The organism is Albimonas pacifica, assembly GCF_900113695.1.
Classification (GTDB): domain Bacteria; phylum Pseudomonadota; class Alphaproteobacteria; order Rhodobacterales; family Rhodobacteraceae; genus Albimonas; species Albimonas pacifica.
In genome coordinates, this window is sequence record NZ_FOQH01000011.1 from 114,777 (window position 1) to 229,458 (window position 114,682).

The window sequence follows — 114,682 nt, forward strand, 5'->3', positions numbered from 1 at the left end:
CCGGCGCGATCCTGGCGCTGCGCGCGGCGGCGCGGCGGATGCCCACGGACCGCGGCGGCCCGGGCGGGGCGATCGTCAACATCTCCTCCGCCGCCGCCCGGCTGGGCTCGCCCGCGACCTACGTCGACTACGCGGCCTCGAAGGGGGCGATCGACACGCTGACGCTGGGCATGGCGCAGGAGCTCGCCAAGGGCGGCGTGCGGGTGAACTGCGTGCGCCCCGGGATCGTGGAGACCGACATCCACCTCGACAGCCACGGCTTCGACCGCGCCGCCCAGGCGGGACCGAGCCTGCCGATGGGCCGCGCCGGGCGCGCCAACGAGATCGCCGAGGCCATCGTCTGGCTCCTCTCCGACGCGGCCTCCTACACCTCCGGCGCGCTGCTGGACGTGGCGGGGGCGCGCTGAGGGGCCGCCTCGCGGCCCGACGGGCGCATCGCGTCTGCTACGCCGGCGATGGGCCTGACGGTCGGGAGGCGCCCGCGGCCTCCGCGGCCCGTGCGTCCCAGCCAAGCCCGCCCGCAGGGCGCCTGCAGACCGCTTGTCGGAGGAGCGGTCTACAGGCGCCCTGCGGGCGGGCTCGGCTCGGAAGCTCCAAGAGGAGGCGGAGCGCGGAACCGCCGGTGGGGAGCCTCCGGCGGGCTCCTGACTCACCCAAGAACAAGCCCGCGCCTGATCTCCGCAGCCGTCTCTCGCCGATGGATGCCTGAGCGACTCGGCCCCCGGGGTCAAGGACAAGCCCGGCTTCGCCGGGTCGCTGCGCGATCCTTGACCCCGGGGGCCGAGTCGCTCCGTTCGGCATCCGCGAGAGACGGCTCCGGAGAACAGGCGCTTTGCGAGGCCTGGCCGACGTCGCGCCACGGGCGTCCGGGGCGGGCGGCGAGATGGGTTGGGCGCCGAACGCGGAACGGCCCGCCGGAGAGGGGGCCGGCGGGCCGTGCGGTCAGGTCCGGGCGGCGGCTTCGCGCAGGGCGAAGCCGCCGGGAGCGGGACGGATCAGTTGACGGTCTTGGCCTCGAGCTCGGCCGGCTTCGAGGGCGCGGTCGCGATCTCGATGCGGCGGGGGCGCAGGGCCTCGGGGACCTCGCGGACCAGCTCGATGTGGAGCAGGCCGTTCTCCGTCCGCGCGCTCACCGGGCGCACATGGTCGGCGAGCTGGAAGCGACGCTCGAAGGCGCGCTCGGCGATGCCGCGGTGCAGGAAGCTGCGCTCGGTCTCCTCGGCCGGCTTGCGGCCGGAGACGACGAGCTGGCCGTCCTTGCTCTCCACCGTCAGGTCGTCCTCGGAGAAGCCCGCCACCGCGAGGGTGATGCGGTAGGCGCTCTCGCCGGTCTTCTCGATGTTGTAGGGCGGATAGGCCGGCTGGGTCGTCTCGCCCGCGAGGGCGGCGTCCATCAGGCCGGCGAGCCGGTCGAAGCCGACGGTCGAACGGTAGAGCGGGGACAAGTCGAAGTTGCGCATGGGTTCATATCCTCTGCCAAGCGATATGTCCGGTCGAGGACCCTCCCAAGGGACGGGTCCGGCTGGGTGCGTCGGCCCCGGTCTCCGGCCGCCGACGGGTCCGATCTGGGGAGCGCGGGAAGCGGTTTCAAGACCTCGGGCGCGGGCCGCCGCAGGGCCCGGGGACGCCCCGGAACGCGGACGGGGCGCCCCCTTGCGGAGGCGCCCCGTCGGGCGCGCGTCGCTCGCTCCGGGCCGCGGCCCGGGGGCGGCTCACTGCGTGGGCGAGGGGGGCTTGGCCGAGGCGAAGCCGCTGGCGCTCTGCTGCGAGCTGCCGAGGCCGGCCGGGGCGTAGCCGCCGGTCGCGCCGCCGGCGACGCCGGCCGCGCTCATCATCGCGCCCGGATCGACGCCGCCGGGGACCTGGTGGGTCGGGGTCGGCCCCTGCGCGTTGCGCAGGAAGTCGGGCAGCGAACTGGGGTCCATGCCGATCGCCGAGGAGCCGGCCAGCGCGATGCGCTTGGCCACGCCCAGCGGCCCGTCGAGCGCGGCCATGATCCCGTCGCCCGCGCTCTCGATGCTGGTCAGGCCGTTCTGGCCCGAGCCGCCCGAGGCCGGCGCCCCGCCGAGATCGAACATGCCGAACCCGGCCAGCATCGCGACGCCCGCGCCGGGCATCAGCACGTATTTCCCCAGAATCTTCATCAGCATCGGCTGATCCTTCCATGTCTGCGCCGCCGCCTCGGGGCTGCGCGGGCCGTGTCCTTCCGGTTCCCGGCCCCGGGGCTCCCGCCCGGGACCCGCTCAGTCCTGCGGCGGGCGGCTGGTCTTCCAGCCGCCGGCGCGCGTCGACGGCCCGAGGCCGCCCGTGCTTTCCGGCCGCGCGGCCGCGCGGCGGATCTCCTGTTCGTCCATCGCCCGACGCAGCAGCGGCAGGGTGTCGGAGGCGGCCGAGGCGTAGCTGAACCGCCGGCTCTTGGCCGAGATCACCCCCGCCAGCCGCAGCGCCCCGGTCGCGTCGCGCACCAGCACCGGGCTGCCCGAGGAGCCCGGCGCCGCCTCGCAGTCCAGCGCGGCCACCGGGCCCGAGCGACGCTCGACCCGGCAGGGCTCCTGCAGGGAGAGCGCGCGGTCGCGCCCGGCCCCGTAGGACAGGAGCACGACCGCGCCTCCGGGCGGGGGCAGGTCGCCCGGATGGTAGCTGGGGAAGGCGGAGGTCAGCAGCGGCTGGTCGAGCTCGACCAGCGCCACGTCGGCGGCGATCTCGGTGTAGGCGGCCGCCGGGCCGTTCCACCGGTAGTTGGGATGCACGGCGTAGCGGCGCACCTGGCGCACCGCCTGCTCGCCGCCGTCGCGCAGGCCGGCGCGGAACCACAGGTCGGCCGAGCGGCGCGGGCGGCCGCGGTCGTCGAACAGGCAATGCGCCGCCGTCAGCGCGTGGGAGGCGTCGAAGAGCGTCGCGGTGCAGTATCCGCCGTCCGGCAGGTCCAGCCGGCCGACGCCGGCGTAGGCCCGCTGCTCGTGGGCGGCGAGGAGGCGGCGGGGCGCGGTCTCGGTCGCGCCCTCGACCTCCTGGGCGGGGGCGGGGGTCGCGGCCGCGGCCAGGCCGGCGGCGGCGAGGGCCAGGGCGGCGCGGCGGAGGCAGGGGAAGCGCGGGTTCATCGGGCCGCCTCCTGCGCGTCGAGCCTGCGGCGCAGCGCAGGCAGGAGGTCGGCGGGGGCGACCGCGAGGGCCGCCCCCTGCAGCGCCGGGGCCTCCGCCCCCATCGCCGCCACGATGACGCCTACGAGCTCGGGCCCGTCCACCCCCTCTTGGATGAGCGGCGCCCCGGAGATGCCCGGGAGCGCGTCGCAGGTGGTCCGAAGCAGGCGACCCTGCCGCGCGACCACCGCGCAGCCCGACTGGACCGACAGGGCTTCGCCCCGGTCGCGCCCGTAGGAGAGCGCGGACACGACCGTCCCGGGGGAGGCCGTGCCCGCCACCGGGATCGGAGAAGGCGCCCCTTCCGCCCGCTCGGTCACCCGGATCAGGGCCAGGTCCTCGGAGGGACCCGGCATGTCTAGAAACCCTTCCACCATCGCCGCCGCGCGACCGCGCAGGACCGCGGCGGCTTCGCCCATGCGCCAGCCGGGCAGAAAGGTCAGCCGCTCCGCCCGCCAGATCGCGCCGGTGCGCGGGTTGACCAGGCAATGGGCCGCCGTCAGGGCCAGGTCGGGGGCGATCAGCGTCGCCGTGCAGTGCCCCTGCCCGCCGAGGTTGAGCCGCCCGACGGCCGCGTATCGTTGCGCCTGCGCCTCGCTCGACAGCCCGCGCGCTTCCGCGGAGGCGGAAGGGACGCCGAGCGGCGCCACGGCCAGGAACGCGGCCAGGAGGCGAGACGCAAGATACATGAAGGCACCATGAATGACTTTAGGTGAGTCGTGCAACCTCGGCGTTCACCTTGCGGTCAGATTTCTCGACGTGGCGCTGGCCCGCCCCGAGGCGGAGGCGCCGCACGCCGTCGGATCATCTCCCCCGGGGGTTGCGATCCGGTGAAGGTCGGGGCCGGCCCGGGCGCCTCGCGGCATCGGCCGCCGGCCGCCCCGTCGAAGCCCCGCCCACCCACCCCGCTTCGCCGGGGCGGCCGGCGGGCGGCGTCGCGCCCTCCGGTCGCAGTCGCCGGCGCCCGGGGCGGCCCGGGGCGCCCGACGCCGACGCCGGGTCCCGTCCGCACGGACCGAGGCGCCCGCGTCGGGGCCCTCGGGCCCCGGGCGGCCGAGGGGGTTCGACGCCCCCGAAGGCGCCCTTCCGCCCCCAACGCCGCCGATCGCGGAGGGCGGCTCGCCCTGCCCCGCAGGACCCTCGACGCCCACCCCCAGCGCTCGGCCGGGGAGCCGCGCCGGCGCCGGCAGGCGCCGGGCGGCCGAGGGGGCTCGACGCCCCCGAGGGCGCCCACCGGCCCGCGGGCGGCCGGGGCGCGCTACTCGGCGGCGTGGCGGCGGTCGAGGCCGGCGGCGGCGAGGGATGCGGGAACCGGGCCGCCCGTCGCCCAGTCGAGGAGCTGGGCGGTGTGCACCACCGGGACCCCCGCCCCTTGCCCGAGCTGCATCATGCAGCCGATGTTGCCCGCCGCGATCACCTGGGGCGCGGTCTCGGCGAGCGTCGCGAGCTTGCGCGCCTTCAGCTCCCCCGCGATCTCGGGCTGCATCAGGTTGTAGGTCCCCGCCGAGCCGCAGCACAGGTGCGGGTCGCGCGGCTCCTTCACCTGGAAGCCGGCGGCCTTCAGCAGCAGCTTCGGCGCCTCCTTCACCTGCTGACCGTGCTGGAGCGAGCAGGCGGAGTGATAGGTCACCCGCAGCGCCGGCGCCGCGGGGTCCTGCAGGCCGATCTCCTCCATCAGCTCGGAGATGTCGCGCGCCAGCGCCGCCACGCGCCTCGCGTCCGCCTCCAGCGGGTCGCCCGCGAACATGTGGCCGTAGTCCTTCACCGTCGTGCCGCAGCCCGAGGTGTTGATGACGACGGCGTCCAGCCCCTCGCCGTCCAGCTCCGCCGCCCAGGCGCGCACGTTGGCGGCGGCCGAGGCGTGGCTCTCCGCCGCCTTGCCCATGTGGTGGGTGAGGGCGCCGCAGCAGCCCATGCCTTTGGCGATCACCACCTCGCAGCCGTGGCGGGTCAGCAGGCGGACGGTGGCGGCGTTGATCTCGGGGTCCAGCGCCTTCTGGGCGCAGCCGGTCATCAGGGCGACCCGGCGCAGGCGCGCGCCCTGGGCGGGGATCGTCTGGGGACGGTCGAGCGGCCCGGGACCCGCGATCTTCGCGGGCGCGAGGTCGACCATCGCCCGCAGCCGCCCCGGCATCAGCGCGCGGAACGGGCGCGCGAGCTTCGCCCCCGCCAGCGCCAGCCGGAAGCGCCCGGGATAGGGCAGGATCCGCGCCAGCAGCCAGCGCAGCGCCCGGTCGGGCAGCGGGCGGCGGTAGGTCTTCTCGATATGCTCGCGGGCGTGGTCGACGAGGTGCATGTAGTGCACGCCCGAGGGGCAGGTCGTCATGCACGCGAGGCACGAGAGGCACCGGTCGATGTGGCGCACGGTCTTCTCGTCGGCCGGGCGGCCGGACTCGAGCATGTCCTTGATCAGGTAGATGCGCCCGCGGGGCGAATCCAGCTCGTCGCCCAGCACCTGGTAGGTCGGGCAGGTCGCGGTGCAGAAGCCGCAGTGCACGCAGCTTCGCAGGATCCTGTTGGAGCGCGCGACCAGCGGGTCCCGGAGCTGTTCGGGGGAGAAGGTGGTCTGCATCTCAGGCGCTCATCCTTCCGGGGTTCAGCAGGCCGCGGGGGTCGAATTTCGCCCGCAGCCCGGCGGAGATCGCCGCCAGCGCCGGGGCCTCGGGCTGGAAGGCGCCGGCGGAGGCGCGCAGCGCGGCCGGCCCCCGCACCAGGGTCGCGTGGGCGCGCAGGCGCGCCGCCGCGGCGCGCACCGCCGCGGCGGCGGCGTCGCTCTCTTCGGTCAGCAGCCACAGCAGGCCCCCGCCCCAGTCGTAGCGCGCCGCCAGATGGGGGACGGAGGCCGCCAGCCCCGGCCCGTCGGAGGGGCGCGCCGAGATCCGCCACACCGCGCCCGGCCGGTCCGCGAAGCCCCTCACGTCGCGCACGTCCGCCCACAGGTCCGCGGCCTCGGACAGGATCTCGACCTCGCCCCGGCTCTGCGCCGTCAGCAGGTCCCGCAGCCGCCCGGCGCGGTAGGCGACCGAGGCCTGGAAGCCCTCGATCCGCACCAGCGTGCGGGCGGCGGCGGGATCGCCCGCGTCGGGCAGATGCGCCGCGCCCGAGACGTCGAAGGGCGAGCCCAGCGCCGCGGTCATCGCCGCCACCGCCGAGACGTCGTCGAGGCCGCGCACCACCAGCGTGGCCGCGGCCTCGGGCATCGGCAGCACCTTGAAGGCGAGCTCGGTCAGCACGCCCAGCGTGCCGTAGGCGCCGCCCATCAGCTTCACCAGGTCGTAGCCGGTGACGTTCTTCATCACCCGCCCGCCGTTCTTCACCACGCGCCCCGCCCCGTCGACGAAGCGCACGCCCAGCATCGCGTCCCGGCAGGCCCCCGCCTGCACCCGGCGGGGCCCCGAGACGTTGCAGGCCGCGACGCCCCCGATCGTCGGCTCGCCGCCGGAGCCCAGCAGGGGGCGGTGGTCCATCGGCTCGAAGGCGAGGCGCTGGTTCTCGGCGGCCAGCGTCGCCTCGATCTCGCGCAGCGGCGTGCCCGCGCCCGCGACCAGCGTCAGCGCGCCGGGCTCGTAGAGGGAGATCCCCCGCAGCCCTCCGGTCGAGAGCGTCTCCGCCGCCTGCACCGGGCGCCCCAGGGCGCCGCGGCTGCCCCCGCCCCGGACCTCGACGGGCGCCGAGAGGCCGGCCACGGCCTCCGCCATCTCGGCCTCGCTCCGCGGTTCGATCATCGCGCCGCCCTCCGGCCCCGGTCCCCGCCGGCGGCACGCCGGCGCGCCCGCGGGGCTCCCCCTGCCTGCAGGGGGAGACGGGACCCGCGGGCGATCCCGCCCGCCGACCCGACGCGCCCGGCGAGCCCGCGCGACGCCTCCGCGCGCGCCGTCCGGCGCCCCGCTCCGAGCACCGCGCCGCCCTCCGCCCCGGGCCCCCGCCGGCGGAACGCCGGCGCGCCCGCGGGGCTCCCCCTGTCTTCAGGGGGAGACGGGACCCGCGGGCGATCCGCGGGACGCAGGCGCGCGGCCCGGCTCATGCGCCGCGCCCCTGGCTGGCGGCCAGCGGAAACACCTTGGCGGGGTTGAGGATCCATTTCGGGTCGAAGACGTCCTTCACCCCCATCTGCGCCTCGAGGTCGACGGGGTCGTACTGGTGCACCATCAGGTCGCGCTTCTCGACGCCGACCCCATGCTCGCCGGTCAGGCAGCCGCCCTGCTCGACGCACAGGCGCAGGATGTCGGCGCCCAGCGCCTCGGCCTTGCGCAGCTCCTCGGGGTTGTTGGCGTCGAACATGATCAGCGGGTGCAGGTTGCCGTCGCCGGCATGGAAGACGTTCGCCACCCGCAGCCCGTAGTCGGCGGCGAGCTGGGTCATCCGCCCCAGCGTCTCCGGCAGGGCCGAGGTGGGGATCGTGCCGTCCATGCACAGGTAGTCCGCCACCTGCCCCGTCGCCCCGAAGGCCGCCTTGCGCCCCGCCCAGATCGCCTTCGACTGCGCCTCGGAGGCGCTTTCGCGCAGCGTGGTGGGGTGGTGGGTCTCGGCGATCGCCTTGATCTTCTCGAGCTGCTCCTCGATCTCGGCGGGCGAGCCCTCGACCTCGATGATCAGCAGGGCCTCGGCGTCCATCGGGTAGCCGGCGCCCACGAAGGCCTCGGTCAGGTGGATGATGGGCTTGTCCATGAACTCGATCGCCACCGGCAGGACGCCCGCGCGGATGATGTCCGAGACGCAGGCGCCCGCAGTCACCGCCGAGTCGTAGGCCACCAGGATCGGGCGCGCGCCCTCGGGCTTGGGCAGGATGCGCAGGGTCGCCTCGGTGACCACGCCGAGCTGCCCTTCCGAGCCGCAGATCACGCCCAGCAGGTCGTAGCCGGCGGCGTCCATGGCGGGCCCGCCGATCTCCACCACCTCGCCGTCGGCCATGACCATGGTCACGCCCAGCAGGTTGTTGGTCGTCACCCCGTACTTGAGGCAATGCGCCCCGCCGGAATTCATCGCGATGTTGCCCGCGATGGCGCAGGCGAGCTGGCTGGAGGGGTCGGGGGCGTAGAAGAACCCGTCCGGCTCCACCGCCCCGGTGACCGAGAGGTTGGTGCGCCCGCTCTGCACCCGCACGTAGCGGTCGGCGTAGTTGGTCTCGAGCACCGCGTTCAGCCGCGCGACCCCCAGCACCACCGCGTCCGCCGTGGGCAGCGCGCCCCCCGCCAGGCCCGTGCCCGAGCCCCGCGGGATCACCGGCACGCCCTCCGCGTGGCAGATCCTGAGGATCGCCGAGACCTCCTCGGTCGAGCGCGGCAGCGTCACCGCCAGCGGCGGGCAGGAATAGACGGTCAGCGCGTCGCAGTCGTAGGCGAGCAGCTCGCGCGGGTCCGAGACCAGCCCGTCCGCGGGCAGGGCCGCGGCGAGCCGCGCGACGATGGCCTCTCGGCGGCCGAGGATCCCGGCGTCGGGCTGGGGCATCTGCATGGCGGTCCTCCCTGCGGAGCGCGGCGGGGCGCCGTCTGGGCCGACCTCGTGTCCGCCTCGGGACCATGCCGCCGGACGGGGCGTTTGCCAAGCCGCGCCCCGCGCGATCCGGGGCGCCGTCCCAAGGGGTGGAACGCCGACGGGCGGACGCAGGGGCAGGACGCCCTCGCCCCGCCGAAATCGCCGCAGGATCCGCGCCGCGGCTCCCCGCCGCCCGGGAGGCGAGCGGCGCAGGCGTCCCGGTCCGGCCCGGCGCGCGCCCGCCCGAGGACGGGGCCGGGCGGCGGAGGAGCCGGGCGGCGGAGGGGCCGGGCGGCGGAGCCTCCGGCGCTCAGGACCGCGGCGGCCGGCTTCGATATTCCGGCAGCCGCCAGCCGAAGCGCAGGGAGCCCGCGCGCAGCCCGAAGGCGACCAGCCCGCAGAGGATCGAGGCGGGCCCGATGCCCCCGCCCAGCTCCATCGTCGCCGCTCCGGCCGCGGCGCCCGCGGCGGCGGCGGTGACGTAGAGCTCGCCCCGGCGCAGCACCATCGGCTGCTCGTTGCACACCACGTCGCGCAGGATCCCGCCGAGGCAGCCGGTCATCACGCCCATCAGCACGGTGACGATCACGCCGGCCCCCTCCCAGCGGGCCGCGGTGATCCCCGCCCCCACCGCCGAGGCCAGCGCCACCGCGTCGAGCCAGTCGAGCGCGCGCCGCCGGCTCTCGAGCCGCGGCGCCCAGACGAAGCAGATCAGGCCGGCGGCGCAGGCGACGAGGATGTTGGCGGGCTCGCCCACCCAGAACACCGGCTGGCGGTCGAGGATCACGTCGCGCGCCGTGCCTCCGCCGACGGCCGTGATCACCGCCAGGAACAGGAACCCCACCGGGTCGAGCTGCGCCCGGCTCGCCGCCAGCCCCCCGGTCAGGCCGAAGACGAAGACGGAGGCGTAGTCGAGGGCCTCGGCGGTGGTCATTGCGGGTCTCCTGTCGGCGGCGCGCGCAGGATGCGCGGGCGCAGCGGCGGGGACAAGGGCGGGGACAGGCGCGGAGACAGGAGAGGGGAGAAGGGCGGGGAGGACGGCGGCGGATGCCGGCCGGCCGCCGGCGCGGCGCCGCGCGTCCCGCCGGCGCGGCTGGACCGGGCGCCCGGTCCGGCGCCGGCGCCGCCCTGGGGCGGGAGCGCCGCGACGGCTGGCGCGCCGGGAGCGGGCGTCCGGCCCGCGGCGCAGGGTCGGCGGGTTCTCCCGGAGGCGCCGTTTCCTGCGGCGCGCGGCAGGAGGAGGGCCCCGGCGCGGCGCCCGGCCGATGCGCGCCTCCGCCGGGCGCCCGGAGGCGGGCGCGCCGGCGCGGCCCGCCGGCCGGAGCGCCGCGACGACGGGCGCGGCCGGGGCGGACGTCCGGCCCGCGGCGCAGGGTCGGCGGCATCGCGCGGGGGCGACGTTTCCAGCGGGCGACGTTTCCGGGGGGCGACGGGGGGGCACGCGCCGGTCAGGGGCGCAGGCGGCGCGGGCGGGCGGGAGGCGGGCGCCGAGCCGCGGCAGGGGGGCGGGGGGCGTCGCGGCGGGTTGGAAAGACCGGCTCCGGGCGCCATCGTGGCGGACGACGCTTGGGGCATGGGAGGGACGATGGAGACGACGCTGGCGCTGATGCCGCGGTTCTTCGGCTGGGCCGACATCTCGGCCGTCGTGCTGTTCCTGGTCGCCTGGAACGGCATGACGTGGCTGGTGGAGAACCCGCCCGCCTCCCGCCCCTCGGTCCACAAGATCATGGCCGCCCACCGGCTGACCTGGATGCAGGCGATGCTGCACCGCGAGCCGCGGATCATGGACGCCTCGCTGCTGAACGCGCTGCGCTCGGGCTGCGCCTTCTTCGCCTCGGGCTGCATGATCGCCATCGGCGGCGTGGTGGCGCTGCTGGGCCAGGCCGACCGGCTGGCGACCGTCGCCCACGACCTGCGCCTCGACACGGCGATGTCGCGCGCGGGGTGGGAGGCCAAGCTGCTGGTGCTGGCGCTGGTGCTGGTCTCGGCCTTCATGAAGTTCGTCTGGGCGCACCGCCTGTTCGGCTACTGCGCGGTGCTGATGGGCGCCATCGGCAGCGACCCCGCCGACCCGCGCAACCTGGCGCTGGCCCGCAAGGCCGCGGCGATCAACATCAACGCCGCGCGCAACTTCAACCGCGGCATGCGCACCACCTATTTCTCGCTGGCCCTGCTGACCTGGCTGCTGGGGGCGATCCCGCTGGCGCTGGCAACGCTGGCCACCGTGCTCTCGCTCTACCGGCGGGAGTTCCGCTCCGCCTCGCGCGACGCGCTGCTGGCCGAGGACGAGCCGCCGGTGCCGGGAAGCTGAGGCCCCGCGCCGGCCCCCGTCGGACCCGACGCCCGCGTCAGGCGCCCTGCCGCCGGCCGCCCGGCGCCGCGCCGGAGCCTCGGCCCGTCTCCCGCCGCGGGAGACGGCGCCCCCGCGCGCGCACGCCCGCCCCGCGCCGCGGGCGAAGCCTTCGCCCCGGGCGCGACGGCCGACGCGGCGCCCCCCGCGAGGGGCGCGGCGCTCAGAGCATCTCGCCCAGGCCCGCGTCCCGCGCCCAGCCGGCCAGGGGCCCGCGCAGGTTCACGTCGCCCCGCGCGATGCCCGCGTCGATCACGCCGCGCGCCTCGCGCAGGTCGGCCGAGCGCAGCAGGCGCTTCACCGGGCCGATCGAGGCCGGGCGCATCGACAGCGTCCGCAGCCCCATCGCCGCCAGCGCCAGCGCCTCCAGCGGGCGGCCCGAGTCCTCGCCGCAGTAGCTCAGCGGCGTGCCATGGGCCTCGCAACGCTGCACGATCAGCTCGATGAAGCGCAGGTAGGAGGCGTTGAACATGTCGTAGCGCTTGCGCACCCGCTCGTTCTCGCGGTCGGCGGCGAAGAAGAACTGCTTCAGGTCGTTGCCGCCGATCGAGATGAAATCCGACTCGCGAAAGAACCGGTCCGGCGCGAAGGCGAGGCTCGGCGTCTCCAGCATCGCCCCGATCTCCAGGCGCTGCGGGGCCGGCCAGCCGTTGCGGATGTGCCGCTCGAGCTGCTCGAGCACCATGTCGCGCGCGGCGGTGAACTCCGAGGCCTGGGTGATCATCGGGAACATGATCGCGAAGGGCCGGCCCGCCGCGCCGCGCAGCAGCGACTGCACCTGCATCTTCAGTATATTGGGCCGGTCCAGCGAGATCCGGATCGCCCGCCAGCCCAGCGCCGGGTTCGGCTCGTCCTGGGGCTTCATGTAGGGAAGCACCTTGTCCGAGCCGATGTCGAGCGTGCGGAACACCACCCGCTTGCCCCGGGAATGGCTGAGCACCCGGTCGTAGAGCGCCGCCTGCTCGCCGCGCATCGGCACGCGGGCGCGGATCAGGAACTGCAGCTCGGTGCGGTAGAGGCCCACGCCCTCGGCGCCCGATCCCTCCAGCGAGGGCAGGTCGGTCAGGAGGCCCGCGTTCATGTGCAGCCCGATGCGCACCCCGTCGAGGGTCTGCGCCGGCTCGTCGCGCAGCGCCCGCCAGGCCTCGGCGGCCTGGGCGCGCATGTCGAGCTTCTCGCGGAAGGCGCCGAGGATGGTGTCGTCGGGGCGCAGGTGCACCGCGCCGACGTCGCCGTCGACCAGGATCGGGTCGCCGTTGCGCGCCTCCATGGTGATGCGGTCGGCCTGGATCACCAGCGGGATCGCCAGCGCCCGCGCGACGATGGCGGCGTGGGAGCCGATGGCCCCTTCCTGCAGCACCACGCCCTTGAGCTGGTCGCCGTAGTCGAGCAGCTCGCCGGGGCCGATGTTGCGCGCCACCAGCACCGCGTTCTCGGGCACCACCCGGGGCCCGCGGTCGCCCTGCAGGTGACGCATCAGCCGGTTGCCGAGATCGTCGAGGTCGTGGGCCCGCTCGCGCAGGTAGGGATCCGCGATCCGCGCCAGCCGCGCGCGGACCGAGGTCTGCTCGCGCTCCACCGCCACCTCGGCCGCGAGCCCTGAGTCGACCGAGGCCAGCATCCGCTTCAGCCAGCCCTTGTCATGGGCGAACATCCGGTAGGCCTCGAGCACGTCGCGATGCTCGCCCGAGCCGCCCAGCAGGTCGCCCGAGAGCATGCCGTCGACCTCGCCGCGCAGCGACTCGATGGCCTCCAGCAGGCGGCGGCGCTCTTCTTCGACGTCCTCGGCGACGGGGTTCGGGGTGGCCTCGCGCGGCTCGTGCAGATGCACCACGCCCTCGGCCGCGCCCTCCTGCGCGGCGAGGCCGCGGGCGTAGAAGGGGCGCACGTGGGCGCCGGCGAGCTCCGCGTCGCCCTCGCCGAGGAAGGCGCCCAGCTCGGTCATCTCGGCGAGCAGCATGGCGACGACTTCCAGACCGTGGACGTCGTCCTCGGAATAGTCGCGCGCGTCGCGGTTCTGCACGACGAGCACGCCCATCACCTCGCCCAGGCGCTGGATGGGGACGCCGAGGAAGGCGTTGAACACCTCCTCGTCGGTGCCGGGGATGTACTGGAAGCCGCGGGTGCGCTGGGCGTCGGCGGTGTTGATCGGCTCGGAGCGCAGGGCGATCTGGCCGACCAGGCCCTGCCCGACCCGCAGGCGGGCGTTGTGCACGGCGGCGGGGTTGAGGCCCTCTGTCGCGCAGAGCTCGAGCGTGCGGTCGCCCCGGCGCAGGTAGATCGAGCAGACCTCGGCGTCCATCGAGCGCGAGATCAGGGTCACGATCCGGTCGAGGCGCTGCTGGCCGTCGCCCGCCTCCGCCATCACCCCGGCGAGCCGCCGGAGCAGGAGGCGCGAGCCCCCGCCCGTGTCGATGCTGCCCGGCTGGTTCATGGCCGTCGGTCCGTCCCTCGCGCACGCCCGGCGGCGCGACGTCGCGCGGCCCGGCCCTCCCTGTCTAGCACGGCGTCCGGGCGGGCCACGACCCCCCGTATCGCGGGGGCGCGCGACGTCGCCCGGGCCCTGCCCCGGCGTGTCGCCCCTCGCGTCCCCGGCCCCTCCCCGGCCCGGGACGCGCGCGGGCTCAGTCCTTCTCGAGCTCGAAGGCGTCGTGCAGCGCCTGCACGGCGAGCTCCATGTACTTGCGGTCGACGAGCACCGAGATCTTGATCTCCGAGGTGGCGACGACCTTGAGGTTCACGCCCTCGCGCGCCAGCGCCTCGAACATCTTCTTGGCCACGCCCGCGTGGGAGCGCATGCCGATGCCGACCACCGAGACCTTCGACACGTCCGTGTCCGCGATCAGCGTGCGGAACTTCAGCGCGCCCGAGGCCTGCGCCGCCTCCAGCGCCTTGCGCGCCTTGGCGATGTCGTCGGTCGGCAGCGAGAAGGTCATGTCGGTCAGACCCTCGGCCGAGATGTTCTGGACGATCATGTCCACGTTGATGCCGGCCTCGGCGAGCGGGCCGAAGATCGCGGCGGCGACGCCGGGGCGATCCTCGACGCCCGCCACCGTCACCTTCGCTTCGTCGCGCGAGAAGGCGACGCCGCTGACCACCTTGGATTCCATGATCTCCTCCTCGTCGCAGACGAGCGTGCCGGGTTCGTCGTTGAAGCTGGACCGCACCATCAGGCGGACCTTGTAGCGAAGCGCCAGTTCCACCGAGCGGGTCTGGAGCACCTTGGCCCCCAGGCTCGCCAGCTCCAGCATCTCCTCGTAGGCGATGCGGTCGAGCTTGCGGGCCTTGCGCTCGACGCGGGGGTCGGTCGTGTAGACGCCGTCCACGTCGGTGTAGATGTCGCAGCGCTCGGCCCCGAGCGCCGCGGCGAAGGCCACCGCGGAGGTGTCCGAGCCGCCCCGGCCCAGGGTCGAGATCCGCCCGTCCGGCCCGATCCCCTGGAAGCCCGCGATGACCGCGTGGAGCCCTTCGGCGAACTTCTGGTCGAGCCTGGTGGTGTCGATGTCCTCGATCCGCGCGGCCCCGTGGGCGCCGGTGGTCTTCAGCGGCACCTGCCAGCCCTGCCAGGAGCGGGCGGGCACGCCCAGCTCCTGCAGCGCCAGCGCCATCAGGCCGGAGGTCACCTGCTCGCCGCTCGCCACCACGGCGTCGTATTCGCGCGCGTCGTAGAAGCCGCCGCTGTTGGAGCCGGGCGGGTTGGCGGCGTCGCGCACCCAGGCGACCAGCTCGTTGGTCTTGCCGGACATGGCGGAGACGACGACGGCGACTTCATAGCCGGCGTCGACCTCGCGTTTCACCTTGAGGGCGGCCGCGCGGATGCGGTCGAGGTCGGCGACGGAGGTGCCGCCGAATTTCATCACGAGCCTGGGCATGGGCGCCGGTCACCCCCCTCGAAGGGACGTCTGGATAGGTCGCGCGCCTCTTACGGGAGCGTGCGGGCGCGTGCAAGGCGGCGCGGCGGACGAAGGCGCCGCGTCGGGCGTCGCGCCCGGGGGCTCCGCCCCGCCCGCGGCGCGCGGCAGGCGGCGCGGCGGCGGCCCGGGAGCCCGGGGCGGACCGCGGCGCACGACCGGCGGGGCAGGCGCGGGCGGGGACCTCGGGCGCGGGCGGCACGGGCTGCGCGGACGGAGACGGGCGGCGCCAGCGGCGATCTCGGGCGCGGGCCGCGACGGGCCGCGACGGGCCGCGACGGGCCGCGACGGGCCGCGACGGGCCGCGACGGGCCGCGACGGGCCGGCGCATCGCGTAAACCTTTCGTCAACCCTCCCGGCGCAGAGTGCTTTACGCCATATTCATCTCCCGGGAAGCCGCCGATGCGCGTCCTGTCCTCCGTCGCCTCGCTCGCCCGCTCCCGGCGGCCGGAGCGGACGCGCGGCCCGGCTGCGGGCCACGCCCTCGCCGCCGTTCCGGCCGCCGGGGCTGGAGCCTCCCACGCCGCCGGTCGCTCGCCCCCCGGACCCGAGGACGAGACGCGCCGCGACGCCCGGCTCGACGCGTTGCTGGAGCGCGCCCGCGCCCGCATGGCCCGCACGATGGCCGAGGGCGGCGAGGCGCGCGCCGCCGCCGCCTCGCACGAGGGGCCCGAAGGCGCAGGCAGGGACGCGCCCGACGCCGCGCTCCGGCCGAGCGGCCTGGGCTGGACCTACGCCGCGGCCTCCTCCGACGGCATCCGCGCCAGCGCCTGGAGCGACCGGCTGGCCCGCGCCCGCCTGCGCGCGGGCGGAGGGGGCGCGGGGCTGCCCGGCTCGACGCCCGTCTCCGGCGTTCATGCGGCGGGAACCGGTCCGTTCCGCCTCTCGGCCCGCGAGGCGGCGGTGGTGATCGGCCCCGACTTCGGCGAGGACGTGTTCGACGTGGCCCCCGGCCAATGCCTCGTCTTCGCCTTCTCGGCGCCGCCGCCCACGGGTCTCGCCGGCGTCGAGATCGCGGCCGAGAAGGACGCCATGCGCCTCGCCCTGGTCGAGGGGCCGGTGGTCCGGCTGCGCGGCCTCGACGCCTCCGGCCGGGTGACCCTGAGCATGAACGACGAGGAGATCGAGCTCTCGCCCGGCGCCCCCGCCGCGGCTGTCGACGCCCGCATCTGAACGCCGGCGCCCGGCCGCCCGCAGCTCGCCGCCATCTCGCCCGCCCGCACGGGCCGGGGATCTCGCGCGACCTCGCGACCGCCCTACGTGCCGCAGGCGCGACGCCTGACAGCGCGCTCCAGGCGCGACGCATGCCCCCGGACCGCACGCGTGACGCATGCCCCCGGGCCGCAGGCGTGACGCATGCGCCCGGGCCTCAGGCGTGACGCATGCCCCGCGCGCCGCAGGCGCGACGCATGCCCCGCGCGCCGCAGGCGCGACGCATGCCCCGCGCGCCGCAGGCGCGACGCCGGTCTCGCGCCGCGAGCCCGACAGGACCCGCAGGCGCGCGGCCCGACGCGGCGCCCCCCGGCAGGGGGCCCCGCGCAGCGGGGCTCAGCCGAGACGCTTGATCAGGGAGGAGGTGTCCCAGCGCCCGCCGCCCATCTGCTGGACCTGGGCGTAGAACTGGTCGACGAGCGCCGCCACCGGCAGCGAGGCGCCGTTCTCGCGCGCCTCGGCGAGGCAAATGCCCAGGTCCTTGCGCATCCAGTCCACCGCGAAGCCGAAGTCGAACTGGTCGGCCAGCATCGTCTTGTGGCGGTTCTCCATCTGCCACGAGCCCGCCGCGCCCTTGGAGATCACGTCGACCACCGCCTCGCCGTCGAGCCCGGCCTTCTGCGCGAAGGCCAGCCCCTCCGCGAGGCCCTGCACCAGGCCCGCGATGCAGATCTGGTTGACCATCTTGGTCAGCTGCCCCGAGCCCGAAGGCCCCAGCAGCCGGCAGGAGCGCGCGAAGCAGCCGATCACCGGCTCGGCCCTGGCGTAGGGCGCCTCGTCGCCGCCGCACATCACCGTGAGCACGCCGTTCTCGGCGCCCGCCTGGCCGCCGGAGACGGGGGCGTCGATGAAATCCGCGCCGTGCTCGGCGGCGGCGGCGTGAAGCTCCCGCGCCACGCCGGCCGAGGCGGTGGTGTTGTCGATGAAGATCGCGCCGGCGTGCAGCCCCTCGAAGGCGCCGCCGGGGCCGGTGGTCACCTGGCGCAGGTCGTCGTCGTTGCCCACGCAGGCGAAGACGAACTCCGCGCCCTCGGCCGCGCCGGCGGGGCTGGCGGCCATCTTCCCGCCGTGGGTCTCGACCCATTTCTCGGCCTTGGCGTGGGTGCGGTTCCAGACCGTCACCTCGTGCCCCTTGGCCTGCAGGTGGCCGGCCATGGGGAAGCCCATCACCCCCAGTCCGATGAACGCGCATTTGGCCATGGGAGGTCCTCCATGAGTGCATCCGCGGGCGCGGCGTCGCCCGCCCTGAGGGCTGGAAACTGTCCGCCGGGAGTGGTCAGGTCAAGCCGCCGGAGAATCGGCCCCTCCGCGCGGGACGCCGGGGCGGGCGGGCGCCGGCGGCCTCGGGACCCTGGCAGGACGGCGGATTGGCCCAGCTTTTCAAATGGCTCTCGCGCCTGTTCGGCGTCATGGCGGCCCTCGCGCTGGGGGCCCTGGCGCTGGTCTGGGTGCTGGTTTCGGGCTCGATCCCCGACTACGACCGCGACTTCGAGGCCCCCGGCCTCGGCGCGCGCGTCGACATCCTGCGCGACCTGCACGCCGTCCCCCACATCCGCGGCGAGAGCGAGGCCGACGTCTTCTACGGCCTCGGCTTCGCCCACGCCCAGGACCGGCTGTGGCAGATGGAGACCTCGCGCCGCGCCGCCCAGGGCCGCCTGTCGGAGCTGTTCGGCGAGCGCACCCTGCCCGTCGACCAGATGATGCGCGCGCTCGACCTCTACGGGCTCGCGCGCGGGGCGCTCGCCAGCCAGACGCCCGAGGCGCGCGCGGCGCTCGAGGCCTATGCGGCGGGCGTGAACGCCTACATCCGCGCCGTGGGGCGCGAGGCGCTGGGGCGCGGCGCGCCGGAGTTCTACCTGTTCTCCTCGGCGATTGCGCCTTGGACGCCGGCCGACAGCCTCTCGATCGCCAAGCTCGTGGCGCTGCGGCTGACCGACCAGGCCGCGGTCGACGTGCGCCGGGCGGCGCTGTCGCTGCTGCTGCCCGCGGCGCGGCTGCGCGACATCCTGCCCGACTACCCCGAAGGCGCGGAGATCGAGCCGCTCAAGCAGGCCTCCGGCCCGCCCCTGCCCGGCCCCGCGAGCTTCGCCGCCCAGATGCCCGGCGCGCGCTTCCCCGCGGCCCGGGGCCCGGCCGGCCTGCAGACCCTGTCGCCCCCGGGCGAGGGCGGCGCCTCGAACGCCTGGGCGCTGGGCCCCTCGCGCACCGCGGCCGAGGCGCCGGTGCTGGCCAACGATCCGCACCTGTGGTTCTCGGCCCCCTCGCTGTGGCATCTCGCGCGGCTCGAGCTGCCTTCGGGCGGGGTGATCGGGGCCACGGTGCCGGGGCTGCCGCTGGTGCTGATCGGACGCAACGCCGACCTCGCCTGGGGCCTGACCTCGGCCTATGTGGACGACGCCGACATCTACATCGAGAAGCTCGATCCCGACGACGAGGGGCGCTACCTGACCCCCGACGGCTCGGAGCCCTTCCGCGAGCGGACCGAGTGGATCGGGCTCGCCAACGGCGACCGGGTGGAGACGACGCTGCGCTGGACCCGCCACGGGCCGGTGCTGCCAGCGGCCCAGATGGGGGTGGGCGACGTGACGCCCGCGGGGCACGTGGCGGCGCTGAGCTGGACGGCGCTGACCGCGGACGATCCCACCTTCTCGGCCGGCTTCGCGCTGATGCGCGCGCGGTCCATCGACGCCGCCCGCGAGGCGATGCGCCCCCACGTGGCGCCGGCCCTGAACATCACCGTCGCCGACCGCGAGGACGTGGGCATGTTCGTCGCCGGCCGCGCCCCCCTGCGCAGCGCCTGGAGCCCCGGCCAGGGCCGCCTGCCCGCGCCCGGCTGGATCGCGGCGAACGACTGGCAGGGCTACGTCCCCTACGACGAGATGCCCGCCGTGATGCGCCCCGAGAGCGGGGCGGTGGCCAACGCCAACAACCGCACCTCGGACGCGGAATACCCCCGCCACCTCAGCTTCCACTGGGGAGACCCCTACCGGATGCGCCGCCTGCGCAAGCAGCTCGCCGCGCGCGAGTTCCACTCGCAGGACAGCGCGGTGGCCCTGCAGAACGACGCGGTCTCGGAGATGGCGCGCGCGGTGCTGCCGCTGATCGCCTCGGACCTGTGGTGGACCGGCGCCGCCGCCCCCGAGGACCCGGTCGAGGCGCGCCGCCAGCAGGCGCTGGAGATGCTGGGCGACTGGAACGGCGAGATGTCGGAACATGCGCCCGAGCCGCTGATCTTCTCCGAATGGATGCGCCGCCTGACCCTCAGGCTCGCCGAGGACGAGCTCGGCCCCGCGATCAGCCGCGTCGAGGGCCCGCGCCCCGAGTTCGTCGAGCGGGTGTTCCGCGACGTCGAGGGCGCCGCCGTTTGGTGCGACATCGACAAGACCTCCCGCGTGGAGACCTGCCCCGAGATCGCGGCGCTGGCGCTCGACGACGCGCTCAACACGCTCGCCGAGCGCTACGGCTCCGACCCCCGCGGCTGGCGCTGGGGGGAGGCGCACGAGGCGCGGATGGATCACGAGGTGCTGGGCGGCTTCGGCCTGCTGGGGCTGGTGGTCAACATCCGCCACGAGGTCTCGGGCGGGGATTACACGCTGATGCGCACCACCTCGGCCGGCCGCGGGAACGAGCCCTACGCCAGCCGATTCGGCGCCGGTTTCCGCATGGCGGTGGACTTCGCCGACCCCGACGGCTCGGTTTTCGTGATCGCCACGGGCGAATCCGGACATCCGCTGTCGCGTTTCTACGACGACCTGACCGAGCTCTGGCGACGCGGCGACGGCATCCGGATGTCTCTGGATTTTCAGGACGCCGAGGCCGGCTCGGTCGGGCTGACGCGTCTGCTGCCGTCCCGGATCGGGGCCGACGCGGCGCGCGACTGAGCCGCGCCGAGGCTCACGATCCTGCGCAGCCCCTTGTATCGCGGATGACGAAAGCGGATATTGGCAGGTGTCCGCGGTCCGATTGCAGCCGGATCCCCCTCGGCGGTGGCGCAGCACCCCCCCAAGGAACCCCGCGCCATCGTCACCGGCCGCAAGCGTTTCCCCACACTCCGGGCCGCGGACACCCGCCTTTCCATCCCGCCGTCCCTGGCCGCTCCGCGCATCGTCCGTCGCGACGAGGGCGGCGCCGCTCAGGCGCGCCGGGCGGTCAGGGCCTGGAAGGCGCCGTTGACCGCGGCGACGCCCAGGCAGGCCGCGCAGACCGCCGCCCAGCCAAGCGGGCCGGGATGCTCGCCCAGCCAGGCCCAGCCGCCGATCGCCGCGCCCATCGGCACCAGCGAGGTCCAGGCCGAGGTCTTGGCCACCCCCAGCGCCCGCACCGCGTAGCCGAAGGCCGCGACCGAGATCACGCCCGCCAGCAGCCCCTGGAAGGTCACGTAGAACACCCACTCCTCCAGCGTCGCCTCGGGCAGCGCGCTCCCCGAGACCAGCGCCACGACGATCAGCAGCGGCGTGGAGTAGAGCGAGACGTAGGCCGTCGCCTCCAGCCCGGTCAGCGTGGTCGAGCGATAGGCGAGCGTGAAGGCCGTCCACCCGCAGGCGGCGCAGACCAGGTAGGGCGCCCCCGCGAGGAAGCCCGCGTCGGCCCGCGCGAAGGCCGGCCCCACGATCAGCGCGATCGAGGTCGCGATCAGGACCAGCCCCAGCAGGCGCATCCCGCGCACCGGCACCCCGTTCATCACCCGGTCGAAGATCGCCACCAGCAGCGGCAGGGTCGCCGGCACCATCGGCCCGAACAGCGAGGCGGGAACCGTCTCGAGCCCCTTGGAGATCAGCATCACGAAGGGCCCGCCCCAGCCCACCGCCATCACCGCCAGCGCCCCCAGCGGCTGGCCCCTGGGGACCAGCCCGCGCTTCAGCCACACCGGCGCCAGCACCAGCGCCGGCACCACGAAGCGCAGCAGCGCCACGTCGGAGGGGGGGATCGAGGCGACCTGCACCCGGGTGATCACGATCCAGCTCGCCCAGATCGCCACGGCCGCGGCGACCGCGAGATATCCCCGCCACGCGCCGGGAGGGGGCGGCGAGATGTCTCCCGCCGAACGACCCGCCGCGGCGGCCTGGGATGACATGCGATCTTTTCCTCGCCTCTGCGCCGGGCTAGAAGGCCCGCGCCTTTCGCCTTGTCCTGACCGGGAGGCCCCGGCGCGCGGGGCCTTGGTAAGGCGACCTTCGTTCAGGAGGGACCATGTCCGCAGAACCCGCCGTCACGCAAGCCCTCGCCGCGGACCATGGCCTGACGGCCGAGGAATACCAGCGGATCCTGGACCTGATCGGCCGCACGCCGAGCTGGACCGAGCTGGGCATCTTCTCGGCCATGTGGAACGAGCACTGCTCCTACAAGTCCTCCAAGAAATGGCTCCGCACCCTGCCCACCGAGGGCCCGCAGGTGATCTGCGGCCCGGGCGAGAACGCGGGCGTGGTCGACATCGGCGACGGGGACGCGGTGATCTTCAAGATGGAGAGCCACAACCACCCCTCCTACATCGAGCCCCACCAGGGCGCGGCGACCGGGGTCGGCGGCATTCTCCGCGACGTTTTTACAATGGGCGCGCGCCCGATGGCGGCGATGAACGCGCTGTCCTTCGGCCGCCCCGAGCATCCGAAGACCAAACGGCTGGTGGCCGGCGTCGTGGAGGGCATCGGCTCCTACGGCAACTGCTTCGGCGTGCCCAACGTGGGCGGCGAGGTGCGCTTCCACGCGGGCTATGACGGCAACTGCCTGGTCAACGCCTTCGCCGCCGGCATCGCCAAGGCGGACGCGATCTTCTACTCGGCCGCCTCCGGCGTCGGCATGCCGGTCGTCTACCTCGGCGCCAAGACCGGCCGCGACGGCGTCGGCGGCGCCACCATGGCCTCGGCCGAATTCGGCGAGGGCGCGGAAGAAAAACGCCCCACCGTGCAGGTCGGCGACCCCTTCACCGAAAAACGCCTGCTGGAGGCGTGCCTGGAGCTGATGGCCTCGGGCGCGGTGATCTCCATCCAGGACATGGGCGCCGCGGGCCTGACCTGCTCGGCCGTCGAGATGGGCGACAAGGGGGGCCTCGGGATCGAGCTCGACCTCGACGCCGTCCCCCAGCGCGAAACCCACATGACCGCCTACGAGATGATGCTGTCCGAGAGCCAGGAGCGGATGCTCATGGTCCTCAAGCCCTCGATGGAGGCGGAGGCGCGGGCGATCTTCGACAAGTGGGACCTCGACTTCGCCATCGTGGGCAAGACCATCGCCGAGGACCGCTTCCTGGTGAAGCTGGCGGGCGAGGTGAAGGCCGACCTGCCGCTCGCCGCTCTCTCCGGGACCGCCCCCGAATACGACCGCCCGTGGGAGCCGACGCCGGCCTCGCCCAAGGTCGCCGACATGCCCGCCTGCGCCGACCCCGCCGCGGACCTGCTGGCGCTGCTGGGCCGGCCGAACTTCTGCTCGCGCGCCTGGGTGTGGGAGCAGTATGACCACACGGTGGGCGCCGACACCGCCCGCGGCCCCGGCTCCGACGCCGCCGTGGTGCGGGTGCACGGGACGAAGAAGGCGCTGGCCTTCTCCTCGGACGTGACGCCGCGCTACTGCTTCGCCGACCCGGTCGAGGGCGGCAAGCAGGCGGTCGCCGAGTGCTTCCGCAACCTCTCCGCCACCGGCGCCCGGCCTCTGGCGACCACCGACAACATGAACTTCGGCAACCCCGAGAAGCCGCGGATCATGGGCCAGTTCGTCGGCTGCATCCAGGGCATCGGCGAGGCGTGCAAGGCGCTCGACATGCCCATCGTCTCGGGCAACGTCAGCCTCTACAACGAGACCGACGGCCAGGCGATCCAGCCCACGCCGACCATCGCCGCGGTGGGCCTGCTCGAGGACCTCTCCCAGGCGATCCCCATGGCCGGCAGGCGCGGCGACGTGCTGATCCTGCTCGGCGAGACCTCCGGCTGGCTCGACCGCTCCGCCTGGCTCTACGAGCTGCACGGGCGCGAGGAAGGCCCCCCGCCCCCCGTCGACCTCGCGGCCGAGCGCGCGGCGGGCGAACTGGTGCGCGCCCTGAAGGCCGCGGGCCTGCTCTCGGCCGCCCACGACCTCTCGGACGGCGGTCTGGCCGTGGCGGCGGCGGAGATGGCCCTCGCCTCGGGCTGCGGCGCGACGATCGCGGGCGCGCCCAAGGGCATGGCGCCGGGGGCGTGGTTCTTCGGCGAGGACCAGGCCCGCTACCTCCTCGCCTGCCCCGCCCAGTCGGCGATGGCGGCGCTGGACGCGGCCGCGAAGGCCGGCGTGCCGGCGCGCCAGATCGGCACGCTGGAGGGCGACGCGGTGATCCTGGGCGGCCGTCCCGCCCCGCTCGCTGCCCTGCGCGAGGCGCATTCCGGCGGCTTCGCGCGGATGATGGGCGCGTGACCTGCGCGGCCTGAGGTCCCCCTTCTCCCGCGCGGTCCTTGCAGGCAAGGGCCGCGCGCTTTATTTCAGGCTGGAACGGCAACGAACCCGGAGCCCATCCCGATGCCCATGGAATCGACCGAGATCGAGCGCCTGATCAAGGAGGCGTTCCCCAACGCCTCGATCGAGATCAACGATCTCGCCGGCGACGGGGACCACTACGCGGCGACCGTGATCGCCCCGGAATTCAAGGGCATGAACCGGGTCCAGCAGCAGCGGGCGGTCTACGCCGCGCTGAAAGGCCGGATGGGGGGCGAGCTGCACGCCCTCGCGCTGACAACCCGGGCGCCGGACTGACCGCCAGTCCCCGCCCCGTCCCCCGAGGAGGACGCGAATGACCGAGACCGCGACCAACCCCGCCTTCGCCACGATCGAGGCCGACATCAAGGCCAACGACGTGGTCCTGTTCATGAAGGGCACCAAGTCGATGCCGCAGTGCGGGTTCTCCGCGCGCGTGGCGGGCGTGCTGAACTTCATGGGCGTCGACTTCAAGGACGTGAACGTCCTGGCCGACGACGCCGTACGCCAGGGGATCAAGGACTTCTCCGACTGGCCCACGATCCCCCAGCTCTACGTGAAGGGCGAGTTCGTGGGCGGCTGCGACATCATCACCGAGATGACGCTGTCGGGCGAGCTCGACCAGCTGTTCGAGCAGAACGGCGTGAGCTTCGACAAGGCCAAGGCCGAGCAGATCCGCGAAGCCAACCAGTAATCCCGGCCCCCGAACCGGAAGCCCCCGAAGGGCCGGCCCCGCGCCGGCCCTTTCGCATTTGCGCGCCCCCGCCCGCCCCACGCGTCCCGCGACGCCCGCCCCCTGCGGGAGCGCCTGTTCTCCGGAGCCGTCCGTCGCTGATGCCGATCAGAGCGGCTCGGTCGAAGGGGTCAAGGATCGCGCAGCGACCGCGCTTGCGCGGCTTGTCCTTGACCCCTTCGACCGAGGCGCTCAGGCATCGGAAGCGACGGACGGCTGCGGAGAACAGGCGCGGGGCTTGTTCTTGGGTGAGTTCAGAAGCGGTCCCGCGGGCGAAGCCCGCGCGCGCGGCACGCGCGCATACCAAGCCCGCCCGCAGGGCGCCTCCGTCCCACCGACGCGGGCCCCCTGGGCCCGCGTCCACCGCGAGATCCGGCCTCAGCCCGCGTCCACCCGCTCGGGCTTCTTCGCGCGCCCGGCCACTTCGGCCTCGTAGCGGGCCTTCATGTCCTCCACCGCCTGCTCGTGCTTGGCGGCGAGCTCGGGGCGCAGCTTCTCGGCGCGGGCGGCGCTGTCCATGGTGGGCAGGAAGTGGCCCTGGAAGTGGGGCATGACGTGGCGGGCGATCAGCTCGTAGCTCTTCTTCGTGGCCTCGGGGTTCGCCCAGTTGTGGGCCAGCATCAGGTAGGCGCCGAAGCCGCCGTTCGACTGCTTCATCAGCCGGTCGATCTGGGCCACCGCCATATCGGGCGTGCCGATCGCGCCGAAGCCGCTCTCGTTGATGAAGGCGATCATCTCGTCGAGGTCGTCGCCCGGCACCGCCATCTGCGGGAAGGCCGCGACCGCCTGGAAGTAGTGGAACCACTGCTCCATGCCGTAGGCGACGTCCTTCTTGGCCTGCTCCTCGGTCTCGGCGATATGCACCAGCCCGACCAGGCGCCACTTGGCGCGGTCGACTGTCTTGCCGTGGGCCGCGGCCTCGGCCTCCATCACGTCCCAGTGCAGCGCCAGCGCGTCGAAGCCCGCGGCCGAGGTGGCCCCGATCGACAGCAGCCCGATCCCGTGCCGCCCCGCCAGACGCGGCCCGGCCGGCGAGGCGACCGCCGCCGCGCAGACGTCGAAGTTCGAGTAGGGCCGCAGGTGCAGCCGCGCCTCGCGCAGGTCCCAGCGGTCGTTCTTGAAGGTGACCGGCTCCTCGCTCTCGAGCAGCTTCATGATCACGCCCAGGGAATCCTCCAGCAGACCGCGGGTCTGCGAGGGGTCGATGCCGATCATCCTGGCGTCGGTGGGCAGCGCCCCGGGGCCCGCCCCGAACATGATCCGCCCGCGGGTCATGTGGTCGAGCTGCACCATCCGCTCCGCCACCCACAGCGGGTTGTGGTAGCTCAGCGAGGTCACGCCGGTGCCCAGGCGGATATGCCGGGTGCGCTCGGCGGCGGCGGCGATGAAGATCTCGGGGCTGGCGATGATCTCGGAGCCGGCCGAGTGGTGCTCGCCGATCCAGGCCTCGTCGTAGCCGCAGCGGTCGAGCCACTGCATCAACTCGAGGTCGTTCTGCAGGGCGAGCGTGGGGTTCACGCCGGGCTTGTGGAACGGGGCGAGGAATACGCCGAAGCGCAGTCTGTCGGTCATCATCAATCTTTCCTCCCGTGGGCGGTGCGCCGTGGGGACCGGCGCCCGGGCCTTGATGGCCGTCGCCAGAATGGGCGCGCGCCGCCGCGCCCGTCAACGGTCAGGCGACCGCGGCCTCGCCCGGGCCCGTCACGGTTGCGGCAGCGGTCCGGCCGCGTGGGAGAGGATGTTGACCAGCCGCCCCCCCGGTTCGCGCAGGAAGAAGCGGCGCACGCCCCAGGGCTCGTCGGCGAGCGGGCGCTCGACGGTCAGGCCCATCTCCAGGGCCCGCGCGTGCACCGCGTCGACGTCGTCCACTTCGATCGAGAGGTCGGGGACCGGCGCGCCGCCGCCCCCCTGCGACATGACCGACAGCTGCGGGCGCTGCTCGGGTTCGTCGAGGTGGCTGACCGGCGGCGACCAGGTCAGGATCCAGCCCAGGTCCATCGCCGGCTCCAGCCCCAGCAGGTCGTGCCAGAAGGCGCGGCCGGCGGCGGGGTCGGGGTGGGCGAGGTTGGGGACGATGCGCAGGACGGTCATGGGAGCCTCCCTCCGGGCGCAGGATCGCGCCGCGGGGGCCGGCGGTCAACCGGCGCGCGTCACCCCGGCCGGCCGTCCATGCCCAGCGCGCGGCCGCCCGTCGCCGCCTCGCGCCGGTCGACCCAGCGCACGTAGAAGGCCGCCGCCAGGCCCGCGAGGCACAGCGCCAGCATCAGCCCCAGCAGGACCGAGACCCGGGGATCGCGCGAGATCGCGGCGGTGACGCCGGCGGTGATCGCCGCGCCCCCGCCCACGTTCAGCGCGCCCGCCAGCCCCGCCGCGCTGCCCGCCAGCCGCGGGCGCACCGAGACCGCGCCGGCGTTGGCCGAGGGCATGGTCAGCCCGTTGCCGACGCCCACGAAGATCGTCGCCCCGAACACCGAGATCACCGAGACATGGCCCGCCAGCGCCAGCCCCAGCCCCGCGGCGATGCCCGCGCAAGCCGTGCAGCGCCCCAGCATCATCATCCCCGTCAGCCCCACCCGGCCCGCATAGCGCCCCGACAGGAACGCCCCCGAGGCGAAGCCGGTGGTGATCGAGCCCAGCGCGATCCCCAGCTCCGCCGGGCTCAGCCCCAGCGCCTCGCGCGCGATCAGGGGAGCGCCGGCGATGAAGGCGAAGAATCCCCCGACCGAGAAGGCCATGCACAGCGCGCAGCCCCAGAAGCGGCGGGAGCGAAGGAGCTCGGGATACTCGCGGAACTGCTTGCCGAAGTCCGCCGAGCGGGTCGTGTTGGTCTCGCCGAGATCCCGCCAGACCAGCCCGATCAGCCCCGCCGCGATCAGCGCGTAGACGGCGAAGGAGGCGCGCCAGCCGAAGCCCTCGTCCAGCAGCCCGCCGATCGAGGGCCCCAGAATCGGGCCGACGGCCATGGCGGTGGCGATGTAGCCGATGCGGCTGGCGGCCTGCTCGGGCGGCAGCAGGTCCCGCACGATGGCGGGCGACAGCGCCGAGCCGGCGATCATCGCCCCCTGCAGCAGCCGGAAGGCGAGCAGCGTCTCGAAGCTCTGCGCGGTGAAGCAGCCGACCGAGGCGACGAGGAACACGCAGAGGCAGGTCAGCAGCACCGGCCGGCGCCCGAAGCGGTCGGACAACGGCCCGATCAGCAGCTGCAGCAGCGCGGTGACGCCGAGATAGCCCGAGACCAGCCACCCCGCCGCCCCGTAGGAGACCCCGAAGCGCTCGGCGATATGGGCGAGCGAGGGCAGGAACATGTTCAGCGTCACGGTGGTTCCCGCGGTCAGCAGGATCAGGGTGACGATGTGCGGCGGCGTGGCCGCGGCGGGGAAGCGCATGGCAGGGGTCCGGCGGAGGGGATCGCTCCGCGATGCGGGCGGATCGAAAGATCAGGCAACCTGATCCTCGCCGCCCTCCGGCGCAAGCCCCGACCGACGCCCGCCGGGCGCGCCTCCTCGGCCCGGCGCCGCAGGCGCCCTGCCCGCTTGCGCCGGAGGGCGCCTCGCCCGGCCGTGCGCGAGGGGCCACGCCCGCCCCGCCGAAGTCGCGTCGCCCAGCTGCGCCAATGGCGTTCTCGCGGGCTGCGCCGCAGGCGCCCAGCCCGGCCTACGCCGCAGGAACCGGCCGGGCCCCGCGCCCGACCACCCGCCCCGGGCGCCCTTCCGTCCCAGGCGCCGACGCCCGCCACGCGCCGCGGGCGAGCCGGACGCGGCAGGCGCCGCAGCCGACGCGGCGCCCCCGCGCGCTCGCGGAGCCGAAGGCTTCGCGGCGCGCGGGCCGCCCTGCCCCAGGACTTCGCCCGACCGCTGCGAAGAGGCGAGTCGGGCCGCGGGTCAAGGCTCGCGCAGCGACCCGGCGCAGCCGGGCTCGGCCTTGAGGCGCGGCCCGACCCGCCGCACGCTCGCCAGAGGCCGGCCCTGCCGGCCGTCTCGGCAGATGGCGAAAATCCCAGCCCCCCGGTCCCGCGCCCGAGGCCGTCCCGCCCTCCCCCCAGGAAACGGCGCCCCTACATGCAAACGCCCGCGGCGCGCCGCGGGCAAGAGCGAAGACACAGGCGCGACGGCTGTCGCGGCGCCCCCCGAAGGGGGCCGGAAAACCTCAGGCCACCTTGCCGTGGCAGGACTTGTAGCGCTGGCCGGAGCCGCAGGGGCAGGGTTCGTTGCGCCCGACCTGGCCCCAGGTGGCGGGGTCGGTGGGGTCGATCTCGGCGGCCTGGATCGGCGCGGGCGCCGGCGAGGGCGCGGCCGAGGCGGCGCCGGCCCCTTCCAGCGCCGGCTCGGGCGCGGGCTGGCGGGGCTGGGCGGCGGCGGCGAGCTGGTCGGCCGCAGCCGAAAGCGCCGCGCGCTGGCGGGCGGCCTCGTCCTGGCTCATCACCTGCACGTAGGCGATCTGGCGGGTCACGTCGCGGCGCAGGCGGCCCAGCAGCGACTGGAACAGCTCGAAGGCCTCGGTCTTGTATTCGTTGAGCGGATCGCGCTGCGCATAGCCGCGGAAGCCGATCACCGAGCGCAGGTGCTCCAGCGTCACCAGGTGCTCGCGCCAGTGGTGGTCGATGGTCTGCAGCAGCACCGACTTCTCGATCTGGCGCATCACCTCGGGGCCGAAGGCGGCGGCCTTCTCGGCCACCTGCTCGTCGGCCATCTTCACCAGACGCTCGCGGATGTGCTCGTCGTCGACGCCCTCTTCCTTGGCCCAGGCGATCACCGGGACCTCGCGGCCGAAGTCCTGCAGGAGCTTCGCGTAAAGGCCCTCGACGTCCCACTGGTCGGCATAGGCGCGCTCGGGGATGTGCTCGGCGACGAGGTCGTCGATATGCTCGTGACGCATGTCGCGGACCGTCTCCTGGACGTCGTCCGCCTCCATGATCTCGCGGCGCTGGGCGAAGATCGCCTTGCGCTGGTCGTTCATCACGTCGTCGAATTTCAGCAGGTTCTTGCGGATGTCGAAGTTGCGCGCCTCGACCTTGCCCTGCGCCTTCTCGATGGCCTTGTTCACCCAGGGGTGGATGATCGCCTCGCCCTCCTGCAGGCCGAGCGTCTTGAGCATCTTGTCCATCCGCTCGGACCCGAAGATGCGCATCAGGTCGTCGTCGAGCGAGAGATAGAACGAGGACCGCCCCGGGTCCCCCTGGCGGCCGGAGCGGCCGCGGAGCTGGTTGTCGATGCGCCGGCTCTCGTGGCGCTCGGTGCCGATCACCCACAGGCCGCCGGCTTCCAGGGCCGTCTTCTTGTCGGCCTGGGCCTTGGGCGTGATCTCGGCCATCACCTCGTGCAGGCGCTGTTCGGTCACCTGCTCGCCGAGATCCAGCAGCTTCTCGCGCGCCATCATCTCGACGTTGCCGCCGAGCTGGATGTCGGTGCCGCGGCCGGCCATGTTGGTGGCGATGGTCACAGCCCCCGGCAGGCCGCCCTTGGCGACGATATAGGCCTCGCGCTCGTGGTGGCGGGCGTTGAGGACCTCATGCGGGATGCCCTTGCCGGTCCTGGCGATCTGCTCCAGGTGGGCGGCCGTGTCCTCGAGATAGGCGCGGCGCGTCTCTTCCTTGGGCTTGGTCTGGCCGGCGAAGCGGCGCAGCACCTCGGCCGTCTTCAGCAGCGCCTGCGGCTGGGACAGCAGCGCCGAGAGCTGCTCGGACTTCTCGATCGAGGTGGTGCCGACCAGCGCCGGCTGGCCGCGGCGGTGGGCGTCGGCGATCGCCTCGATCAGCGCGAGCGTCTTCTCGTCGCCCGAGCGGAACACCTGGTCGTCCTCGTCCTGGCGGGCGATGGGCAGGTTGGTGGGGATCTCCACCACCTCCAGCCCGTAGATCGAGGCGAACTCGTCGGCCTCGGTCATCGCGGTGCCGGTCATGCCCGACAGCTTCGAATACAGGCGGAACAGGTTCTGGAAGGTGATCGAGGCGAGGGTGACGTTCTCGGGCTGGATCTGGACGCCTTCCTTGGCCTCCAGCGCCTGGTGCAGGCCGTCGCCGAAGCGGCGGCCGTCCATCATCCGGCCGGTGAACTCGTCGATGATCACCACCTTGCCGCCGCGCACGATGTAATGCGTGTCCTTCTTGAACAGCGTGTGCGCACGCAGGGCCTGGTTGACGTGGTGGACGTAGGAGACGTTCTCGGGATCGTAGAGCCCCGTCCCCTCCGGCAGCAGGCCCGCGGCCGAGAGGCGCTGCTCGATGAACTCGTTGCCCTCGTCGGTGAAGTTGGCGGAGCGCGCCTTCTCGTCGATGTCGTAGTGCTCGGGGCGGATCTCGGGGATGATCGCGTCGACGGCGCGGTAGGTCTCGGAGCTGTCCTCGGCCGGGCCCGAGATGATCAGCGGCGTGCGCGCCTCGTCGATGAGGATCGAGTCGACCTCGTCCACGATCGCGAAGGCATGGCCGCGCTGGACCATGTCGTCGAGCCGGAACTTCATGTTGTCGCGCAGGTAGTCGAAGCCGAGCTCGTTGTTGGTGCAGTAGGTGACGTCGCAGGCGTAGGCGGCCTTGCGGTCGGCGTCGCCGACGCCCGGCGTCACGATGCCGGTGGTCAAGCCGAGGAAGCCGTAGACCTTGCCCATCCACTCCGCGTCGCGCCGGGCGAGGTAGTCGTTGACCGTGACGACATGCACGCCCTTGCCGGCGATGGCGTTGAGGTAGGTGGGCAGGACCGCGACCAGGGTCTTGCCCTCGCCGGTCTTCATCTCGGAGATCTTGCCCTGGTGGAGGACCATGCCGCCGACGAGCTGCACGTCGAAGGGCCGCATGCCCAGCGCGCGCTTGGCGCCCTCGCGGGCGACGGCGAAGGCCTCGGGCAGCAGCGCGTCGAGGGTCTCGCCCTGGGCGTGACGCTCGCGGAACTCCTGGGTCTTGGCGCGCAGCGCCTCGTCGGAGAGGGCGGAGATCTCGGGCTCCAGCTCGTTGATCGCGCGGACCTTGCGCATCAACGTCTTGACCTGACGGTCGTTGGCGGTCCCGAAGACCTTCCTGGCGGCGGCGCCCAGTCCCAGCATGTCTCGCCTTCATCCTTGCTGCCGGCCGGGAGCGCGCACCCCGCGCTCCGCCGAACCGTTCCGAGCGCCCCAGATAGGCGACGCCAGCCCCGGGCGCCATGCGGTTCGCGGCCGCCCGGGCGGAAATCCAAAACGGTCGAGACGCGCAGGCCCGTGGGACGCGCCGGTCCCGGGAGGGCGGGGAAGAGGGGACCGGCGCAAGGCCGAGCCCTGTTGCCCGCTCGTCGGGGGCGCGCTAAACGGGGCCTGACCCGCGCCGCGACGGCCCGCTAGGGGCCCAGCGGACAGTTAGGCGGCGGGCGGGGCGCTGTCAACGCGCCCCCCGGTCTCGCCGGCGTTCCGCCGGCCGGAAGCCCGGCTCGCAGCCCGGGCGGGAGAGGTCCCACAACCGCCCCGATCCCGCCCGTTTCGCCTGTCAGGACCCTGCGGCCGCACCCTTGCGGGGCGCGGCGGTTTCCCCCGCCGGCCTTGAACCCGGCCGGCGGAGCCTACAGGTCACCCCCCGCGAACCCGATGACCCTCGCCTCGAAAGAAGGCGTCTCCACGAAAGGGAGTTCTCCATATGCCCATCGTCCGCCAGCGCCGCGCCGCGGCCCTCGCCGTCGCGGCCGCCGCGCTGATGCCGCTGGGGCTGGCCCCGGCCTTCGCCCAGGACCAGAGCCAGACCCAGACCCAGGCCCCGGCCGCCGGCGAGGCCCCCGCCGCCGCGCCCGAGGCGACGCCCGACATGGTCGTGGCGACGGTGAACGGAAAGCCGGTGACGCTGGCCGAGGTGATCATCGCCCGCTCGTCCCTGCCCCAGCAGTACCAGCAGCTGCCCGACGCGCAGCTGATGCCCGCGCTGATCGACCAGGCGGTGGTGCAGGCCCTGCTCGCCCAGCAGGCCGAGGAGGCCGGCCGCGGCGACGACCCGATCGCGGCCATCCACGCCGAGATCGCGCGCACCTCGTATCTGGCCGAGTCCGAGATGGGCAAGGTCATCGCCGACGCCACCACCGAGGAGGCGCTGCGCGCGCTCTACGAGGAGAAGGCCGCGGAGATGGAGCCGACGCCGGAGATCCGCGCCTCGCACATCCTGGTCGAGGACAAGGCCCTGGCCGACGAGATCAAGGCCGAGCTCGACGGCGGCGCCGACTTCGCCGAGCTCGCCCAGCAGCACGGCACCGACGGCACCAAGGACCGCGGCGGCGATCTCGGCTGGTTCGACGAGGGCCAGATGGTCCCCGCCTTCGCCGAGGCCGCCTTCGGCGCCGAGCAGGGCGTGGTCGTGGGCCCGGTCGAGACCCAGTTCGGCTGGCACCTGATCCTGGTCACCGACCAGCGCGAGGCCCCCGTGCCGACCTTCGAGGAGATGCGCCAGGAGCTCGCCCAGGAGGCCGCCCGCACCGCGGCCACCCAGAAGGTCGAGGAGCTGCGCGCCGGCGCCGAGATCGAGATGTCGGACGAGCTGCCCGACCCCTCGGCGATCCGCCGCGACGACCTGCTCGCGCCCAACCGCTGAGGCGGCGCGCAAGCCCCGGGTCCCGCCCCCTGCGGGACCCGGCCCTGCGCGCGTGGAGCGCAGGCCAAACACCCCGGCCGGGGGCCTGAACGGGCTTCTCCCCGCCGCGAGGACATGGCAAGAGGGCGGGATCGCGACGGCGCGGTCCCGCCCTTTTCGCGTGGAAATTCCACGCCGGGGCCCCGCGCCGGGACGCGCGGGACGCCCGCGGCGGAAGCCTCCGCGCGGCGACCCGGGTCGACGAGGCAGGGGACGCAGGCATGGCCAAGGACGACAAGAAGAAGAAGTCGAAGAAGGCGAAGGCCCTCGCGGCCGCCGCCCCCGCCGGCACGCTGGAGGGCGCGCTGGAGCGCCTGGCCGCGCTGAAGGCCGAGGTCGCGGCGCTGGAGGCGACGCTGGCCACGGCCGCCGCGGCCGCCGCCCCGGCGACGGCCCCCCAGGCGACCGCGGCCCCCGCCGCCGCCGAGGCCGCGCCGAAGAAAAAAAACCCGCCGCCGGTCTCGCCGCTGGCGCCCGCCGCCTTCCCCGACCTGCCGCCCGTGGCCGGCGTGCGCTTCGCCGCCGCCGAGGCCAACGTGCGCTACAAGGGCCGGCGCGACGTGATGCTGGCGATGCTCGCCCCCGGCTCGGCCGTGGCGGGCGTGTTCACCCGATCCTCCACCCGCTCCGCGCCCGTGCTGTGGTGCGAGGCGCTGCGCGACGCCGCCCCGGTGAAGGGGCCGCAGGCGATCCTGGTGAACTCCGGCAACTCCAACGCCTTCACCGGGCGCAACGGGGTCGAGGCCGTCGAGGCGCTCGCCGCCGCCGTCGCCAAGGCCACCGGCGCGCCGAAGTCGGGCGTGTGGATGGCCTCGACCGGCGTCATCGGCGAGCCCCTGCCCCATGAGAAGATCGCCGCCAAGCTCGAGGAGCTGAACGCCAACCTCCACGAGGACGCGGGCGAGGACGCGGCCCGCGCGATCATGACCACCGACACCTTCCCCAAGGGCGCGGCCGAGGTGCTGCCGCTGGGCGGCCAGCGGGTGACCATCGCGGGCTTCTGCAAGGGCTCGGGCATGATCGCGCCGGACATGGCGACGATGCTGGGCTTCGTCTTCACCGACGCCGCCATCGAGCGCGACGTGCTGCAGAAGATGCTCTCGGAGGCGACCGAGCGGACCTTCAACGCGGTGACGGTCGACAGCGACACCTCGACCTCCGACACGGTGCTGGTCGCCGCCACCGGCCGCGCGCCGATGGAGCCGATCACGTCGCGCCGCGACCCCCGCGCGGCGGAGTTCGCCGCGGCGCTGGAGCGGGTGCTGCGCGACCTCGCCCAGCAGATCGTGCGCGACGGCGAGGGGGCGACGAAGTTCGTCTCGGTCACCGTCACCGGCGCGAAGTCCGACAAGTCGGCGAAGAAGGTGGCGCTCGCCATCGCCAACAGCCCGCTGGTCAAGACCGCCATCGCCGGCGAGGACCCCAACTGGGGCCGCGTGGTGATGGCCGTGGGCAAGTGCGGCGAGCCCGCCGACCGCGACCGCATCGGCATCCGATTCGGCGACATCGTGGTGGCCGAGGGGGGCTGGGTCTCGCCCTCCTACAAGGAGGCCGACGGCGCCGCCTACATGAAGAACGCCGAGCTCGACATCACCTGCGAGCTCGGGATCGGCGAGGGCAAGGCGACCGTGTGGACCTGCGACCTGACGCACGGCTACATCACCATCAACGCCGACTACCGGAGCTGACAGGGTGAGCGAGGCGGCCCCTGCGCCGAAGAAGATCGTCCTGGTCGCCGCCTGCGCGCTGGTCGACCGGGACGGCCGCGTGCTGCTGGCCCAGCGGCCCGAGGGCAAGTCGATGGCGGGCCTGTGGGAATTCCCCGGCGGCAAGGTCGAGCCCGGCGAGACCCCGGAGGCCTGCCTGGTGCGCGAGCTGCACGAGGAGCTGGGCATCGGCACCTGGACGAGCTGCCTGGCGCCGCTGACCTTCGCCTCGCACGCCTACGACGACTTCCACCTGCTGATGCCGCTGTGGATCTGCCGCAAGTGGCAGGGGACGCCGCAGTCGCGCGAGGGGCAGCGCCTGGCCTGGGCGCGTCCGGAGGCGCTGCGCGACTATCCCATGCCGCCCGCGGACGTCCCGCTGATCCCGATCCTGCGCGACTGGCTGTAAGGGTCCCGGCCCGGGCGCCGGCCCCGGGCGTCCTGCCGCGACGCCGGGCCGAACCCGGGCCGGGACCCGGCCGGCGCGGCGACGGCCGCGCAGCCGGAGGGGGCCCCAGACCCCCGCGGCGCCCTCGTTCCCCTGCGAGGGACGCCGGTCTCGGACGACGGCGGCGGGCGCTCAGGCCACCTTCGCCACGTTGCGGTCCATGCGTCGTTCGTAGAGGCGACGGTCGATGTCGGTGGCCGCCCGCAGCGCCGCCCGCGCGGCGGGCCCCAGCGCCTCGGGCGCGACCAGCGGCGCGGGCACGTCGTCGGCCAGGCCCGGGCGCGCCGGCGGCCAGCCGAAGATGCCGCCGAGATAGTCGAGGAAACTGTCGAGCCGCGGCTCCACCCCGCACAGGAAGTTCACCCGCGCAAGGTTCGCCTCCGCCGCGCGAAGCTGCCGCTCGTCGGCAGGCGCCTCTTCGAGGGCCGGCAGCCCGGCGCAGAGCCGGGTCATCCCCCCCAGCCGCGAGCGGCGGATCGCCGGCGCCGCCAGCAGCCGGGGCACCAGCGCGTCGGGATCGTCGAAGGGCAGCGCCTCGCGCGGGACGCCGGCGAGGCGCAGCACCGCCCCCGGCGGCATCCCGCGCAGTTCGGCGGCGAAGCGCAGGAAGGCCACCTCCGGATCCGACATCACGCAGACATGAATGATGCGCTCGTGCATCCCGTCGAGATAGCCGAACGGCAGCAGGCCCGAGACGAGGCGGATGGACCCCGACAGCGGCTCCATGTCCTCGGGATAGCGCGAGCGCGCGCCGTGCATCGGATCGTCCAGCCGCAGGCGCCGGTTCTCGGCCACCCTGGGGGCGAAATAGTCCTCGTCCAGCATCCGTCCGACGAAGCCGTGAAGGCGTCCGTGGAAGATCAGGAAGTGGGGCATGGACAAGGTCTCCGTCGGCTCGGCATGAATGGAGCCTGACCATGTTCATCAACTCGTCGCAAAGTTGTCAACCTAAGGTTGATTTCAACAGACTACGAACGTGAAACGCGCGGGGCCGACAGTCGTCGACCCCGCGCGCAGATCAGTTTCAGAAGAAACGGTTCTCAATTCGCGCGCCGGCGGGGGCGCGCCGCCCGGCTCAGTTGCGGGCGATGGTGTCCGGGCGCCGGTAGAAGACATGCGGACCGATCGCCGCCGTCTCGTGGAACTTGCGCGCCCAGCGCGGACGCACCGCGGTGGTGTGGTAGTAGGTCGCGCCGTCCGTCAGGGTCCGGGCCCAGCCGTCGAGCATCACCCGCGCCACGCGGCCGACCTGGTCGAAGGCGCCCGTCTCGGAGATATGCTCGGGCCGGCCGTCGCAGTTGTAGGAGAACTGGCAGCCGTGGAGCTTGCCCGAGGCGGCGCCCTGGTGGACCACGCCGCAGACCGTGTCGGGGAACACCGCGGCGTCGACGCGGTTCAGGATCACCTCGGCCACGGCCACCTGGCCGGCCAGGCTCTCGCCGCGGGCCTCGAAGTAGAGCGCCTCGGCCAGGCAGCGCCACTCGGTCCCGCCCTCGGCCTTGGCCTGGTCGAAGACGTCCCAGGACTGCTGGCCCGCGGCGACGCCCGCCAGGCCCAGCGCGGTGCGGTCCTCGCCCCGCTGCAGGGAGGCGAGCGTGTTGCGGTCCGCCAGGTCGAGGTTCGCCAGGCTCCCCGCGCCCGAGGAGCGGGGCATGACCCGGCCCTCGACGGCGTCGAGGTCCACCGCGCCACGGCGCTGCATGACGCCTGCGAGCGCCGCGCGCTCGGCCCCGAGGGCGGCGGTGACGAAGCTGGGCGCGTCGGCGCGGGCTTTCTGGGTCGTCAGGATCGGGCCCGCAAGGGCCACGCCTGTCAGCATCGCGATGCCCAGGAGGGCTCGCGGACGAAGGATCGCGGCCGCCTTGCGGCCGGCGGTCCAGCGATGATGCTTGCGCGCCATCGGGCCTCTCCGGTCGTTGTGGTGATCTCGTCTCGAGCGCCTGTAATCACGGTCTGCGCCCCGGAATCCAGCGCGAATGCCCTTGCCGCAGGCAGGGATGCAGGGGGGTTATCAGCTAATTGTCTGAAATCGCGGGATAAAAGAGTTAATGCCGCAAGACCCCGTTTACGCTGTTTTCGAGCCTTGCCATCGCCTGGCCCGCCGTTTGAAACGGTCGGTTGCCGAATCGCGGTGATTCGAGGTCCGGGGCCGCCGACTCGAGCCCCCGGCGCCCCCATTGCGAGCGCAGCGCGTGCTCGGCCCAGGCCTTCGCGTTGCGGTCGCGCTGGGCCTTCAGCACCGTCCAGGGCACGTCGGCGATGCGCGCCTCCAGCGCCTCGACCGCGGTCTCCGCCCCCTCCAGCTCGGTCGAGGAGCAGGCGATGGCCTTCGGCTCCGAGCCGTCGGGCCGGGGCGGGGCCAGCGACAGGGCGCCCTTCAGATCGGCCAGCGCCCGGCGGGCCGGCTGGCCGAGGTCGGCCTTGGTGACGATCAGCAGGTGCGGCACCTCCATCACGCCCGATTTCATGAACTGCAGGCTGTCGCCCGAGGCCGGCTGCACGCACAGCGCCACGGTGTCGGCCATGTCGGCGATCTCGGTCTCCGACTGGCCCACGCCCACCGTCTCGACCAGCACGCGGTCATACAGCGCCCGCATCAGGGTCATCGCCGGGTAGGTCAGCTCCGCCAGCCCGCCGAGCCGGTCGCGGGCGGCCATCGAGCGCACGAAGACGCCGCGGTCCTCGGGATCGGTCTCGATCCGGGTGCGGTCGCCCAGCAGCGCCCCGCGGGAGCGGCGCGAGGACGGATCCACCGCGATCACCCCCACCGTCTTGCCCCTGCCCCGCCAGGACGACACCAGCCGGTTGGCGAGCGAGCTCTTGCCCACCCCCGGCGGCCCGGTCAGGCCGATGACATGGCCCAGCGGGGTCTGGTGGGCGGCGTCGAGCAGGGCCAGCGTCTCGGGCGCCTCGGGGCGGGCCTCGATGCGGGCCAGCGCGCGGGCGAGCGCGGGCTTGCCGCCCTCGCGGATCGCGCGCAGCAGGGCCTCGCCGTCGGCGGAGACGGGGGCGTCGGTCGCAGGCGCTTCGGTCAAGCCTCGGCTTCCTCCTGGAGGCGGCGTTGCAGGACGGTGGCCTGGGCGCAGGCCAGCCGCGCGATGGGCACCCGGAACGGCGAGCAGGAGACGTAGTCGAACCCCGCCGCCTCGCAGAAGCGGATCGAGGCGGGGTCGCCCCCGTGCTCGCCGCACAGGCCGAGCGGTATGTCGATGCGCGTCTCGCGGGCGCGGTCGCGGGCGATCATCATCAGCTCTCCGACCCCCTCGATGTCGAGGGAGTGGAACGGATCCTCGGCGAAGACGCCCGAGTTGACGTAGTCGCGCATGAAGCGCCCGGCGTCGTCGCGGCTGAGCCCGTAGGTCATCTGGGTCAGGTCGTTGGTCCCGAAGCTGAGGAAATCCATGTCCCCCGCCAGGTCCCCCGCCCGCAGCGCCGCGCGCGGCGTCTCGACCATGACCCCGATCTTGTAGGAGAACCCCTTGCCCGTCTCCTCGGCCACCGAGGCGGCGATCTGGTCGATGTCGCGGCGGATCAGGCTCGCCTCGCGGCGGGCGGAGACCAGGGGGATCATGATCTCGGGGCGCACCAGGGGGCCGTCGGTCCAGCTCTGCGCCAGCGCCTCGAAGATGGCGCGGGCCTGCATCTGGTAGATCTCGGGCATGGTGATGCCCAGCCGGCAGCCGCGCTTGCCGAGCATGGGGTTGAACTCCTGCATGTCGGCGATGCGGCGGCGCAGCTGGCGCAGCGTCAGGCCGGTGACTTCGGCGAGGTCGTCGATCTCCTCGTCGGGATGCGGCAGGAACTCGTGCAGCGGCGGGTCCAGCAGGCGGATGGTGACCGGGCGGCCCTGCATGACGCGGTAGAGGCCGATGAAATCCGCCCGCTGCATCGGCAGCAGCACCTCGAGCGCCGCGCGCCGGTCCGCCTCGCGGTCGGCGAGGATCATGCGGCGCATGGGCGTGATGCGGCCCTTTTCGAAGAACATGTGCTCGGTGCGGCACAGGCCGATGCCGTCGGCGGCGAAGCCCAGCGCCACGCGGGCGTCCTGGGCGGTGTCGGCGTTGGCGCGCACCCGCATCCGGCGCAGGCGGTCGGCCCAGCCCATCAGCTCGGCCAGCGCGCCCGAGAACTCCGGCTGCACGGTGGGGGCGGCGCCGGCCAGCGCCTCGCCCGCGGCGCCGTCGACGGTGATCTGGTCGCCCTCGCGGAACACCCGCCCGTCGGGCGCCGTCAGCTCCCGCGCCTCCAGATCCAGCGACAGGCCCGAGCAGCCGACCACGCAGGGCGTCCCCAGCCCCCGCGCGACCACGGCGGCGTGGGAGGTCATGCCGCCGCGCACCGTCAGCACCGCGGCGGCCGAATGCATGCCGCGGATGTCCTCGGGGCTGGTCTCGACCCGCACCAGCACCGCGGGTACCCCGCGGGCGGCGGCGGCGTCGGCGGCCTCGGCCGAGAACACGATGGGCCCCGAGGCGGCCCCGGGGCTCGCCGGCAGGCCGCGGGCGATGCGGTCGCGGGTCGCGCGCGGGTCGATGGTGGGGTGCAGCAATTCGGAGAGCGTGCGCGGCTCCACCCGCAGCACCGCGTCCTCCTCGCTGATGGCCCCGGTCTTGGCGAGGTCGACCGAGATGCGCACCGAGGCCCGCGCGCTGCGCCGGGTGGGCTCGGCGCCCAGGACGAACAGCTCCCCGTCCTCCAGCGTGAACTCCAGCGTCATGGCGTCCTGGAAGGCGCGCTCGGCCTTCGCGCCCAGCGCGCGGAGGCGGTCGGCGATCTCGGGCGCGGCCTCCTCCAGCGAGGGGTCGCGCACCCCCGCCTCGCCCCGCTCCGCCGCGCCGATCAGGCGCGGGGTGCGCAGGCCGGCGAGCGCGTCGTTGCCCTGGGCCTGGAACAGCATCCGCCCCTCGATCCCCGGCGCCCCGGAGCGCTCGGAGCGGAAGGCGGCGCGGCCGGCGCCCGAGAGCCCGGCGCCCAGCCCCAGCGCCATCTCCTGCACGATCAGGGCGAGCCCCCCCTGCTCCGGCCCGCCGCGCGAGACGCGCAGCAGCCGGGCGGAGGTCGAGGCCCAGGTCCGTGCCATCGCCCCCATGGCCGCGGCGAGCTGGGCGGCGGGCGAGGCGGGGAACGGATCGCCCGTCTCCTCCTCGTGCAGGTCGAGGAAGGTCTCGATCAGCTCGTCGAGCTGGTCGGCGTCGAGGTCGTGCTCGCTGTCCGCGCCATGGGCCTTGAGCAGGTCGTGGAGCGCGTATTCGAAGGCCTCGGGGTCCGCGCCCCCGACATGGACGGCGAAGGCGTGGATCAGGCGGCGGGTGGCGTCGCGGGCGGCGCAGGGGCCGATGCGCGGCTCCAGCCCCTCGACCGAGGCGCCGAGGTTCAGGAGTGTCGCGGGCCCGCCCCATTCCTTGCGCCCGGGCGAGGCGCGCAGGGCCAGCAGCGCGCCGGGGGCGAGTTCGGCCAGCGCCGCCTCGAAGCCCGGGCCCAGCGCGGCGGCGCCGCGGTCGGCGAGCGCCGAGACCACGTCGGCGGCCACCGCGAAGCCCGGCTTGACCGGCATCCCGAGGCCCGCGAGGCGCGACAGGTTCGCCGCCTTGCGCCCGTAGCGCGCGGCGTCCTCGGCCCCGCCGGGACCGATCGGCGCGTAAAGCTCGCGCGAGAACTCGGTTTCGGCGCGCACGGCGCCTCCTTCCCCTTTTGTGCTTTGCAGCAACAGTATCGTCGCATTCGCCAAAGGGGAAGTGAAGGCCCCCCGCACGCCCGCCCCGCGCGCCCTCGTTCCCCCGCCGCCTTTCGCCGCAACGCCGCCCCCGCGCGCCGTCAGCGCAAGGCCCGCCGCCCCCGCGATCAGCGCAGCGCCTTCAGCGCGCGCCTTCCGCGCGACGCCTTCCCCACGCGCCTTCGGCGCAGCGCCTTCCCCGCGCGCCTTCGGCGCAGCGCCTTCCCCGCGCGCCTTCGGCGCAGCGCCTTCCCCGCGCGCCTTCGGCGCGACGCCCGCCCCGGGCGCTCGTGGCGCGCCGCTGGCCCTGCCTCGCAAAGCGCCTGTTCTCCGGAGCCGTCCATCGCGGATGCCGATCAGAGCGACTCGCCCGCCCCGGTCAAGGATCGCGAAGCGACCGCGCTTGCGCGGCTTGTCCTTGACCGGGGCGGGCGAGTCGCTCAGGCAATCCAAGCGATGGACGGATCCGGAGAACAGGCGCGGGCTTGTTCTTGGGTGAGTCTGGAGCCCGCCGGAGGCTCCCCCGCTGAGCATCTCCCCAACGCCCCCCCTATCGCCCCGCAGCCAAGCCCGCCCGCAGGGCGCCTGCGTCCCCGCCTCCTCAGGTCTTGACGAACAGCTCCCGCGGCCGGTCGCACAGGCACTGGGCCGGCCCGTCGTCGGTGATGACGATGGTCTCGGTGATCTCCAGCCCCCAGTTCTCGGTCCAGATCGCCGGCATGAAGTGGAAGGTCATCCCCGGCGCCAGCGGCGTGTCGTCGTTGAGCCGCAGCGAGATCGTCCGCTCGCCCCAGTCGGGAGGATAGCTCAGCCCCACCGCGTAGCCGCAGCGCCCGTCCTTGTGCAGCCCCGCGCGGTGCAGCGCCGAATAGAGCCCGCGCGCCAGGTCCGAGGCCCGCGCGCCGGCGCGCCCCGCGTCCAGCCCCGCCTCGATCCCCTCGGCCACCGCCTTGGCGGCGTCGGCCATCGCCTGGGGGGGCGTGCCAAGGTAGACCGTCCGGCAGAACGGCGCGTGATAGCGGCGGTAGCAGCCCGAGAGCTCGAAGAAAGTCGGCTCGTCCTTCCGGAACGGCCGCCCGTCCCAGGTCAGGTGCGGCGCCGCGCTGTCGGGCCCCGAGGGCAGCATCGGCACGATGGCCGCGTAGTCGCCCCAGATCTCCTCGCCGGTCTCGTCCTTCAGCCCGCGGATCGCGGTGGCGAAGAGCTCGGCCGAAAGCTTGTTCTTGGGCAGCCCCGGCTCGATCATCTCGAGCGCCACGTCCTGCATCGCCTCCGAGATGCGGGCGGCGCGGCGCATGAAGGTCAGCTCCTCGTCCGACTTCACCGCCCGCAGCCAGTTCACCAGCGCGGTGGCGTCGTGCAGCTCCGCCTCCGGCAGCTCGTGGATCAGGGTCAGGTGGGCGCGGGCGGAATAGTAGTAGTTGTCGAGCTCCACCCCGATGGAGGACCGCCCCAGCCCCAGCTCGCGCAGCAGGGCGGCGAGGTCCTGCATCGGGTGGCGGTCGATGGCCTGCACGAAGTCGTCGTTGTAGGAGCGCAGACGGTCGTCGCCGATCCAGCAGGTGCGCTTGGCCCCCTCGGCGTCCATGCGCCGGCCCCACCAGATCGGGTCCGAGTCGTGCAGGACCAGCACCCCCTGGTGGACGTAGAAGGACCAGCCGTCGTAGCCGGTCAGCCAGGCCATGTTGGACGGGTCCTGGACGTAGAGCGCATCCAGCCCGCGCTTGAGCATCTCGGCCCGGGTCAGCGCGATGCGGCGGGCGTATTCGGCGGCGCTGAAGGCGGGGTCCTGGGCGGGCATCGGGGCTCCATGGGGCGGGGGCGGGCGGATCCGATCCTGCGGGAGGCGGGTTTCGTCCGCGTGAACGAAGTTTCCCCCCGACCCTGCGTCGGCGCGCCGGACGGTTCAAGCGCCGCCGCCTGCGGCGGGGACGCGCGCCCGCCGGCCTGCGCCGCGCCCGCGCCGCGTCCTGCGCCGGTCGGCCCGGCGACGGCGCCCTCCCCTGAACGGGCGGCTCGGGGCGGGGACAGGCGCTCTCAGCCCGCGGTCCAGCCTCCGTCCACCTTCAGCGCCGAGCCGGTCATCATCCGCGACGCGTCCGAGCACAGGAACACAGCCGCGGCCGCCACGTCCTCGGGCGTCGCGGGCTTGCCCATGGGCATGCGGCGGCCGACGAACTCGACGAACGCGGCGCTCTCGAAGAAGGGCGCGGTCAGGGGAGTGACCACGAAGGTGGGGCAGAGCGTGTTGGCGCGAAGGCCGCTGCCCGCGAAATCCACCGCCATCGCCTTGGTGAACCCCTCCATCGCGTGCTTGGAGGCGCAGTAGACCGAGCGCTCGGGCCCGCCGACGTGGCCCATCTGGCTGGAGACGTTGACGATCGAGCCCGCGACGCCCTCGGCCGCCATCCGCCGGGCGGCGGCCTGGGCGGTGAAGAAGGCGGCGCGGACGTTGAGGTCGAAGACGGCGTCGAAATCGGCCTCCTCGACGTCCAGGAAGCTGGCGTGCCGCGCCGAGCCGGCATTGTTGACCAGCGCGTGGAAGGCGGGGCGGGCGTCGAAGAAGGCCCGCACGGCCTTGAGGTCCGTGACGTCGAGGACCACGGCCTCGGCCTTGCCGCCGGCGTCGCGGATCGCCTGCGCGGCGGCCTCGATCTCGGGGGCGGAGCGCGCGATCAGCGTCACCTCCGCCCCCGCCTCGGCCAACGCCTTGGCCATCGCGACCCCGAGGCCGCGCCCCGCGCCGGTCACCGCGGCGCGGCGGCCGTCTAGGCGGAAGGATGGGGTGTCGGTCATCGGGCGGCCTCCGGCGCGTTCGGGTCAGGGGGACCAGAGACCGGCGACGGCGGGCCGGGTCAAGGGAGAGGAGGCGCCCTGCGGGCGGGCTGGGCATGCGCGCGCTTCGCGCGCGGACGGGCTGACGCCCGTGGAAGGGCGCTTCTGGACTCACCAGAGAACAAGCCGCGCCTGTCCTCCGCAGCCGTCCGTCGCCGACGATGCCTGAGCGACTCGCCCGAAGGGGTCAAGGACAAGCCGCGCAAGCGCGGTCGCTTCGCGATCCTTGACCCCTTCGGGCGAGTCGCTCTGATCGGCATCAGCGACGGACGGCTCCGGAGAACAGGCGCTCCCGGCAGGGCTCGTGGCCGGCCGGGGCGGACGGCGGCGCCGTCGGGGCGCCGCCGCGGCGGGGGGTCACTTGGAGAAGACCACCGTCTTGTGACCGTTGAGCATGACCCGACGCTCGAGATGCGCCTTCACGGCATGGGCGAGGACGCGGGATTCCACGTCGCGCCCCTCGGCCACGAAGTCGTCGGCGGACATGGCGTGGGTGACGCGCACCGTCTCCTGCTCGATGATCGGACCCTCGTCGAGGTCGGGGGTCACGTAATGCGCGGTCGCCCCGATCAGCTTCACGCCGCGTTCGTAGGCCTGGTGATAGGGCTTGGCGCCCTTGAAGCTGGGCAGGAACGAGTGGTGGATGTTGATCACCTTGCCGTAGAGCCGCTTCGACAGCCCGTCCGACAGCACCTGCATGTAGCGCGCCAGGACCACCAGGTCGGCGCCGCTGTCCTTGACCAGCTCCAGCAGCCGGGCCTCCTGCTCGGCCTTGTTGTCCCGGGTCACCTTCCAGCAGTGGTAGGGGATGCCCTCGCGCTCGGCGTCGGCGCGGCTGTCCTCGTGGTTCGAGACGATGGCCGCCACCTCGGCGTCCAGCCAGCCCACCCGGATCTGGTAGAGCAGGTGCTGCATGGCGTGGTCGAACTTCGAGACCATGACGACGATCTTCGGCCGCCGCGCGCTGTCGCCCAGCGCGATGCGCATCTCGTAGCGGTCGACCACCGGGCGCAGGGCCCGGTCGATGTCGTCGGCGGTCAGCCGCATCGGCGCCCAGAACGCGATGCGCATGAAGAAGCGGTTCATCACCGGGTCGCGGAACTGGTTGGATTCCTCGATGTTGCCGCCGATCGAGGCGAGCTCGGTCGTGATCGCGGCGACGATGCCCGGCTTGTCGTCGCAGCTGAGGTTGAGCACGAACTGGCGGGTGTCGTCGGGTCCGGTCATGGAGGATCCTCTGCGGTTCCGGGCGGCGCGTCTTGGCCGGGTGGCGGGACTATGACGATCCGGGCGCCCGGCGCCAGAGCCATGAGCGGCGGGCGACGATACGGAAGCGACCTCGCCGGTCGCGGATTGCGGAGAATGCGATGCAGGGACGGCTGGCCGAGATGATCGCCCGCCATGCGGGGCCGGGGCGGGTCCGATGGATCGGCCTGCGGCCTGCGCGGCGCGGCCCCGTGATCGAGGTCGAGGCCGCCGAGATCGGCGCCTCCGGCCTCGTCGGCGACCACGCCCGCCCCGGCGCCCGCGCCGTGACCCTGATCCAGGCCGAGCACCTGGACCCGGTCCGCGCGCTCGCCCGTGCGCCGGAAGCCGGCTTCGCCGACCTGCGCCGCAACCTGGCGGTGGCGGGGATCAACCTCGCCGCCCTGCGCGGACGTCGGGTGCAGCTCGGCGGCGCGGTGCTGCGCATCGCCGGCCCCTGCGCCCCCTGCTCGCGGATGGAGGCGGCGCTGGGGCCGGGCGGCCACTCGGCGATGCGTGGACACGGGGGGATGACGGCCGAGGTCCTCGTCCCCGGCGCGTTGCGCCTGGGCGACGCCGTGATCCCGCTGGACGACTCCGCGGCGCCCTGAGCTTGATCGGGGCTCCGCGCCCGCCCATATTCGCCCCGCACCCCCAAGGAGCGTGGATGCTGGAGATTGTAGAGCGCTGACGTCTTCGCCCGCCGCCCGTCCCACGACGGCGCGGTCCGGACTCGTCTGTGCGGACTTCTCCCCTCATGAACATCTCGAAACGCGAGCAGCGCGTGCTGCACGCCCTCGCCCGCGGCGGCGCGCTCAGGGTCGAGCGCGGCCCGAACGGCAAACCCCTCTCCGTCGACTGCGTCACGCGGGAGGGCTGGCGGCTGGAGGACGGCGACATGGCCGTGTTCCGCCGGCTGGTGCGTCGCGGCTGGATCGTCTCCCACGCGGGCGGCCCCTACCGGCTGACCCGCGACGGTCGCCTGGCCGTGCGCGCCCAGCCGGACAACCGCGCCTGACGCCGGGAGGCGCCCTGCGGGGCGCCTACCGCCCCCTGCCCCAGGCCCCCGCGCGGCAAGCCCCCCCGGGAGCGCCTGTTCTCCGGAGCCGTCTCTCGCTGATGCCGATCAGAGCGACTCGCCCGCCGGGGTCAAGGATCGCGCAGCGACCCGCCGCAGGCGGGCTTGTCCTTGACCCCGGCGGGCGGGTCGCTCAGGCATCAGAAGCGAGAGACGGATCCGGAGAGCAGGCGCGGGCGCTTTGTTCTCTGGTGAGTCAGGAGCGTCCTGCCCCCTTCCCCCCCCGCGCCCCCTCCGGCAGTCTCCCCCCAAAGACCAACGGGAGGCCCCCCTATGCGCGCCATGCGCCTTCACGCCCTGAACGAACGCCTGCGTCTCGATGAGATCGAGCCCCCCGTCCCCGCCCCCGGCGAGGTCCGCCTGCGGGTGGAGGCCTGCGGGCTGAACTTCGCCGACACGCTCCACGTGAAGGGCCGCTACCAGGAGAAGAAGACGCTGCCGAGCGCCCTGGGGGGCGAGGTCTGCGGGATCGTCGACGCGCTGGGCGAGGGGGTCGAGGGCCTCGCCCGCGGCGACCGCGTGGCCGCGCTGGTGGGCGAAGGGCTGGCGGAGTTCACGCTCGCCGACGCGCGCCTCTGCACCCCGGCGCCCGAGGGAATGAGCCCCGAGGCCGCGGCTTCGTTCCAGGTGGCCTACGGCACGTCGCACGTGGCGCTCGACCATCTCGCGAAGATGCGCCCCGGCGAGCGGCTGCTGGTCACCGGCGCGGCCGGCGGCGTCGGCCTGACGGCGGTCGAGATCGGCAAGCTGATGGGCGCCGAGGTGATCGCCTGCGCGCGCGGGGCCGAGCGGCTGGAGATCGCCCGTCGCGCCGGCGCCGACCACCTGCTGGACTCCGAGACCCAGGACATAAGGGAGGTCTGCCTCGGCCTCGGCGGTCTCGACGTCGTCTACGACGCGGTGGGGGGCGATCAATGGACGGCGGCGTTCCGGTCCTGCCGCTTCGGGGCGCGGCTGCTGCCGATCGGCTTCGCCTCGGGCGAGGTTCCCCAGATCCCCGCCAACCTCCTGCTGGTCAAGAACCTGACCGCCATCGGCTTCTGGGTCGGCGCCTACAAGACCCATGCGCCGGAGGTGCTGTCGGGCAGCCTCGCGCAGCTCTTCGCCTGGTGGTCCGAGGGCAAGCTGACCCCCCATGTCTCGAACGTGCTGCCGCTGGAGGAGGCGGAGGCCGGGCTCGACCTGCTGCGCAACCGCACGGCGACGGGCAAGGTGGTGGTGCGGATCGGCTGAGACCGGGCGCGCGCGCCGGGCCCGACCCGTGGCCTATCGCCGCCGGCCAGGAGGCCCCCGCGCCTGAGAGCGCGAGGCTTCGGCCGCGGGCGCCCCGGGCTTGACCCGGGGCCTCGCGCGGCCGGCCGCCGGTCGCGACGCGGCGAGGAGAGCGCCTACTCGGCGGCGAGCGCCCGGTCGGGGGCGCCGCGGTAGGCGTCCTCGACGAACTCGGCCAGCCGGTCGACCAGCGGGTTGGGGCCGCCGTCGGCGCGATACATGTTGATCAGGTATTCGGGCAGCTCGGGCAGCGCGCCGCCGTGGCGGATCACCTCGAGGTGGCGCTGGGCGGCGGTCTCGATGACGGCGTGGACGGCGAGATCGGCGGAGACCGAGGCCTCGATGGTGCGGGTGGTCTCGGATTCCACCGCCATCTCCCAGGGGATGCCGGCGTCGTCCAGCGCCTCCTGCACCGAGGCGCGGAAGATGCAGTTGTTCTCGAAGGCCAGCCGCAGGGGGCGCGCCTTCCAGGCGTGGCCGCCGGGCGCGCCGACCCAGACGAGGGAGGCGCGCTCGAGCAGTTCCGCGCCGGGGCGGGAGGTGTGCTCGGTGGTCAGGATCAGGTCCGCCTCGCCCCGCTCGCGCAGCGCGTGCAGGCGGCGGGTGTAGGAGCTGACCAGCGTCACCTTCACCCGCGGGAACTCGCGGCTGAACCGCTGCAGGACGCGCGGGATGTGGGGATAGACGATGTCGGCGGGCACGCCGAGCGTGATCTCGCCCTCGAAGGCCTGGCCGGTCAGGCGGCCCCAGGCCTCGTCGTTGAGCGCGATCATGCGGCGCGCGTAGGACAGCAGAAGCTCCCCCTGGGAGGTGAGCTGGGGGGCCCGTCCGGAGCGGTCCAGAAGCGGCAGACCGATCGATTCCTCCAGCCGTTTCAGCTGCATGGACACGGCCGACTGGGTCAGGTGCAGCCGGGCCGCGGCCTTGGTCACGCCGCCGGCCTCCGCGACCATGGCGAAGCTGCGCAGGGCGGTGATGTCGAGATTCCTGGGCATATCACGCTCCGTGATGCGGGCCGTCAAAACCATTCGTTTGCGGAATGTAACACGCCTCTCCATATGCATCAACGACGGTGATGCAGCCTACGTTGAGCATCACGATCGGTGAATGGAGAGAGAACATGACCAACACGGCTATCGCGACCCGCGCGCCTGCCGCGCCCCGCGGCGTCGGCGTCTTCGGGTTCGTCTCCCGCTTCATGGAGATGCGGGAAGTGGCCCGGCAGCGCAAGGCGCTCGCGCGCCTGACCCCGGAGCAGCTTCGCGACATCGGCCTCGACGGCGACCTCGCGCGCAACGAGGCCGACCGCCCTTTCTGGGACGCGCCGCAGGGCTGGCGCTGATCGTGGCGGGCGCGTCGGGATCGGCGCGATGAGAAAGGGCCGCGGGATGCGGCGCCGACGCAACGGCAACCTTTCTTTTACCGGACGTGAAAGATAACCGGGCGCGTGAAGGGTTCACGCGCCCGTCGTTATTGAGTAACGCGGCCGGCGTAGATGGGGTGCACCAGCGATTGGGTGTTTCGGGGAGCGCCGGATGATGAACGGCAGGACCAACATGTGGCGACGGGCTCAGCGCGACCGGCGGGTCGGGCGCTGGAGCGTGCGCCTGACTCTGGCCGAGGCGAAGATGCGCCGCGAGCTCGCCTGGCGCTACGGCTGGTGACGGTCCCCGGGGCCGGGCGCCAGCGCGCCGGCCCGCCCCGTGCGCGCCGGTCTGCGCGCCCTCGCCGGGCTCAGCCCAGCGGAATTTCCAGCAACTCCCGGTAGATCGGCCCGTCCGGACCCAGGTCCGAACGGTAGAGCACCGCGGCCGCCGGCCGGAACGGCGCGGCCGCGAACCCGGCGTTGCGCGCCAGCCAGCGCGCCAGCCCCTCGCCCGCCGGGGCGCGGGTCGAGAAGCGCGCGACCGTGACATGGGGCGTGAAGCGCGCGTGCGGCAGCTCCAGCCCGCCGCGCCGGCAGGCCCGGCGAATCGCGTCCCGCAGGCCCGACAGCGCCGGGTCCGCCTTCACCTCGACATGGGCCGAGCGCGGCCGCCCGGCGCCGAAGGCGCCCACGCCCCGCAGCTCGACCGTGGGGGCGGGGGGCGCGAGCGATTCGAACTCCACCGCCACGTCCTCCAGCAGCTCCGGGCGCCGCTCGCCGAGGAAGGCGAGCGTCAGGTGCAGGTTCTCCCCGTCGACGGGGCGGCCCTCGTCGACATCCTCGCCCAGCTCTTCCAGGCGCTCGCGCAGGGGGTCGGGGATCGGCAGGGCGACGAAGGCGCGGATCATGGGCGGGTCCCGGCGTCGGGCGGCTGGCGACGGATCGGCGGGGCCGCGGCCCCGGCCCCCGCACTGAACCCCGCCCCTCCCCCGCGATCAAGCCCGACGCCGCGTCCGCGAGAGGCTTGAGGCCGCCCTGCCCGCGGTCCAATGTCGTCGCGACGCGAAACGGACGCCCGACGTCCGATAGGGAGGAACTCGATGACCGACGCGACCCGGGACGACGCCGTCGTCCCCTGGCCCATCGCCGTGCCCCAGTCCGAACTGGACGATCTTCACGCCCGCATCGACCGCACCCGCTGGCCCGAGGCCGAGCCCGCCCCCGGCGGCTGGGTCCAGGGCGCGCCGCTGGCCAAGGTGCGCGCGCTGGTCGACCACTGGCGCCACGCCTACGACTGGCGGCGGTGCGAGGCGATGCTGAACGGCTTCGGCTCCTACCGCACCGTGATCGACGGGCTCGGCTTCCACGTGATCCACGCGCGATCCCCCGTGCCGGACGCGAAGCCCCTGCTGATCACCCACGGCTGGCCCGGCTCGGTGGTCGAGTTCGCGCGCATCATCGGCCCGCTGACCGACCCCGCCGCCCATGGCGGCGATCCGCGGGACGCGTTCCACGTGATCGCGCCCTCCCTGCCCGGCTACGGCTTCTCCGACAAGCCGACCGAGACCGGCTGGGGGGTCGAGAAGATCGCCAAAGCCTGGGAGGAGCTGATGCGCCGACTGGGCTACGACGCCTGGGTCGCGCAGGGCGGCGACTGGGGGGCGGCGGTGACCACGCAGCTCGGCCATATCCGCGCGCAGGGGCTGGAGGCGATCCACCTCAACATGCCCAGCTTCGTGCCCGAGCGGGACGATCCCAACCCCGGCCCGGCGGAGAAGCGGGCGCTGGAGCGCAACCGCGCCCATCGCCACGAGCACACCGGCTATTCCCGCATCCAGTCCACCAAGCCCCAGACGCTGGGCTATGCGCTGGTCGACAGCCCCGTCGGCCAGGCGGCCTGGATCTACGAGAAGATGCACGCCTGGACCGACAACGACGGCGATCCGGAGAGCGTGGTCTCCAAGGACGAGATGCTCGACAACATCATGATGTACTGGCTGCCGGGGGCGGGCGGCTCCTCGGCCCGGCTCTACTGGGAGAGCTTCCGCAGGCGGCCCCCGCAGGTGGACATCCCGACCATGGCGACCGTGTTCCCGCGGGAAATCGTGCCGGCCCCGCGGTCCTGGTGCGAGAAGGTCTACACCGACATCCGCCGCTGGACCGAGGTCGAGAAGGGCGGCCACTTCGCCGCCTTCGAGCAGCCGGAGATCTTCGTGCGCGAGGTGCGCGAGGCCTTCCGCCCGTTCCGCTGACGCGGGCGAAGGCGCCGCCGCCGAAGACGCCGCGCCCTGCGCCCCGCGCGCAGGGCGTTTTCATGCGCACGTCCCTTCGGGCGGCGGCGCGCGACGGCCTGCGGCCTCGCCGGGCTTGAAGTGTAAAACGAACGTTTTACATTCGGGACCACGGACGTTGCAGGAGGCCCGATCATGGACACGACCGCCAGGCTGCTCGCCGCTGCGGAGCGGCTTTTCGATCGCCACGGCTACACGGCCACCGGCATGGACCGGCTGACCGAGGCGGCGGGGATGTCCTCGCGCACGCTCTACAAGCACGCCGGCGGCAAGGCCCAGCTCATGGCCCGGGTGCTGGGGGAGCGGGACCGCCGCTTCCTCGCGCGGCTGGAGGTGAGGCGCGTCGATGCGCTTTTCGCGGCGCTGGGCGACTGGCTGCGGGTCGAGGGGAGCCGCGGCTGCCTGTTCCTGCGCGCCCGCGCCGAGACCGGCGGCGACGCGCCCGAGATCGCCGAGGCCGTCGCCGCCCACAAGGAGGCGTTCCGACGCCGCGTGGCCGAGGTGGTCGCCGCGGACCTGGGCCGCGAGGACCCGGAGCTGGCCGAGCAGATCCTGATCCTGTTCGAGGGCGCGGCCCATGCCGCCGTCTACCGGGGTCCCGAGGCGGCGGAGGCCGCGCGCGCGGCGGCCGCGACCCTCCTGCAGGGCGCGCGACGATGAGCCCCGCCCTGCGCATCGGCGCCACGGGCTTCGCCCTGATCGCGGTCTGCTACGGCTTCGCCCGCTTCGCCTTCGGCCTGTTCCTGCCCGGCATCGACGCCGAGCTGGGGCTGGGGCCGTCGTTGGGGGGCGCGATCTCCGGCGGGGCCTTCGGGGGCTATTGCCTGTCCATCGTGGTCTCGGCGGCGCTGACCGAGCGGCTCGGCGGCCGGGCGGTGGGCGTGGGGGCGGCGCTGGTCGCGGCGATCGGCATGGCGGGGATCGCGCTGGCGCCCTCGGCGGGGCTGCTGGCGGCGGCGGTGATCGTGGCGGGGACCAGCGCCGGCCTCGCCTCGCCGCCGATGGCCGCGGCGGTGGCGGCGGCCGTGCGGCGGGAGCGGCGGGACCTGGTGAACACCGCGATCAATGCCGGGGCCGGCGCGGGGGTGGCGTTGTGCGGGCCCGCGGCCCTGCTGTTCGCCGGGCAGTGGCGGCTGGGCTTCGGGGCCTTCGCCGTCGTGGCGCTGGCGCTGGCCGCGGCGGCCGCGGCGGCGCTGCCGGGATCGGTTGCGGGCGAAGGCGGGCGGGCCCGGTTCCGGCCGCCGCTGACCGGCGCGGCGGCGCGGCTGGTCGGGGCGGCCCTGCTGATGGGGGCGGCGAGCACCGCGGTGTGGTCCTTCGGCGGCCAGCTGGTCGCCCAGCGGCTGGGCTGGGAGGCGGCGGGGACGGGCCTGCTGTGGACCTGCCTCGGCGCGGGCGGTCTCGCAGGGGCCTGGGCGGGGTCGCTGATCGGCCGCTTCGGCCTCGACCGCCTGCACCGGACGGCGCTTTGGGCGATGGCAGCGGGCGTGATCGCCGTCGGCTGGGGGACTGCGGCGGCGGCGGTCCTGCTCGGCGCGGCGGCCTTCGGCGCGGCCTATGTGACGCTGACGGGGGTCTATCTGGTCTGGGGCGCGCGGGCGGCGCCCGAGCGGCCGGCGACCGGGCTGACGGTCGGCTTCCTCGCCATCGCGGTGGGGCAGACCGCCGGCGCGCCGGTCTTCGGGCTGGCGATGGAGACGTTCGGCCCGCAGGCGGCGGCGGCCGGCTTCGCCGCGCTGGCCCTGCTCGCCGGCCTCCCCCGGTCGCGCCGGGCGGGGCTCGCGGCGCCGGCCGGGTCCTAGCCGCCCAGCCGCGGGCCCCAGCGCCGGGCGGCGGGGGCGGCGCTGGCCCCGTGCAGCAGGGCCGAGACCGCCACCGCCAGCCCCGCGACCGCCAGGATGTCGTCGCCGTGCGAGAGGCTGCGCCCCTCCACCGCCACCAGCGCGAAGAGCGCGGTGGCGAGGCCCCGCGGCCCGAACCAGCCCAGGAACAGCCGGGCGCGGGGCGGCGCGTCGGTTCCCGTCAGCGACAGCCAGATCGCCAGCGGCCGCACGACGAAGAGCGAGACGAGCACCAGCGCCGCCTCCTCCCACCCCGCCCGGTCGAAGGCCTGGGGCAGCATCGAGGTTCCGATCAGCACGAAGGCGGCGAGCACCAGCACCTGCCCCTCGCCGTCCAGGAACTCGGCCAGGAAGCCCCGCGGCGGCGCCCGGGGGCCGGTGACCGCCAGCGCGCCGCCGAAGCCGAGCCCGGCGGTGAAGCTGGCGACGAAGGCGTTGCCGCCCACGGCCTCGGCCGCGAAGTAGGCGAAGGCGACGATGGCGAGCGCGGCGATGCCCTCGGATTCCTCCTGCGGCCAGCTCCGTGCGCGCGCGAGGCCGAGCAGGACCCCGCCCGCCACGCCCGCGCCCAGGCCCGCCGCGGCGCCGAAGCCGATCTGGGCGGCCATGAAGCGCAGGAAGTCCGCGACGCCGATCGAGGCCGAGCTTTCGGCCGCCCCGGCGAGCGTCGCGAACAGCAGGACCAGCGGCAGGGCGAGCCCGTCGTTCAGCCCGCTCTCGACCACCAGCGCGCGGCGCACCCGCTCGGGCAGCAGGGGGGAGGTGGCGACGGCCTGGCCCAGGGCGGCGTCGGTGGGCGCGAGGATCGCGGCGACGAGCGCCGCCTCCAGCAGCGGCCAGCCGGGCAGCAGCAGGGCGCCCGCGGCGAAGCCGAGGCCCACCGACAGCGGCAGGCCCAGCGCCAGCATCCGGGCCGGCCACCGGTGGGCGCGCACCAGGGCGCGCGCGTCGGTGCGCGTGGCGTCCGAGAACAGCACCACCGCCAACGCGATCTCGGCCACGATGTCGAGCCGCGCGTCGAGCGCCCGCGGCGCGAGCCCCACGCTCCACAGCCCCAGCCCCAGCGCCAGGCAGATCACCGGCATGGTCAGCGGCGTCTCGGCCAGCCGCCGCGCGGTGGCGGCGTAGGCGAAGATCCCCAGGGCGAGGATCAGCATGGTCGGCTCGTGCATGTCGCCCCCTTCCGCGGCCGGCGGGGCGCCGGCGCGGGAACAGGGAACGACGGCGGGGCGAGGGGCGCAAGAGGGGGGGGGAGCGGGTCGCGCCGCCGCGGACCGCTGGGCGCATTTCAATGCGCCGTGGCCGAAGGCAGCGGAAATGGCGCATCGACCGCCCCGCGGGGCGCCCGCCACGCGAAAGGGCCGGGGCGTCGCCGCCCCGGCCCTTCCGGATCGCGAGATCGCCCGGGATCAGGCGAAGAACAGGTCGTCCGCGCTCAGCGCGTCGAAGTCGTCCGAGGCGACCTTGGCCACCTTGTCGTTGTCGACTCGCACCCAGGCGAAGTCCTTCTTCTTGTGGACCTTGAAGGACACGTCCTCGAGCCCGACGGAGGCGTCGAAGCCCTCCACCCGGATCAGGTCGACGCCGGCCTCGAAGTCGGCCAGCTCGTCCCAGCCGCCCTTGCGCTGGACCACGAAGACGTCCTCGCCGCCGCCGCCGATCATCAGGTCCTTGCCCAGGCCCCCGACCAGCAGGTCGTCGCCCGCGCCGCCGCGCAGCTCGTCCTTGCCGCGGCCGCCGTAGAGCTCGTCGTTCCCGCCGAGGCCCTTGAGCAGGTCCTTGCCGTTGCGCCCGTAGATGAAGTCGTCGCCCGCGGTTCCGACAAGCTCCTGCTTGCCGTTCCCGCCCACGATCCGCTCGCCCGGCACGAAGCCGAAGTCGAACAGCGCCAGCACCGGGTCGTGGTCCGAGGCCTGCTCGGCCTGGTCGGCGTTGACGTGGACATAGTCCACCTCGACCCCGCCCAGCAGGTTGGCGGTCGCGAGGATATGGTCCAGCGCCTGCGCGTTGCCGTCGAAGATGTAGGACCACACGTCCTGCGGGTCCGCGAACTCGGCCAGATGCGTCAGCACCTTGTCGAGACCGGTCCCGGCGAGATCCTCGGCCACCTCGTCGGTGAACTCGAAGGTGTTGAGGTCGCCCAGCACCACCACCTTCGCGTCCGGATCGGCCGCCACGATGGCGTCCACCACCTCGTTGACCGCCTTGGCCGCGGCCTCGCGGTCGGCCTCGCCGCCCTGCTCGAAGGGCTGCTCGGCGCCGAAGATCGGGTCGGAGCCGGAGCGCGAGGGGAAGTGGTTGTTGATCAGCGTGATCTCTTCGCCCTGGAAGCGGAAGGTCGCCAGCAGCGGCTCCCGCGTGCCCGCGAAGGCGTCGGGGTCCGTGACGCCGTAGGCGGCGAGCGCCTCGGCGTCCAGCGTCTGCGAGGCGACCAGCTCCACCCGCTCGGCGTTGTAGAGATAGGCGTTGCGGATGTTGCCGCCCGGGACGCCGCCGTGGCTCTGCTCGACGCCGTAGTCGCTGTCGATGAAGCTGTAGGTCGGCCCGCCCAGCGCGGCGATGGCGTCGACGAGGGCCTGGAGCGTCTCGTCCGCCGCCACGATCCCGTCCATCAGCCCGTCGGAGACGCCGGAATTGTCCTGGATCTCCTGCAGCCCGAGGATGTCGGGCGCGTTCAGGTTCTCCACGATCTGCCGGGCGAGCGCCAGGATCTGGGCCGCGTCGTCGTCGTCCGAGTCCCCCGTCCCCGTGGCCGAGGTCAGGTTGAGCACGTTGAAGGTCGCCACCGACAGCTTGTCGCCGCCGCCCGCGAGGCTGGAGACCTCGGGGGCGTTGTCCGAGGGCGCCTCGACCGTGAACGCGTCGGTCACGGCGATCTGGTAATTGCCGAAGTCGTAGCCCACCACGCCGGTGACGTCCGACAGCGCGTCGCCCACGTTCAGGGTCGGCGCCTCGAAGCCCTCGGGCAGCAGGCCGCCGTCGTACTGGATCTGGATCCGCTCGGGGTTCAGGTCGCCGTAGCCGTCGGCGTCGGCGTTGATCTGCAGGACGCCGCGGTCGGTCAGGCCCGGCGTCGTGCCCTCGCCCTCGTCCGAGACCACCCAGGTCTCGTCGAAGCGGTTGGTCGGCGCGATCACCGCGCCGCCCTCGACGGTCACCCGCATGCCCTCCAGGCTCTCCCAGAAGTCGATGGCGTCCGTCGCCGGGTCGAAGTCGACGGCGTCCTCGTTGAGGTTCACCGGCAGCTCGTCCTCGGAGATGATCTGCGAGGGGATCGGCCGGCCGTTCTGGCCCACCACGATGGCGGCCGGCAGCGCGTTGCCCGAAGAGAGGACCTCGACCGTCGGCGAGGTCAGCTCGGTCAGGGCGAGGTTGCCCGCGCCCGCGACATACTCGGTCACCGTGCCGGTCACCGCCGCCTCGTCGCCCACGACGACCGAGGGCGCGCCGCCGGTGAAGACGAAGATCGCGTCCGAGGTCGCGTCGTCGCCGTCGCCGGTCGGGTCCTGCAGGTAGAAGCCGTTCGTGTCGACCGCGGTGACGATGCCGGTGGTCTTCACCGTCATCCCCTCGAAGGCCGACATGTGCCCGGCGCCCTGGATCTGCCCGATAGAGGCCTCGTCCGGAAGCAGGTTGAACAGCATCGTGGTGCCCGAGACCTCATAGGAGACCGCGATCTGGGCGAAGCCCGTGGCGCTCTGCTCCTGGGGGATGAACTCGATCACCTCGGGGTTCAGGTTGCCGTTGCCGAAGCCGGGCATGTAGTCGACCAGCGACACGTCCGCGGGGTCGGTGATGTCCATCACGAACACGCCCGAGTCCCGCTCCAGCCCGATGAAGGCGAAGGTCTTGCCGTAGGCCTGGCCGATTTCGATGGCCTCGGGCTCCGGCCCCTTGGCGTCGGAGCGGTTCTCCCCCTCCTCGCCGTCGTCGTCGTTGAAGCGCTCGGGGTAGTTGGCGGCGATGAAGGTCTCGAACAGCGAGCCCGAGTCGTAGACCAGCGTCCCGTCCTCGGCGAAGATCGAGAACGAGCGGGTGTTGAGCGCGTGCAGGACGTCGATGTCCCCGTCGCCGTCGGTGTCGCCGTCCACGGTCGAGACCGCCAGCCGCTCCAGCCCCGCGGTGTCGACGGAGGGGTCGATCAGCCCGTCCTCGAGCAGGGAGCCGACGCGGGCGCTGTCGAAGCCGCGGTCGTCGCCCTCGTTCGCCGTGACGAAGTAGGTCTGGCCGCCCGCCTCGTAGGAGGCGATGGCGTCGGGCATGAACAGGCCGACGAGATCGTCGAAATTCTCGAGCTCGATCACGCCGTTGTCGTTGGCGTCGAGCTCGTTTCCGGGGGCGGAGAAGTCGCGCGTGCCCAGCCCGATCACCTCGGTGATGGTCATCGAGGCGATGTCGAGCACCGCCACCGCGTTGTTCTCCTGCAGCGTCACGAAGGCCGTCGACCCGTCGGGCGAGAGCGCGATGTACTCCGGCTCCATGTCCAGCGCGAAGTTCACGCCGGGGGCGATGCGCACGCCATTGTCGCGCGCCAGGTCCTCGAAGCCGTTGAAGGCGATGAAGTCGAGGATCGTGCTCGCCGGCGCGGCCGGGTCGGTCACGTCGATCACGGCGACCGTGCCCAGCGGGTCGTCGTCGTTGTCGCTCTCCTCGTTCTTCTCGCCCTCGCCGGCGACGAGGATCTGCGTGCCGTCGTCGGTGAAGGTCAGCATGTCGGGCAGGTTGCCCACGTCGGCGGTCGAGATCAGGGCGCCGGTCTCGGCGTCGAAGATCGCCACGAACCCGGGCTGGGAGACCATGGTGGTCTCGCCGAAGATCGTCATCTCGACCGGCGCGCGGGCGATGGCCGCCGCGATCAGGCCGTTCTTGATGTCGACCGACTGCACGCCCGCATAGCCCTCGAGCGCGGTCAGGTCGATGGACAGCAGCAGCGAGCCGTCGGCCGCGTCGAGCACGTCGACGGAGTCGTTCTCGCCGTTGGTCAGCGCCAGCTTGCCGGCGTCGAACTGCACGACCTCCGAACCGCCCTCGCCGACGCCCGAGTCATGGCGCCACACGGGCGCGAGGCGCACGGACCCCGAGGGGGTCGGCGCCTCGATGCCCGCGCCCGGCTGCTCGATGGTCGCGCCGGAGCGGACCACGATGTTCTGGAAGGCGAAGGCCTCGGACCCGCCGTCGGTGGCGCCGCGGAAGGTGAGCGTGAGCTGCGAGCCGGTCCCCTCGATGGCCTTGGCGAACTGGGTCAGCTCGTTCGAGAGCGCGATGCCCTCCACCGTCAGCGGGTCGTCGAGCGCGATCTCGGCGCCGCCGGCGAGGCGGTAGGTCAGGGCGCCGTCCTCGTCGGCGACCGCCTCGAAGAGGGTCGTGGCCGGGCCGTCGTCGATCGAGACCTCGAAGGCGAAGGCGTCGTCCGCCTCGAAGTCGCCCATGGCGCCCAGGTCGAGGGAGACGCTCAGGTCGTCCTGCCCGGCGATGTCGAAGACCCAGGTGGCCTCGACCTCGCCCGTGGGGTTGTCGCCGTTGACGGTGTCGGTGACGCCGAAGAACGGGTCGAGGTTGGTGTCGTCCACGATGCCCAGCGCGTCGGCCGGGAAGGTCGCCAGGCTGTCGTCCAGCACCGCGAAGGGGATCGAGGCGGAGGCGTCGCGGTCGTAGATCTGCGCCCCGTCGCCCGAGGACGAGAAGGCGTCCGTGAAGGCGTTGGCATAGGAGACCAGGTTGACGTCGGCCGCGCCGGTCAGGCTGGAGGCGACGACGGTTCCGCCGACGGCGGTGGGCGCGGACGGGGTCGGAAGGACGGCCACGGGCATTTCCCCTCGGAAAGGCGACCCCGGTCGGGGCGCGGATCTGGTCGTCGTCCGCAAGCGGACGCGCTAGGACGGAACCCGCGCGCGGTCGCGCACGGGCGGACCCGGACGCGGCATGCGGCCGGGACGGCCCGCCGACGACGGCGGGGCCGGGCCAGCGGTCCTTACCAGCGAAGAAACGATCGATCTTCGCGGATTGAAGAAGTTTAGGTTTCGGAAACGTGACGGTTCTGCGACGGTTCTGCGGTGACGCAACGGCCGCAATGCGGCCTCCCACATCGTGATATTCATCCCCGTCGCAGGATCGCTTCTTGGGCGATCCCCGCGCCGGTCCGCAGGGGACCGGCCTCGTCAGAACCTGGTCTTGAGGAACACCGCCTCGGGCAGGTTTCGGATCACGCTCATCAGCAGCGCCCATTTCCAGTGGATCACGTGATGGCGGCGTTTCTCGACGCCCTCCACGATCAGCTTCGCCTGCTGCTCGGCCGAGATCACCAGCGGCCCGGGCAGGTCCATCCCCTCGGTCATCGCGGTCGCCACGAACCCCGGGCGCACCAGCGTCACCAGCAGGTCGGTCGCCGCATAGCGCTGGCGCAGGCCCGAGAGCATGGTCGCGAAGCCCGCCTTGGCCGCCCCGTACCAGTAGTTGCGCGCCCGCCCCCGGTCGCCTGCGACCGAGCCGATGCCCACCACCGCCGTCTTGCCCGGCAGCCGCGACAGCCGCGCGGCCGCGGCCTCGAGCATCGCCGCCGGCCCGGTGAAGTTGGTCGCCACGATCCGGGCGATGGCCTCCGCGTCGTCCTGCGTCTCCTCCTGGTCGCCCAGCAGGCCGACGGCGCAGAGCACGATCCCCGGCATCTCGGGCAGGCCGTCGAGGAAGGCGCCCGCCGCGGCGAGGTCGGTCGCGTCCCAGGCGTGGGTGGTGACCGGCACGCCGTGGCGGGCGGCGATGTCGGCGGCGTCGCGCGCCAGCGCCTCGGGCCTGCGGCCGGCGAGCTGGATCGGGCGGCCCTTCGCAGCCAGCAGCCGCGCCGTCTCGCGCCCGATGTCGGAGCCCGCGCCGAGGATCAGGGCGGGGCGAAGGTCGGGGGCGTCGGTCAAAGCTCGAGTCTCCGGGCGAGGGCGGTGGCGAAGGCGCGCGCCCGGGCGGGCGAGGCGCGGAAGGCGGGGGCGCGCGGCTCGGTCGCGGCGAACTCGGCGGCCGTCATCCGCGCGTCCTTGGCGAGATAGATGCGCCCGCCATGCTCGGCGGTCAGGCGGTGCAGGCGCTCGATCACGAAGAAGGCGCGGGGGGTGGCGGGAAAGTCCAGCGCCAGCGTCCAGCCGCGCCGGGGGAAGGAGAGGCTCGCGCCCTCCCGCCCCTCGCCCAGCGCCTTCAGGACGGCGAGGAAGCTGCCCTGCCCGGCCTGCGAGGTCAGGCGCAGCATGGCGCGCAGCCCCTCGCGCGCGGTCTCGGGCGGCAGCGCGCACTGGAACTGCACGAAGCCGCGCCGGCCGTAGATGCGGTTCCAGCCCAGCACGGCGTCGAGCGGGTGGAAGCACGTCCCCCAGTCGACCAGCGCCGGCCCCCGCCGCTCGGCCGGGCCGCCCCCCGCCCAGTAAAGCGCGTTGAAGGCGCGCATGGTCAGCAGGTTCAGCGCGAACCCCGGCACCAGGTCGGGCGGCGGGCCCAGCCGCTTCTCCTGCGCCTTCAGCGCCCAGCGGTCGAGCTTCTGCGCGGCGGCAAGCTCGTCGTAGGCCGCATCCTCGGCCCGGTAGAGGATCGCCCGGCCCAGGCGCGTCCCCCGCGCCAGACAGTCGATCCAGGCCGAGGCGTGGGTCCAGCCCTGCGAGGCCTCGATCAGGTCCATGGCGGCGTCGAGGTTGCCGGCCCGGATCGTCTCCTGGCGCAGCCAGCCGCTCTCGACGCGGCGCAGGCGGATCGCGGCGCGCACGATCAGCCCGGTCAGGCCCATGCCGCCGCAGGTCTCGGCGAAGCCGGGATCGCCGGGCGCGAGGCGGCGCAGCGCGCCGCTCTCGTCCATCAGCTCCAGCCAGGCGACATGGTCGCCGAAGGCGCCGCCGCCGGGCGCGTGGTGGTTCTTGCCGTGCACGTCCGCGGCGATGGCGCCGCCGAGGCTGACGAAGCGCGTGCCGGGGACCACCGCCGGGAACCAGCCCCGCGGCAGCAGGGCGGTCGCGATCTCGCCCAGCGAGACGCCGGCCTCGGCGACCAGCACCCCGGTCTCCGGGTCGAAGGCGTGGAAGCGGTCGAGCCGCCGGGTCTCCACCGCCAGCCCCGGGCCGGCGGCGGGCGGCAGGGCCGCGTCGCCGTAGGCGCGCCCCAGGCCGCGGGGCGCGATGCCCTCGCCCTGGGCGCGCAGCGCGGCGGCCGCGGCGGCGAGGTCGGCGGGCGCCGCGCGATGGGCGGGCAGCGTCGGGAACCGCCCCCAGCCCGCAAGCGGCGCGGCCGGCGGCGGCCCGTCGGCGCGCAGGGGGGCGGGCTGCGGCGCGGGCGCGTCCGCGGGCCCGGCCGGGCGGAACGCGGGGCGCGGGCTCATCCCCGCTCCGTCCGCTCGTCGCGGTCGAAGACGAAGCGGCGGTCGAACTGGTATTTCGCCACGTAGCCGACCATCAGCCCCAGCACCGCCCCCGTCTCGCGCGCCGCATTGCTGCGCCAGACCCACCAGGCCGCCGCCTCCGAGCCCCAGAAGATCGCCGTCGTCGCCACCCCCATCAGGGTGTAGAGCGCGAAGCGCCGCGCATGGGCCCGCGCCCCGGTCGAGCGGTCGAAGAAGATCCAGCGCTTGTCGAGCAGGTACTTCACCACCAGCCCCACCGCGGTGCCGAAACCGATGGCGAGCGTCAGGGCCAGCGGCCCGTGCCACTCCGCCCGCCAGCCGAGCTGGCCCGAGGAGACCACCCCCAGCAGGTCGTCCAGCACCCAGTCCAGCAGGTCCGGCGCCCAGCCGAAGGCCACCGTCTCCTCCTGCCGCAGGGCCGCGAGCACCAGCCGCTGGGCGGCGAGGTTGCACACCGTCGCGATCACCGCGAAGCCGATGTAGCGCAGGGCGATCTCGACCGCCGTCAGCCGCCGCCCGCGGCGCAGTCCGCCGGGACCGTAGGCCGGATAGCCCGTCGGCCCCGGATCGCCCTGCCGGGAATGACGCTCGTGCTCGTCGATCCGCTTCACGCGCCCGTCCGCCTCCATGCGCCTACAGGACCGTCGCCAGGACGCCGAGCACCAGGATCCCCGCCCCGCAGGCGAGGGAAACCCCGTCCTTGACCGCGAACAGCACCGGGTCGTCGTCCATGCCGCCGCGGTGGGCGATCATCACCATGCGCGAGATCCAGTAGAGCAGGACCGGCGGCGCCCCCCACAGGATCAGGGGGGACTCATATAGACGCTGCACCGCCGGGGAGTAGATGTAGAGCGCGAGCACCAGCACCGCCGTGTAGCCCGCCGCGATCGCCATCATCGTCACCACGTTGAGGTCCTCGGCCCGGTAGGCGCGCCCCGAGGTCTCGGACTTGCCCGCCGCCGCCAGGTCGACCAGCTCGGTCTGCCGCTTCATCGCCGCCAGCGACAGGAACAGGAAGGTCGAGAGCGCCAGCATCCACGGCGAGGGCGGCAGGTCCACCGCCATCGAGCCGGCGATGACCCGCAGCGTGTAGAGCCCCGCCAGCAGGCAGATGTCGATCACCAGCTCCCGCTTCAGCGCCAGCGAATAGAGCAGCGTCGCGCCGAAATAGACGCTCAGCACCCCCACCGTCATCGCGTTGACGGTGGCGGCGAGCGCGAAGCCCGCCGCGAACAGCCCCCCCGCCATCGCCAGCCCGTGCATCGCCGGGACCATGCCCGAGGCGAAGGGCCGGTTGCGTTTGCGCGGGTGGGCGCGGTCGGCGTCGAGGTCGAGCAGGTCGTTGATGCAGTAGACCGCCGAGGCGACCAGCGAGAAGGCCGCGAAGGTGGTGACGGCCGCCAGGATCTCGGGACCCGCCTCGCGGTGGGTGGCCAGCAGCGGCAGGAACACCAGCAGGTTCTTGAGCCACTGGTGCGGGCGCAGCGCGCGCAGGTAGGCCCGCGCCCGGGCGCGGCCGCGGGCGGGGGGATCGAGGATCACCGGCGCGGGCGCCCCCGCCCCGGCCGCCTGGGCGGCCGCGAGGCGCGCGACCTTCGGGGCCGCGCCCACGGCGAAGGCGCGCCGCGCCCCCGCCCAGACCGGCAGGTCGCGCAGGTGGTCGCCGGCGTAGTCGTAGCCGCCCCGGCCGAAGCGCGCCTCAAGGAACTCGGCCTTGCGGTCGCCGCCCAGGTTCAGGCCGGGGCGCGAGCCGTGGGCGGAGTCGAACAGGCCCAGGTGCGCGGCCACCGCGTCGGCGATGCGCTGGTCGGCGGCGGTGACGAGATGCACCTCGCGCCCCGCGGCGCGGGCGGCGCGGATCAGCGCCAGCACCTCCTCGCGCCAGGGCAGGCAGGCGACGTCGAGCTGCACCCGGTCGGCGATCGCCGCCTTCACCGCCGCCTTGCCGCCCGGCGCCGCGCGGGCGACGGCGACGAAGTCGGGCAGGCCGAAGGCCAGCAGGCCGATGGCGCTTTCGTGCAGCGTGTCGACCCGGGTCAGGGTGCCGTCGAGGTCGACGACCAGCGGCGGCTCGGGCGCGTCGTCCGCGGCCTCCGCGGGATCCGTCGCGCGGCCCGACCCGGGCGCGGCGCCCGGCCCGGGCCCGGCCCCGGGGCCCGGCGCGGCCTGCGTGCCCGCGCCCTCGGCGGCGCGGCCGTCGGGGGCCGCGCGGACGTCGAGCGGGGCGGCCAGGTCCAGGGCCGGCCGACGCGCCGGGTTCCGGTCGTCTGGGGACATGTTCCGCCTTCCCGCATGAACGCGCACGCACCCGGCGCCGCAGCCGGGATCAACGGCCGCCCGATCCTGCCAAGATGAACCCACCCCTGCAACAGGAAGGGCCGCCCCGGGGGGCGGCCCTTCCGCATGGTCGTCCTGTCGGGCCGCGTCCGCGGCGCCCGGATCGCGCCGGGCGCCGCGGCGTCGGCTCACGCGCCGTAGTCGGCGGGCAGCTTGTCGTAGATCTCCGACTGCAGCTTCGCCTGGATGCCCTCGACGTCGTCCTCGCCGACCTCCTCGACGATGGCGGCCCACTTGTCGATCAGGCCCTTGAGGACCTTCACCTTCTCGGCGGCGTCGGCGATGCCGTGCTGCTCGACCGCGGTCTGGATGATCGCGTCCACGTCGGCGGCCACGAACTCGTCCTTGGTGGCGCGCATCTCGTCGGAGGGCTCGATGATCTCGACGCCATGCTCCTTGGCCTCGGCCAGCACTTCCTCATCCGAGGTCGTGTAGAACACGGTCGCGCCCAGGCTCGCCTTGCCGGCCTCGGCCAGCAGCATCTTGCGCTGCTCGGGCGAGAACTCGGCCCAGCGGTCGGCGTTCCAGGTCATCATCGACAGCGAGTGGTAGGTGCCGAGGTTCAGGAGCGTGTTGTACTTGGCCGTGTCCCACAGCGAGTAGGAGCGCAGCGCGCCCGGCGCCTGGATGGCGATGTCGAGCGCGCCCTTGTCGAGCCCCTCGAACATCTCCGACGAGGGCACGTTCACCTCGATGCCGCCCACCGACTGCGCCCAGCGCGACCACAGCGAGCCGGGCACGCGCATCTTCTTGCCGGCCAGATCGGCGGTCGAGCGGATCGGCTCCTTGGAGATGATCGTGTAGGGCGAGGTCGAGTAGGTGCCCGTGTAGATCAGGTTCTGCGCCTCGTACTCGGCCAGGCAGTCCGGGCAGTGCAGCAGGTTGAACTCGGTCGCCATCGCCATGGCGACGATGTTGTTGGGCGTCGACAGGCCCATGTCCGCGACGAGCTGGGCGTTGGGGAACTCGGCGGGGAAGTAGGTCATCGCCAGCATGCCCACGTCGGCGATGCCGTCGCCGATGCCGGCCATGGCGGGCTTGGCGCCCAGCAGCGCGCCGCCCTGGAAGTACTTCACCTCGAAGTCGCCCGAGGCCTCGACCGCCTCGATGAACGGGTCGTAGCCGCCGACCGAGACCGGGTGCTTGGGGCCCACCCAGAGGGTGGCGGTGATGCGCTCGGCGGCGAGCGCGGGGGCGGCGACCAGGGTCGCGACGGCTGCGGCCGTCGCCCACTTGGCGAACGTCTTCATGGCGGTTCCTCCTCCTGTCATCTTCCGTGCGGGGCAGCGCTCCCCGGCCTTCCGCACGGTCGGGCGGCACGATGAACCGATCCGGCGGCCCGTGTCCATGGGTTTCGCACTGCGGTCCGGAGGGGCCGCAAAGCGACGTTCGCGGAAGGCTCCCGGCGCGCCGCGGCCCGGGTCGGGAAACGGCCGCGCGGCGCGGCTGACGCAGGGGCATTCATTCGACCTGCCGACCGGCAGGCTTGAAAAACCCCGCCCCCGGGCGCAGGAAGAAGGGCCGGCGCCCGGGCCTCCCCGTCCTTGCGCCGGCGCCGCCGCGCCCCCGGGCGCCGCGCGGCCGCTCGCGCCGCCCCATGCCAGCCGCAGGGATCCTCTTGCCCGCTCCTTCCGCGCCTTCGCCCGCCTCCGCAGCCGCCCCCGGGGCGCCCGAGATCCCCTCCGCCGGCCCCGCGGCGGAGCGGCCGCGGGGCCGGGCGCTGAGCGCGGCGATCGCGGCGCTGCTGACGCTGACCGCGGTCTCGGCCCTCTTCGAATCCTTCTCCGGCCTGCATGACGCGAGCGTGGTCTCCGTCGCCGCGCTGCTGGGGGCCTCGGTCGTGGGCCTGCCGCGGATGGGCGCGCGGGAGCGGCTGCTGCTGACGGTCTCGCTCGCGGTCGGGGCCTGGGTGGCGCTGACCGTGCCCGACGCCGGCGGCGCGATCTACGAGGCGCTGGACCGCGCCGCCTTCCTCGCCGCCTTCATGCTGCTGCTGGCGGTGCTGCGCGACGGGGCGCAGAGCTCCGCCGACGTCGAGACCTGCGGGGCCTGGCTGACCCGCCAGCCGCCCGCGCGCCGCTACGGGGCCATCGCCACGGGCAGCCACGTGCTGTTCCTGCTGATCAACATCGGCACGCTGAGCCTGCTGGCGCCGCTGATCCGCGCCGGCATCCGCGACAGCCGGGCCGCCGGCGACGACCCGGAGGTGGTCGCCGCGAAGGAGCGTCGCCAGCACTCCGCCCAGATCCGCGGCTGGGCCTGCGCGATCATCTGGGCGCCGACGACGGTGACCCAGGCGGTGCTCGCCGCCATGTTCCCGCAGGCCGACACGCGCATCGTGCTGGCGGGCGGCATCGGCTGGGCGGTGCTGGTCCTGCTGGCGGGCATGGGCGAGGACCGGCTGCGCTTCCGCGGCCTGTCGCGCCGGATGGCGGCGCGCGGGGCGACGGCCCGCCGCGCGCCCCTGCCCGCCCCGCGCGAGGCGCTGGCGGGGATCGCGGTGGTCTGCCTGGGCCTGGGGGGCGTGGCGCTGGGCGTCAGCCTCTGGGCCGGGGTGGGCGTGGTCACCGCGCTGATGCTGGGCGCGCCGCTGCTGACGCTGGTCTGGATCTACTGCCAGGGGCTCTCGAAGGGCCGCTCGGCCCCCGACGCGCTTTACGAAACCGCGCGGCGCGGCCGGCGCATCGTCACCCGCACCACGCCCGAGAGCGCGCCCGAGGCCTATACGCTGGCCTTCGCGGGCTTCATCGGGGCGATGGCCGCGACGCTGGTCCCGCCGGGCGTGCTGGGCGAGACGGCGGCGGCGATCCCGGCCTGGGCGCTGCTGATGATCCCGCCGCTGGTGATGTGCATCGGCGTGCAGTTCGCGCTGACGCCGATGCTCTTCGCGGTGTTCTTCGGGCAGGCGCTGGCCTCGGCGCCGCTGCCGGTCGATCCTGCGCTGATGGTGCTGTCGCTGGGCGGCGGCTGGTGCCTGGCGATGACCTGCTCGCCCTTCGGGGCGGGGGCGCTGGTGCTCAGCCGCGCCACGGGCCTGTCGGCGGCGAAGCTCACCTGGGGCTGGAACCTGCCCTACACCGGGCTCGCCGCCCTGCTGCTGGCCGGCTGGCTGGCCTTGCTGAACGAGCTGGTCTGAAGACCGGCCGACATTGGGAGGAATGACGATGACCAAGCGCTGGACGCGGCGGCCCGAGGGCTCGACCTGGGGCGACTGGGGGCCGGACGACGAGCTCGGCCGGATGAACCTGCTGGGGCCCGACCAGGTCCTCAAGGGCGTGGCCGAGGTGAAGGAGGGGCGGGCGTTCCTCCTCTCCCTGCCGCTCGACCTGCCGGGCGGGAACCTGCTGAACCCCCGCCGGCATCCGCCGCGCCTCTTCGCGACGGACCGGGACGGGGAGCCCTCCTACAATTTCGACGTCTCGCGGCTGGATCCGAAGTTCACCGACGTGATCTCGGACGACGCGGCGCTGATCCACCTGCAGTACTCGACGCAATGGGACGCGCTGGGCCACGTCGGCGGGCGCTTCGACGCCGACGGCGACGGGGTGGCGGAGGCGGTCTACTACAACGGCTGGCGCGCGGGCGAGGACGTGGTCGGCCCCTCCGGCGGGTCCTCCCCGTTCGAGGGGCCGCAGGCCAGGCGGCTCGGCATCGAGAAGATGGCGCAGACCGCGGTGCAGGGCCGCGCGGTGATGATCGACCTGCGCGCGCACCTGGGCGACGACCGCACGCTCGTCGACATGGCGATGCTGGACCGGATCATGAAGGAGGACGGCGTGCGCGTGGAGGCCGGCGACATGGTCTGCCTGCACACCGGCTTCGCCGACCGGATCCGCGACATGGCCGGGAACCCGGACGCGGAGGTGCTGCACGGCGCCTGCTCGGCCCTCAACGGCCGGGACGAGGCGCTCAAGACCTGGGTGCGCGACAGCGGCGTCGTGGCCCTGATCGCCGACAACTACGCGGTAGAGGCGCATCCGGCGGAGGAGGGCCACGGCGACTGCTGCGCCTTCCTGCCCCTGCACGAGCTGTGCCTGTTCCAGCTGGGCGTCCACCTGGGCGAGCTGTGGTGGCTGACCGACCTCGCAGCCCACCTGCGGGCCGCGGGGCGCTCGCGCTTCCTGCTGACCGCGCCGCCCCTGAACCTGCCGGGCGCGGTGGGCTCGCCCGCCTCGCCGGTCGGCACGGTCTGAGCGAAGCGCTCGCCCGGGCCTCGCGCCTCGGGCGAGCGCCCTGCCCCCGATGCAGGACGGAGGGCGCGCGGAGGCGTCGTCCGCGGCGGCGCGAGGCCGCAGGATGACGTTCGCGGCGCCCCGGGCGGGCCGATTGACCCCGTGTCGCCGGCTGGATAGCGTTCGCCCTCCGATCCGCCGCCAAGAAGCGGACGTCCACGAACGCGTCCGCCGAGGGAGGGGCGACGATGTCACCAGCGACATGGCTGTCCGAGACGCTTGCGCGCAACGCAGCCGCCGCCGCGGCGCGCGGCCCCTCGATCGTCGAGATGTGGTCCCGCACGCCCGCGGACGCCCCCTGCCTGATCCTGCCCGACCGCGCCCTGAGCTACGGCGAGATCGACGCGGCCGCGCGCCGCGCCGCCTCGGGGCTCGCCGCGCTCGGCGTGGTCGAGGGGGACCGGGTCGCCTGCTGGCTGCCCAACCTGCCGGAGTACCTGGTCGCCTTCCTCGCCTGCTGCCGCCTGGGCGCGGTCTGCGTGGCGGTGAACACCCGCTACCGCTCGGTCGAGGTCGGCGACATCGTCGGCCGCTCGGGCGCGAAGGTCCTGGTGCTGGCGCCGGGCTTCCGCGGCATCGACTTCGCCGGCATCCTCAAGGACGTGGACCCTGCCGAGGTCCCCGCGCTCGAGACGCTGGTCACGGTCGGCGAGGTCCCCGAGCCGGTCGCGCTGGGCGCCGCCAGGGTCGTGCCCTGGGCCGAGCTCGACGCGGCGCCGGAGATGACCGGGACCCAGGGCGGCCCCGGCGCGCCCTGCAAGGTCTTCACCACCTCGGGGACGACCTCGGGGCCGAAGTTCGTGCTGCATGCGCAGGCGACGCTGGCGCGCCACGGGCGCGACGCGGGCGCCGGCATGGGGCTGGACGCGGAGGACTCGGTCCTGCTCCAGGCGATCCCGTTCTGCGGGGTCTTCGGAATGGCGCAGATCATGGCCGCCGCGGCCTGGGGCCGGCCGTCCGTCCTGCCGCCGGCCTTCGACGCGGCCGAGGCGGTGGCGCTGATGGCCCGCCACAAGGTCACCCACGCCAACGGCGGCGACGACATGCTCGACCGGCTGATGGCCGCGGGCGGCGGCGCGCTGAACCCCGAGTTCCGCCGCTTCGGCTACGCCCGCTTCAACCCCGCGCTCGACGACGTGGCCGAGCGGGCGGCGGCCCGTGGCATCACCTGCCTCGGCCTCTACGGCATGTCGGAGTGCATGGCCCTCTATTCCTTCCAGCCCGTCGACGCGCCCATCGCGCGGCGCAAGATGGGCGGGGGGGTGCCCGTCTCCTCCGAGGCCGCGGCCCGTGTGCGCGACCCCGAGACAGGAGAGATCCTGCCCCCCGGCGACCGGGCGGGGGAGCTGGAGCTGACCGGCCCCTCGATCATGCTGGGCTACCTGTTCAACGACGAGGCGACGGCCAGGACCTTCACCGAGGACGGCTGGCTGAAGACCGGGGACCTCGCGACCTCGACCCCCGACGGGGGGTTCGTGTTCCTCAACCGCATGGGCGACGCCCTGCGGCTGGGCGGGTTCCTGACCGACCCGCGGGAGATCGAGACCCACCTGATGACCCATCCGGACGTCGAGGCCTGCCAGGTCGTCGGCGTCCAGGCGCAGGGCAAGCCCCGCGCCGCGGCCTTCGTGATCCCGCGCCCCGGCGCGGGCGTCGACGAGGCCGCCCTGATCGCCCATTGCGACGGGCGGCTGGCGAAGTTCAAGGTTCCGGCCCGGGTGTTCCTGGTCGACCGCTTCCCCACCACGCCCAGCGCCAACGGCGAGAAGATCCAACGCAACCGACTGCGCGAGACCGCCCAGGCGGCGCTCGACGCGGCCGAAAAGGAACGGAACCCCGTGACATGAACGCGATCGAGCGCGCCATACGCGCCGTCTCCGCCGTCGTGATGGCGCTGGCGGCGGTGGCGCTGATCCTGATGATGCTGATGGTGACGCTGGACGTGGCGGGGAAATACCTGTTCGTCGCCCCCGTCCCCGTCACGCTGGAGATGGTCTCCAACTACTACATGGTGGCGGTGGTGTTCCTGCCGCTGGCCGCGGTCGAGCTGACCGGCGGCCACATCCATGTCGAGCTGATCCACGCCCGCCTGCCGCGCGTCGGCCGGCGGATCCTCGACATCGCGGCCCATGCGCTGGCCTGCCTCTTCTTCACGATGCTGACCGCCTACGGCTGGGAGGTCGCGGTGAAGAAGTTCGAGGTCGGCGAGTTCCTGATGGGCCAGTACTCGCTGATCATCTGGCCGAGCCGCTTCCTGGTGCCGCTGGGCTGCGGGCTGATCGCGGTGCTGCTGGCGCTGAAGACGGTGCGGGCGGCGGTGCATCTCGCCCGCCCCGACCTCGACCATGAAGAACCCTCTGCACACGGAGCGATGGAGTGAGCGATCTCGATCCCGAACTGATCGGCGCCATCGGCATCGGCGTGCTGCTGGCGATGATCTTCCTGCGCGTGCCGGTGGGCGTGGCCCTGGGCTGCGTCTCGGCGGGCGGCATCTACCTGATCCTCGGCCCGCGGGCCGCGACGGGGATGCTGTCGGAAATCCCCTACGACTTCACGGCGCACTGGTCGCTCAGCTCGATCCCGATGTTCCTGCTGATGGGCTATTTCTGCTACCACGCAGGGCTGACGGAGGGGCTGTTCCGCATGGCCCGGATGTGGCTGTCGTGGCTGCCGGGGGGCCTGTCCATCGCCTCGATCCAGGGGGCGGCGCTGTTCTCGGCCGTCACCGGCTCCTCGCTCGCCTGCACGGCGGCCATGGGGCGGATCGCGGTGCCCGAGATGATCAAGGCGGGCTACGACAAGGGGCTCGCCACCGGCACGGTGGCGGCGGCGGGGACCATCGGCTCGATGATCCCGCCCTCGATCCTGCTGATCCTCTACGGCATCTTCGTCGAGGAGCCGATCGGCGCCCTGTTCCTGGCGGCCTTCCTGCCGGGCGTGCTGACGGCGGTGATGTACTCGGTCATGGTCTGCGTGCGCGCGACCGTGACGCCCGGCCTCGCGCCCTCCACCAAGGACGAGGTCTATTCCTGGGAAGACCGGATCTGGGCGATCAAGGACACCTGGCCGGTGGGCCTGCTGGTGCTGGGCGTCTTCGGCGGCCTGTTCTCGGGCGTGTTCACCCCGACCGAGGCCGGCGCGGTCGGCGCCTTCCTCGCCTTCGTCATCGCCTGCCTGAAGCGGACGATGAACTGGCACGCCTTCCGCGAGGCGGTGGCCGAGACGCTGCGCTCGACCGCCTCGATCTTCGTGATCGCCATCGGCGCGCAGCTGCTGACGCGGTTCTTCGCCCTGTCGGGGGTGACGGACATCCTGGCGGACTTCATCTCGGGCCAGGGCTATTCGCAGCTGCAGGTGGTGCTGCTGATCTCGGTGGCGCTGCTGATCCTGGGGATGCTGCTGGACCCGATCGGGATCATGCTGCTGACCATCCCGATCCTGCTGCCGGTTCTGGAGACGCAGTCGATCAACCTGATCTGGTTCGGCGTGCTGATGGCGAAGTTCCTGGAGGTCGGCTTCATCACCCCGCCGGTCGGGCTGAACGTGTTCGTGGTCAAGGGGATCGTCGGCGACCTCGTGCCCACGCACACCATCTTCAAGGGCATCGCCTGGTTCGTGGTGATGGACGCGATCACCATCGCGCTGCTGATCGCCTTCCCCTCGATCATCCTGTGGCTGCCCACCTCGCTGGGCCTGATCTGAGGGCCGCCGCGCCCGCCTGAAGGACCCGGGGCCGGGGGGAGCGATCCCCCCGGCCCCGTCGCTTCGCGCCCCCCGTCGCCAGCCGGCGGCCGGGAAAATACGGTTGCCTTCGGACCTGCGCCGTGGTTGCCTGCCGCTCGGCAAGTAGACGGAGGGGCCCTTCCCCCCGCCGTGCCGAACGGACCCGGCTCCCATGCTCCGCATCCCTCCCGCCCTGCGCCCCGTGCTGCCGATCCTGATCGGCGCCTCGCTGATGCTGACCCTGACCATGGGGCTGCGTCAGAGCCTGGGGCTGTTCATGCCCTCGATCACCTCCGACGCGGTGGTGACGGTGACCCAGTTCACCCTGGCGATCTCGATCCAGAACCTGTGCTGGGGGGTGTTCCAGCCGCTGGCGGGCGCGGCGGTGCCGCGGATCGGCTACCGGCCGGTGATGATGACCGGGGCCGCGGCCTATGCGCTGGGCCTGGCGCTGATGTCGACGGCGCAGGGCTTCTGGATGCTGGTGATCGGCGCGGGCGTGCTGATCGGCCTGGGGATGGCCTGCGCCTCGATGGCCATGGCGATGGCGGTGACGGCGCAGTCGGTGCCGGCCTCGGTCCGCTCGATGGCGCTGGGCTGCGTCTCGGCCGCGGGCTCGCTGGGGGCGCTGATCGCGGCGCCGCTGGGCCAGGGGCTGATGCAGGCGCTGGACTGGCGCGCGGCGGTGGTGGGCTTCGCCGTGCTCGCCATCCTGATCCTGCCGGCGGCGTGGAGCGCGGGCAAGGTCGACCGCCTGCCGGTGCCGCCGACGGCCTCGACGGACTCGGCCGACTCGCTCTCCGCCCGCGGGGCGCTGGCGCTGGCCGGGCGCAACCCGCGCTTCCTGGTGATGACGGGGGCCTATTTCGTCTGCGGCATGCAGCTGGTGTTCCTGACCACCCACCTGCCCGCCTATCTCGAGCTCTGCGGCGCCGACCCGATGCTGGGCGCCACCGCGCTCGGCGTGATCGGGGGGTTCAACGTGCTGGGCTCGCTGTTCTTCGGCTGGGCCGGGGGGCGGTGGTCGAAGCAGGCGCTGCTGGGCGGGATCTACATGGCCCGCTCCCTGGTGATGGCCTGGTTCTTCATGCAGTGGCCCACGGCGACCAACACGGTGATCTTCGCGGCGATGATGGGCTTCCTGTGGCTGGGCGTGGGGCCGCTGGTCTCGGGCTCGGTCGCCGAGACCTTCGGCCTGCGCTGGCAGGCGATGCTGCAGGGCACGGCCTTCATGTTCCACCAGGCCGGCAGCTTCCTGGGCGCGCTGGGCGGCGGCATCGCCTTCGACCTGCTGGGCGACTACGACCTGGCGGTGGCCTTCGGGGTGAGCCTCGGCTTCGCCGCCGGCGCGGTGCAGGCGACGGTGGCGCTGGCGGGCCGCCCGCCCTCGGCGCCCCTGCGGCCGGCGTGAGCGCGGGCCCCGCGCGCCCCCCTCGCGGCGCGCCGCGGGCCACGGGCCGGCCCCGGGGCGCGCGGCCCGACGCGGCGCCTTGCGCGACGGCCCGCTCCCGTGCAATTTCCGCCCGCGCGCGCCCTGCCCGGGTGGCGGAATGGTAGACGCAGCGGTCTCAAACACCGCGGCCGAAAGGCGTGGGGGTTCGAGTCCCCCTCCGGGCACCAGCGCGACCGCTCCCGGACGCCTTCTTCCCGAAGCCTCCTGCGGAGTTCTGCAATGAAGCTCGATCCGGACGCGGCGAAAGTGCTCGAGGCGCTGGCCGCCCGCCCTTCGCTCGACACCCTCTCCCCGGCGCAGGCGCGCGAGGTCTACGCCGCCGGCCGCGCCGCGTCGACCGCAGCGCCCACGCCGGTGGAGATCGTGCGGGACCTCGCCCTCCCCGGTCCCGCCGGCCCGATCCCCGCCCGCCTCTACCGCCCCGCGCCCGAGGCCGCGGGCCCGCTCCCCACGCTGGTCTTCTTCCACGGCGGCGGCTGGGTGATCGGCAACCTCGACTCGCACGACGGCCTCTGCCGCCGCCTCGCCGCCGGCTCCGGCTGCCAGGTGATCGCCATCGACTACCGCATGGGCCCCGAGCACCGCTTCCCCGCCGCCGTCGAGGACGCCGTGGCCGCGGCCCGGGCCGTCCACGCCCAGGCGGCCGAGCTCGGCGCCGACCCCGCGCGCCTCGCCGTCGGGGGCGACAGCGCGGGCGGCAACCTCTCGGCCGTCGTGGCCCTGACCTTCCGCGACGCGGGCGGGCCGGCCCTGCGCTGGCAGATGCTGATCTATCCGGCCACCGATTTCGCCATGGCGACCCCCAGCCAGGCCGAGTTCGCGACCGGCCACTTCCTGACCGCCGATCTGCAGCGCTGGTTCCATGCCCACTACCTCGACGAGGCCGACAAGGCCGACTGGCGCGCCTCGCCCGCCCGGGCGGCGAGCCTCGCGGGTCTTCCTCCCGCCTTCGTGCTGACCGCCAGCCACGACCCCCTGCGCGACGAGGGCGAGGCCTACGCCGCCCGCCTCGCCGCCGAGGGGGTGCGGGCCGAGGTCTGGCGCGTCCCCGGCCAGATCCACGGCTTCATGCCGCTCGACGCCCTGATCGCCGCCGCGCCCAGGGCGGCGGCGGTGCTGGCGAAGCGCCTGCGGGACGAGATGTCGGACTGAAACGGAGGGCGCTCAGCCCTCCACCACCCGGATCAGCTTGGCGTCGAAGACGCGCAGCACCTGGCGCAGGTCCTGGCCGCGTTTCAGGATGCGGCCGTCCATGCCGATCACCGAATACTGGCCCTGCTTCTGGGAGAGCTTGGGGCGTTTCTCGACCCGGTAGATCGGCTGCTCGGCCGAGCGGCGGAAGATCGAGAACACCGCGACCTCGCGCAGCATGTCGATCCCGTAATCCCGCCACTCTCCCGCGGCGACGAAGCGCCCGTAGACGGTCAGGATCGCCGACAGCTCGGCACGGTCGAAGGCGACGCGCTCGGGCGCCTGGCGGGGCGGGTTGGACCCGGGGGGAACCACGTGCAGCATGACATGAGGATGACGATCCCCCGGCCGCATGGCAAGCGTCGCGAGCCCGACGCGCCGCATTCGATCCATCGTCCCCCTTCCACCCTGCGGGATCGGCGTTGCAAGCACCGGAAATCGGCCGCAGGGTGTCGCCGGTCTCCGCGGGCGATGCGCGCGGAGCGTTTCCCGATACGACTTCCCGCACGACAGGAGCTCCGCCCGTGACCGCCGCCATCCCCCGCGCCCGCGATTTCCACCTGCCGGGCCGCTCGGCCGCCTATGGCGCGAACGGCATGGCCGCCACCTCGCACCCGATCGCCACCAAGACCGCGGTCGAGATCCTGGAGGCGGGCGGCAACGCCGTCGACGCCGCCATCGCCGCCGCCATCGTCTGCGGCATCGGCGAGCCGGCGATGACCGGCATCGGCGGCGACATGTTCGCCCTGATCCACAAGGAGGGCGAGGAGATCGTCGGCCTCAACGCCTCGGGCCGCGCGCCGGCGGGGCTGACGGCCGCGGGCCTGCGCGAGGCGGGGCTGAGCGCGATGCCCGACAAGGACGCCCGCTCGGTCACCGTGCCGGGCGCCATCGACGGGTTCTGCCGGCTCTCGGCCGATCACGGGCGGCTGGGGCTCGACCGGGTGCTGGCGCCCGCGATCCGCTACGCCGAGGCGGGCATCCCCGCCGCGCCGCGCGTCGCCTTCGACTGGAAGACCGCCGCCGACCGGCTGACCGGCGCGGCGCGCACCCACTACCTCGAGAACGACGGCCCGCTCGCCGCCGGCCGGATCTTCCGCGCCCCCGGCCAGGCCGAGGTGCTGCGCCGCGTCGCCAAAGACGGCCGCGCCGGCTTCTACGAGGGCGAGGTGGCCGAAGACATGGTCGCCAGCCTGCAGGCGCTGGGCGGGTCCCACACGCTCGACGACTTCGCGGCCACCGCCTGCGACTACGTCGACCCGATCTCGGGCGACTACCGCGGGACCGAGCTGGTGGAGCTGCCCCCCAACGGCCACGGCGCCACCGCGATCCTGCTGGCGAAGATCCTGAGCCACTTCGACCTCGCCGCCATGGACCCGTTCGGGATCGAGCGCGCGCATCTCGAGGCCGAGGCCACCAAGCTCGCCTACGACGCGCGCAACCGCATCGTCGGCGATCCGCAGCACGCCGCGATCCGGCTCGCGCACATGGTGGCGGACGAGACGGCGGCGAAGCTCGCCAGGCTGATCGACCCCAAGCGGGCGATGACCTCGGCCACCGAGATCTCCGAGGCGGTGCACAAGGAGACGATCTACCTGACCGTGGTGGACCGGGACCTGACGAAGGTCTCTCTGATCTACTCGATCTTCCACAACTTCGGCTCGGGGCTGGCGTCGGACAAGTTCGGGATCCTGTTCCAGAACCGCGGCATGGGCTTCACGCTCGAGGAAGGCCACCCCAACGAGGCCGCGCCGGGCAAGCGCCCGCTGCACACCATCATCCCCGCGATGCTCAAGCAGGGCGGCCAGGTGACGACGACCTACGGCGTGATGGGCGGCGCCTACCAGCCCTGCGGCCACGCGCGGGTGCTCTCGAACCTCGTGGACTACGGGATGGAGCCGCAGGCCGCCGTCGACGCGCCGCGCTGCTTCTCCGACGTCGGCGGGCTGAACATCGAGCGCGGCTACGCGACCGAGGTGCGCACCGGCCTCGCCGAGATGGGCCACCAGGTCTCGGTCCCCGAGACGCCCATCGGCGGCAGCCAGATGATCGTCATCGACCGGGAGAACGGCGTGCTGATCGGCGCCTCGGACCCCCGCAAGGACGGCTGCGCCATCGGGCTCTGAGGCCGGGCGAGGGCCGGACCGGCAGACATGAGGGGGCGCGTCCGCGGGCGCGCCCCTTTCTCTCGCCTACTCGGCGGCCTTCGCGGTCTCGCACCGCGGGCTGCGCAGGGTGGCGGCGGCGATCTCCGGGCGCAGGGCCCGGATGGCGTCGAACTGGGTGAGGAAGACGCGGCCCGTCAGCTCGTCGAGGAAATGGGTCTTCTTCAGCCGGTCCATCACCGGGCCCTTCACCTCCGACAGGTGCAGGGTCACGCCTGCGTCCTTCAGGCGGCGGTTGATCTCCTCGAGGCTCTCGAGCGCCGAGGCGTCGATCGAGTTCACCGCCGGGCACATCAGCACGATGTCGCGCAGCGCGCAGTCGCCGGCCACGAGGTCGAGCAGCTTGTCCTCCAGGAACCGGGCGTTGGGAAACCACAGACTCTCGTCCACGCGCAGGGTCACGAGGTCGGGGACGGTGACCACGTTGTGCCGGTCGACATTCCGAAAGTGCTCGGTGCCCGGCACCTGGCCCACGATGGCGCAATGGGGCTGCGAGGTCCGCCACAGGTGCAGGCCGATGGAGACGGCGACGCCCGCGATCACGCCCGCCTCGACCCCCAGCACCCAGGTCAGGCCGATGGTCGCCATCGCCGCCAGCGCGTCGGAGCGCGAATAGACCCAGGTGCGCCGGATCGAGCCGAAGTCCACCAGGCTCAGCACCGCCACGATGATCGTGGCCGCGAGCGTCGCCACCGGCAGGAAATGCAGCAGCGGCGTCAGGAACAGGGTGGCGAGCGCGATGCCCACCGCGGTGAAGGCGCCGGCCGCCGGCGTCTCGGCCCCCGCGTCGAAGTTCACGACGGATCGCGCGAAGCCGCCCGTCACCGGGTAGCCGCCGGTGAAGGCCGCGCCGATGTTGGCGGCGCCCAGCCCGATCAGCTCCTGGTCGGGGTGGATGCGCTGGCGGCGCTTGGCGGCCAGCGTCTGGGCGACCGAGACGCTCTCGACGAAGCCGATGACCGAGATCAGCAGCGCCGAGCCCAGCAGCGAGGTCCACAAGCCCAGGTCCAGCGGCGGCGCCGAGATGGGCGGCAGGCCCGAGGGCACGTCCCCCACGATGGCGACGCCCATCGACTGGAGGTCCAGCCCCCAGGACAGCAGCGTCGTCGCCGCCACCGCCGCCACCGGCCCGGCCTTGGCGACGGCGTCCGCGAGCCGCGGCGCCAGCCCGCGCGCGACCAGCAGCGGCTTCAGCCGCCGGCGCGCCCAGTAGAGGAAGCCCGCCGCCCCCGCGCCGATGGCGAGGGTGACGAGGTTCGCGGAGGACGCCGCCTCGACCAGGCCCCAGACCGTCTCGGGCAGCGACTCGCCCGCGACCTTCACGCCCAGGATGTGCTTGAGCTGGCCCGCGGCGATGATCACGCCCGAGGCGGTGATGAACCCCGCCACCACCGGGTGCGAGAGGAAGTTCGCGAGGAACCCCAGCTTCAGCACCCCCATCGCCACCAGCATCAGCCCCGACAGCAGCGCCAGCGCGAGCGCCGCGCCGTAGTATTCGGGCGTGCCGACCTCGGCCACCTGCCCCACCGCGGCGGCGGTCATCAGCGAGACCACCGCCACCGGCCCCACCGCCAGCGCCCGCGAGGTGCCGAAGACGCCGTAGAGCAGCAGCGGCGCGATCGAGGCGTAGAGCCCCACCTCCGGCGGCAGGCCCGCCAGCATCGCGTAGGCCAGCGACTGGGGGATCAGCATGATCGTCACGATCACCGCCGCCATCAGGTCGGCGCCGAGGGTCTCGCGGCCGTAGCGCGCGCCCCAGTCCAGGATCGGCAGGTAGCGTTTCAGCATGGGTCCTCGGGGTCCGCGTCGCGGGCCGGGTTCGGGGTCGGGGCCGGGCGGGGGCCGGCGGTCTCGGTCGGGCCCCTGCGTCGGAGGGGGCGGCGGCGCGGCGGGCGGGATGCGCCCGCGTCGCGAGGGCCCGCCCTCCCCCGCCCGCCGGGGGCGCGCGTTCCGGCATTGCGCCCGGCGGCCCCGCACCGGCGGGGCCGCCGGGCGCGGGGGATCAGAGCTTGTTGATCGGCACCTTGAGGTAGACGCCGCCGTCCTCCTCGGGCGGGGGCATGCGTCCGGCGCGCATGTTCACCTGGATCGAGGGGATGATCAGCTTGGGCATGCCCAGCTTCGCGTCCCGCTCGGTGCGCATGCGGATGAAATCGGCCTCGGTGGCGCCGCCGCCGACGTGGACGTTCTTCGCCTTCTGCTCGCCCACCGTGCTCTCCCACGCGTACTCGTCGCGGCCGGGGGCCTTGTAGTCGTGGCAGGTGAAGATGCGGGTCTCGTCGGGCAGCGACAGGATCTTCTGGACCGAGGCCCACAGCATCTCGGCCGAGCCGCCGGGGAAGTCGCAGCGCGCGGTGCCGAAATCGGGCTGGAACAGCGTGTCGCCCACGAAGGCCGCGTCGCCGATCACGTAGGTCAGGCAGGCGGGCGTGTGGCCCGGCGTGTGCAGCACGAAGCCCTCCAGCGCGCCGATCGCGAAGCGGTCCCCCTCCTTGAACAGCTGGTCGAACTGGGAGCCGTCGCGCTCGAACTCGGTGCCCTCGTTGAAGATCTTGCCGAAGGTGTCCTGCACCACGCGGATGTTCTCGCCGATGCCGATCCTGCCCCCCAGCGCCTTCTGCAGGTAGGGCGCGGCCGAGAGGTGGTCGGCGTGGACGTGGCTCTCCAGCAGCCATTCCACCGTCAGCCCCCTCTCCTTCACCCAGGCGATGATCTCGTCGGCGGATTCGGTCGAGGTGCGCCCGGCGGCGTTGTCGAAATCGAGGACCGAATCGACGATCGCGCAGGCGTTGGAGGTCGGGTCCTTCACGACGTAGCTGACGGTGTTGGTCGGCTCGTCGAAGAAGGCGGTCACGTCAGGTCGCATGGATCGCTCCAGGGTCGGTCGTGGGTCTGGCAGAGACATAGGCAAGCATTCTTTGTTTTGAATGGGTAATTCCGTCGCAATCTAGTGTAAAATGCGCCGCGCGCAGGGTCATCCCCTATGTGCAGGGTTTTTGCGATGGAATTCCGGGGGGTTGGGGCGGCGGGCCGCAGGCCTGGGCTCAGTCCCCGGCGGCCTCGTCGAGCGAGGCGATGGTTTCATGCAGGAACCGCCGCTCGACCATCACCACCGCCGCCCGCCGGTCGAGGTCGAGGCCGACCTCGGCCGTCTCGGCGCGGTTGGAGGTGCCGATCCGCGTCTCCGGCCCGAGCGCGAGATCGACCAGCGGCCAGGCCAGGCCGCACGAGGCGAGGCCGGTGCAGGGTCCCAGCGGGAAGATCGAGACGCGGGCCCCCGGGGCCAGCCGCGCCCGCCAGCGAAGCGGCGCGAGGAAGGCCAGGTCCTCCCGCCCCGCCAGCAGGATCCGCCGGTCGGGATGGGTGGCGAGCGCGTGCAGCGCCGCCAGCGAATGGTCGAGCCGCCCGCCGAGAAAGCCCGCCGCCAGGTACAGCGGCGCGCGCGTCAGGCGCAGGCACTTGCCCAGATCGGTGCTCTCCTGCTCCGGCTCGTGCAGGAAGCGGGGACCGAGGCGGGCCCGCCAGCCCGCGTAGTCGGAGAGCGAGTCCATGTCGCCGATGATGGCGTCGGGCGGCTCGCCCCCCGCCAGCCGGTCGGCGCCCCCGTCGGCTGCGACCACCGCGCCGCAGAGAGGGCGAAGTTCCGCGATCAGCTCCGGCGCGGCCGGCCCCCCGCCCAGCAGCAGCACCGGCGCGTCGTAGACCAGGGGGAGGGAGACCGGGCCGCTCAAGGACTTACGCCGCGGGCGGCACGTAGCGCTGCAGCGACGGGCGATCGGCGAGCGACGCCTGCCACGCCAGCGTGGCCGTGTGATCCTCGGGCACCCGGGTCTTGGTGACGCGCATGAAATCGAGGGCGATGTAGGCGTTGATGTCGGCCATGGTGAAGCGGTCGCCGGCGAGGAACGGGCTCGCCCGCAGACGCGCCTCGACCACCTCGAGGCCCTTGGCGAGCGGGCGGCGGTGCCATTCGGACATCACCGGCTCCTGCACCTCGAGCGTCGCCATGGCGGGGTGCGAGTGGCGGAAGACATAAGCCGCAGGAAGCATGATCATGAACTCCACCCGGCGGTTCCACTGGTCGATGCGGCCGAGCTCCAGCGGCGTCGCGCCCATCAGGTTGGGCTCGGGGTGCAGCGCCTCGAGGTAGCGGCAGATCGCCATGGTCTCGGTCAGGGTCGAGCCGTCGGAGAGCTCCAGCGCCGGCAGGTGATGGGTGCCGAACTTGTCGAGATGCGCGGGGTCGTAATGGGCGCGGGTGGCGAGGTCGATCTCCTCCTTGGGGATCTCGACGCCCTTCTCGATCAGGAAGGCGTTCACGCGGCGGGGGTTGGGGGCGGTGGAGCAGGTCACCAGCCGGACGGGCTGCGGGGCGTCGGTCAAGTCGGGTCCTCCCTTTGCTTTGGGCGGGAGAGTGCCTCTCCGCGCCGGGAAAGGAAACCGGGGACGGAGGCGCCCTGCGGGCGGGCTTGGGCGTGGGGCCGGCGGAGCGCCTCCAGGGGACATGGGAGGACGCTCCCGACTCACCCGGAAACAAGCCCCGCGCCTGTTTCCCGGACCCGTCTCTCGCTGAAGATGCCTGAGCGACCCGGCCGGAGGGGTCAAGGACAAGCCCCCTTCGGGGGTCGCGTGCCGCGATCCTTGACCCCTCCGGCCGAGTCGCTCTGATCGGCATCAGCGAGAGACGGCTCCGGGAAACAGGCGCTTTTCGAGGGCCGGCGGCCGCGCGCCGGCGCCCGGGCGATCAGCCGCGGCGCTTGTGGCGGGCGTGCTTGGCGCGGGCCTTGGTGGCGGAGCTGAGCTTCTTGCGGGGCGCGCGGCCGCGGGCCCGGCCGGGGCGGGGGGCGTCGTCGCCCTCGATCTCCAGCAGTTCGAGCAGCAGGCCGCCGGTGACGGGGACGGCCTCCGACAGGCGCACCAGGCAGCGCTGGCCCATGCCGATCACCCGGCCCGAGTCCTCGCCCGTCAGGGTGTGGGTTTCGGGGTCGTGGCGGAACCACTCGCGCCCCAGGCTCGCGATCGGGACCAGGCCGTCGGCGCCGGTCTCGTCGAGCTTCACGAAGAGGCCGAAGCGCGCCACCCCGGCGACGCGGCCCGCGAACTCGTTGCCCACCCGCTCGGAAAGGTAGGAGGCGAGATAGCGGTCGTTGGTGTCGCGCTCCGCCGTCATCGAGCGGCGCTCGGTGAAGGAGATGTGCTCGGCGGTGTCCTTGAGCTCCTCGATCTCCTCGCCGGTCTGGCCGTCGGTCCCCCAGTCGTGGGCCGAGATCAGGGCGCGGTGCACGATCAGGTCCGCATAGCGGCGGATCGGCGAGGTGAAATGCGCATAGGCCCGCAGGTTCAGGCCGAAGTGGCCGAGGTTGTCGGGCGAGTAATAGGCCTGGGTCTGCGAGCGCAGGACGGTCAGGTTGATCAGCTCGGCGAACTCCGACCCCGCGGCCTGGTGCAGGAGGCGGTTGAACAGCGCGGGGCGGATCGCCTGGGATTTCGACAGCGTCAGCCCGCAGCCTTCGGCCACGTCGCGAAGCGTGTCGAGCTTGTCCTGGCCGGGCTCCTCGTGGACGCGCAGCAGGTGGGGGCGGCGTTTCGCTTCCAGCGTCTCGGCGGCGCAGACGTTGGAGAGGATCATGAACTCCTCGATCAGCCGGTGCGCCTCCAGCCGGTCGCGGAAGCCGACGGAGGCGACGGTTCCGTCCTCAGCCAGCTTGATGCGGCGCTCGGGCAGGTCGAGGTCGAGGGGCTGCCTGCGCTCGCGCGCCTTCGCGGCCGAATCGTAGGCGGCGTAGAGGTCGGCGATGGTCTTGAGATGCGGCTCCACCTCCGGGCCGGGGCGGCCGTCGGCGGCGGCCTGCACCTGCTCGTAGGTCAGCGAGGCGGGAGAGCGCATCAGCGCGCGGTGGAAATCGTGGGCGAGCTTGGTCCCGTCCTCGGACAGCACCATGCGCAGGGCGATGCAGGGGCGGTCCTCGTGCGCGACCAGCGAGCAGAGGTCGGCCGAGAGCTCCTCGGGCAGCATCGGCACGACGCGATCGGGGAAATAGGTGGAGTTGCCGCGCAGCCGCGCCTCGCGGTCGAGGGGCGAGCCGGGGCGCACGTAGTGGGCGACGTCCGCGATGGCGACCCAGACGATATGGCCGCCGGGATTCTCGGGGTCGGGATCGGGCTGGGCGCAGACGGCGTCGTCGTGGTCGCGCGCATCGGCCGGGTCGATGGTGACCAGGGGAAGATGCCGCAGGTCCTCGCGGCCCTTGAGCGAGGTCACCGGCCGGGCGGCGGCCGCGGCCTCGGTCACCCGCTCGGGGAAGGCGTCGGGGATTCCCTGCTCGTGGATCGCGATCAGGGAGAAGCTGCGGGCGGAGCCGGGGGAGCCCAGCCGCTCCACCACCCGGGCGCGGGGCAGCGCCAGCTCGCGGTTGCGGCGGATCTGGCCTATCTGCTCGGCCTCGATCAGCTCGCCGTTCTCGGCCTCGCCGGCGTCGCGGGCGGCGATCACCCATTCGCGCTGGTCGCCCTTGGAGACGGGGACCAGCCGGCCGCCGCCGTCGGGGGCCTGGCGGAAGATTCCAAGGATCTTGCGCGGGCCGGCGCCGATCTTCTTGATGACCTTGCCGACGTAGGCGTGATCCTCGCCGTGCACCGGCGTCACCCGGGTCAGCAGGCGGTCGCCGGGGCCCGGCGCGGGGCCGCGCGAGCCGGGCTGGATCAGCACCTTCGGCGCGGGCTCGTCGCGGTCCCAGTCCTGGGGGGTGGCGAAGAGATCGCCCGCATGGTCGGGCTCGCCGACCACCAGCACCGCCACGGGGGGCAGGTGGCCGGGGGCGGCGAAGCTCTTGCCCGGGCGCTTCTCGATCACCCCCTCCTCGGTCAGTTCGCGCAGGAGGTCCTTGAGCTGCACGCGCTCCACCCCCTTCAGGCCGAAGGCGCGCGCGAGGTCGCGCTTGCCGGCCTTGTCGGGGTTGAGGCGAATGAAGTCGGCGAGGGTGTCTTTGTCGGGAACTCGGCTCATCGGCCGCCCGCTATCACGGACCGGGGCGCTCGGCCAGCGAAACGAAGAAGGCGGCGATCAGGACGGTGGCGTCGGGGGCCCCCTCCGGGACCGGCGGGCCGAGCCCGTCGCCCGCCCGCCCCCGCTCGGGCGAGCCCGGCCAGCGGTGGCCCATGCGCTCGATCCGCCAGGCGATCATCGGCGCCTCGCAGGCGAACCACAGCCGCTTGCGCCCGCCCGCGGGCAGGGTCTCGTCGCTGGGCGCCCGGCAGCCGTTGAGGGCCGCGAGCGAGGAGGCGGTGCGCGCGACCGAGGCCATGGCCCCGGCGCCGACCTTGCGCGCGGGCGGGGCCTGGCCGCCGGCGTAGGGGACGAACGGGTCCTCGGTCCCGTGGAACATCAGCACCGAGACGGGCCGCCCCTGCGCGCAGTGCAGCGAGGCGGGCCAGGAGCCGGCGACGACCGCGGCGCCCATGGCGAGGCCCGGCGCCTCGCACAGCGTGCGCAGCACCATCGAGCCGCCCTCGCCGAAGCCCGCCAGCACGATGCGGGAGGGGTCGGCGAGGCCCTGTCCGGCAAGCGCGGCGACCAGCGCGCGCAGGAAGGCCACGTCGGGCATCCGCACCGCCTCGCCCCCGTCGACGCGGCGCCGCCCGGCGTTCCAGGTCCGCTCGGCCCCCTCGGGGTAGACCCGCAGCCAGTCCTTCAGCGGCTCGGCGCGCTCGAGCGCGGCCAGCGCGCGGACCTGGCGCGCGGACTGGCCCATGTCGTGCAGCAGGATCAGGGTCGGCAGCGGTCCGGCGGGGGGCTGGCCGTCAGCCGCGGCGGGGGGCTCGACCAGGGCCGTCCGGGGGAGACCGTCGACGGAGAGGGTGATGCGCTCGACGCCCTCGGGAAGCGGGGCGGCGGGGGCCGCGGCCGGCAGGGCCAGGAGAAGCGCGGCGAGCGCGGCGCGCGGCCCCGCTCCGGGCGCGCGCGGCCGGCGGCGGGAGAGGTCCCGGGTCAAGCCCGGGACACGCGGGCGGCGCGGGGCGCGCACCCGGCGCGGGGCGCGCAACTGGCGCGGGGCGCGCAACCGGCGCGGGGCGCGCACCCGGCGCGGGGCGCGCGAGGGGCCGCCGGGGGGCGGGCGCGGCCCCGGGGGGACGCGCCGGGGGTCACTCGCCGGTTCCGTCGAAGACGTCGTCCACCTCGGGATCGCCGGTGGGGGCGTCCCTGGCGGTGGTCTTCTTCGCGGCCGATTTGGCAGGAGGCTTCTTGGCGGCCGCCTTCCTGGCCGGCGCCTTCTTGGCGGGCGCGGCCTCGCCGTCGGCGGCCTTGGCCTTCGCCGCGGGCTTCCTGGCGGCGGCCTTCTTGGGCGCCGCCTTCTTGCCCTTGCCGCCCTTGGCGGCCTTGGCGTTGACCAGCTCCAGCGCCTGCTCGAGCGTCACGCTCTGCGGATCGGCGTCCTTGGGCAGGGTGGCGTTGACCTTGTCCCACTTCACGTAGGGCCCGTAGCGGCCGGGGTAGATCGCCAGCGCCCCGCCCTCGGGGTGCTCGCCCAGTTCCTTGAGGGGCGTCGCGGCCGCCCCGCGCCCGCCGCGGGAGAGCTTCTGGGCGATCAGGTCCACGGCCCGGTTGATGCCGATCTCGAAGACCTCCGACTGGTCCTTGAGGTTCGCATAGACGGGCTTGGGCAGCTTCTTCTCGCCTTCGCCCTTCGGCGGCTGGTGCATCACGAAGGGACCGAAGCGGCCGAGCCCGGCCTTGATCTCGCCGCCCTCCGGGTGCTGGCCCACCAGCCGCGGCAGCGCCAGCAGGTCGAGCGCCTTCTTCAGGTCCACGTCGTCGATCGCCAGCCCCTTGGGGATCGAGGAGCGCTTGGGCTTGGGGTTCTCCTCGGTCAGCTCGCCGAGCTGCACGTAGGGGCCGAAGCGGCCCGAGCGCAGGGTCACCGGCTCGCCGTCCTCGTCATGGCCCAGCAGCTTGCCGTCGGGGCCCAGCGCGCCCTCGCCCTCCTCGCCGCCGCCCATGGGGCGGGTGTAGCGGCATTCGGGGTAGTTCGAGCAGCCGATGAAGGCGCCGCCCGAGCGCGCGGTGCGCAAGGAAAGCCGCCCCTTGCCGCAGTTGGGGCAGAGGCGCGGGTCGGAGCCGTCGCCCTTGTCGGGGAACAGATGCGGGGCCAGCGCCTCGTTGATCGTGTCGAGCACGTCGGTGATGCGCAGCTCGGCCGTGTCCTCGACCGCGGCGTGGAAGTCCTGCCAGAAGTCGGCCAGCAGCGACTTCCAGTCGAGCCCGCCGTCGGAGACGACGTCGAGGTCCTCCTCCAGCTTGGCGGTGAAGTCGTAGGAGACGTATTTCGAGAAATACCGCGACAGGAACACGGTCACCAGCCGGCCCTTGTCCTCGGGGATCAGGCGGTTCTTGTCCTTGCGGACATACTCGCGGTCCTGGATCGTGCCGATGATCGAGGCGTAGGTGGAGGGCCGCCCGATCCCGAGCTCCTCCATCCGCTTGACCAGCGTGGCCTCGGTGTAGCGCGGCGGCGGCTGGGTGAAGTGCTGCTGCGCCAGCACCGCGCCGTCGCCGGCGAGCATGGCGTTGTCGGCGCGCAGCAGATCGACGCCCTGGGCGCCCGCCGTCTCGGTCTTCGCCTCGCCGCGGGCCTTCTCGAAGGCGTCGGCGAGGGATTTCGCGGCCAGCGGCGTGGGTTCGCCCTCGCTCAGCGCGGGCAGGCGGCCGTCCTCGTCGTCCTGGGGCTCGTCGCGGCCCTCTTCGTAGACCCTCAGAAAACCGTCGAACTTCACCACCTGGCCGGTGGCGCGCAGCGCGACCTCGCGGTCCTTCGAGCGGATCTCGGCGGTGGTGCGCTCCAGCCGGGCGCCCTCCATCTGCGAGGCGAGCGTGCGCTTCCAGATCAGGTCGTAGAGGCGGCGCTCGTCCGCGCCCATGCCCGCGTCCAGCTTGCCCGCGTCGCGGGTCATGTCGGTGGGGCGGATGCACTCGTGCGCTTCCTGGGCGTTCTTGGCCTTGTTCTTGTAGAAGCGGGGCTTCTCCGGAACGTAGGCCTTGCCGAAGCGGTCGGCGATGGCGTCTCGGGCGGCGCGCACGGCCTCGGGGGCCATGTCGATGCCGTCGGTCCGCATGTAGGTGATGTGCCCGGCCTCGTAGAGCCGCTGCGCCGCCCGCATCGCCTGCTGGGCGCCCATCCCGAATTTCCGCGACGCCTCCTGCTGAAGCGTGGAGGTCATGAACGGCGGACTGGGATTGCGCGAGGCGGGCTTCGCCTCGACCGTGTCCACGAAAAGCGAGCCGCCGCGCGAGGCGATGGCGGTCGCGGCCATCTCGGCGCGCGTCGCCGTCTCCAGCGTCTGGCGGTCGATCTTCTTGCCCGAGAGCTCCGAGAGCCGCGCCTCGAACTCGACGCCCCGCGGCGTCTTCAGCATGGCGCGGACGGACCAGTATTCCTTGGCCTTGAAGGCCTCGATCTCCATCTCGCGCTCGACGATCAGGCGCAGCGCGACCGACTGCACGCGGCCCGCCGAGCGCGATCCCGGCAGCTTGCGCCAGAGGACGGGAGAGAGGTTGAAGCCGACGAGGTAATCCAGCGCCCGGCGCGCCAGGTAGGCGTGCACCAGTTCCATGTCGATGGCGCGCGGCGCGGCCATGGCGGCCTCGACGGCGGTCTTGGTGATGGCGTTGAAGGCGACGCGCTGGACGGGGGTGTCCTTCTTCAGCGCGCGGCGCTTTCTCAGCGCCTCCTCCAGGTGCCAGCTGATCGCCTCCCCCTCGCGGTCGGGGTCGGTGGCGAGGATCAGGGCCGGGTCGTCGGCCAGCGCCTCGGCGATGGCGCGGACGTGCTTCTGGGACTTCGCGTCGATCTCCCAGAGCATCTCGAAGCCGTTGTCGGGATCGACCGAGCCGTCCTTGGGCGGCAGGTCGCGCACGTGGCCGTAGCTCGCAAGGACGGTGTAGTCCTTCCCGAGATACTTGTTGATCGTCTTGGCCTTGGCCGGGGACTCGACGACGACGACGGCCATGCGGGCGCTTCTCCTGCCGGGTGCGAACGGTTGCGGAACATGTGAGAGCGGGGAGCGGCTTGTCAATCCGCAGGCGATCCGCCGCCGGATTGGGCGCCGGCCGGACGGCGCCCAGGGAACAGGCGCCTACCAGCCGCCCTGCGCCGCGATCCGATCCATGTTCAGATAGCCCAGCACCGCCACCGCCACAACCGCGGCGACCATTCCGGTCAGCTGGTTGGCGGCCCGGCGCCGGTGCAGGGCGACCAGCAGCGGCTCGATGTGGATCTCGTGCAGGCGCGGGGCGATGCGCCGCGCCTCCGCGCCCTGCACCGCCAGCATCCCGGCGGCGGGCGCCAGCAGCATCAGCAGCCCCAGCGCCAGCTCCGAGCGCGCCAGGAAGCCCGCGACCGCCAGCGCCGCCAGCGCGAAGCCGACCGCCGCGCCGGCCGGCACGCCCCAGCGGGCGAGCCAGGCGTCGGTGCGCAGGATCATCACCCGGGCGTATCGGTCGCAGGCGTCGGCCTCGTCGCCGCCGTGGATCAGGGCCCGGCGCAGCATGTCCCAGGGCACTCCGTGGGCGAAGTAGGAGCCCACGGACCAGAAGACCGCGGTCAGCAGCCAGTACCAGATCGAGAAGAAGGCGGTGTCGTCGAACTGCATACGGGCGGCGGACCCTTTGCGCCTTGCGGGAACGGGGCGCGGAGCGGGCTCCACGCCGGGGGCGAACGGCGTTTATGTCCGCCTTGGGCCGCTTGCGCCAGCCTCAGGCGCCGCCCCGGCCCCGCCGCGAGGCGGACGATCCGTCGCGCCCTGCCGCCCGTCGAGCTCCACGCCCCTCCCCGCGAAGCGGCGGCGGGCGAAGCGGCGGCCGGACGGAGCCTCGGCGCGGCGGAGGCGGCGCCTGCAGCGGGCACCCCCGCCCCTCCGCGTCCGGCTCCAGGCGGCGCTTCCTGCGGGGCCGGCATCGGGGCGGGGCGGGGGCGACCGGGATCTTCCGCCCTGTGGAACCGCGTCGCACGGCCCCTTGTCCCCCGCGCGGCGATCCCCTAGCCGTGGGAGCGTCCGCGGCCCCGGGCCGCCCTTCCTCAGGAGACTTCCCCGATGATCGGACTCGACGCGGCGGGCCTGGCCCTGCTGGCGGCATCGCTGCTCGCGACAGGCGTGATCGCGGGGGTGCTCGCGGGACTTCTGGGCGTGGGCGGGGGCATCGTGATCGTGCCGGTGCTGTCGTGGCTGCTCTCGGCCTCGGCGCTCGACCCGGAGGTGACGCAGCACCTGGCGGTGGCGACCTCGCTGGCGACGATCATCCCCACCTCGATCTCGTCCGCCCGCTCGCACCGCAAGCGGGGCTCGGTCGACATGACGCTGCTCCGGCGCTGGGGGCCCGGCATCGTCGTCGGCGCGCTGGTCGGCGGGGTGGTGGCGCGCTTCGCCTCGGGCGACGCGCTGCGGCTGGTCTTCGGGCTGGTGGCGCTGGCGGTCGCGGTGAACATGGCCATTCCCAAGACCCTGACCGCGGCGGACGAGCTGCCGAAGTCGAAGGCGGCCAACGGCGGGCTCTCGGGCTTCGTGGGCCTGTTCTCCTCGCTGATGGGCATCGGCGGGGGCACGCTGGCGGTGCCGATCCAGTCGGCCTTCTCGGTGCCGATCCGCACGGCGGTGGGCACGGCCTCGGCCATGGGCCTGCTGATCGCGGTGCCCGGCACGCTGGCCTTCATCTGGGCGGGCTGGGGGGTCGAGGGGCTGCCGCCGCTGTCGCTGGGCTACGTCTCGGTTCCCGCCGCCCTGCTGATCATCCCGGCCACCTGGTTCTGCGCGCCGCTGGGCGCGAGCATCGCCCACAAGGTCGACCAGGCGCTGCTCAAGCGCCTCTTCGCCCTGTTCCTGGCGATCACCGCGGTGCGGATGCTCTACGCCGCGCTGGGCTGAGGCCGCGGCAGGCCCCGGGTCGGGCCCGGGGCCGGCGCGCGCCTCAGGCGATCTCGCGCACCGGGGCGCCGTCGAGCCAGGCGGCGATGTCCTCGACCGCGTCGCCGTAGAACAGCCGGTAGACCGCGTCCGAGACGTAGCCGATGTGCGGCGTGCCGACGACGTTGGGCAGCCGGCGGAAGAGGTCGTCGCACTCCGGCGGCTCGGCCTCGTAGACGTCGAGCCCGGCGCCGGCGATCCAGCCCTCCTGCAGCGCCCGCTCCAGCGCGCCGCGCTGGACCAGCGGCGCACGGGAGGTGTTGACCAGGTAGGCCGAGGGCTGCATCGCGCGCAGCTCCGCCTCGCCCACGATCCCGCGGCTGCGCTCCGACAGCACCAGATGGATCGAGATCACGTCCGCCCGCCGGAACAGGGCGTGCTTGCTCTCGGCGAGGCTCACGCCCAGTTCCGCGCAGCGCTCGGGCGTGAGGTTGGGGGACCAGGCCTCGACCTCCATCTCGAAGGCCTGCGCCACGCGCGCCACCCGGCCGCCGATCTCGCCCAGCCCCAGCAGGCCCAGGCGCCGACCGGCGAGCCGCGTGCCCACCGAGCCCTGCCACAGCCCCTGCTTGAAGCGCTGGGATTCGGCCGAGACCTTGCGCATCAGGTTCAGGATCAGCCCCCAGGCGATCTCGACGGTCGAGTTCTTGTCGCCGCGCGTGCCGCAGACCGTCACCCCCCGGGCGCGGGCGGCGGCCACGTCGATGGCGGCGTTGCGCATGCCGGTGGTGACCAGCAGGCGCAGCTCCGGCAGGCGGGCGAGCAGGCTTTTGGGGAAGGGCGTGCGCTCGCGCATCGCGAGGACGACCTCGAAGCCCGCCAGCGCCTCGGCGGCGGCGTCCTCGTCCGCGAAGGGCTCGCGGAAGATCACCGGCTCGATCCGGCCCGCGAGGGGGCCCCAGTCGGCGAAGCTCAGGGCGACGCCCTGATAATCGTCCAGCACCGCGCAACGCATATGCAGTCCTCCCTGCGACCGTTTCCGGGATCGGTCATTCCGCCGCTCCCGTCGCGTCCTTTTTGACAAGCCGGCCGGTTAGCGGCAATGCTCTCCTGGCCGTCGCCGACCGGCGGCAAGTCTCGTCCGTCGCGGACCGACGGCAAGCCTTGAAGGGGAACCGCCCATGCACCCGTATCGCGAGCCGCCGCTCCGTCCCTGTCGCGCGCCCGCCGACGGCGTCGCCTCCGGCGGCGAGCCCGACGAGGACGCGGCCGCCCGCGGCGCGCGCAAGAAAGCCTCGATCCGGCGCGAGGAGATCATCGCCATCGCGGCGGACATCTTCGCCACCAAGGGCTACGACGGCGCCTCGCTGCGGGATATAGCCGAGCGCGCCGGCCTGACCAAGGCCGCGCTCTACTATCACTTCCCCGACAAGGAGCAGATCTTCGAGATCGTGGTCATGTCGCGGATGGAATCGCTGATCGCCGACGTGGGCGAGCACGTGGCCGCCGCCGGCGACGACCCGGTCAGGCGGATCGAGGCCTTCGTCGAGGCCTCGGCCACGCGCATCGACCAGGACCGCACCGGCTGGATCTCGTCCTCGAACACCTTCTGGAGCTTCGAGAACGCCCAGAACCGGGTGCGGATCGTGGCCCAGCGCGACGCCTACGAGAAGATCCTGCGCGACGCGATCAAGGACGGCATGGCCAAGGGCGTGCTGCGCAAGCGCGACGCGGGGCTTGTCTCGCGCCTGATCCTGGCCGGGCTCTCGGGCCTGCCGCGCTGGCACAAGGCCGACGGGCCGCTGAGCGCCCAGGAGGTCGGGCGCCAGTATCTCGACTTCGTGCTCAACGGGCTGAAGGTGGAGCGCGACTGACGCGCGCCGCCGCCGCCGCCTCCCGCCCCGGCCCTGCGCCGGGGCGTTGCGATTCAGGGGAGATCCCATGTCCGAACTCACCGGAAAATCCGTCCTGATCACCGGCGCCAGCCGCGGCATCGGCGCCGCGGCCGCGGCCGAGCTCGCCGCGCGCGGGATGCGCGTGGCGCTGGTCGCGCGCGACCACGCCGCCTGCGAGGCCGGCGCCGAGGCGATCCGCGCCGCCGGCGGCGAGGCGATCGCGCTGAGCTGCGACGTGGCGAGCTGGACGGAGGTCTCGGTCGTGGTCTCGGCGGTGCGCGACGCCTTCGGGGGGCTGGACGCGCTGATCAACAACGCCGGGGTGATCGAGCCGATCTCGCGGCTGGCCGACTCCGACCCCGAGGCCTGGACCAGGGCCTTCTCGATCAACGCGCTGGGCGTCTACCACGGGCTGCGCGCGGCGCTGCCGATCATGGAGGCGCAGGGCGCGGGCGTGATCGTCAACATCTCCTCGGGCGCGGCGTACAATCCGCTGGAGGGGTGGAGCCAGTACTGCTCGGCCAAGGCGGCGGCGCTGATGCTGACCCGCGCGGCCCATGCCGAGAGCGGGCCGAAGGGCGTGCGGGTGGTGGGGCTGAGCCCGGGGACGGTGGCCACCGACATGCAGCGCGTGATCGGGGCGAGCGGCGTGAACCCGGTCAGCAAGATGAGCTGGGACGACCACATCCCCGCCGACTGGCCGGCGAAGGCGATCGCCTTCCTGTGCACAGAGGCCGCCCGCGAATTCGACGGGAGCGACTTCCAGCTCCGCGACCCCGAGAACCGCACCCGCCTCGGCCTGGGCTGACGATCCCCCCGGCCGGCGCCCCGCGCCGGCCGGGGGAGCGCCGCGTCGACCGACGCGCCCGTCCCCAGGTTCCGCCCGCGGCGCATCGCGGGCGCGGCGCCGGACGGCGGGCGGGGCTCCCGGCAGGCGGCGCGCGCCCTGCCGCCGCCGGCGCGCGGGGCCTGCGTCGAAGCGCCTGGCGGCGATGGGAGGCGGGACCCCGGGCGGCTCCGCGGGCTGCGGCGGCGGGTCCGGGGGCGGACCGGGCCGCGAGACTGGCGACGGGGGGCGCGGAGACCTATCCTCGCGCGGCGCGCAGGCCGCTCCGCCCTGCCCTGACCCTGCCCTGCCCGACCCTGCCCTGCCCGACCCTGCCCGGCGTGGCCGCCGCCGGTCCGATCCCGCCGGTTCCGGGGCGCGCTCGCGCCCGCCTCGCGCCCCCGCCCCGCACCCTCGCCGTCCCGAGACCGCCCGACCGTCCTTGCGACCGACAGACCGCCACGCCAGCCCGCCGCCGGAGCCCCATGATCGACGTCTACCGCAAGCTGATGGACCTGCTCGATCCCGCCGAGCGGCGCCTGTTCTGGGCGGTGCTGGGGCTGTCGATCCTGTCGGGTTTCGCCAACCTGGTGGGCGTCGCCTCGGTGATCCCGTTCCTGGCGGTGCTGGCCGCGCCCGAGACGGCGGCGGGCGCCGGACGGCTGGGCGAGGCGCTGCAGTCGATGGGCCTGGCGGGGGGCGAGTCGCCGCCTTCCCTCCCTCTGCTGGGGGCGCTGCTGGGCGGGTGCTACGCCGCCGCCATCGCGGTGCGCGTCGGGACCATCTACGCCTCGCGCCGCTTCGCCGCCCTGCGCATGCACAGCATCGGCCAGAAGGTGATGGCCCGCCTGCTGCGCCAGCCCTACGCCTGGTTCCTCGACCGCCACAGCTCCGACCTGGTGAAGACCTCGCTGGTCGAGGTCGACGTGCTGGTCCAGGGCGTGCTGACCCAGTTCCTGGAGCTGGTCGCGAACGCCTGCATCGCGCTCGCCATGCTGGCGCTGATGGTGCTGGTCAGCCCGCTCGCGGCGGCGGTGATGTTCGCGGTCACGGGCGGCGGCTACGCGCTGGTCTACCTCGCGTTGCGCCCGCGCATCCGCGAGCTGGGCGAGATCCGCTTCGAGACCCTCTCCGAGCGCTTCCGCCTGGCGCTGGAGGCGATGACCGGCATCAAGGAGGTCAAGACGCTGGGCCTCGAGCAGGCGATGCTGCGCCGCATCGGTCGGCCCTCCCTGCGCGGGGCGCAGGCGCTGGCGAGCGAGATGGTGCTCGGCCAGGCGCCCCGGCACGTGCTGGAGGGGGTGGCGGTGATCGGCATGATCGCGGTGGTGCTGGTGCTCGCCGCCGGCGCCGATCCGGCGAGCGGGGGCTACGCCGCGATCCTGCCCACCGCGGGGGTCTACGCGCTGGCGGGCGCCCGGCTCGCGCCCTCGATGCAGGCGGTCTATGCGGGGCTGAGCTCGATCCGCTCGCGCCGGCCCTCGCTCGACGCGATCCATGCCGAGCTGACCGCGGCGGGGGCCGAGTCGCTGGAGACCGCCCCCTCGCCGCCGCTGGCCCGCGCGCTGGAGCTGCGCGGCGTGCGCTTCGCCTACCCGGGGACCGAGCGTCCGGCCCTCGACGGGCTGGACGTGGAGGTGCGCTCGGGGACCCGGGTGGGGATCGTGGGCGGCACCGGCGCGGGCAAGACCACGGCGATGGACCTGATACTGGGGCTGCTCTCCCCCGACGCGGGCGAGATCCTGGCCGACGGCCGGCCCCTGCGCGGCCCCGCCGACCGGCGCGGCTGGCGGCGGACCCTGGGCTACGTGCCCCAACACATCTTCCTCACCGACGCCTCGGTGGCCGAGAACATCGCCTTCGGCGCCCCGGACGATGCGATCGACATGGCCGCGGTCGAACGCGCCGCCCGCCAGGCCGCGCTGCACGACTTCGTCGTGGACGAGCTGCCGCGGGGCTACGACACCCTGGTCGGCGACCGGGGGGTGCGGCTCTCGGGCGGGCAGCGCCAGCGGGTGGGAATCGCCCGCGCGCTCTACCGCGACCCCTCGCTCCTGATCCTGGACGAGGCGACCTCGGCCCTCGACACGCTCACCGAGCGGCAGGTGATGGAGGGGATCGCGGCGGCGGGCGCGCAGCGCACCGTGGTGATGGTCGCCCACCGCCTGACCACGGTGCGCGACTGCGACGAGATCTTCCTGCTGGAGAACGGCCGCGTCGCCGCGCGCGGCGACTTCGAAAGCCTGCTCGCCGCCTCCGCCGCCTTCCGCGACATGGCCCGCGACCTAGCCTGACGCCGCCCGGGCCCGGACCGCACGCGCTCGCGCCCGGTCTCGCGCGCGTGAGCCGCGACGAAACCCGGCATGACGACGGGAACGGTTCATGTTATCGAACGGCGGAGCCGATCATATTTTCGCCTCGATCCTGCGGCCGGGGCGGCCGCGGAGGGGGCCTGTTTCGACGTGGTGGGGATGAACAAGGCGATCGCGAGCGACTGGGGCGCAACCTGGAACCCCTTCGGCATCTTCTGGCTGGCCATCGCGGTCGTCGGGGCGGCCCTGTTCTTCCTGCCCGGGCTGACGACCCTGGGCGAGGCCTGGCAGCTGGCCGAATACAGCCACGGGCCGCTGATCCCGCTGCTGTCCTCGTTCCTGCTGCTGCGCCAGCTCAAGGAGGTGCCGGTGAACGCCGGCCCCGTGCGCGACCGCTGGCCCGGGGTGGCGGTGGTGTGCCTGTCGCTGCTGGTCGGCCTGCTGGGACTGCTGAGCCACATCGGCGACGTCTCGGCCTATGCGCTGATCATCTGGGTCTACGGGATGCTGCTGGTCAGCTTCGGGTGGAAGAACGGCGCCCAGCTCTGGCCGCCGGTGCTGCACCTGACCTTCATGCTGCCGCTGCCGGGGCTGATCTACTACAAGGCCACGACGACGCTGCAGTTCATCTCGTCGGACATCGGGGTCTGGGCGCTGCAGATGATGGGCACGCCCGTGTTCCTCGAGGGGAACATCATCGACCTCGGCGTCTACAAACTGCACGTGGCCGAGGCCTGCTCGGGCCTGCGCTACCTGTTCCCGATCATGTCCTTCTCCTACATCTTCGCGGTGCTCTACCGAGGGCCGACCTGGCACAAGGCGGTGCTGCTGCTGTCCGCCGTGCCCATCGCGGTGCTGATGAACTCGTTCCGCATCGCCCTGGTGGGCGAACTGGTGAACGCCTGGGGCATCGAGCAGGCCGAGGGCTTCGGCCACCTGATGGAGGGCTGGGTGGTCTTCCTGGGCTGCATCGCGATCCTCTTCGGCCTCGCCGCCCTGATGCTGCGCCTGCAGCCCGCCCCCCGCATGGGCCTGTCGGAGGCGCTGGACCTCGACCTCAACGGCATCATGCCCGAGCTCGCCCGCGTGCGGCACACCCAGGCCTCGCCGGCGATGATCGCCGCGGCCGGGCTCTGCGCCGCTCTCGCCGCCGCCTGGTGGCTGTCGCCCCCGCGCGAGCTGCCGGCCATCGACCGCCAGCCCTACGCCCAGATGCCCGCCCGCATCGGCGAATGGACGCTGGTCAACCGCAGCGCGCCGCTGGAGAAGCGGGTCGAGCGGGTGCTGGGCGCCGACGACTACATCGGCCTGAGCTACGGCCATGCCGACGCCGCCGCGCCGGTCGAGTTCTTCTCGGCCTGGTATCACGACCAGACCAAGGGCGGGATCCACTCGCCCGAGGTCTGCCTGCCCGGCGGCGGCTGGGAGATGCACTCGATCAAGACCGTGGACCTGGCCCCGCGGCTGGGGGTCGAGGGCAGCTTCAACGTCAACCGCGCGGTGATCATCAAGGGCGGCTCGCGGCTGCTGGTCTACTACTGGTTCGACCAGTCCGGCCGGCGCATCGCCTCGGACTACGTCGCCAAGGCGATGCTGGTGGTCAACGGCGTGGTCGAGGGCCGCACCGACGGCGCCCTGGTGCGCCTGACCACCCCGATCCTCGCGCGCGAGCGCGAGGCGGACGCCGAGGCCCGCCTGCTGGGCTTCCTCGCCCCCGCCGACGACGTGCTGCCCCGCTTCGTGGACGGCCGCATCTGACGCGCAGGCCCCGCGCCCGCGCCCCCACGCCCCGGCCCCGCGCCGGGGCGTTTTGCGTTTCAGGCGAGGCGCGCGACGCCGCCGCGCCGGCCTGGCCCCGGGCCGCTTGCGTCCCTCACGACGCGCGCGAGGCCTCCCCCGCCCCGCGCCGACGCCCGGCGCCGGCCTTCGCAGGGACTCCGGACGTCAGCCGCAGGCGCGTGCCCAGGGCCTGACCCGGGGCCTCGCGCGGCCCGCAGGGGGCGCGACGCTCGAAGATCGCGCGAAGGGCGGGGGCGCGAAGCGGCAGCGTGGGCGCGCAGAAGACGCGCAGGCGCGGCGGGAACTCGGTCGAAACGGGGGGAGGCGGAAGAAGCCGCGCGGGCTTGCCCGAAGCGGCCGGCGCTCAGTCGAGCCGGCGGGCGACCACGTGGGCGTCGATGCGCACGCTCAGGCCCACCATCTCCTCCACCGGCCCGCCGACGCCGTAGTCGCTGCGCACCAGCTCCGCGGCGACGTTGGCCTCGGCCGCATCGCCCTCGGCGGCGATGGCGACCTCGAGGTCCAGCGGCCGGGTCTCTCCCTTCACGGTCAGCACGCCGTGCACGGTCCAGTCGCCGGGGGCCGAGCGGCTGAAGCCCTCGCCCTCGAACACCGCCACCGGGTGGGCGGCGGCGGCCAGCCACTCCGGCTCCGCCGCCGAGGACGAGGCCATGTCGTCGGGGAACGCCAGGCTCGCCACGTCGACCTCGACCCGCACCCGGCAGGCCTCGGGGTTCTCGGGGTCGAAGGCGATCTCGGCCCGCCAGTCCTGGAACTCGCCGAACAGGCGCCGCCCCGCGACCTCGACCGAGATCGAGAGCCGGCTCGCCGCGTGGTCCACCTCCCAGTCCGCGGCGGCGGCGGGGGCGGCCGCCGATCCGGCGACCAGCAACGCCGCCCCGAGGCGCCGCGGCAGGGCCCGGCGGGCCCGGTGGGAAAGGTCGGCGCCGCGAGCCCGCATGAAGTTCCGTCCTGCACCTCCCGCCAGCCTGCGGGGCCCGGGCAGGATGGCGCCGCGGCGACGGGGGCGCCAGTGCGCCCCTCCGGATCGTGATCGGGCTTCCCATCGCGCCGCCGGGGGCCTAGGAACCCTTGCCATGACCGACGCGCCTTCCCGAACCGAGATCTACGTCGACGCCGACGCCTGCCCCGTGCGGGACGAGACCCTGCGCGTCGCCGCCCGCCACAAGGTCCGGGTGCACCTGGTCTCGGACGGCGGGATCCGGCCCAGCCAGGACCCGATGGTGAACGTGGTCTTCGTCACCGGCGGCGCCGACGCCGCCGACGACTGGATCGCCGAGCATATCGGCCCCCGCGACGTCTGCGTGACCAACGACATCCCCCTCGCCTCGCGCTGCCTCGAGGCCGGCGCCCAGGCGATCCGGCCCAACGGGCGGCCGTTCGATGCGGCCTCGATCGGCATGGCGCTGGCCCAGCGGGAGCTGATGAGCACGCTGCGCGAGACCGGCGCGATCACCGGCGGGCCGCGGCCGTTCTCGAAGGCCGACCGCTCGGCCTTCCTCAACCAGCTCGAGACCTCGGTGCGCGCCGCCCTGCGCCGCTGACGCCGCGTCCGCGGGTCTGCGCCCTTGCGGGCGGGGCCCGCGCCGGCCATCCTCCCGCGCGTTCGACACGCCTGCGCGGGAGCCCTGCCGATGCCCTCCGATCCCCTGCCCGGCCTGGAGCCGGGGCTCGAGCCCGGCTACGACGTCCCCGCCCTGCCCGGCATGAGCCTGGCCGAGATCGAGACGCCCGCCCTGCTGCTGGACCTCGACCTCGCCGAGGCGAACATCGCCCTGATGGCCGCCCGCGCCGCCGCCGCGGGCGTGGCGCTTCGCCCGCACGCCAAGTCCCACCGCTCGGCCGAGATCGCGCGGATGCAGATCGAAGCCGGCGCCGCGGGCGTGTGCTGCCAGAAGGTCGCCGAGGCCGAGGCGATGATCCGCGGCGGCGTGCCCGACGTGCTGCTGACCAACGACCTCGTCGACCCGCGCAAGATGGCCCGCGCCGCGCGCCTCGCCCGCACCGCGCGGATCACCGCCATCGCCGACGATCTCTCGATGATCCCCGCCTGGTCGGCCGCAGCCCGGGCCGAGGGCGTCGAGCTGCCGATGCTGGTCGAGATCGACGCCGGCTCCGCCGCCTGCGGGGCCGAGCCCGGCGCCCCTGCGGCCGAGATCGCGAAGGCCATCGACGCCGCCCCCGGCCTGCGCTTCGCCGGCATGCAGGCCTATTGCGGGGTCGCCCAGCACATCCGCTCCCCCGCCGAGCGGCGCGCGAAGATCGAGGCCGCGGCCGAGCGCGTGCGCCTGACGCTCGACGCGCTCGAGCGCGCGGGCCTCGACTGTCCCTGGATCACCGGCGGCGGCACCGGGTCGTGGGAGTTCGAGGCCGCCGGCCCCTGGACCGAGGTGCAATGCGGCTCCTACGTGTTCATGGACGCCGACTACCAGCGCGACGCCGCCGCCCCCGGCCAGGCGCTGGGCGAGTTCGCCAACGCCCTGATCCTGCTGACCACCGTCATGTCCAAGGCCCGCCCCGGCGTCGCCATGTGCGACGCCGGCCTGAAGGTGCAGTCGATGGAGAGCGGCCCGCCCCGGATCCTGGAGCCCGACCCCGGCAACAGCGGCCTCGAAGTGCTGGGCTGCGCCGACGAGCATGCCCGCGTGGCGGACCCGAACGACCTGCTGCGTCTCGGCGACCGGCTGCGCATGACGCCCGGCCACTGTGACCCGACGGTGAACCTGCACGACTGGCTGGTGGGGGTGCGCGGCGACACCGTCGAGCGGCTGATCCGCGTCTCCGCCCGCGGCCGGTCGTGGTGAGCGGCGGCGCGCCCCGGAGCCTGTCGTAGGGCGCATTTCAATGCGCCTCGGCGGCCGGGGGGATGCGCGGTTGGCGCATTGAAATGCGCCCTACTCCACCAGCCGCATCAGCCGGTCCTTCTCGCCGTGGTCGTCCGGCCGGGCGAGCGCGTCGGCGAGCGCCTGGAGGCTGTCGATGTTGTGGGCCGCGCGGAAGCTGTCCACGTGGGGCAGCAGCGCCTTCACGCCCCCGGCCCGCGGCGCGAACCCGTCCCAGCGCAGCAGCGGGTTCAGCCAGATCAGCTTGCGCGAGCTCAGGTGCAGGCGCTCGGCCTCCGCCGCCAGCCGCACCGGGTCGTCGCGGTCGAGCCCGTCGGTGATCAGGATCACCACCGCGCCCTGCCCCAACACCCGGCGCGACCAGTCGCGGTTGAAGGTCTTGAGGCACTCGCCGATGCGCGTGCCGCCTTCCCAGTCCTGCGCCTCGCGCCCGCAGGCGGCGAGCGCCGCGTCCGCGTCGCGCTGCATCAGGTGGCGGGTGACGTTGGTCAGCCGGGTGCCGAAGGTGAAGGCATGGACCTTCGCCCAGCCCGCGCCCTTCTCGTTCGCCGCCGCATGCAGGAAGTGCAGCAGCATCCGCGAATAGCTGCTCATCGAGCCGGAGATGTCGCACAGCGCCACGAGGTTGGGCCAGCGCACCGCCCGCGCCCGCGTCTTGAAGGCCGAGACGTCCCCTCCCTGCCGCATCGCCGCGCGCATCGTCGCCCGCCAGTCCGGCCGCTTGCCCGAGACCGACGGCCGCGTGCGCCGCGACGCGATCGGCTTCACCGGCAGCGTCAGGCGGGAGATCGCGCGCCTTGCGGCGAGCTGCTCGGCCGCCGTCATCTGCTCGAAATCGGTCTGCTTGAGCTTTTCGTCGGTCGAGAAGGTGAGGGTCGCGTCGAACTCGATCTCCTCGCCCTCCTCCTCGCCCTCGGGCGGGGGCGGGGGCTCGGCCTCGGCCATCAGCGCCTCGGCGGCGCGGCGCTCGGCGTCTTTCGGCGCGGGGGGCTCCTCCATGCTCTGCAGCATCGGCGAGAGCATGCGCATCATCTTCTCGAGGAACTCGGGGTCCCGCCAGAACAGCCGGAAGGTCTGGGCGAAGACCGCGCGATGCTCGGGGCGCGAGACGAAGCAGGCGTGCAGCGTCCAGTAGTAGTCGGCCTTGTCGGAGAAGCCGGCCGCCTCCACCGCCCGGATCGCGTCCGTCACCCGGCCCGGCCCGACCGGCAGGCCGGCCTTGCGCAGAGCGCGGGCGAAGTGGACGACGTTGGCCGCGAGCTTGCCGTCCTCGGGGATCTCCAGCGGCGCGAACTCCATTCAGGGCGCCTCGGCGTAGTTCGAGACCTCGATCAGGTTTCCGTCCGGGTCGTTGAAGTAGACGGACATGAAGGGGCCGCGCGCGCCGGTCTTCTGCACCGGGCCCTCGACGATGGCGGTGCCCTCGCCGGTCAGGCGGGCGACGACGTCGGCGAGCGGCAGCTCGGTCAGCAGGCAGAGGTCGCCCGAGCCGATGCCCGCGTAGTTGCGCAGCTCCATGCCCAGGGTCTGGAGGTTGATCTTCTGGTCCCCGATCTGCAGCGCCCGGCGGCCGGCCCCGAAGGTCACCGCCTCGACGCCGAGGGCGCGGGCGTAGAAGTCGACCGCCGCCTCGATGTCGCGCACGGTCAGGACCAGGTGGTCGATGGCGGTCACGATGCCGGTCATCAGGCGACCGGCATCGCGTTGCGGGCGCTGTCGAGGATCCGCCGCGCCTCCGACCCCTGCATCTTGGCGATGTCGTCCTGGTATTTCAGGATCGCGCCCAGCGTGTCGGCGATCACCTGCGGGCTCAGCGCCACGGCGTCGAGCGCGACCAGGCAGCGGGCCCAGTCGATCGCCTCGGCCACGCCCGGCTTCTTGAACAGGTCCTCGCGGCGGAGCTGCTGGACGAAGGCCACCACCTCCCGGCTCAGGCTCTCCTGCGCCTCGGGGGCCTTGGCGGCCAGGATCTCCATCTCCCGCTCGAAGTTGGGATAGTCGACCCAGTGGTAGAGGCAGCGGCGTTTGAGCGCGTCATGCACCTCGCGCGTGCGGTTCGAGGTGAGGATCACGATCGGCGGCTCTTCGGCCTTGATCGCGCCGATCTCGGGGATCGTCACCTGGAAGTCCGACAGGGCCTCGAGCAGGAAGGCCTCGAAAGGCTCGTCGGTGCGGTCGATCTCGTCGATCAGCAGCACCGGCGCGCCGCCGGGCTGGGGGCGCATCGCCTCCAGCAGCGGCCGCTCGATCAGGAAGTCGTCGGAGAAGAGCTCGCGGGTCAGCGCCTCGCGGTCCTCGGACCCCACCGCCTCGGCCGAGCGGATGGCGACCATCTGCGCGGCGAAGTTCCACTCGTAGACCGCCGAGGCCGCGTCCAGCCCCTCGTAGCACTGCAGGCGGATCAGGCGGCGGCCCAGCGCCAGCGCCAGGGCCTTGGCGATCTCGGTCTTGCCCACGCCGGCCTCGCCCTCGAGGAACAGGGGCCGTCCGAGCTTCAGCGCAAGGAAAACGACTGTGGCGAGATCGCGGCCACAGACGTAACCGACGCGACCCAGAATTTCGCTGGCTTCGTCTATGTTTGCGGGAAGTCCTTGCGACATGGTCTCAGCCTCCGATCGGGGCGTTTTCTGGGTCATTTGGGGAACGCCCTTGGCTGGGGGGAGGGCCGGTCCTAGCTCGTCGAACAAGACAGCCCGGCACGGGAAGAGGTCAACCCCTCCCTTTCGGGCATGTCGCCGGCCTGGGGCGGGGCATCCCGACGCAGGCGCGTTCGGCGGCACGGACTGCAGACCCAGGAGGACGGCCATGCTCGACCCGCGCACGATCCCCACCCTGCTCTCCGGCGCGACGCTCGCGTCGGCCCTGATGTTCGGCGCGGCCTCGGCCGACCCGGGCAAGGCGCTCGACTGGACCGGCGCGCCCGAGACCGGCGCGATCCAGAGCTTCGGCGGCGACGCGATGAGCGTCGAGCCGGCGATTTCCGAAGGCGACGGCGAGCCCGCGCCTTCCCCCCTGAGCGGCGTTCCCGCCGCCGACGACGACGCCGCGATGCCCCTGGCCTCGCAGCTCACCATCGGTCCCGCCGGCGCGCTGGGCGCCGTCGACCGCAACGACGCCAACGAGGAGTCCTGACATGACCCGCCCCCGCACCGCTCGCAGCCCCCGTCTGGCCCGCCGCCCGCGCAGCGCGTCCTTCGCGATGCTGGCGATGACCGTGGGCGCGGTGTCCCTCGCGCCGGCGCTGGCCCCGATCTCGGCCTCGGCCCAGACCACGGACGACGCCCGCACGGTGACCACCGTCACCGACGGCGTGACCAAGGACCAGGTGACGGTCGACTTCTCGGAGGCCACCTTCATGGAGGAGCGCGAGATCTCGCGCATCGTGCAGGAGGTCTACGGCCCGGGCGTCGAGCAGTCGAGCGGGAACGGCCCCTCCGAGGCGGTGCAGCAGGCGCTGGACGTGGGCCAGCCCCTGCCGGAGGGCGCGAACGCGAAACCGGTGGAGACGAAGCTCGCCAGCCGCCTGCCCGCGGGGCCGCAGTGGCTGGCCGTGGGCGAGAACCTGGTCGCGGTGGACGCCGACGGCCGCGTGAGCCGCGTGTACCACGACATGCTTCCCTGACGATCCCCCCCCTGTCGGGCGCATGAACCGGTATGCGTGGAAGGGTCCGGCCGAAAGGCCGGGCCCTTCTTGCATGGCGCGACGGGCCGTAGGGCGCATTTCAATGCGCCATGGCGCTCCGCCGGGCCTGTCCGCCGTGGCGCATTGAAATGCGCCCTACAGCAGGACCATTCCGGCCAGTCCCAGGAAGCTGAAGAAGCCCACCACGTCCGTCACCGTGGTCACGAAGGTGCCGGAGGCGAGCGCCGGGTCCGCCCCCGCGCGGTCGAGCGCGATGGGGATCAGGATCCCCGCCAGCCCCGCAGCGACCATGTTGATCACCATCGCCACCCCGATCACCGCGGCGAGCTTGTAGTCGCCGTACCAGATCACCTCCACCACCGCGACCATCACCGCGAAGATCACGCCGTTGGTGAAGCCCACCACGGTCTCGCGCGTGACCAGCCGGCGCATGTTCGCCGCCGTCAGGTCGCGGGTGGCCAGCGCGCGCACCGCCACCGCCAGCGTCTGCGTCGCCGCGTTGCCCCCCATCGAGGCCACGATCGGCATCAGCACCGCCAGCGCCACGATCTGGGCGATGGTGGCGTCGAACTGCGAGATCACCATCGAGGCGAGGATCGCGGTCCCGAGGTTCACCGCCAGCCACGGGAAGCGCAGCTTGGTGATCTCCCACACCTTGTCCGAGAGCGACTCGTCGCCGACGCCCGACAGGCGCTTGAGGTCCTCTTCCGCCTCCTCGTCCAGCGCCTCCATGGCGTCTTCCATCAGGATCACGCCGACCAGCCGCCCCGCCTCGTCCACCACCGGCGCGCTGGCCATGTGATACTGGTTGAAGCCGTAGGCGACGTCGGCCTGCGGCTCGGTCGCGTCGATGATCTCCATCTGGTCGCGCTGCAGGTCCCTGAGCACCCGGTCGCGCCCCGAGCCCATGATCCGGCTCAGCGGCGCCAGCCCCACCGGCTTCAGCGCCGGGTCCACCAGCACCACGTCGTGGAAGGCGTCGGGCAGGTCGTCATGGGCGCGCATGTGGTCGATCATCTGCCCCACCGTCCAGTGCGGGGGGGCGGCCACGAAATCGCGCCGCATCATGCGGCCGGCGGTGTATTCGGGGTAGTTCAGCGCCTGCTGGACCGCGGTCCGGTCCACCGGCTCCAGCGCCTCGAGGACGTTCTGCTGCTGGTCCTCGTCGAGGTCCTCGATCAGGTAGACGACGTCGTCTGCGTCGAGCTCGCGCGCGGCGCGCGCCAGGTGCTCGGGGTCCATGGCGGCGAGCACGTCGTCGCGCACGTCGTCGTCGAGTTCCGACAGCACCTCGGGGTCGAGGTCGGCGCCCAGCACCTGGACCACCGCCTCGCGCATGTCATGGCCGAGCTGCTCGAGAAGGTCCGCCACGTCGGCGGCGTGCAGGTCCTCGATCAGGCGCTTCAGGCCGATATGATCGCGCTCGGCCGCCGCCGCCGCGGCGCGCGCGGGCAGCGTGGGGTCGAGCGACCACTCGTCCTCCCAGGACTCGCTCTCTTCGGCCGGCTCCGCCTGCCGCGCCGTCTGCTCCGCCTCGCGCGGATCGTCCTCGGCGTCGGTCTTGCGGTCGTTTCCGGCGTCGGTCATGCGCGGTCCTCTCGGAGGCGGGAGGGCTGGGACCCGCCCTTCTAGCGCGCGCCGCCAAGCATTTGAAGCGCCGCAGCAAGCGGCCGTCGGCCCCGGGGCCCGCGGTGTTGACAGGCGCCGGGCGGGGCTGCGTCATGGGGCCGCGAAGCCGGGCGCGCGGACGCCCGCGGCAGGAGGGAGATGCGGATGGGCCAGGGGAGCGAGCAGGCCGAGGCCGGCGCCCGCCCCGGCGGGGCCGGGGCGCCGCCGGCCGCCGGCGCGCCGCGCACGCTGGGCGAGCTGCGCGCGCAGGCGATCGAGGCGCACCAGGCCGGCGCGCTCGACGCGGCCTTCGCGGCCTATCGCGCCTATCTCCAGCGCCGGCCCCGGGATTCCGGGATCTGGACCAACCTCGGCGCCCTGCTCCGCCGCCGGGGCGAGCACCTCGCCGCCGCCGCCTGCCAGCGCCGCGCCCAGGCGCTGGCGCCCGAGGACGCGGCGATCCTCAACAACCTGGGCAACGCGCTGCAGGACGCCGACCTGCTGGACGAGGCGCTGGAGATCCGCCGCGAGGTGCTGCGCCGCCGCCCCGGCGACGCCGACGCCCACGCCATGCTCGCGGTCACCCTGCGCGCGCTGGGCCGGATGGACGAGGCGCAGGCGACGGCCGAGGCGGGCCTCGCCTTGCACCCCGCCGACGGCGAGCTGCGCGTGCAGCGCGCCATGGCGATGCTGGCGGCGGGCGACTACGCCCGCGGCTTCCCCGCCTTCGACGCGCGCTGGGAGATCGGCGAGATCGCCAAGGGCGACGCCCCCGGGCCCGAATGGGCGGGCGAGCCGCTCGAGGGCCGCCGCATCCTGGTCCTGCCCGAGCAGGGCTTCGGCGACACGATCCTGATGAGCCGCTTCCTGCCCGCGCTCAAGGCCCGCGGCGCCCATGTGATCCTGGCGGTGAAGCCGCCCTTGAAGCGCCTGTTCCAGGGCGTCGAGGGCGTGGACGCGCTGGTCGAGATCGGCGCCCCCCGCCCGCAGGCCGATTTCACGACCTACATGATGGACCTGCCCGGCCGGCTCGGCTGCGACGCGGCCCGCCTGCCGCCCTCGCCGAAGCTGCGGGTCCCGGGCGACTCCCGCTCCCGCGCGCGCAGGCTGCTGCAGCCGTGGGAGGGGATGCTGCGGGTGGGCGTGTGCTGGTCGGGCTCGGTCACCTACAAGGCCAACTTCAAGCGCAGCTTCGGTCCGGAGCGGTTCCTGCCGCTGGCACGGATCCCCGGCGTGCAGCTCTTCAGCCTCTACAAGGGGCCGCTGCTGGAGGGGTTCCGCCGCTCGCCCGCCTCGGCCCTGATCGTGGACGCGGCGGGGGAGGAGCGCGACTTCGCCGACGCCGCCGCCACGATCCGCGAGCTGGACCTGGTGGTGACGATGGACACCGCCGTGGCGCATCTCGCGGCGGCGCTGGGACGACCGGTGTGGAACCTGCTCGCCTATTCGCCCTTCTGGCTTTACGGCCACGCCGGGGAGGCGACCCCCTGGCACCCGACGATGCGCCTCGTGCGCCAGCCCGCTCCCGGAGACTGGGACGGGCCGATGGAGACGGTGGCCAGGGGCGTTTCAGACCTCGCCGCCCGCAAAGGAGCCCGGCCATGACCGCCCCCTCCCCCCGTTCCGGCGAGACCGGCGTGATGGTCGAGATCTCGCCGGGCGAGCTGATCGACAAGATCACGATCCTGGAGATCAAGTCGCAGCGCCTCTCCGACCCCTCGCGGCGGTTCAATGTGACGACCGAGCTGGAGCTGCTGGTGGCGGCCCGCGACGCGGCCCTGCCCGCGCCGGCGGAGCTGGACGATCTCACCGACGCGCTGCGCGAGGTGAACGGCGACCTGTGGAGCATCGAGGACGACCTGCGCGCCTGCGAATCCCGGGGCGATTTCGGCCCCGGCTTCGTGGCGCTGGCCCGCTCGGTCTACCGCCTCAACGACCGCCGCGCGGCCCTGAAGCGGGAGATCAACCTCCTGCTCCGCTCCCGCCTGATGGAAGAGAAGTCCCACCCCCTCTACTGACCCCGCCCGGCCGCGGCCCAGGCAGAGGACCCGCGCCCCCGGCGCGGCGCCCCCGACCGCCTGCCGCCAGGCCCCGCCCGCCCCAACAAGTGCCCCGGCGCCACGCCCGCCTCGCGCCCTCGGGGAGCGCCTGTTCTCCGGAGCCGTCTCTCGCGGATGCCGGAAAGAGCGACTCGGCCCCCGGGGTCAAGGATCGCGCAGCGACCGCGCGAAGCGCGGCTCGTCCTTGACCCCGGGGGCCGAGTCGCTCAGGCATCCATCAGCGAGAGACGGCTCCGGAGGACAGGCGCGGGCGCTTTGTTCTTGGGTGAGTCAGGAGCCCGCCGGAGGCTCCTCCGCCAGCCTGTCTCGCGCCTCTCCCCGCCGGCTCGACCCGGCCAGGCCCGCCCGCAGGGCGCCTGCAGACCGCTTGCCTCGACCATCCTGCGCTCAGCCCGACGCCCCCCGCGCCCGGGCCATCGCCATTTCGATCTGCTCGGCGAGCTCCGCGCGCTCCTCCGGGCTCAGGAACGCGCCCAGTTCGATCTCGCGTCCGCCGCCCTTCAGAGTCAGGTAGTTCTGCGGCCGCCCGTCGGGGTCGAGCTTCAGCCGCACCCAGTGGGGATTGGCCTGCCAGCGCAGCACGCGGCCGGAGGGCTCGTGGCGCTCGACCGTGATCAGGTCGGGCCAGAGGCGGAGCTGCTCGTGCAGGGACAGGTCGCGGGCGTTGCGGCGCAGGAACCAGCCCAGCGCGCCGAGCGCGCCCAGCACGAAGGGCAGCAGCCCCAGGGCGGCCTTGGTTCCGGCGAGCGGGATCATCGGCAGCGACAGCATCGCCGCCGATCCGCCCATCACCACGCCGAAGCCGCGGCGTCCGAGCGAGCGGTTGGGCCACAGCGTGACCTCGTAGAGGGGCGGGTCGGAACGGTCGACGGCCGGGGGGTTCCCCCCCGGCCGTCCGATTTCCACGCGCCGCCTGGGCGTTCGCGTCCACGTCAGACCTCTGCGGTCAGTGGTGGGGCTGCTTGTCCCACATGTCAGGGGTCGGCAGCTGCTCGAAGGTGTGGGCCGGCGGGGGGTTGGGCAGCGTCCACTCGAGGGTGTCGGCGTGCTCGCCCCAGTAGGCCTTCTCGGTGATCTTCTCGCCCTTCGTGACCGTCACCCAGACGATGTAGAAGAAGAGCAGGAAGGACAGGCCCGAGAGGAAGGCGCCGTAGGACGAGACCTCGTTCCACAGCGAGAACTGCTCGGGATAGTCGATGTAGCGGCGCGGCATGCCCTGACGGCCCAGGAAGTGCTGGGGGAAGAAGGTCAGGTTGGCGCCGATGAACATCATCCAGAAGTGGATCTTGCCCAGCATCTCCGGGTACTGGCGCCCGGTGATCTTGCCGATCCAGTAGTAGACGCCGGCGAAGATGCAGAACACCGCGCCGAGGCTCATCACGTAGTGGAAGTGGGCGACCACGTAGTAGGTGTCATGGTAGGCGCGGTCGACGCCGGCCTGCGACAGCACCACGCCGGTCACGCCGCCGACGGTGAACAGGAAGATGAAGCCCAGCGCCCAGAGCATGGGCGTCTTGAAGCTGATCGACCCGCCCCACATGGTGGCGATCCACGAGAAGATCTTGATGCCGGTCGGCACCGCGATGACCATCGTGGCCAGCATGAAGTAGGCCTGCTGGGTGTGGGACATGCCCACGGTGTACATGTGGTGCGCCCACACGACGAAGCCCAGAATGCCGATGCCGACCATCGCGTAGACCATGCCCAGGTAGCCGAAGACCGGCTTCTTGGAGAAGGTCGAGATCACGTGGCTGACGATGCCGAAGCCCGGCACGATGATCATGTAGACCTCGGGGTGACCGAAGAACCACAGCAGGTGCTGGTAGAGCACCGGGTCCCCGCCGCCGGCCGGATCGAAGAAGGTCGTGCCGAAGTTGCGGTCCGTCAGCAGCATGGTGATGGCGCCGGCCAGGACGGGCAGCGACAGCAGGATGAGGAAGGCGGTCACGAAGATCGACCAGGCGAACAGCGGCGCCTTGTGCAGGGTCATCCCCGGCGCGCGCATGTTCAGGAAGGTCGTGATCATGTTGATCGCGCCCAGGATCGACGAGGCGCCCGAGACGTGGACCGCGAAGATCGCGAGATCCATCGAGTACCCGGCCTCGCGCGTCGACAGCGGCGCATAGAGCACCCAGCCCACGCCGGACCCGAGCTGCTGGTCGCCGCCCGGCGACACCACCGACAGCACCGCCAGCGTCGAGCCGCAGACATACAGCCAGTAGCTGAGGTTGTTCATCCGCGGGAACGCCATGTCCGGCGCGCCGATCATCAGCGGCATGAAGTAGTTGCCGAAGCCCCCGAACAGCGCGGGGATCACGACGAAGAACATCATCAGGATGCCGTGGGCCGTGATCATCACGTTCCACAGATGGCCGTTCGGCGTGACGCCGTCCTCCATCAGCATGTACTGCACGCCCGGCTCCATGAGCTCGAGCCGCATGTACATGGTGAAAGCCACCGAGATCAGACCGAGCACCGCCGAGGTGATCAGGTACAGAACCCCGATGTCCTTGTGGTTGGTCGAGAGGAACCACCGGGTGAAGAACCCCGGGTGGTGGTCGTCATGCGCGTGGGCCGCCGCATCCGCCATGTCTGCACTCCTGCCGCAAGCCGGAACGGCGCCTGCCCGACGCCGGTCCCGGTCCGGGGCTCCCTCGCCCCGGGGAATGTCTCGTTCGCGCAACCGTCCCTGCCCGGTCGGGTTCCGCTCTGCGGTTGATACGACGAATGCAGCCCGCCGGATCAACCTCGTCTTCCTGGAAAGCCCCCCGCCCGCGCCGCGGGCGCGGAGACTCCCCGAAGTCTGCGCGGACCATACCGATTTTGCCGGCGACGTCCACGCGACCGTTTCGCCGCTGGCGAGATCCCGTCCCGCAAGGGCGCGATCGGCGCAGGGCGACGGCGACTCGCCCCCGAATCCGGTCCGAATCCGGGTCCGCCCCCCGCCGATTCCCCCCGGCGCCGGCCGGAGGGACTCCTCGCATTCAACACGGCGCAGGTGTCGTTTCAAGCGACGGCGGCCCGGGGCGCCCGCCGCCCCGCCCGCTCGTCCGGACATTTGAATTGCATGGAATCCTTATTGTCTGCACGTTTCAGGTCTCCCGCCGCTGCCGAGGATCCGACCATGCCCAGAGCCCTGCCGCTTGCGCTCGCCGCGCTGACCCCCATCGCGCTCGTCCCCGTCTCCGCCCGCGCGATCGAGGCGCAGGACTGCGCCGCCTTCGCCGCGCGCTACGGGATGCCCGACGTGGAGATCGCCTCGGTCGAGCCGGTCTCGGACGACGCGGGCTTCGCCTACTGCGACCTGCGCGGGACCATCGGCGGCAACATCGGCTTCGCCGTGCACCTGCCGGCGGACTGGAACGGCCGCTTCCTGATGGTGGGCAACGGCGGCAAGGCGGGCGAGCTGGAGCTCGAGGCCATGGCGCCCCACCGCGCGAAGGGCTTCGCCACCGCCACCACCGACGCCGGCCACTCCGACGCGATCCCCGAGCAGGCCTCCGCCCGCTTCGGCAAGGGCTCGATGGAGATGGAGCTCGACTTCGCCTACCGCGCCCCGCACGAGACCGCGGTCGTCGCCAAGGACATCGTGGAAGAGTTCTACGCCGAGGCGCCCAGCTTCTCCTACTGGGCCGGCTGCTCCACCGGCGGGCGCCAGGGGATGATGGAGGCGCAGCGCCATCCCACCGACTTCGACGGCTACGCCATCGGCGCCCCGGTCTATCCCTACACCTGGGCCCAGATCTCGGCCCCCGCCTTCGCCGGCCGCCTGTTCGGCGAGGATCCCGCGGCCGAGGCGCCGCTGATCTCGGCCGAGCAGATCCTGGCGCTCGGCACGCATGTCGTCGCCAAATGCGACGCGCTCGACGGGCTGGAGGACGGGCTGATCTCCGACCCCCGCGCCTGCGCCTTCGACCCCGCCGTCGACCTGCCCCGCTGCGAGGGCGCAGAGGCCCCCGCCGACGGATCCTGCGCCACCGACGCCCAGGTCGAGGCCCTGTCGCTGATCTACGCCGGCGCGAAGACCTCCCGGGGCGAGGAGGTGGTCCCCGGCCTCCTGCCGGGCGCCGAGGCGATCAAGGGCGGCTGGGACCTGTTCGTGACCAAGCCCGCGGACAGCAAGCGCCCGCCGCTGGCCCACGTCATCGTCCACGACAGCTTCAACTGGCTGATGTTCCCCGAGGACCGGCCGGACTTCAACTACGTGACCGACTTCGACTTCGATGTTCACCCGCAGGAAATGGCAGCCTTCAAGGGCAAGATCTACAACGCCGACGACCCCGACCTGGACGCGATGACGAAGCTGGGCGGCAAGATGCTGATGTATCACGGCTGGGCGGACGTCGGCATCAACCCGCTGTTCTCGATCCGCTACCTCGAGAGCGTCGAGGCCCGTCTCGCCGCGCAGGGCGCCGAGGACCCCAGGGCCGCCGCCGCCGAGATCCTGCGCCTCTACATGGTTCCCGGCATGGTCCACTGCCGCGGCGGGATCGGCTTCGACCGCGTCGACTGGATCGCGCCCCTGATGGCCTGGGTCGAGCAGGGCGTCGCCCCCGAGGCGATCGTGGGCGCGAACGCCGCCGGCGACACCCGCCCCCACTGCCCCTACCCGCAGACCGCGGTCTGGGACGGCGCGGGCGACGTCGCCTCCGCCGCCGGCTTCGCCTGCCGCTGAGGCTTGCGCGGGAGGGGGCCCGGCCCCTCCCGCCCCCGGCCCCGCGGGGGCGCCTCCCCGCAACCGGGTTCGCGATTCCGGCCCGGACCCGGTAGCGTGCGCGCGATTGCATCAGAGGAGGACTGCAATGCCCCGCCCCCATCGCGCCCCGCGCGCCCTGCGTCTCGCCCTTCCCGCGCTGCTGCTGGCGGGGCTCGCGGCCCCGGCCGCGGCCGAGCCGGTCCGCCTGGGCATGGACATCGAGACCGAGGCGCCGATCCTGACCGCCTTCGCGCTCGATTCCTCCTGCGCCTCCGCCGGCCTGCCCTCGGCGACGCTCTCGGCCACGCCCCGTCTCGGCCGGGTCGACACCCGCGCCGTCGTCGCCACGGTCCCCGAGGGCCCCTGCGCCGGCCAGGAGGTCGAGGGCGCGGCCTTCGTCTTCCACGCCTTCAGCCAGCGCGGCGAGGAGACCTTCACCCTGACCGTCGAGAACGCGACCGTCGGCGGCGGCGCGCACGACGTCGAGGTGAACGTGCGCGACTGACCCGCCCGGCCCGGACCGGCGGCGGCGTCAGCCGGCCGGGCCGAACACCTCCTCGAACGCCTCGCGCAGCGCCATGTCGAGCTCGGGCATCGACACGATCAGGCCGAGGTCCGCCAGCGAGGTCACCCCGTATCCGGAGATCCCGCAGGGCACGATGCCGGAGAAATGCTCCAGCTCGGGCTCGAGGTTGATCGAGATGCCGTGGAAGCTCACCCAGTGACGCAGCCGCAGGCCGATGGCGGCGATCTTGTCCTCGGCCGGCGCGCCGTCGGGGCCGGGCGCCTTCTCCGGCCGCACCACCCACACGCCGACCCGGCCCGGGCGCCGCTCGCCGGTCACGCCGAAGGCGGCGAGGGTTCGAATCACCCACTCCTCGAGCCGCCCCACGAACACCCGCAGGTCCCGTCCCCGCCTGTTGAGGTCCAGCATCGCGTAGGCCACCCGCTGGCCGGGGCCGTGGTAGGTGTATTCGCCTCCCCGCCGCGCCTCGAACACCGGGAAGCGGTCGGGCGCGAGCAGGTCCTCGCGTCGCGCCGAGGTTCCGGCAGTGTAGAGGGGCGGATGCTCCAGCAGCCAGACGAGCTCGTCCGCCCGCCCCGCGCGGATGGCGGCGACGCTCGCCTCCATCTCCGCGAGCGCCTGCGGATAGGGGACCAGCCCCTCGCTGATGCGCCATTCGGGCATGGCGGCTCCCTCCCTGCGCGGCCTGCGGGGGCAGGTATCGCTCCGCCGCCGGCCCGCGGCAAGCGTTGCGCCCAGGCCACGGCCGCCGCCGTCGCCGGCCGCCGTCCCCGCCGCCGCCGCATCCGCGTCACGGTCCCGTCACGGCGCGCGGCGCATCACCTCCCCACGGCCTGCGCGCAGCGGGCCGACGAGTCAGGCGCCGCCCCCTCCTCCTGCGGGAGGAACGCAGGCGCCAGGGGGGACCGGAGCGGAGCCGTGGGGGCTCGCGCCCGGTCCGGGGGCACCGGGACCGGCGTGTGGGCCGGGACCGGGACTCTCCCCTCGCGAGCCTTTTCCCGGGTTGACGCGAGGAACCTTGCGAGAAGCATGCGCAGGGGGCTTCACAAGCCCCCCGGCGGGTGCTAGAGGACGCGCCGCCTGATGAGGCCGCGGTCGTGGCGGAATTGGTAGACGCGCAGCGTTGAGGTCGCTGTGGGGTAACTCCCGTGGAAGTTCGAGTCTTCTCGACCGCACCATCAGGCTTTCCTTCGAGATCAGTATGCTAGTAGCATCAACCCCCTAGCGGGGCCCCGCTGTACCACAGGGGGCGCCACTCCGGTGTGGTACAGAGGCTCGAATGGCACCCTCGACGAGGCAGCAAGGCAGCGTCCGGCATACGAAGATTCGTGGCGGGGTCTACTACCTAAACCTTCGCATCCCCCCCGAGCTTCAGAGCGCCCACAGCGGCAGGACGCATCTCGTTCACTCGCTCGGCACGCAGGACGCACGAGAAGCCGAGCGGAAGGTCACCCTCGCTCGCGCAGAACTGTTCGAGGCGCTGGAGAGCAAGCAGCAAAAGGCGTCCTTGGCTGCGATGCTGGACCGGCTACACCCTTCGTACCGTGAGATTTTCGAAAGCTGCGGAGGCCTTGAGGGCCTCATTCGTCGATACGAGTCCGCCGTGGGCTGGCTGGAGGATGCGAGACAGCCGCCCGCGGAAGTCTACGCTCCCCAAAACAGCTATGAGGCTTGGGTCGAAGACGAGGCTGACGCCGCGCACGCGCGTGAGATCGCAAGGACGGAAGAGGACGCCCGTCTTACCGGCAAAGTGCTCAAGGAACTCGGCAGAGACGTAGCGGTGCCCGGCGAACCGTTCGGTCTGCTTGAACTAGCGGAAGCCTACATCACCGCCACGGACACGAAGAAGCAGACCGGCGACACGTACCGCATGGTAGTTCGGCGCTTCATCGAGCTTCATGGCGACCTTCCGCTCCATGCCCTCACGACTGCCCATCTGCGCGCCTATGCGGAAGCGGTCTTGAAACTACCGAGGGTCACCAGCTCGAAGAAGCTGCGCGGCGCGGACATCAAGACAGCGATCAAGATCGCAGAAGCAAAGAAGCTAGCGCGAGTCGGGGAACCCACTCAGGCGGTTCACGTGTCGCTCTTGAAGAGCCTGACCGCGTTCGCCGTTCCTGAGGGCTATCTCAGGAGCGATCCGTGGCACCAGTATCGTGTCATCAAGAGGCGCACGAAGCACTCAGCGGCTCGCAACCCGCGCTCCCCATTCGCGCCCTCGGACATCCGCAGCGTTCTTGCGCACTGCGCCACCCTTGATTTGCGCACCGTTGACCGCTGGGCCCCCCTCATTGCGGCATACCAAGGCGCGCGCCGGGAGGAGATCGGGCAGCTTCACGGAAAGGACATCCGCGAAATCGACGGGGTTTGGTGCATCAGCATCACGGATGAAGACGAACATCAGAAGATCAAGAACAAGGCTTCCCTACGCACGATCCCCCTGCACCCCGCGGTGATCCGCGCAGGCTTCGTCGACTTCGCTCGGACGCGCCCCGAAACCGGCCCTCTGTTCATGGAACCGTCTCGCTGGGGCAAGCCGCCTCACGAGTTGAAGCCCGATGCGCGAGGACGCTTCACCGAGCGGTACGGGAAGCGGTTCTCGCGGATGCTGCGCGAGCAACTCGGCATCACCGACCCCACGCTGGTGTTTCACTCCTTCCGCCACGCTTGGGAAGATGCCGCTGACGCGGCCAACATGCAGCAGAGCCACCGCCGCGTGCTGGCGGGCCGCTCCGCCAACGGCGACTCCCAAGCCGCCTACGGCGCTGGGCCAGCGCTCCCTGCCCTCCTCGAAAGCCTCTCGAAGATCGACCCCGCCGCCGGCTGAGCACCTCGCCAGCCTCGACGAGACACCCGGCGCGGAGCCTCCGCACCGGGTGATGCCGCCTGCCCAGCGTCGATCCGTGGGGGGTGGCCCATTCTGCGCGGAATCTTGACATTCCGCGCCGTACATGAGACAGTTAGCTTAGATAAAGAACGCGGGGCGTTCCTTATTTGCGGACGGGGTCCGTTCTCATCTTCACATCACAATCCGGAGTTCAAGCAATGCCGCAGGCAGGGCTTTACCTATCCCATGCCGCCATTGCGGCTGTTCTTGACTGCTCGGAGTCCGTGCTCCGCGCGGCCCGCAATCTCACCCGTAAGCGTCCGGCCTGACCGCTATCTGGCGTAATTCCAGGGGAGCAGATCTCCGATCCTGTTGATCTTGCAGTCCGGGATGCGGGCGAGGGTGTCGGCGAGCCAGGCCGTGGGGTCGACGCCGTTGAGCTTCGCGGTCTCGATCAGGGTGTAGGCGATGGCCGCTGCACGGCCGCCAGCCTCGGAGCCGATGAAGAGATAATTCTTCCGTCCCAGGGCGATGGCGCGCATGGCCCGCTCGGCCGCGTTGTTGTCGATCTCGAGGACGCCATGGTCGAGCCAGGGCCGCAGGCGGGCTATCCGGGCCAGGGCATAGCGGATCGCGGCGGCGAGCGGCGTCTTGG

General features: G+C 73.3%; 91 protein-coding genes and 2 tRNA genes (1 of these 93 running past the window's edge). 42 read left to right on the forward strand and 51 right to left on the reverse strand.

The annotated features are described in order from the left end of the window. Positions 1-407, forward strand: the 3' portion of a protein-coding gene (locus BM064_RS22040) for an SDR family oxidoreductase (RefSeq protein ID WP_092864045.1). It extends 334 nt beyond the left edge of the window; only the last 407 of its 741 coding nucleotides appear in the window; the start codon falls outside the window, past its left edge; the stop codon is at positions 405-407. A gap of 588 nt (positions 408-995) precedes the next feature. Here the strand turns inward: BM064_RS22040 and BM064_RS22045 are convergent. From BM064_RS22045 to BM064_RS22080, 8 genes are all read right to left on the reverse strand, one after another. Next, positions 996-1,460, reverse strand: a complete 465-nt coding sequence (locus BM064_RS22045) for an Hsp20 family protein (RefSeq protein ID WP_092864048.1) — start codon at positions 1,458-1,460, stop codon at positions 996-998. 252 nt (positions 1,461-1,712) lie between these two features. Then, positions 1,713-2,150 (reverse strand): hypothetical protein, encoded by a 438-nt coding sequence (locus tag BM064_RS22050; RefSeq protein WP_092864051.1) that lies wholly within the window; start codon positions 2,148-2,150, stop codon positions 1,713-1,715. A 93-nt stretch (positions 2,151-2,243) separates the two neighbouring features. Further along, complete coding sequence (locus tag BM064_RS22055) at positions 2,244-3,101, reverse strand: trypsin-like serine peptidase (protein WP_092864054.1); 858 nt, start codon at positions 3,099-3,101, stop codon at positions 2,244-2,246. Beyond that, positions 3,098-3,829: a trypsin-like serine peptidase gene (locus BM064_RS22060; RefSeq protein WP_092864057.1), complete on the reverse strand. Its 732-nt coding sequence runs from the start codon at positions 3,827-3,829 to the stop codon at positions 3,098-3,100. The genes BM064_RS22055 and BM064_RS22060 overlap by 4 nt, the downstream gene beginning before the upstream one ends. 569 nt (positions 3,830-4,398) lie before the next feature. Next, positions 4,399-5,712 carry a glycolate oxidase subunit GlcF gene (gene glcF, locus BM064_RS22065; RefSeq protein WP_092864060.1) on the reverse strand — a complete coding sequence of 438 codons (1,314 nt, stop codon included), beginning with the start codon at positions 5,710-5,712 and terminating at the stop codon, positions 4,399-4,401. A gap of 1 nt (position 5,713) precedes the next feature. Next, positions 5,714-6,865: an FAD-binding protein gene (locus BM064_RS22070; RefSeq protein WP_092864063.1), complete on the reverse strand. Its 1,152-nt coding sequence runs from the start codon at positions 6,863-6,865 to the stop codon at positions 5,714-5,716. Between the two features lie 295 nt (positions 6,866-7,160). After that, complete coding sequence (locus tag BM064_RS22075) at positions 7,161-8,594, reverse strand: FAD-linked oxidase C-terminal domain-containing protein (RefSeq protein WP_092864066.1); 1,434 nt, start codon at positions 8,592-8,594, stop codon at positions 7,161-7,163. A gap of 331 nt (positions 8,595-8,925) precedes the next feature. After that, on the reverse strand, positions 8,926-9,549 hold the full coding sequence (locus BM064_RS22080) for a trimeric intracellular cation channel family protein (protein WP_092864069.1): 624 nt from the start codon (positions 9,547-9,549) through the stop codon (positions 8,926-8,928). A 651-nt stretch (positions 9,550-10,200) separates the two neighbouring features. On the opposite strand from BM064_RS22080, the gene BM064_RS22085 reads away from it, so the two are divergent. Further along, on the forward strand, positions 10,201-10,926 hold the full coding sequence (locus BM064_RS22085; protein WP_245779248.1) for a DUF599 domain-containing protein: 726 nt from the start codon (positions 10,201-10,203) through the stop codon (positions 10,924-10,926). 202 nt (positions 10,927-11,128) lie between these two features. On the opposite strand, the gene ptsP is transcribed toward BM064_RS22085, so the two are convergent. Beyond that, entirely contained in the window at positions 11,129-13,399 is a 2,271-nt protein-coding gene (gene ptsP / locus BM064_RS22090; RefSeq protein WP_092864072.1) for a phosphoenolpyruvate--protein phosphotransferase, read from the reverse strand. A 190-nt stretch (positions 13,400-13,589) separates the two neighbouring features. After that, positions 13,590-14,837, reverse strand: a complete 1,248-nt coding sequence (locus BM064_RS22095; protein WP_092864075.1) for an aspartate kinase — start codon at positions 14,835-14,837, stop codon at positions 13,590-13,592. 441 nt (positions 14,838-15,278) lie between these two features. Here BM064_RS22095 and BM064_RS22100 point away from each other — a divergent pair, with 441 nt between their 5' ends. Further along, a complete protein-coding gene (locus BM064_RS22100) occupies positions 15,279-16,049 on the forward strand; it encodes a hypothetical protein (RefSeq protein WP_092864078.1) in 771 nt (256 codons plus the stop codon). Positions 16,050-16,424: 375 nt separating this feature from the next. Here the strand turns inward: BM064_RS22100 and BM064_RS22105 are convergent, their stop codons facing one another. Then, positions 16,425-17,288, reverse strand: a complete 864-nt coding sequence (locus tag BM064_RS22105) for an NAD(P)-dependent oxidoreductase (RefSeq protein WP_092864081.1) — start codon at positions 17,286-17,288, stop codon at positions 16,425-16,427. A 167-nt stretch (positions 17,289-17,455) separates the two neighbouring features. On the opposite strand from BM064_RS22105, the gene BM064_RS22110 reads away from it, so the two are divergent. Next, a complete protein-coding gene (locus BM064_RS22110; protein ID WP_092864084.1) occupies positions 17,456-19,969 on the forward strand; it encodes a penicillin acylase family protein in 2,514 nt (837 codons plus the stop codon). 251 nt (positions 19,970-20,220) lie between these two features. On the opposite strand, the gene BM064_RS22115 is transcribed toward BM064_RS22110, so the two are convergent. After that, on the reverse strand, positions 20,221-21,162 hold the full coding sequence (locus tag BM064_RS22115; RefSeq protein WP_092864087.1) for a DMT family transporter: 942 nt from the start codon (positions 21,160-21,162) through the stop codon (positions 20,221-20,223). A 116-nt stretch (positions 21,163-21,278) separates the two neighbouring features. On the opposite strand from BM064_RS22115, the gene purL reads away from it, so the two are divergent. The 3 genes from purL (at position 21,279) to grxD (ending at position 24,219) form a co-directional block, all read left to right on the forward strand. Next, positions 21,279-23,468 (forward strand): phosphoribosylformylglycinamidine synthase subunit PurL, encoded by a 2,190-nt coding sequence (gene purL / locus BM064_RS22120; protein ID WP_092864090.1) that lies wholly within the window; start codon positions 21,279-21,281, stop codon positions 23,466-23,468. A 102-nt stretch (positions 23,469-23,570) separates the two neighbouring features. Further along, the gene (locus BM064_RS22125) at positions 23,571-23,804 is read left to right on the forward strand and encodes a BolA family protein (protein WP_092864093.1); all 234 of its coding nucleotides are present in this window, start codon (positions 23,571-23,573) and stop codon (positions 23,802-23,804) included. Positions 23,805-23,841: 37 nt separating this feature from the next. Then, complete coding sequence (gene grxD / locus BM064_RS22130; RefSeq protein WP_092864096.1) at positions 23,842-24,219, forward strand: Grx4 family monothiol glutaredoxin; 378 nt, start codon at positions 23,842-23,844, stop codon at positions 24,217-24,219. Positions 24,220-24,636: 417 nt separating this feature from the next. Here the strand turns inward: grxD and BM064_RS22135 are convergent, their stop codons facing one another. The 4 genes from BM064_RS22135 to secA form a co-directional block, all read right to left on the reverse strand. After that, complete coding sequence (locus BM064_RS22135) at positions 24,637-25,830, reverse strand: LLM class flavin-dependent oxidoreductase (protein ID WP_092864307.1); 1,194 nt, start codon at positions 25,828-25,830, stop codon at positions 24,637-24,639. A gap of 129 nt (positions 25,831-25,959) precedes the next feature. Then, positions 25,960-26,349 carry a VOC family protein gene (locus BM064_RS22140; RefSeq protein ID WP_092864099.1) on the reverse strand — a complete coding sequence of 130 codons (390 nt, stop codon included), beginning with the start codon at positions 26,347-26,349 and terminating at the stop codon, positions 25,960-25,962. A 59-nt stretch (positions 26,350-26,408) separates the two neighbouring features. Beyond that, positions 26,409-27,644, reverse strand: a complete 1,236-nt coding sequence (locus BM064_RS22145; RefSeq protein WP_092864102.1) for a multidrug effflux MFS transporter — start codon at positions 27,642-27,644, stop codon at positions 26,409-26,411. A gap of 760 nt (positions 27,645-28,404) precedes the next feature. Further along, on the reverse strand, positions 28,405-31,293 hold the full coding sequence (gene secA / locus BM064_RS22150) for a preprotein translocase subunit SecA (protein ID WP_092864105.1): 2,889 nt from the start codon (positions 31,291-31,293) through the stop codon (positions 28,405-28,407). A gap of 562 nt (positions 31,294-31,855) precedes the next feature. Between secA and BM064_RS22155 the strand changes: the two genes are divergently transcribed. The 3 genes from BM064_RS22155 to mutT all read left to right on the forward strand — a co-directional run bounded on the left by BM064_RS22155 (position 31,856) and on the right by mutT (position 34,948). Further along, a complete protein-coding gene (locus tag BM064_RS22155; RefSeq protein ID WP_092864108.1) occupies positions 31,856-32,794 on the forward strand; it encodes a peptidylprolyl isomerase in 939 nt (312 codons plus the stop codon). 260 nt (positions 32,795-33,054) lie between these two features. Further along, complete coding sequence (gene argJ / locus BM064_RS22160; protein ID WP_092864111.1) at positions 33,055-34,521, forward strand: bifunctional glutamate N-acetyltransferase/amino-acid acetyltransferase ArgJ; 1,467 nt, start codon at positions 33,055-33,057, stop codon at positions 34,519-34,521. A 4-nt stretch (positions 34,522-34,525) separates the two neighbouring features. Next, the gene (gene mutT / locus BM064_RS22165; RefSeq protein WP_092864114.1) at positions 34,526-34,948 is read left to right on the forward strand and encodes an 8-oxo-dGTP diphosphatase MutT; all 423 of its coding nucleotides are present in this window, start codon (positions 34,526-34,528) and stop codon (positions 34,946-34,948) included. Positions 34,949-35,119: 171 nt separating this feature from the next. Here the strand turns inward: mutT and BM064_RS22170 are convergent, their stop codons facing one another. The 7 genes from BM064_RS22170 to purU all read right to left on the reverse strand — a co-directional run bounded on the left by BM064_RS22170 (position 35,120) and on the right by purU (position 44,762). Further along, positions 35,120-35,863 carry a hypothetical protein gene (locus BM064_RS22170; protein WP_092864117.1) on the reverse strand — a complete coding sequence of 248 codons (744 nt, stop codon included), beginning with the start codon at positions 35,861-35,863 and terminating at the stop codon, positions 35,120-35,122. Between the two features lie 199 nt (positions 35,864-36,062). Next, positions 36,063-36,641, reverse strand: coding sequence for a cell wall hydrolase (locus BM064_RS22175; RefSeq protein WP_177236374.1), 579 nt, complete (start codon positions 36,639-36,641; stop codon positions 36,063-36,065). Positions 36,642-37,032: 391 nt separating this feature from the next. Continuing rightward, complete coding sequence (locus tag BM064_RS22180) at positions 37,033-38,022, reverse strand: ArgK/MeaB family GTPase (protein WP_218161104.1); 990 nt, start codon at positions 38,020-38,022, stop codon at positions 37,033-37,035. After that, positions 38,019-40,661 (reverse strand): pyruvate, phosphate dikinase, encoded by a 2,643-nt coding sequence (ppdK, locus tag BM064_RS22185; RefSeq protein ID WP_177236368.1) that lies wholly within the window; start codon positions 40,659-40,661, stop codon positions 38,019-38,021. The genes BM064_RS22180 and ppdK overlap by 4 nt, the downstream gene beginning before the upstream one ends. A gap of 640 nt (positions 40,662-41,301) precedes the next feature. Further along, positions 41,302-42,501 carry a M24 family metallopeptidase gene (locus BM064_RS22190; protein WP_092864123.1) on the reverse strand — a complete coding sequence of 400 codons (1,200 nt, stop codon included), beginning with the start codon at positions 42,499-42,501 and terminating at the stop codon, positions 41,302-41,304. Between the two features lie 236 nt (positions 42,502-42,737). Further along, positions 42,738-43,496 carry an SDR family NAD(P)-dependent oxidoreductase gene (locus BM064_RS22195; protein WP_092864127.1) on the reverse strand — a complete coding sequence of 253 codons (759 nt, stop codon included), beginning with the start codon at positions 43,494-43,496 and terminating at the stop codon, positions 42,738-42,740. 396 nt (positions 43,497-43,892) lie between these two features. Next, positions 43,893-44,762 (reverse strand): formyltetrahydrofolate deformylase, encoded by an 870-nt coding sequence (gene purU, locus BM064_RS22200; RefSeq protein ID WP_092864131.1) that lies wholly within the window; start codon positions 44,760-44,762, stop codon positions 43,893-43,895. Between the two features lie 140 nt (positions 44,763-44,902). Here purU and BM064_RS22205 point away from each other — a divergent pair, with 140 nt between their 5' ends. From BM064_RS22205 to BM064_RS22215, 3 genes are all read left to right on the forward strand, one after another. Beyond that, positions 44,903-45,391 carry an MOSC domain-containing protein gene (locus tag BM064_RS22205; protein WP_092864134.1) on the forward strand — a complete coding sequence of 163 codons (489 nt, stop codon included), beginning with the start codon at positions 44,903-44,905 and terminating at the stop codon, positions 45,389-45,391. 146 nt (positions 45,392-45,537) lie between these two features. Further along, positions 45,538-45,798, forward strand: a complete 261-nt coding sequence (locus tag BM064_RS22210) for a YjhX family toxin (RefSeq protein ID WP_092864137.1) — start codon at positions 45,538-45,540, stop codon at positions 45,796-45,798. Positions 45,799-46,131: 333 nt separating this feature from the next. Further along, complete coding sequence (locus BM064_RS22215; protein WP_092864140.1) at positions 46,132-47,091, forward strand: NADPH:quinone oxidoreductase family protein; 960 nt, start codon at positions 46,132-46,134, stop codon at positions 47,089-47,091. A 155-nt stretch (positions 47,092-47,246) separates the two neighbouring features. Here BM064_RS22215 and BM064_RS22220 read toward each other — a convergent pair whose 3' ends face one another. Next, complete coding sequence (locus tag BM064_RS22220) at positions 47,247-48,125, reverse strand: LysR family transcriptional regulator (protein WP_092864143.1); 879 nt, start codon at positions 48,123-48,125, stop codon at positions 47,247-47,249. 125 nt (positions 48,126-48,250) lie between these two features. Between BM064_RS22220 and BM064_RS22225 the strand changes: the two genes are divergently transcribed. Together BM064_RS22225 and BM064_RS28400 are read left to right on the forward strand one after the other, a co-directional pair. Beyond that, positions 48,251-48,472: a DUF1127 domain-containing protein gene (locus BM064_RS22225; RefSeq protein WP_092864145.1), complete on the forward strand. Its 222-nt coding sequence runs from the start codon at positions 48,251-48,253 to the stop codon at positions 48,470-48,472. Between the two features lie 196 nt (positions 48,473-48,668). Further along, positions 48,669-48,794 carry a hypothetical protein gene (locus BM064_RS28400; protein ID WP_281244898.1) on the forward strand — a complete coding sequence of 42 codons (126 nt, stop codon included), beginning with the start codon at positions 48,669-48,671 and terminating at the stop codon, positions 48,792-48,794. Positions 48,795-48,864: 70 nt separating this feature from the next. Here BM064_RS28400 and thpR read toward each other — a convergent pair whose 3' ends face one another. Continuing rightward, positions 48,865-49,404 (reverse strand): RNA 2',3'-cyclic phosphodiesterase, encoded by a 540-nt coding sequence (thpR, locus tag BM064_RS22230; RefSeq protein WP_092864148.1) that lies wholly within the window; start codon positions 49,402-49,404, stop codon positions 48,865-48,867. A gap of 192 nt (positions 49,405-49,596) precedes the next feature. Between thpR and BM064_RS22235 the strand changes: the two genes are divergently transcribed. The 3 genes from BM064_RS22235 to BM064_RS22245 all read left to right on the forward strand — a co-directional run bounded on the left by BM064_RS22235 (position 49,597) and on the right by BM064_RS22245 (position 52,589). Then, positions 49,597-50,748 (forward strand): epoxide hydrolase family protein, encoded by a 1,152-nt coding sequence (locus BM064_RS22235; protein WP_092864151.1) that lies wholly within the window; start codon positions 49,597-49,599, stop codon positions 50,746-50,748. Between the two features lie 174 nt (positions 50,749-50,922). Continuing rightward, positions 50,923-51,447 carry a TetR/AcrR family transcriptional regulator gene (locus BM064_RS22240; RefSeq protein WP_092864154.1) on the forward strand — a complete coding sequence of 175 codons (525 nt, stop codon included), beginning with the start codon at positions 50,923-50,925 and terminating at the stop codon, positions 51,445-51,447. Beyond that, the gene (locus BM064_RS22245) at positions 51,444-52,589 is read left to right on the forward strand and encodes an MFS transporter (RefSeq protein WP_092864157.1); all 1,146 of its coding nucleotides are present in this window, start codon (positions 51,444-51,446) and stop codon (positions 52,587-52,589) included. Before BM064_RS22240 ends, BM064_RS22245 begins: the two co-directional genes overlap by 4 nt. On the opposite strand, the gene BM064_RS22250 is transcribed toward BM064_RS22245, so the two are convergent. The 7 genes from BM064_RS22250 to BM064_RS22280 form a co-directional block, all read right to left on the reverse strand. Further along, positions 52,586-53,800, reverse strand: coding sequence for a cation:proton antiporter (locus BM064_RS22250; protein WP_092864160.1), 1,215 nt, complete (start codon positions 53,798-53,800; stop codon positions 52,586-52,588). The two genes, BM064_RS22245 and BM064_RS22250, sit on opposite strands and share 4 nt — an antisense overlap. A gap of 237 nt (positions 53,801-54,037) precedes the next feature. After that, positions 54,038-58,432 carry a choice-of-anchor I family protein gene (locus BM064_RS22255; protein ID WP_143103422.1) on the reverse strand — a complete coding sequence of 1,465 codons (4,395 nt, stop codon included), beginning with the start codon at positions 58,430-58,432 and terminating at the stop codon, positions 54,038-54,040. Positions 58,433-58,786: 354 nt separating this feature from the next. Further along, positions 58,787-59,536 (reverse strand): SDR family NAD(P)-dependent oxidoreductase, encoded by a 750-nt coding sequence (locus BM064_RS22260; protein WP_092864166.1) that lies wholly within the window; start codon positions 59,534-59,536, stop codon positions 58,787-58,789. Further along, entirely contained in the window at positions 59,533-60,975 is a 1,443-nt protein-coding gene (locus tag BM064_RS22265) for an FAD-binding oxidoreductase (protein ID WP_092864169.1), read from the reverse strand. The genes BM064_RS22260 and BM064_RS22265 overlap by 4 nt, the downstream gene beginning before the upstream one ends. After that, a complete protein-coding gene (locus BM064_RS27840) occupies positions 60,972-61,607 on the reverse strand; it encodes a GtrA family protein (RefSeq protein ID WP_245779249.1) in 636 nt (211 codons plus the stop codon). Before BM064_RS27840 ends, BM064_RS22265 begins: the two co-directional genes overlap by 4 nt. Before the next feature lie 22 nt (positions 61,608-61,629). Further along, a complete protein-coding gene (locus tag BM064_RS22275; RefSeq protein WP_092864172.1) occupies positions 61,630-63,273 on the reverse strand; it encodes a UbiA family prenyltransferase in 1,644 nt (547 codons plus the stop codon). Between the two features lie 188 nt (positions 63,274-63,461). Beyond that, positions 63,462-64,583 carry a C4-dicarboxylate TRAP transporter substrate-binding protein gene (locus BM064_RS22280; protein WP_177236369.1) on the reverse strand — a complete coding sequence of 374 codons (1,122 nt, stop codon included), beginning with the start codon at positions 64,581-64,583 and terminating at the stop codon, positions 63,462-63,464. 368 nt (positions 64,584-64,951) lie between these two features. Here BM064_RS22280 and BM064_RS22285 point away from each other — a divergent pair, with 368 nt between their 5' ends. From BM064_RS22285 to BM064_RS22320, 8 genes are all read left to right on the forward strand, one after another. Continuing rightward, positions 64,952-66,469 (forward strand): hypothetical protein, encoded by a 1,518-nt coding sequence (locus BM064_RS22285; RefSeq protein WP_092864178.1) that lies wholly within the window; start codon positions 64,952-64,954, stop codon positions 66,467-66,469. A gap of 28 nt (positions 66,470-66,497) precedes the next feature. Then, positions 66,498-67,526: a cyclase family protein gene (locus BM064_RS22290; RefSeq protein ID WP_092864318.1), complete on the forward strand. Its 1,029-nt coding sequence runs from the start codon at positions 66,498-66,500 to the stop codon at positions 67,524-67,526. A 227-nt stretch (positions 67,527-67,753) separates the two neighbouring features. After that, on the forward strand, positions 67,754-69,412 hold the full coding sequence (locus BM064_RS22295; RefSeq protein WP_092864182.1) for an AMP-binding protein: 1,659 nt from the start codon (positions 67,754-67,756) through the stop codon (positions 69,410-69,412). After that, positions 69,409-69,945, forward strand: a complete 537-nt coding sequence (locus BM064_RS22300; protein WP_092864185.1) for a TRAP transporter small permease subunit — start codon at positions 69,409-69,411, stop codon at positions 69,943-69,945. Before BM064_RS22295 ends, BM064_RS22300 begins: the two co-directional genes overlap by 4 nt. Further along, positions 69,942-71,267, forward strand: a complete 1,326-nt coding sequence (locus BM064_RS22305) for a TRAP transporter large permease (RefSeq protein WP_092864188.1) — start codon at positions 69,942-69,944, stop codon at positions 71,265-71,267. Before BM064_RS22300 ends, BM064_RS22305 begins: the two co-directional genes overlap by 4 nt. A gap of 193 nt (positions 71,268-71,460) precedes the next feature. Continuing rightward, on the forward strand, positions 71,461-72,699 hold the full coding sequence (locus BM064_RS22310) for an MFS transporter (RefSeq protein ID WP_092864191.1): 1,239 nt from the start codon (positions 71,461-71,463) through the stop codon (positions 72,697-72,699). A 125-nt stretch (positions 72,700-72,824) separates the two neighbouring features. Then, positions 72,825-72,908 (forward strand) — tRNA-Leu (locus BM064_RS22315). A gap of 52 nt (positions 72,909-72,960) precedes the next feature. Then, positions 72,961-73,893 carry an alpha/beta hydrolase gene (locus BM064_RS22320; RefSeq protein WP_092864194.1) on the forward strand — a complete coding sequence of 311 codons (933 nt, stop codon included), beginning with the start codon at positions 72,961-72,963 and terminating at the stop codon, positions 73,891-73,893. 12 nt (positions 73,894-73,905) lie between these two features. Here BM064_RS22320 and BM064_RS22325 read toward each other — a convergent pair whose 3' ends face one another. Beyond that, complete coding sequence (locus BM064_RS22325; protein ID WP_092864197.1) at positions 73,906-74,256, reverse strand: DUF2794 domain-containing protein; 351 nt, start codon at positions 74,254-74,256, stop codon at positions 73,906-73,908. A 272-nt stretch (positions 74,257-74,528) separates the two neighbouring features. On the opposite strand from BM064_RS22325, the gene BM064_RS22330 reads away from it, so the two are divergent. Further along, positions 74,529-76,058: a gamma-glutamyltransferase family protein gene (locus tag BM064_RS22330; protein ID WP_092864321.1), complete on the forward strand. Its 1,530-nt coding sequence runs from the start codon at positions 74,529-74,531 to the stop codon at positions 76,056-76,058. 66 nt (positions 76,059-76,124) lie between these two features. Here BM064_RS22330 and BM064_RS22335 read toward each other — a convergent pair whose 3' ends face one another. The 8 genes from BM064_RS22335 to BM064_RS22370 all read right to left on the reverse strand — a co-directional run bounded on the left by BM064_RS22335 (position 76,125) and on the right by BM064_RS22370 (position 87,743). Further along, a complete protein-coding gene (locus tag BM064_RS22335) occupies positions 76,125-77,885 on the reverse strand; it encodes a SulP family inorganic anion transporter (RefSeq protein WP_092864200.1) in 1,761 nt (586 codons plus the stop codon). 214 nt (positions 77,886-78,099) lie between these two features. Continuing rightward, positions 78,100-78,963: an MBL fold metallo-hydrolase gene (locus tag BM064_RS22340; RefSeq protein WP_092864203.1), complete on the reverse strand. Its 864-nt coding sequence runs from the start codon at positions 78,961-78,963 to the stop codon at positions 78,100-78,102. Positions 78,964-79,141: 178 nt separating this feature from the next. Next, complete coding sequence (locus tag BM064_RS22345) at positions 79,142-79,828, reverse strand: thiamine pyrophosphokinase (RefSeq protein WP_092864206.1); 687 nt, start codon at positions 79,826-79,828, stop codon at positions 79,142-79,144. A gap of 4 nt (positions 79,829-79,832) precedes the next feature. After that, positions 79,833-80,480, reverse strand: coding sequence for a glutathione S-transferase family protein (locus BM064_RS22350; protein WP_177236370.1), 648 nt, complete (start codon positions 80,478-80,480; stop codon positions 79,833-79,835). Positions 80,481-80,841: 361 nt separating this feature from the next. Continuing rightward, a complete protein-coding gene (gene rnr, locus BM064_RS22355; protein ID WP_092864212.1) occupies positions 80,842-83,103 on the reverse strand; it encodes a ribonuclease R in 2,262 nt (753 codons plus the stop codon). A 13-nt stretch (positions 83,104-83,116) separates the two neighbouring features. Then, a complete protein-coding gene (locus BM064_RS22360; RefSeq protein ID WP_092864216.1) occupies positions 83,117-84,088 on the reverse strand; it encodes a CE1 family esterase in 972 nt (323 codons plus the stop codon). A gap of 151 nt (positions 84,089-84,239) precedes the next feature. After that, the gene (gene topA / locus BM064_RS22365; RefSeq protein ID WP_092864219.1) at positions 84,240-87,101 is read right to left on the reverse strand and encodes a type I DNA topoisomerase; all 2,862 of its coding nucleotides are present in this window, start codon (positions 87,099-87,101) and stop codon (positions 84,240-84,242) included. Between the two features lie 126 nt (positions 87,102-87,227). Continuing rightward, entirely contained in the window at positions 87,228-87,743 is a 516-nt protein-coding gene (locus BM064_RS22370; RefSeq protein WP_092864222.1) for a hypothetical protein, read from the reverse strand. A 441-nt stretch (positions 87,744-88,184) separates the two neighbouring features. Here BM064_RS22370 and BM064_RS22375 point away from each other — a divergent pair, with 441 nt between their 5' ends. Further along, the gene (locus BM064_RS22375) at positions 88,185-89,012 is read left to right on the forward strand and encodes a sulfite exporter TauE/SafE family protein (RefSeq protein WP_092864225.1); all 828 of its coding nucleotides are present in this window, start codon (positions 88,185-88,187) and stop codon (positions 89,010-89,012) included. 43 nt (positions 89,013-89,055) lie between these two features. Here BM064_RS22375 and BM064_RS22380 read toward each other — a convergent pair whose 3' ends face one another. Then, the gene (locus BM064_RS22380) at positions 89,056-90,006 is read right to left on the reverse strand and encodes a D-2-hydroxyacid dehydrogenase family protein (RefSeq protein ID WP_218161105.1); all 951 of its coding nucleotides are present in this window, start codon (positions 90,004-90,006) and stop codon (positions 89,056-89,058) included. A gap of 166 nt (positions 90,007-90,172) precedes the next feature. Here BM064_RS22380 and BM064_RS22385 point away from each other — a divergent pair, with 166 nt between their 5' ends. The 4 genes from BM064_RS22385 to xrtD all read left to right on the forward strand — a co-directional run bounded on the left by BM064_RS22385 (position 90,173) and on the right by xrtD (position 95,782). Next, positions 90,173-90,865, forward strand: coding sequence for a TetR/AcrR family transcriptional regulator (locus tag BM064_RS22385; protein WP_092864227.1), 693 nt, complete (start codon positions 90,173-90,175; stop codon positions 90,863-90,865). Positions 90,866-90,932: 67 nt separating this feature from the next. Next, positions 90,933-91,694, forward strand: coding sequence for an SDR family oxidoreductase (locus BM064_RS22390; protein WP_092864229.1), 762 nt, complete (start codon positions 90,933-90,935; stop codon positions 91,692-91,694). A 503-nt stretch (positions 91,695-92,197) separates the two neighbouring features. Next, positions 92,198-94,006, forward strand: coding sequence for an ABC transporter ATP-binding protein (locus BM064_RS22395; protein ID WP_092864232.1), 1,809 nt, complete (start codon positions 92,198-92,200; stop codon positions 94,004-94,006). 177 nt (positions 94,007-94,183) lie between these two features. Further along, positions 94,184-95,782, forward strand: coding sequence for a VPLPA-CTERM-specific exosortase XrtD (xrtD, locus tag BM064_RS22400; protein ID WP_092864235.1), 1,599 nt, complete (start codon positions 94,184-94,186; stop codon positions 95,780-95,782). A gap of 385 nt (positions 95,783-96,167) precedes the next feature. On the opposite strand, the gene BM064_RS22405 is transcribed toward xrtD, so the two are convergent. Further along, the gene (locus tag BM064_RS22405; protein ID WP_177236371.1) at positions 96,168-96,764 is read right to left on the reverse strand and encodes a YceI family protein; all 597 of its coding nucleotides are present in this window, start codon (positions 96,762-96,764) and stop codon (positions 96,168-96,170) included. A 136-nt stretch (positions 96,765-96,900) separates the two neighbouring features. On the opposite strand from BM064_RS22405, the gene BM064_RS22410 reads away from it, so the two are divergent. Then, the gene (locus BM064_RS22410; RefSeq protein ID WP_092864241.1) at positions 96,901-97,368 is read left to right on the forward strand and encodes a YaiI/YqxD family protein; all 468 of its coding nucleotides are present in this window, start codon (positions 96,901-96,903) and stop codon (positions 97,366-97,368) included. Positions 97,369-97,458: 90 nt separating this feature from the next. Beyond that, complete coding sequence (locus BM064_RS22415) at positions 97,459-98,628, forward strand: DSD1 family PLP-dependent enzyme (protein ID WP_092864244.1); 1,170 nt, start codon at positions 97,459-97,461, stop codon at positions 98,626-98,628. Positions 98,629-98,718: 90 nt separating this feature from the next. Here the strand turns inward: BM064_RS22415 and BM064_RS22420 are convergent, their stop codons facing one another. Genes BM064_RS22420 through BM064_RS22430 form a run of 3 tightly spaced genes read right to left on the reverse strand, consistent with a single transcriptional unit; the run spans position 98,719 to position 101,267 of the window. Further along, a complete protein-coding gene (locus tag BM064_RS22420; RefSeq protein WP_092864247.1) occupies positions 98,719-99,966 on the reverse strand; it encodes a vWA domain-containing protein in 1,248 nt (415 codons plus the stop codon). Beyond that, complete coding sequence (locus BM064_RS22425; RefSeq protein WP_218161106.1) at positions 99,967-100,353, reverse strand: VOC family protein; 387 nt, start codon at positions 100,351-100,353, stop codon at positions 99,967-99,969. It abuts the gene before it with no gap. Beyond that, complete coding sequence (locus BM064_RS22430) at positions 100,353-101,267, reverse strand: AAA family ATPase (RefSeq protein ID WP_092864250.1); 915 nt, start codon at positions 101,265-101,267, stop codon at positions 100,353-100,355. The genes BM064_RS22425 and BM064_RS22430 overlap by 1 nt, the downstream gene beginning before the upstream one ends. Positions 101,268-101,472: 205 nt before the next feature. Here BM064_RS22430 and BM064_RS22435 point away from each other — a divergent pair, with 205 nt between their 5' ends. After that, complete coding sequence (locus BM064_RS22435; RefSeq protein WP_092864253.1) at positions 101,473-101,799, forward strand: hypothetical protein; 327 nt, start codon at positions 101,473-101,475, stop codon at positions 101,797-101,799. A gap of 1 nt (position 101,800) precedes the next feature. Continuing rightward, a complete protein-coding gene (locus tag BM064_RS22440) occupies positions 101,801-102,289 on the forward strand; it encodes a hypothetical protein (RefSeq protein WP_092864256.1) in 489 nt (162 codons plus the stop codon). 156 nt (positions 102,290-102,445) lie between these two features. On the opposite strand, the gene mgtE is transcribed toward BM064_RS22440, so the two are convergent. Continuing rightward, positions 102,446-103,897 carry a magnesium transporter gene (mgtE, locus tag BM064_RS22445; protein ID WP_092864261.1) on the reverse strand — a complete coding sequence of 484 codons (1,452 nt, stop codon included), beginning with the start codon at positions 103,895-103,897 and terminating at the stop codon, positions 102,446-102,448. A 186-nt stretch (positions 103,898-104,083) separates the two neighbouring features. Here mgtE and BM064_RS22450 point away from each other — a divergent pair, with 186 nt between their 5' ends. Both BM064_RS22450 and BM064_RS22455 read left to right on the forward strand, forming a co-directional pair. Next, on the forward strand, positions 104,084-105,523 hold the full coding sequence (locus BM064_RS22450; RefSeq protein WP_092864264.1) for a glycosyltransferase family 9 protein: 1,440 nt from the start codon (positions 104,084-104,086) through the stop codon (positions 105,521-105,523). Beyond that, positions 105,520-105,936: a DUF6165 family protein gene (locus tag BM064_RS22455; protein WP_092864267.1), complete on the forward strand. Its 417-nt coding sequence runs from the start codon at positions 105,520-105,522 to the stop codon at positions 105,934-105,936. The genes BM064_RS22450 and BM064_RS22455 overlap by 4 nt, the downstream gene beginning before the upstream one ends. A gap of 429 nt (positions 105,937-106,365) precedes the next feature. Here the strand turns inward: BM064_RS22455 and BM064_RS22460 are convergent, their stop codons facing one another. Both BM064_RS22460 and ctaD read right to left on the reverse strand, forming a co-directional pair. Further along, a complete protein-coding gene (locus BM064_RS22460; protein ID WP_245779250.1) occupies positions 106,366-106,884 on the reverse strand; it encodes a DUF2244 domain-containing protein in 519 nt (172 codons plus the stop codon). Between the two features lie 40 nt (positions 106,885-106,924). Next, a complete protein-coding gene (gene ctaD, locus BM064_RS22465; protein ID WP_092864270.1) occupies positions 106,925-108,568 on the reverse strand; it encodes a cytochrome c oxidase subunit I in 1,644 nt (547 codons plus the stop codon). Between the two features lie 534 nt (positions 108,569-109,102). Here ctaD and BM064_RS22470 point away from each other — a divergent pair. Beyond that, positions 109,103-110,653 carry a tannase/feruloyl esterase family alpha/beta hydrolase gene (locus BM064_RS22470; RefSeq protein ID WP_177236372.1) on the forward strand — a complete coding sequence of 517 codons (1,551 nt, stop codon included), beginning with the start codon at positions 109,103-109,105 and terminating at the stop codon, positions 110,651-110,653. Between the two features lie 127 nt (positions 110,654-110,780). Then, the gene (locus BM064_RS22475; protein WP_092864275.1) at positions 110,781-111,179 is read left to right on the forward strand and encodes a hypothetical protein; all 399 of its coding nucleotides are present in this window, start codon (positions 110,781-110,783) and stop codon (positions 111,177-111,179) included. 27 nt (positions 111,180-111,206) lie between these two features. Here the strand turns inward: BM064_RS22475 and lipB are convergent, their stop codons facing one another. Further along, positions 111,207-111,863 carry a lipoyl(octanoyl) transferase LipB gene (gene lipB / locus BM064_RS22480; RefSeq protein ID WP_092864278.1) on the reverse strand — a complete coding sequence of 219 codons (657 nt, stop codon included), beginning with the start codon at positions 111,861-111,863 and terminating at the stop codon, positions 111,207-111,209. A gap of 428 nt (positions 111,864-112,291) precedes the next feature. Here lipB and BM064_RS22485 point away from each other — a divergent pair. Together BM064_RS22485 and BM064_RS22490 are read left to right on the forward strand one after the other, a co-directional pair. Beyond that, positions 112,292-112,378, forward strand: a tRNA-Leu gene (locus tag BM064_RS22485). A gap of 101 nt (positions 112,379-112,479) precedes the next feature. Continuing rightward, a complete protein-coding gene (locus tag BM064_RS22490) occupies positions 112,480-114,027 on the forward strand; it encodes a site-specific integrase (RefSeq protein WP_092864281.1) in 1,548 nt (515 codons plus the stop codon). Positions 114,028-114,359: 332 nt separating this feature from the next. On the opposite strand, the gene BM064_RS22495 is transcribed toward BM064_RS22490, so the two are convergent. Next, the coding region (locus BM064_RS22495) for a transposase domain-containing protein (protein ID WP_143103425.1) at positions 114,360-114,682 on the reverse strand (323 nt) is incomplete at its 5' end.

Coding starts and splice junctions, on each gene's coding strand:
- BM064_RS22155 (WP_092864108.1), top strand. CDS start 31,856: ATGCCCATCGTCCGCCAGCGCCGCGCCGCGGCCCTCGCCGTCGCGGCC.
- BM064_RS22195 (WP_092864127.1), bottom strand. CDS start 43,496: ATGACCGACACCCCATCCTTCCGCCTAGACGGCCGCCGCGCCGCGGTG.
- BM064_RS22430 (WP_092864250.1), bottom strand. CDS start 101,267: ATGTCGCAAGGACTTCCCGCAAACATAGACGAAGCCAGCGAAATTCTG.
- BM064_RS22310 (WP_092864191.1), top strand. CDS start 71,461: ATGCTCCGCATCCCTCCCGCCCTGCGCCCCGTGCTGCCGATCCTGATC.
- BM064_RS22075 (WP_092864066.1), bottom strand. CDS start 8,594: ATGCAGATGCCCCAGCCCGACGCCGGGATCCTCGGCCGCCGAGAGGCC.
- secA (WP_092864105.1), bottom strand. CDS start 31,293: ATGCTGGGACTGGGCGCCGCCGCCAGGAAGGTCTTCGGGACCGCCAAC.
- BM064_RS22375 (WP_092864225.1), top strand. CDS start 88,185: ATGATCGGACTCGACGCGGCGGGCCTGGCCCTGCTGGCGGCATCGCTG.
- BM064_RS22050 (WP_092864051.1), bottom strand. CDS start 2,150: ATGCTGATGAAGATTCTGGGGAAATACGTGCTGATGCCCGGCGCGGGC.
- BM064_RS22125 (WP_092864093.1), top strand. CDS start 23,571: ATGCCCATGGAATCGACCGAGATCGAGCGCCTGATCAAGGAGGCGTTC.
- BM064_RS28400 (WP_281244898.1), top strand. CDS start 48,669: ATGAACGGCAGGACCAACATGTGGCGACGGGCTCAGCGCGACCGGCGG.
- BM064_RS22335 (WP_092864200.1), bottom strand. CDS start 77,885: ATGCTGAAACGCTACCTGCCGATCCTGGACTGGGGCGCGCGCTACGGC.
- rnr (WP_092864212.1), bottom strand. CDS start 83,103: ATGAGCCGAGTTCCCGACAAAGACACCCTCGCCGACTTCATTCGCCTC.
- BM064_RS22060 (WP_092864057.1), bottom strand. CDS start 3,829: ATGTATCTTGCGTCTCGCCTCCTGGCCGCGTTCCTGGCCGTGGCGCCG.
- BM064_RS22250 (WP_092864160.1), bottom strand. CDS start 53,800: ATGCACGAGCCGACCATGCTGATCCTCGCCCTGGGGATCTTCGCCTAC.
- topA (WP_092864219.1), bottom strand. CDS start 87,101: ATGGCCGTCGTCGTCGTCGAGTCCCCGGCCAAGGCCAAGACGATCAAC.
- BM064_RS22470 (WP_177236372.1), top strand. CDS start 109,103: ATGCCCAGAGCCCTGCCGCTTGCGCTCGCCGCGCTGACCCCCATCGCG.
- BM064_RS22190 (WP_092864123.1), bottom strand. CDS start 42,501: ATGCCCGCCCAGGACCCCGCCTTCAGCGCCGCCGAATACGCCCGCCGC.
- BM064_RS22340 (WP_092864203.1), bottom strand. CDS start 78,963: ATGCGACCTGACGTGACCGCCTTCTTCGACGAGCCGACCAACACCGTC.
- BM064_RS22055 (WP_092864054.1), bottom strand. CDS start 3,101: ATGAACCCGCGCTTCCCCTGCCTCCGCCGCGCCGCCCTGGCCCTCGCC.
- BM064_RS22235 (WP_092864151.1), top strand. CDS start 49,597: ATGACCGACGCGACCCGGGACGACGCCGTCGTCCCCTGGCCCATCGCC.
- BM064_RS22045 (WP_092864048.1), bottom strand. CDS start 1,460: ATGCGCAACTTCGACTTGTCCCCGCTCTACCGTTCGACCGTCGGCTTC.
- BM064_RS22295 (WP_092864182.1), top strand. CDS start 67,754: ATGTCACCAGCGACATGGCTGTCCGAGACGCTTGCGCGCAACGCAGCC.
- BM064_RS22070 (WP_092864063.1), bottom strand. CDS start 6,865: ATGATCGAACCGCGGAGCGAGGCCGAGATGGCGGAGGCCGTGGCCGGC.
- BM064_RS22175 (WP_177236374.1), bottom strand. CDS start 36,641: ATGCCCCGCTCCTCGGGCGCGGGGAGCCTGGCGAACCTCGACCTGGCG.
- BM064_RS22440 (WP_092864256.1), top strand. CDS start 101,801: ATGACCCGCCCCCGCACCGCTCGCAGCCCCCGTCTGGCCCGCCGCCCG.
- BM064_RS22140 (WP_092864099.1), bottom strand. CDS start 26,349: ATGACCGTCCTGCGCATCGTCCCCAACCTCGCCCACCCCGACCCCGCC.
- grxD (WP_092864096.1), top strand. CDS start 23,842: ATGACCGAGACCGCGACCAACCCCGCCTTCGCCACGATCGAGGCCGAC.
- BM064_RS22405 (WP_177236371.1), bottom strand. CDS start 96,764: ATGCGGGCTCGCGGCGCCGACCTTTCCCACCGGGCCCGCCGGGCCCTG.
- BM064_RS22095 (WP_092864075.1), bottom strand. CDS start 14,837: ATGCCCAGGCTCGTGATGAAATTCGGCGGCACCTCCGTCGCCGACCTC.
- lipB (WP_092864278.1), bottom strand. CDS start 111,863: ATGCCCGAATGGCGCATCAGCGAGGGGCTGGTCCCCTATCCGCAGGCG.
- BM064_RS22435 (WP_092864253.1), top strand. CDS start 101,473: ATGCTCGACCCGCGCACGATCCCCACCCTGCTCTCCGGCGCGACGCTC.
- purU (WP_092864131.1), bottom strand. CDS start 44,762: ATGACCGGACCCGACGACACCCGCCAGTTCGTGCTCAACCTCAGCTGC.
- BM064_RS22225 (WP_092864145.1), top strand. CDS start 48,251: ATGACCAACACGGCTATCGCGACCCGCGCGCCTGCCGCGCCCCGCGGC.
- ctaD (WP_092864270.1), bottom strand. CDS start 108,568: ATGGCGGATGCGGCGGCCCACGCGCATGACGACCACCACCCGGGGTTC.
- BM064_RS22420 (WP_092864247.1), bottom strand. CDS start 99,966: ATGGAGTTCGCGCCGCTGGAGATCCCCGAGGACGGCAAGCTCGCGGCC.
- BM064_RS22410 (WP_092864241.1), top strand. CDS start 96,901: ATGACCGACGCGCCTTCCCGAACCGAGATCTACGTCGACGCCGACGCC.
- BM064_RS22105 (WP_092864081.1), bottom strand. CDS start 17,288: ATGGCCAAATGCGCGTTCATCGGACTGGGGGTGATGGGCTTCCCCATG.
- BM064_RS22300 (WP_092864185.1), top strand. CDS start 69,409: ATGAACGCGATCGAGCGCGCCATACGCGCCGTCTCCGCCGTCGTGATG.
- mgtE (WP_092864261.1), bottom strand. CDS start 103,897: ATGACCGACGCCGGAAACGACCGCAAGACCGACGCCGAGGACGATCCG.
- BM064_RS22145 (WP_092864102.1), bottom strand. CDS start 27,644: ATGCGCTTCCCCGCCGCGGCCACGCCGCCGCACATCGTCACCCTGATC.
- BM064_RS22280 (WP_177236369.1), bottom strand. CDS start 64,583: ATGAAGACGTTCGCCAAGTGGGCGACGGCCGCAGCCGTCGCGACCCTG.
- thpR (WP_092864148.1), bottom strand. CDS start 49,404: ATGATCCGCGCCTTCGTCGCCCTGCCGATCCCCGACCCCCTGCGCGAG.
- BM064_RS22415 (WP_092864244.1), top strand. CDS start 97,459: ATGCCCTCCGATCCCCTGCCCGGCCTGGAGCCGGGGCTCGAGCCCGGC.
- BM064_RS22085 (WP_245779248.1), top strand. CDS start 10,201: ATGGAGACGACGCTGGCGCTGATGCCGCGGTTCTTCGGCTGGGCCGAC.
- ptsP (WP_092864072.1), bottom strand. CDS start 13,399: ATGAACCAGCCGGGCAGCATCGACACGGGCGGGGGCTCGCGCCTCCTG.
- BM064_RS22240 (WP_092864154.1), top strand. CDS start 50,923: ATGGACACGACCGCCAGGCTGCTCGCCGCTGCGGAGCGGCTTTTCGAT.
- glcF (WP_092864060.1), bottom strand. CDS start 5,712: ATGCAGACCACCTTCTCCCCCGAACAGCTCCGGGACCCGCTGGTCGCG.
- xrtD (WP_092864235.1), top strand. CDS start 94,184: ATGAACAAGGCGATCGCGAGCGACTGGGGCGCAACCTGGAACCCCTTC.
- BM064_RS22245 (WP_092864157.1), top strand. CDS start 51,444: ATGAGCCCCGCCCTGCGCATCGGCGCCACGGGCTTCGCCCTGATCGCG.
- BM064_RS22215 (WP_092864140.1), top strand. CDS start 46,132: ATGCGCGCCATGCGCCTTCACGCCCTGAACGAACGCCTGCGTCTCGAT.
- BM064_RS22320 (WP_092864194.1), top strand. CDS start 72,961: ATGAAGCTCGATCCGGACGCGGCGAAAGTGCTCGAGGCGCTGGCCGCC.
- BM064_RS22490 (WP_092864281.1), top strand. CDS start 112,480: ATGGCACCCTCGACGAGGCAGCAAGGCAGCGTCCGGCATACGAAGATT.
- BM064_RS22210 (WP_092864137.1), top strand. CDS start 45,538: ATGAACATCTCGAAACGCGAGCAGCGCGTGCTGCACGCCCTCGCCCGC.
- BM064_RS22330 (WP_092864321.1), top strand. CDS start 74,529: ATGGCCGCCACCTCGCACCCGATCGCCACCAAGACCGCGGTCGAGATC.
- BM064_RS22170 (WP_092864117.1), bottom strand. CDS start 35,863: ATGCCCCACTTCCTGATCTTCCACGGACGCCTTCACGGCTTCGTCGGA.
- BM064_RS22395 (WP_092864232.1), top strand. CDS start 92,198: ATGATCGACGTCTACCGCAAGCTGATGGACCTGCTCGATCCCGCCGAG.
- BM064_RS22275 (WP_092864172.1), bottom strand. CDS start 63,273: ATGTCCCCAGACGACCGGAACCCGGCGCGTCGGCCGGCCCTGGACCTG.
- BM064_RS22265 (WP_092864169.1), bottom strand. CDS start 60,975: ATGAGCCCGCGCCCCGCGTTCCGCCCGGCCGGGCCCGCGGACGCGCCC.
- BM064_RS22080 (WP_092864069.1), bottom strand. CDS start 9,549: ATGACCACCGCCGAGGCCCTCGACTACGCCTCCGTCTTCGTCTTCGGC.
- BM064_RS22425 (WP_218161106.1), bottom strand. CDS start 100,353: ATGACCGGCATCGTGACCGCCATCGACCACCTGGTCCTGACCGTGCGC.
- BM064_RS22450 (WP_092864264.1), top strand. CDS start 104,084: ATGGGCCAGGGGAGCGAGCAGGCCGAGGCCGGCGCCCGCCCCGGCGGG.
- BM064_RS22385 (WP_092864227.1), top strand. CDS start 90,173: ATGCACCCGTATCGCGAGCCGCCGCTCCGTCCCTGTCGCGCGCCCGCC.
- BM064_RS22475 (WP_092864275.1), top strand. CDS start 110,781: ATGCCCCGCCCCCATCGCGCCCCGCGCGCCCTGCGTCTCGCCCTTCCC.
- BM064_RS22100 (WP_092864078.1), top strand. CDS start 15,279: ATGCGCGTCCTGTCCTCCGTCGCCTCGCTCGCCCGCTCCCGGCGGCCG.
- BM064_RS22220 (WP_092864143.1), bottom strand. CDS start 48,125: ATGCCCAGGAATCTCGACATCACCGCCCTGCGCAGCTTCGCCATGGTC.
- BM064_RS22205 (WP_092864134.1), top strand. CDS start 44,903: ATGCAGGGACGGCTGGCCGAGATGATCGCCCGCCATGCGGGGCCGGGG.
- BM064_RS22325 (WP_092864197.1), bottom strand. CDS start 74,256: ATGCTGCACGTGGTTCCCCCCGGGTCCAACCCGCCCCGCCAGGCGCCC.
- BM064_RS22135 (WP_092864307.1), bottom strand. CDS start 25,830: ATGACCGACAGACTGCGCTTCGGCGTATTCCTCGCCCCGTTCCACAAG.
- BM064_RS22115 (WP_092864087.1), bottom strand. CDS start 21,162: ATGTCATCCCAGGCCGCCGCGGCGGGTCGTTCGGCGGGAGACATCTCG.
- BM064_RS22455 (WP_092864267.1), top strand. CDS start 105,520: ATGACCGCCCCCTCCCCCCGTTCCGGCGAGACCGGCGTGATGGTCGAG.
- BM064_RS22390 (WP_092864229.1), top strand. CDS start 90,933: ATGTCCGAACTCACCGGAAAATCCGTCCTGATCACCGGCGCCAGCCGC.
- BM064_RS22290 (WP_092864318.1), top strand. CDS start 66,498: ATGACCAAGCGCTGGACGCGGCGGCCCGAGGGCTCGACCTGGGGCGAC.
- BM064_RS22380 (WP_218161105.1), bottom strand. CDS start 90,006: ATGCGTTGCGCGGTGCTGGACGATTATCAGGGCGTCGCCCTGAGCTTC.
- argJ (WP_092864111.1), top strand. CDS start 33,055: ATGGCCAAGGACGACAAGAAGAAGAAGTCGAAGAAGGCGAAGGCCCTC.
- purL (WP_092864090.1), top strand. CDS start 21,279: ATGTCCGCAGAACCCGCCGTCACGCAAGCCCTCGCCGCGGACCATGGC.
- BM064_RS22370 (WP_092864222.1), bottom strand. CDS start 87,743: ATGCAGTTCGACGACACCGCCTTCTTCTCGATCTGGTACTGGCTGCTG.